The sequence below is a fragment of the Escherichia sp. KTE172 genome, from assembly GCF_000408845.1.
GTDB lineage: Bacteria > Pseudomonadota > Gammaproteobacteria > Enterobacterales > Enterobacteriaceae > Escherichia > Escherichia coli.
Genome location: NZ_KE137316.1, coordinates 2546495 through 2661837, shown reverse-complemented (window position 1 = coordinate 2661837; position 115343 = coordinate 2546495). Strand labels below are relative to the sequence as shown.

General features: G+C 51.6%; 104 protein-coding genes and 2 pseudogenes (2 of these 106 running past the window's edge). 70 read left to right on the top strand and 36 right to left on the bottom strand.

Annotation, left to right across the window (positions count from 1 at the left end; translation table 11 throughout):
* Positions 1-547 carry the 5' portion of a 7-cyano-7-deazaguanine/7-aminomethyl-7-deazaguanine transporter gene (locus tag G434_RS11120; protein ID WP_001100467.1) on the bottom strand. It extends 119 nt beyond the left edge of the window, so the window shows 547 of its 666 coding nt (coding positions 1-547); it begins with the start codon at positions 545-547; the stop codon falls past the left edge of the window.
* A 220-nt stretch (positions 548-767) separates the two neighbouring features.
* On the opposite strand from G434_RS11120, the gene tusA reads away from it, so the two are divergent.
* Together tusA and G434_RS11130 are read left to right on the top strand one after the other, a co-directional pair.
* Complete coding sequence (tusA, locus tag G434_RS11125; protein ID WP_000130620.1) at positions 768-1013, top strand: sulfurtransferase TusA; 246 nt, start codon at positions 768-770, stop codon at positions 1011-1013.
* Positions 1014-1227: 214 nt separating this feature from the next.
* Positions 1228-1536: a hypothetical protein gene (locus G434_RS11130; RefSeq protein WP_000385056.1), complete on the top strand. Its 309-nt coding sequence runs from the start codon at positions 1228-1230 to the stop codon at positions 1534-1536.
* A gap of 32 nt (positions 1537-1568) precedes the next feature.
* Here the strand turns inward: G434_RS11130 and zntA are convergent, their stop codons facing one another.
* Both zntA and G434_RS11140 read right to left on the bottom strand, forming a co-directional pair.
* Positions 1569-3767, bottom strand: a complete 2199-nt coding sequence (gene zntA, locus G434_RS11135) for a Zn(II)/Cd(II)/Pb(II) translocating P-type ATPase ZntA (RefSeq protein WP_000106497.1) — start codon at positions 3765-3767, stop codon at positions 1569-1571.
* Positions 3768-3840: 73 nt separating this feature from the next.
* Entirely contained in the window at positions 3841-4467 is a 627-nt protein-coding gene (locus G434_RS11140; RefSeq protein WP_000964718.1) for a lysoplasmalogenase, read from the bottom strand.
* A gap of 140 nt (positions 4468-4607) precedes the next feature.
* Here G434_RS11140 and G434_RS11145 point away from each other — a divergent pair, with 140 nt between their 5' ends.
* Positions 4608-4967 (top strand): DUF2500 domain-containing protein, encoded by a 360-nt coding sequence (locus G434_RS11145; RefSeq protein ID WP_000042883.1) that lies wholly within the window; start codon positions 4608-4610, stop codon positions 4965-4967.
* A gap of 2 nt (positions 4968-4969) precedes the next feature.
* Here the strand turns inward: G434_RS11145 and G434_RS11150 are convergent, their stop codons facing one another.
* Both G434_RS11150 and rsmD read right to left on the bottom strand, forming a co-directional pair.
* The gene (locus G434_RS11150; protein ID WP_001295207.1) at positions 4970-5239 is read right to left on the bottom strand and encodes a DUF1145 family protein; all 270 of its coding nucleotides are present in this window, start codon (positions 5237-5239) and stop codon (positions 4970-4972) included.
* Entirely contained in the window at positions 5229-5825 is a 597-nt protein-coding gene (rsmD, locus tag G434_RS11155; RefSeq protein ID WP_000743195.1) for a 16S rRNA (guanine(966)-N(2))-methyltransferase, read from the bottom strand. Before rsmD ends, G434_RS11150 begins: the two co-directional genes overlap by 11 nt.
* 149 nt (positions 5826-5974) lie before the next feature.
* Here rsmD and ftsY point away from each other — a divergent pair, with 149 nt between their 5' ends.
* The 5 genes from ftsY to livJ all read left to right on the top strand — a co-directional run bounded on the left by ftsY (position 5975) and on the right by livJ (position 11667).
* Complete coding sequence (gene ftsY, locus G434_RS11160) at positions 5975-7471, top strand: signal recognition particle-docking protein FtsY (RefSeq protein ID WP_001040619.1); 1497 nt, start codon at positions 5975-5977, stop codon at positions 7469-7471.
* 2 nt (positions 7472-7473) lie between these two features.
* Entirely contained in the window at positions 7474-8142 is a 669-nt protein-coding gene (gene ftsE / locus G434_RS11165; RefSeq protein ID WP_000617723.1) for a cell division ATP-binding protein FtsE, read from the top strand.
* Entirely contained in the window at positions 8135-9193 is a 1059-nt protein-coding gene (ftsX, locus tag G434_RS11170; protein ID WP_001042003.1) for a permease-like cell division protein FtsX, read from the top strand. The genes ftsE and ftsX overlap by 8 nt, the downstream gene beginning before the upstream one ends.
* Positions 9194-9437: 244 nt before the next feature.
* A complete protein-coding gene (gene rpoH / locus G434_RS11175; RefSeq protein ID WP_000130217.1) occupies positions 9438-10292 on the top strand; it encodes an RNA polymerase sigma factor RpoH in 855 nt (284 codons plus the stop codon).
* Positions 10293-10563: 271 nt separating this feature from the next.
* Positions 10564-11667, top strand: a complete 1104-nt coding sequence (livJ, locus tag G434_RS11180; RefSeq protein WP_001021986.1) for a branched chain amino acid ABC transporter substrate-binding protein LivJ — start codon at positions 10564-10566, stop codon at positions 11665-11667.
* A gap of 199 nt (positions 11668-11866) precedes the next feature.
* On the opposite strand, the gene panM is transcribed toward livJ, so the two are convergent.
* A complete protein-coding gene (gene panM / locus G434_RS11185; protein WP_000778800.1) occupies positions 11867-12250 on the bottom strand; it encodes an aspartate 1-decarboxylase autocleavage activator PanM in 384 nt (127 codons plus the stop codon).
* Between the two features lie 423 nt (positions 12251-12673).
* On the opposite strand from panM, the gene livK reads away from it, so the two are divergent.
* The 10 genes from livK to ugpQ all read left to right on the top strand — a co-directional run bounded on the left by livK (position 12674) and on the right by ugpQ (position 22863).
* The gene (gene livK, locus G434_RS11190) at positions 12674-13783 is read left to right on the top strand and encodes a high-affinity branched-chain amino acid ABC transporter substrate-binding protein LivK (protein ID WP_001301528.1); all 1110 of its coding nucleotides are present in this window, start codon (positions 12674-12676) and stop codon (positions 13781-13783) included.
* Between the two features lie 47 nt (positions 13784-13830).
* Positions 13831-14757, top strand: coding sequence for a high-affinity branched-chain amino acid ABC transporter permease LivH (gene livH, locus G434_RS11195; RefSeq protein WP_001295097.1), 927 nt, complete (start codon positions 13831-13833; stop codon positions 14755-14757).
* A complete protein-coding gene (livM, locus tag G434_RS11200) occupies positions 14754-16031 on the top strand; it encodes a branched chain amino acid ABC transporter permease LivM (RefSeq protein ID WP_000803797.1) in 1278 nt (425 codons plus the stop codon). The genes livH and livM overlap by 4 nt, the downstream gene beginning before the upstream one ends.
* Positions 16028-16795: a high-affinity branched-chain amino acid ABC transporter ATP-binding protein LivG gene (livG, locus tag G434_RS11205; protein ID WP_016238967.1), complete on the top strand. Its 768-nt coding sequence runs from the start codon at positions 16028-16030 to the stop codon at positions 16793-16795. Before livM ends, livG begins: the two co-directional genes overlap by 4 nt.
* 1 nt (position 16796) lies before the next feature.
* The gene (gene livF / locus G434_RS11210; protein ID WP_000416895.1) at positions 16797-17510 is read left to right on the top strand and encodes a high-affinity branched-chain amino acid ABC transporter ATP-binding protein LivF; all 714 of its coding nucleotides are present in this window, start codon (positions 16797-16799) and stop codon (positions 17508-17510) included.
* Between the two features lie 397 nt (positions 17511-17907).
* Positions 17908-19224 carry a sn-glycerol-3-phosphate ABC transporter substrate-binding protein UgpB gene (gene ugpB, locus G434_RS11215; RefSeq protein WP_000803197.1) on the top strand — a complete coding sequence of 439 codons (1317 nt, stop codon included), beginning with the start codon at positions 17908-17910 and terminating at the stop codon, positions 19222-19224.
* Positions 19225-19321: 97 nt separating this feature from the next.
* Positions 19322-20209, top strand: a complete 888-nt coding sequence (gene ugpA, locus G434_RS11220; RefSeq protein ID WP_000099292.1) for a sn-glycerol-3-phosphate ABC transporter permease UgpA — start codon at positions 19322-19324, stop codon at positions 20207-20209.
* Entirely contained in the window at positions 20206-21051 is an 846-nt protein-coding gene (gene ugpE, locus G434_RS11225) for a sn-glycerol-3-phosphate ABC transporter permease UgpE (protein ID WP_000572164.1), read from the top strand. The genes ugpA and ugpE overlap by 4 nt, the downstream gene beginning before the upstream one ends.
* Position 21052: 1 nt before the next feature.
* A complete protein-coding gene (gene ugpC, locus G434_RS11230; RefSeq protein WP_000907805.1) occupies positions 21053-22123 on the top strand; it encodes a sn-glycerol 3-phosphate ABC transporter ATP binding protein UgpC in 1071 nt (356 codons plus the stop codon).
* Positions 22120-22863, top strand: a complete 744-nt coding sequence (gene ugpQ, locus G434_RS11235) for a glycerophosphodiester phosphodiesterase (RefSeq protein WP_000073586.1) — start codon at positions 22120-22122, stop codon at positions 22861-22863. The genes ugpC and ugpQ overlap by 4 nt, the downstream gene beginning before the upstream one ends.
* Here ugpQ and G434_RS11240 read toward each other — a convergent pair.
* On the bottom strand, positions 22850-23290 hold the full coding sequence (locus G434_RS11240; RefSeq protein WP_000825994.1) for a DUF2756 family protein: 441 nt from the start codon (positions 23288-23290) through the stop codon (positions 22850-22852). The genes ugpQ and G434_RS11240 overlap by 14 nt on opposite strands.
* A 119-nt stretch (positions 23291-23409) precedes the next feature.
* On the opposite strand from G434_RS11240, the gene ggt reads away from it, so the two are divergent.
* Complete coding sequence (gene ggt, locus G434_RS11245; RefSeq protein ID WP_000595115.1) at positions 23410-25152, top strand: gamma-glutamyltransferase; 1743 nt, start codon at positions 23410-23412, stop codon at positions 25150-25152.
* A gap of 37 nt (positions 25153-25189) precedes the next feature.
* Here the strand turns inward: ggt and G434_RS11250 are convergent, their stop codons facing one another.
* The 5 genes and pseudogenes from G434_RS11250 to yhhY all read right to left on the bottom strand — a co-directional run bounded on the left by G434_RS11250 (position 25190) and on the right by yhhY (position 28317).
* Positions 25190-25474, bottom strand: a complete 285-nt coding sequence (locus tag G434_RS11250) for a YrhB family protein (protein WP_000634154.1) — start codon at positions 25472-25474, stop codon at positions 25190-25192.
* Positions 25475-25715: 241 nt separating this feature from the next.
* A pseudogene (locus G434_RS29870) lies at positions 25716-25829 on the bottom strand (hypothetical protein); the annotation flags it as partial.
* 94 nt (positions 25830-25923) lie between these two features.
* Complete coding sequence (gene yrhA, locus G434_RS11255; protein WP_000988504.1) at positions 25924-26418, bottom strand: protein YrhA; 495 nt, start codon at positions 26416-26418, stop codon at positions 25924-25926.
* Positions 26415-27593, bottom strand: a complete 1179-nt coding sequence (tssD, locus tag G434_RS11260) for a type VI secretion system tube protein TssD (RefSeq protein WP_000065916.1) — start codon at positions 27591-27593, stop codon at positions 26415-26417. The genes yrhA and tssD overlap by 4 nt, the downstream gene beginning before the upstream one ends.
* A gap of 235 nt (positions 27594-27828) precedes the next feature.
* Complete coding sequence (gene yhhY, locus G434_RS11265; RefSeq protein ID WP_001306331.1) at positions 27829-28317, bottom strand: N-acetyltransferase; 489 nt, start codon at positions 28315-28317, stop codon at positions 27829-27831.
* A 334-nt stretch (positions 28318-28651) separates the two neighbouring features.
* On the opposite strand from yhhY, the gene G434_RS11270 reads away from it, so the two are divergent.
* The 5 genes from G434_RS11270 (at position 28652) to gntU (ending at position 33736) form a co-directional block, all read left to right on the top strand.
* Positions 28652-29689, top strand: a complete 1038-nt coding sequence (locus G434_RS11270; protein WP_000236295.1) for an oxidoreductase — start codon at positions 28652-28654, stop codon at positions 29687-29689.
* A 122-nt stretch (positions 29690-29811) separates the two neighbouring features.
* Positions 29812-30507: a quercetin 2,3-dioxygenase gene (gene yhhW / locus G434_RS11275; RefSeq protein ID WP_000639821.1), complete on the top strand. Its 696-nt coding sequence runs from the start codon at positions 29812-29814 to the stop codon at positions 30505-30507.
* Positions 30508-30730: 223 nt separating this feature from the next.
* A complete protein-coding gene (gene gntR / locus G434_RS11280) occupies positions 30731-31726 on the top strand; it encodes a gluconate operon transcriptional repressor GntR (RefSeq protein ID WP_000730252.1) in 996 nt (331 codons plus the stop codon).
* Positions 31727-31864: 138 nt separating this feature from the next.
* Positions 31865-32392, top strand: a complete 528-nt coding sequence (gene gntK / locus G434_RS11285) for a gluconokinase (RefSeq protein WP_000108330.1) — start codon at positions 31865-31867, stop codon at positions 32390-32392.
* A 3-nt stretch (positions 32393-32395) separates the two neighbouring features.
* Complete coding sequence (gntU, locus tag G434_RS11290) at positions 32396-33736, top strand: gluconate transporter (protein ID WP_000210111.1); 1341 nt, start codon at positions 32396-32398, stop codon at positions 33734-33736.
* 56 nt (positions 33737-33792) lie between these two features.
* Here gntU and yhgN read toward each other — a convergent pair whose 3' ends face one another.
* Entirely contained in the window at positions 33793-34386 is a 594-nt protein-coding gene (gene yhgN / locus G434_RS11295) for an NAAT family transporter YhgN (RefSeq protein ID WP_001002544.1), read from the bottom strand.
* 191 nt (positions 34387-34577) lie between these two features.
* On the opposite strand from yhgN, the gene asd reads away from it, so the two are divergent.
* The 14 genes and pseudogenes from asd to G434_RS30760 all read left to right on the top strand — a co-directional run.
* Positions 34578-35681, top strand: a complete 1104-nt coding sequence (asd, locus tag G434_RS11300) for an aspartate-semialdehyde dehydrogenase (RefSeq protein WP_000799946.1) — start codon at positions 34578-34580, stop codon at positions 35679-35681.
* A 272-nt stretch (positions 35682-35953) separates the two neighbouring features.
* Complete coding sequence (glgB, locus tag G434_RS11305) at positions 35954-38140, top strand: 1,4-alpha-glucan branching enzyme (RefSeq protein ID WP_001283730.1); 2187 nt, start codon at positions 35954-35956, stop codon at positions 38138-38140.
* Positions 38137-40110 carry a glycogen debranching protein GlgX gene (gene glgX, locus G434_RS11310; protein WP_000192508.1) on the top strand — a complete coding sequence of 658 codons (1974 nt, stop codon included), beginning with the start codon at positions 38137-38139 and terminating at the stop codon, positions 40108-40110. Before glgB ends, glgX begins: the two co-directional genes overlap by 4 nt.
* A gap of 17 nt (positions 40111-40127) precedes the next feature.
* Positions 40128-41423: a glucose-1-phosphate adenylyltransferase gene (glgC, locus tag G434_RS11315; RefSeq protein ID WP_000253975.1), complete on the top strand. Its 1296-nt coding sequence runs from the start codon at positions 40128-40130 to the stop codon at positions 41421-41423.
* Positions 41423-42856 carry a glycogen synthase GlgA gene (gene glgA / locus G434_RS11320; RefSeq protein ID WP_001197646.1) on the top strand — a complete coding sequence of 478 codons (1434 nt, stop codon included), beginning with the start codon at positions 41423-41425 and terminating at the stop codon, positions 42854-42856. The genes glgC and glgA overlap by 1 nt, the downstream gene beginning before the upstream one ends.
* Positions 42857-42874: 18 nt before the next feature.
* Positions 42875-45322, top strand: a complete 2448-nt coding sequence (gene glgP / locus G434_RS11325; protein ID WP_000993442.1) for a glycogen phosphorylase — start codon at positions 42875-42877, stop codon at positions 45320-45322.
* A gap of 483 nt (positions 45323-45805) precedes the next feature.
* Entirely contained in the window at positions 45806-46510 is a 705-nt protein-coding gene (locus G434_RS11330) for a fimbrial protein (protein WP_000671312.1), read from the top strand.
* Between the two features lie 120 nt (positions 46511-46630).
* Positions 46631-47383, top strand: a complete 753-nt coding sequence (locus G434_RS11335) for a fimbria/pilus periplasmic chaperone (protein ID WP_001267299.1) — start codon at positions 46631-46633, stop codon at positions 47381-47383.
* A gap of 41 nt (positions 47384-47424) precedes the next feature.
* Complete coding sequence (locus tag G434_RS11340; protein ID WP_001049816.1) at positions 47425-50016, top strand: fimbrial biogenesis usher protein; 2592 nt, start codon at positions 47425-47427, stop codon at positions 50014-50016.
* Positions 50016-50579: a fimbrial protein gene (locus G434_RS11345; protein WP_001023962.1), complete on the top strand. Its 564-nt coding sequence runs from the start codon at positions 50016-50018 to the stop codon at positions 50577-50579. The genes G434_RS11340 and G434_RS11345 overlap by 1 nt, the downstream gene beginning before the upstream one ends.
* Before the next feature lie 7 nt (positions 50580-50586).
* A complete protein-coding gene (locus tag G434_RS11350) occupies positions 50587-51111 on the top strand; it encodes a fimbrial protein (protein ID WP_000199430.1) in 525 nt (174 codons plus the stop codon).
* Positions 51077-51856, top strand: coding sequence for a fimbrial biogenesis chaperone (locus G434_RS11355; RefSeq protein WP_001309806.1), 780 nt, complete (start codon positions 51077-51079; stop codon positions 51854-51856). The genes G434_RS11350 and G434_RS11355 overlap by 35 nt, the downstream gene beginning before the upstream one ends.
* Positions 51857-51869: 13 nt before the next feature.
* The gene (locus G434_RS11360; RefSeq protein WP_000959044.1) at positions 51870-53000 is read left to right on the top strand and encodes a fimbrial protein; all 1131 of its coding nucleotides are present in this window, start codon (positions 51870-51872) and stop codon (positions 52998-53000) included.
* A 138-nt stretch (positions 53001-53138) separates the two neighbouring features.
* Positions 53139-53353 (top strand): annotated as a pseudogene (locus G434_RS30760) (hypothetical protein); the annotation flags it as partial.
* Positions 53354-53506: 153 nt separating this feature from the next.
* Here the strand turns inward: G434_RS30760 and glpD are convergent.
* Positions 53507-55012 carry a glycerol-3-phosphate dehydrogenase gene (gene glpD, locus G434_RS11365; protein ID WP_000448129.1) on the bottom strand — a complete coding sequence of 502 codons (1506 nt, stop codon included), beginning with the start codon at positions 55010-55012 and terminating at the stop codon, positions 53507-53509.
* Positions 55013-55201: 189 nt separating this feature from the next.
* On the opposite strand from glpD, the gene glpE reads away from it, so the two are divergent.
* The 3 genes from glpE to G434_RS11380 are packed head-to-tail and all read left to right on the top strand — an operon-like array spanning position 55202 to position 57178.
* Complete coding sequence (gene glpE / locus G434_RS11370) at positions 55202-55528, top strand: thiosulfate sulfurtransferase GlpE (protein WP_000371928.1); 327 nt, start codon at positions 55202-55204, stop codon at positions 55526-55528.
* A 44-nt stretch (positions 55529-55572) separates the two neighbouring features.
* A complete protein-coding gene (gene glpG, locus G434_RS11375; protein ID WP_000928723.1) occupies positions 55573-56403 on the top strand; it encodes a rhomboid family intramembrane serine protease GlpG in 831 nt (276 codons plus the stop codon).
* Between the two features lie 16 nt (positions 56404-56419).
* The gene (locus G434_RS11380; RefSeq protein WP_000815099.1) at positions 56420-57178 is read left to right on the top strand and encodes a DeoR/GlpR family transcriptional regulator; all 759 of its coding nucleotides are present in this window, start codon (positions 56420-56422) and stop codon (positions 57176-57178) included.
* On the opposite strand, the gene rtcR is transcribed toward G434_RS11380, so the two are convergent.
* Positions 57160-58758, bottom strand: a complete 1599-nt coding sequence (gene rtcR / locus G434_RS11385; RefSeq protein ID WP_001232919.1) for a DNA-binding transcriptional regulator RtcR — start codon at positions 58756-58758, stop codon at positions 57160-57162. The genes G434_RS11380 and rtcR overlap by 19 nt on opposite strands.
* Before the next feature lie 188 nt (positions 58759-58946).
* Between rtcR and rtcB the strand changes: the two genes are divergently transcribed.
* Positions 58947-60173, top strand: a complete 1227-nt coding sequence (gene rtcB, locus G434_RS11390; RefSeq protein ID WP_001105467.1) for an RNA-splicing ligase RtcB — start codon at positions 58947-58949, stop codon at positions 60171-60173.
* Between the two features lie 3 nt (positions 60174-60176).
* A complete protein-coding gene (gene rtcA / locus G434_RS11395; RefSeq protein ID WP_001306323.1) occupies positions 60177-61193 on the top strand; it encodes an RNA 3'-terminal phosphate cyclase in 1017 nt (338 codons plus the stop codon).
* A gap of 42 nt (positions 61194-61235) precedes the next feature.
* Here the strand turns inward: rtcA and malT are convergent, their stop codons facing one another.
* Positions 61236-63941: an HTH-type transcriptional regulator MalT gene (gene malT / locus G434_RS11400; protein WP_000906970.1), complete on the bottom strand. Its 2706-nt coding sequence runs from the start codon at positions 63939-63941 to the stop codon at positions 61236-61238.
* A 622-nt stretch (positions 63942-64563) separates the two neighbouring features.
* On the opposite strand from malT, the gene malP reads away from it, so the two are divergent.
* A complete protein-coding gene (malP, locus tag G434_RS11405; protein ID WP_000081886.1) occupies positions 64564-66957 on the top strand; it encodes a maltodextrin phosphorylase in 2394 nt (797 codons plus the stop codon).
* A 9-nt stretch (positions 66958-66966) separates the two neighbouring features.
* A complete protein-coding gene (malQ, locus tag G434_RS11410; protein ID WP_000444359.1) occupies positions 66967-69048 on the top strand; it encodes a 4-alpha-glucanotransferase in 2082 nt (693 codons plus the stop codon).
* A 47-nt stretch (positions 69049-69095) separates the two neighbouring features.
* Here the strand turns inward: malQ and gntT are convergent, their stop codons facing one another.
* From gntT to gntX, 3 genes are all read right to left on the bottom strand, one after another.
* A complete protein-coding gene (gene gntT / locus G434_RS11415; protein ID WP_001131758.1) occupies positions 69096-70412 on the bottom strand; it encodes a gluconate transporter in 1317 nt (438 codons plus the stop codon).
* A 360-nt stretch (positions 70413-70772) separates the two neighbouring features.
* Positions 70773-71348 carry a Fe-S biogenesis protein NfuA gene (nfuA, locus tag G434_RS11420; protein ID WP_000619389.1) on the bottom strand — a complete coding sequence of 192 codons (576 nt, stop codon included), beginning with the start codon at positions 71346-71348 and terminating at the stop codon, positions 70773-70775.
* A 58-nt stretch (positions 71349-71406) separates the two neighbouring features.
* Positions 71407-72090: a DNA utilization protein GntX gene (gene gntX, locus G434_RS11425; RefSeq protein ID WP_001306320.1), complete on the bottom strand. Its 684-nt coding sequence runs from the start codon at positions 72088-72090 to the stop codon at positions 71407-71409.
* A 37-nt stretch (positions 72091-72127) separates the two neighbouring features.
* Between gntX and bioH the strand changes: the two genes are divergently transcribed.
* On the top strand, positions 72128-72898 hold the full coding sequence (bioH, locus tag G434_RS11430) for a pimeloyl-ACP methyl ester esterase BioH (protein ID WP_001060080.1): 771 nt from the start codon (positions 72128-72130) through the stop codon (positions 72896-72898).
* 219 nt (positions 72899-73117) lie between these two features.
* Here bioH and rpnA read toward each other — a convergent pair whose 3' ends face one another.
* The 6 genes from rpnA to greB form a co-directional block, all read right to left on the bottom strand.
* The gene (gene rpnA, locus G434_RS11435) at positions 73118-74011 is read right to left on the bottom strand and encodes a recombination-promoting nuclease RpnA (protein ID WP_000039101.1); all 894 of its coding nucleotides are present in this window, start codon (positions 74009-74011) and stop codon (positions 73118-73120) included.
* 201 nt (positions 74012-74212) lie between these two features.
* Positions 74213-74449: a [Fe-S]-dependent transcriptional repressor FeoC gene (feoC, locus tag G434_RS11440; protein WP_001306319.1), complete on the bottom strand. Its 237-nt coding sequence runs from the start codon at positions 74447-74449 to the stop codon at positions 74213-74215.
* Positions 74449-76770 carry a Fe(2+) transporter permease subunit FeoB gene (gene feoB, locus G434_RS11445; RefSeq protein WP_000737015.1) on the bottom strand — a complete coding sequence of 774 codons (2322 nt, stop codon included), beginning with the start codon at positions 76768-76770 and terminating at the stop codon, positions 74449-74451. The genes feoC and feoB overlap by 1 nt, the downstream gene beginning before the upstream one ends.
* A gap of 16 nt (positions 76771-76786) precedes the next feature.
* On the bottom strand, positions 76787-77014 hold the full coding sequence (gene feoA, locus G434_RS11450; protein WP_001200455.1) for a ferrous iron transporter A: 228 nt from the start codon (positions 77012-77014) through the stop codon (positions 76787-76789).
* Between the two features lie 456 nt (positions 77015-77470).
* Positions 77471-79792, bottom strand: a complete 2322-nt coding sequence (locus G434_RS11455; protein WP_000980764.1) for a Tex family protein — start codon at positions 79790-79792, stop codon at positions 77471-77473.
* 96 nt (positions 79793-79888) lie between these two features.
* Complete coding sequence (gene greB, locus G434_RS11460) at positions 79889-80365, bottom strand: transcription elongation factor GreB (protein ID WP_000856744.1); 477 nt, start codon at positions 80363-80365, stop codon at positions 79889-79891.
* A gap of 227 nt (positions 80366-80592) precedes the next feature.
* Between greB and ompR the strand changes: the two genes are divergently transcribed.
* On the top strand, positions 80593-81312 hold the full coding sequence (ompR, locus tag G434_RS11465) for an osmolarity response regulator transcription factor OmpR (protein ID WP_001157751.1): 720 nt from the start codon (positions 80593-80595) through the stop codon (positions 81310-81312).
* The gene (gene envZ / locus G434_RS11470; protein ID WP_001253709.1) at positions 81309-82661 is read left to right on the top strand and encodes a two-component system sensor histidine kinase EnvZ; all 1353 of its coding nucleotides are present in this window, start codon (positions 81309-81311) and stop codon (positions 82659-82661) included. The genes ompR and envZ overlap by 4 nt, the downstream gene beginning before the upstream one ends.
* Positions 82662-82736: 75 nt before the next feature.
* Here the strand turns inward: envZ and pckA are convergent, their stop codons facing one another.
* On the bottom strand, positions 82737-84359 hold the full coding sequence (gene pckA, locus G434_RS11475; RefSeq protein ID WP_001309803.1) for a phosphoenolpyruvate carboxykinase (ATP): 1623 nt from the start codon (positions 84357-84359) through the stop codon (positions 82737-82739).
* A 378-nt stretch (positions 84360-84737) separates the two neighbouring features.
* Between pckA and G434_RS11480 the strand changes: the two genes are divergently transcribed.
* Positions 84738-86462 carry a DUF4153 domain-containing protein gene (locus tag G434_RS11480; protein ID WP_000370851.1) on the top strand — a complete coding sequence of 575 codons (1725 nt, stop codon included), beginning with the start codon at positions 84738-84740 and terminating at the stop codon, positions 86460-86462.
* Between the two features lie 62 nt (positions 86463-86524).
* Here G434_RS11480 and hslO read toward each other — a convergent pair whose 3' ends face one another.
* The 4 genes from hslO to igaA all read right to left on the bottom strand — a co-directional run bounded on the left by hslO (position 86525) and on the right by igaA (position 90708).
* Positions 86525-87403 carry an Hsp33 family molecular chaperone HslO gene (gene hslO / locus G434_RS11485; RefSeq protein ID WP_001135575.1) on the bottom strand — a complete coding sequence of 293 codons (879 nt, stop codon included), beginning with the start codon at positions 87401-87403 and terminating at the stop codon, positions 86525-86527.
* Positions 87404-87427: 24 nt separating this feature from the next.
* Positions 87428-87829 carry a ribosome-associated heat shock protein Hsp15 gene (gene hslR / locus G434_RS11490; protein ID WP_000660483.1) on the bottom strand — a complete coding sequence of 134 codons (402 nt, stop codon included), beginning with the start codon at positions 87827-87829 and terminating at the stop codon, positions 87428-87430.
* Positions 87830-87839: 10 nt separating this feature from the next.
* The gene (gene yrfG, locus G434_RS11495; protein ID WP_001309802.1) at positions 87840-88508 is read right to left on the bottom strand and encodes a GMP/IMP nucleotidase; all 669 of its coding nucleotides are present in this window, start codon (positions 88506-88508) and stop codon (positions 87840-87842) included.
* 64 nt (positions 88509-88572) lie between these two features.
* Positions 88573-90708, bottom strand: coding sequence for an intracellular growth attenuator protein IgaA (gene igaA / locus G434_RS11500; RefSeq protein ID WP_000104509.1), 2136 nt, complete (start codon positions 90706-90708; stop codon positions 88573-88575).
* A 319-nt stretch (positions 90709-91027) separates the two neighbouring features.
* Here igaA and nudE point away from each other — a divergent pair, with 319 nt between their 5' ends.
* Positions 91028-91588, top strand: coding sequence for an ADP compounds hydrolase NudE (nudE, locus tag G434_RS11505; protein WP_000045739.1), 561 nt, complete (start codon positions 91028-91030; stop codon positions 91586-91588).
* Between the two features lie 167 nt (positions 91589-91755).
* On the opposite strand, the gene mrcA is transcribed toward nudE, so the two are convergent.
* A complete protein-coding gene (gene mrcA, locus G434_RS11510; RefSeq protein WP_001301905.1) occupies positions 91756-94308 on the bottom strand; it encodes a peptidoglycan glycosyltransferase/peptidoglycan DD-transpeptidase MrcA in 2553 nt (850 codons plus the stop codon).
* A 119-nt stretch (positions 94309-94427) separates the two neighbouring features.
* Here mrcA and hofM point away from each other — a divergent pair, with 119 nt between their 5' ends.
* From hofM to G434_RS11610, 20 genes are all read left to right on the top strand, one after another.
* Positions 94428-95207, top strand: coding sequence for a DNA utilization protein HofM (hofM, locus tag G434_RS11515; RefSeq protein WP_001377090.1), 780 nt, complete (start codon positions 94428-94430; stop codon positions 95205-95207).
* Complete coding sequence (gene hofN, locus G434_RS11520) at positions 95207-95746, top strand: DNA utilization protein HofN (RefSeq protein WP_001069323.1); 540 nt, start codon at positions 95207-95209, stop codon at positions 95744-95746. Before hofM ends, hofN begins: the two co-directional genes overlap by 1 nt.
* Positions 95730-96170, top strand: coding sequence for a DNA utilization protein HofO (gene hofO, locus G434_RS11525; protein ID WP_000367364.1), 441 nt, complete (start codon positions 95730-95732; stop codon positions 96168-96170). Before hofN ends, hofO begins: the two co-directional genes overlap by 17 nt.
* Positions 96160-96564: a DNA utilization protein HofP gene (gene hofP / locus G434_RS11530; RefSeq protein WP_001322941.1), complete on the top strand. Its 405-nt coding sequence runs from the start codon at positions 96160-96162 to the stop codon at positions 96562-96564. Before hofO ends, hofP begins: the two co-directional genes overlap by 11 nt.
* Positions 96476-97714, top strand: coding sequence for a DNA uptake porin HofQ (gene hofQ, locus G434_RS11535; RefSeq protein WP_000815963.1), 1239 nt, complete (start codon positions 96476-96478; stop codon positions 97712-97714). The genes hofP and hofQ overlap by 89 nt, the downstream gene beginning before the upstream one ends.
* 400 nt (positions 97715-98114) lie before the next feature.
* Positions 98115-98636 (top strand): shikimate kinase AroK, encoded by a 522-nt coding sequence (gene aroK, locus G434_RS11540; protein WP_000818618.1) that lies wholly within the window; start codon positions 98115-98117, stop codon positions 98634-98636.
* Positions 98637-98692: 56 nt separating this feature from the next.
* Positions 98693-99781: a 3-dehydroquinate synthase gene (aroB, locus tag G434_RS11545; RefSeq protein WP_000439850.1), complete on the top strand. Its 1089-nt coding sequence runs from the start codon at positions 98693-98695 to the stop codon at positions 99779-99781.
* 91 nt (positions 99782-99872) lie between these two features.
* Positions 99873-101159, top strand: coding sequence for a cell division protein DamX (gene damX, locus G434_RS11550; protein ID WP_000343222.1), 1287 nt, complete (start codon positions 99873-99875; stop codon positions 101157-101159).
* Positions 101160-101265: 106 nt separating this feature from the next.
* The gene (dam, locus tag G434_RS11555; protein ID WP_000742137.1) at positions 101266-102102 is read left to right on the top strand and encodes an adenine-specific DNA-methyltransferase; all 837 of its coding nucleotides are present in this window, start codon (positions 101266-101268) and stop codon (positions 102100-102102) included.
* A gap of 17 nt (positions 102103-102119) precedes the next feature.
* Positions 102120-102797 (top strand): ribulose-phosphate 3-epimerase, encoded by a 678-nt coding sequence (gene rpe / locus G434_RS11560; protein ID WP_000816280.1) that lies wholly within the window; start codon positions 102120-102122, stop codon positions 102795-102797.
* Complete coding sequence (gene gph, locus G434_RS11565; RefSeq protein WP_001031720.1) at positions 102790-103548, top strand: phosphoglycolate phosphatase; 759 nt, start codon at positions 102790-102792, stop codon at positions 103546-103548. The genes rpe and gph overlap by 8 nt, the downstream gene beginning before the upstream one ends.
* The gene (trpS, locus tag G434_RS11570) at positions 103541-104545 is read left to right on the top strand and encodes a tryptophan--tRNA ligase (protein ID WP_000165552.1); all 1005 of its coding nucleotides are present in this window, start codon (positions 103541-103543) and stop codon (positions 104543-104545) included. The genes gph and trpS overlap by 8 nt, the downstream gene beginning before the upstream one ends.
* A 159-nt stretch (positions 104546-104704) precedes the next feature.
* Positions 104705-105610, top strand: coding sequence for a GntR family transcriptional regulator YhfZ (gene yhfZ / locus G434_RS11575; protein ID WP_001254817.1), 906 nt, complete (start codon positions 104705-104707; stop codon positions 105608-105610).
* Positions 105611-105626: 16 nt separating this feature from the next.
* Positions 105627-105989, top strand: coding sequence for a hypothetical protein (locus G434_RS11580; protein ID WP_001309800.1), 363 nt, complete (start codon positions 105627-105629; stop codon positions 105987-105989).
* 83 nt (positions 105990-106072) lie between these two features.
* Positions 106073-107236 carry a YhfX family PLP-dependent enzyme gene (locus G434_RS11585; protein WP_000497319.1) on the top strand — a complete coding sequence of 388 codons (1164 nt, stop codon included), beginning with the start codon at positions 106073-106075 and terminating at the stop codon, positions 107234-107236.
* The gene (locus G434_RS11590) at positions 107236-108462 is read left to right on the top strand and encodes a phosphopentomutase (protein WP_000090575.1); all 1227 of its coding nucleotides are present in this window, start codon (positions 107236-107238) and stop codon (positions 108460-108462) included. Before G434_RS11585 ends, G434_RS11590 begins: the two co-directional genes overlap by 1 nt.
* Entirely contained in the window at positions 108459-109337 is an 879-nt protein-coding gene (locus G434_RS11595) for a phosphotriesterase-related protein (RefSeq protein ID WP_000006980.1), read from the top strand. The genes G434_RS11590 and G434_RS11595 overlap by 4 nt, the downstream gene beginning before the upstream one ends.
* Before the next feature lie 10 nt (positions 109338-109347).
* Entirely contained in the window at positions 109348-109701 is a 354-nt protein-coding gene (locus G434_RS11600; RefSeq protein ID WP_000719728.1) for a DUF2620 domain-containing protein, read from the top strand.
* Between the two features lie 11 nt (positions 109702-109712).
* Entirely contained in the window at positions 109713-111017 is a 1305-nt protein-coding gene (locus G434_RS11605) for a YhfT family protein (protein ID WP_000366858.1), read from the top strand.
* A gap of 11 nt (positions 111018-111028) precedes the next feature.
* Positions 111029-112114 (top strand): aminotransferase class I/II-fold pyridoxal phosphate-dependent enzyme, encoded by a 1086-nt coding sequence (locus G434_RS11610; RefSeq protein WP_000860988.1) that lies wholly within the window; start codon positions 111029-111031, stop codon positions 112112-112114.
* A gap of 106 nt (positions 112115-112220) precedes the next feature.
* On the opposite strand, the gene G434_RS11615 is transcribed toward G434_RS11610, so the two are convergent.
* The 5 genes from G434_RS11615 to nirB form a co-directional block, all read right to left on the bottom strand.
* Positions 112221-112388 carry a YhfL family protein gene (locus G434_RS11615; protein WP_001031834.1) on the bottom strand — a complete coding sequence of 56 codons (168 nt, stop codon included), beginning with the start codon at positions 112386-112388 and terminating at the stop codon, positions 112221-112223.
* Positions 112389-112639: 251 nt separating this feature from the next.
* Complete coding sequence (gene cysG, locus G434_RS11620) at positions 112640-114013, bottom strand: siroheme synthase CysG (protein ID WP_000349845.1); 1374 nt, start codon at positions 114011-114013, stop codon at positions 112640-112642.
* 18 nt (positions 114014-114031) lie between these two features.
* Positions 114032-114838 (bottom strand): nitrite transporter NirC, encoded by an 807-nt coding sequence (gene nirC / locus G434_RS11625; RefSeq protein WP_000493563.1) that lies wholly within the window; start codon positions 114836-114838, stop codon positions 114032-114034.
* Positions 114839-114963: 125 nt separating this feature from the next.
* Entirely contained in the window at positions 114964-115290 is a 327-nt protein-coding gene (nirD, locus tag G434_RS11630) for a nitrite reductase small subunit NirD (RefSeq protein WP_000084762.1), read from the bottom strand.
* Positions 115287-115343, bottom strand: the final stretch of a protein-coding gene (gene nirB / locus G434_RS11635) for an NADPH-nitrite reductase large subunit (RefSeq protein WP_000049197.1). 2487 nt of this gene lie beyond the right edge of the window; only the last 57 of its 2544 coding nucleotides appear in the window; the start codon falls outside the window, past its right edge; its stop codon occupies positions 115287-115289. Before nirB ends, nirD begins: the two co-directional genes overlap by 4 nt.

The window sequence follows — 115343 nt, the reverse complement described above, 5'->3', positions numbered from 1 at the left end:
AATCGACCAGCGCGATTTCCATCCAGTGTTCAGCCATAAAGGCATCCGGGCTACGCCAGAAGGCAATGAAGAAAAAGGCCAGCGTGTCGCTGACGTTACCGAACAGTGTGGAAGCCGTCGGTGCCAGCCACCAGCGGCGACTCTGACGCAGGCGGTTAAAAACGTGCACGTCGAGGATTTGCCCCAGCGCGTAGGCCATGAAACTGGCGGTGGCGATACGGGCGACAAACAGGTTGAAGTGGGCGAGCGCGCCGAATCCCTGCCAGGAACCCATATAGAACAGCGACGAGATGACGTAGGAGATCAGTAACGCCGGGATCATCACCGCAAAGATGATACGACGGGCCAGCGGTGCGCCAAAAATACGCACGGTCAGGTCGGTAGCAAGGAAAATAAACGGAAAGCTAAACGCGCCCCAGGTGGTATGGAAACCAAAAATGGAGACGGGAAGCTGAACCAGATAGTTACTGGAGGTGATCACCAAAAGATGAAATAACGATAACCAGAACAACGCCTTATAGCGTTGAGTTTGCGAGAAAACGTTCATATTGTACCTTTTTGATTAACCATTGGGGTGAGGGAACCCAATACGTACGACACGTCTGTTACCTTAACATAATAACGTGCTGACCCTTTTTTCGAGCCGCCGCATGATACTGCTTTACGTTGACAATGCAATGGTTAATTTTCACGCAATCGTTAACCTGGTTTGCTTACGGACTCACAGGGCGTAAACTAGCGCCGTTTTTTTATGTGATGAGAAGAAAATGACCGATCTCTTTTCCAGCCCTGACCACACACTCGACGCGCTTGGCCTGCGCTGCCCGGAACCAGTAATGATGGTGCGCAAAACTGTGCGCAATATGCAGCCAGGTGAAACGTTGCTGATTATTGCTGACGATCCGGCGACGACCCGCGATATTCCTGGGTTTTGTACCTTTATGGAACATGAGCTGGTTGCTAAAGAGACGGATGAACTGCCTTATCGTTATTTGATTCGCAAATCGGGGTAAGGTGGATCAGGCTAGCGGACCGATCGCGCTCAATTTTGCGGCTTGCAACCGGTTTGTAGGACGGATAAAACGTTCAAGCTGCATCTGGCGATACGGTGCGCAATGCCTGATGCGACGCTGTCGCGTTTTATCATGGCTACGAGTTCGATGCCCTGTGTAGGCTGGATAAGGCGTTTACGCCGCATCCGGCAAGCAAGTGTAATGGAATGCACAAATGGATTATTTAATTCCAGTTTGTCTGGCATTGCTGGGATTACTCGCGATCTTCACCCCCAATTGGCTGATCCCTGTTTTTATCGTCGTGGGGGGATGGCTGGGGGTACTTGCCTGGGGTTGGCTCTGGCTAATGATTTTTTTACCTTTACTTAACGGTGTCGGGCTTGCTTATGCCCTGTGGTTGATGTTCAAAAGGCCATCTATAGCATCCCGCCTGGTTGCTGCATGCTGTGTTGTCTCTGTCATTCTGATGTTAGCGCTTTATTATGCTTTCCTGACTATGCCGCCGTTCCCGCCTCAGCACTAAGCCTGATAGCCAGAGGCTATCAGGCAACACTTTTACTTCCTGCGCAACAGCCTTAACGCATTCGCTGTCACCAGCACCGTCGCACCCGTATCTGCCAGCACCGCCAGCCATAGTCCGGTCATCCCTAACAGCGTGGTGACGAGGAAGATCCCTTTCAGCCCCAGCGCAATGGTGATGTTCTGGCGGATATTGGCGTGAGTGGCGCGTGCCAGTTCAATCATTTGCACCAGGCCGCGCAGGTGGTTATGGGTTAATGCTGCATCGGCGGTTTCCAGCGCCACGTCTGTGCCACTGCCCATTGCAATCCCAATGGTGGCGGCTTTCATCGCTGGCGCGTCGTTAATACCGTCACCGACCATCGCCAGCGGCGCATGTTGATTCAGCTCGGTCACCGCTTTGACTTTATCTTCCGGCAACAGGCCCGCTTTAAACTCCAGCCCCAGTTCCCCGGCAATTGCCGCCGCTGCGCGTGGATTATCGCCGGTGAGGATCACCCCTTTGACGCCCAGCGCGTTCAGTTCACTGATGGCAGTTGCAGCATCGGCGCGCAGGGTATCCTGCAATGCAATTACGCCAAGCACGTCATCGTTACGCACTACCAGCACTACCGTTTGCCCGGCGCTTTCCAGTTCATTAATCAAACCAGCAAATGCAACAGCCGGATGTTTTCCGGCAGCGCATATCAACACGCGCTCACCGTTAACCTGCGCTTCAATGCCAGACCCGACCAGCGCCCGCTGTGATTCGGCGGCGGGAATGGCGAGTTCAGCAACCTGTGCTTCGCGTACGATGGCTTGCGCCAGTGGATGCGTCGCGCCTTGCTCGACCGCCGCTGCCAGTGTCAGCAGTTCAGATTCACTAATACCCGTTGCCGGATGAATCGCGGTAACGCGCGGTTTACCGACGGTCAGCGTACCGGTTTTATCAAACGCCACCTGGGTAACACGACCTAGTTGTTCCAGCGCCGCACCGCCTTTAATCAACGCCCCACGACGCGCTGCTGCTGCCAGCCCGGAGGTTATCGCCGCAGGCGTTGAGATAACTAACGCACACGGGCAACCAATCAGCAGCAGCGTCAGCCCTTTATAAATCCACTCTTGCCAGCTGGCCGCAAACAGCAGCGGCGGCACCAGCGTTACCAGCAGGGCGACGGCCATAATCGCGGGCGTGTAGATACGGCTGAAACGGTCGATAAACCGCTCAATGGGTGCGCGACGCTCTTCGGCTTCTTCGATCAGTTTCAGAATCCGGTCAATGGCGCTGGCACCCGGTTCTGACAGCACTTCCAGCGTTACCAGACGGTCTACGCTGGTGGCTCCTGCAGGAACTTTATCACCCGTCGCGCGCTCCACCGGAATGGATTCGCCGGTCAGGGCGCTTTCATCAAAACTGGCAAACGGTGAGAGCAGTTTACCGTCGGCAGGCAAACGCCCGCCTGCGGCAACTTCAATCACATCGCCAGGGCGCAGGCTGTTAATCGCCACCTCTTCACGCTCACCGTTACGCAGGCGCGTGGCGGTTTCTGGTTTCAGTGCCATTAACGCGCTAACGCCCTGACGCGCGCGGCTGGCGGCCCAGCCTTCCAGTCGTTCACCAATCAAAAACAGCAGCAACACCATCGCAGCTTCAGCCGTTGCGCCAATAAACAGCGCACCAATAGCGGCTACGCTCATTAAGGTTTCAATAGCGAAGTAGCTGCCGGATTTGATCAGCCGTAATGCCTGACGAGCAATCGGGTACAGTCCAACCAGCGTGGTCGCGATAAACGCCAGTTGCCCGAACGGATGATTAAACTGCTCCAGTCCCCAACTTACCGCCATCATCACGATAAGCGTAATCAGCGGCAAATTCTCTTTCAGGCGTGATGCTTGCGGTTCGTCGGCGGCCTGTTCATCGCGCAGGGAATAGCCCGCTTTTTGCACCGCAGATTCAACCTGGGCACGGATGTCATTGTCGGCATCGACCACCAGTTTTTCGGTGGCGAACAACACCTGCACCTGATTCACGCCTGCAAGCTGGCGCACGGCATTTTCTACCTTGCGCGCACAGGCGGCGCAGTCCATGCCGCTGACTTTCCAGCTATAGCGGGTGCCGGAGACGTTTTCAGAGAGCGTTGGCGTGCTGGAACATGCGCCGTCGCAGCAACAGTCGTTGGCGTTCTGTGCCGTGGTTAGCGGTTTGAACGCAGCAAAGTGAGGGGCTTTCTTGCCGTGATTGTCAGGAGTCGACATGGCATCCTCCGGTTAAGTTTTTTCTCATTAACCGAAGGATACACTCTGGAGTCGACTCCAGAGTCAAGTTTTATCAGAGATACAGCGAGCGAACGATGAGGAAATGACCGGCAAAGTAGCAGGCCGCAGCAATAGCGTTGTCCGCACGGAAGCGTCGGCGATAGTGACTACCCAGCCAGACAAAGTTACTGATAAACAGCAACGAAGCGCCGACAAACGCAGAGAGCGCCGGAGCGGTCGGACGGAAGAACCACAGTTCACCTGCCAGCCACACCATCACCAGCGTCATGCCGATAAACGTGCAGATAGGCCAACGATACTCTTCCAGACGCGTCCAGATAATCGCCAGTAACAGCGCGCCCAGAACCAGCAACACCAGTGGCAGAGGCCAGAAGAAAGAGAGCGTCATCTGACTGGCGAAATAGATGGTGTACAGCAGGTGCGAGAGGAAAAACGCGCCGATGGCGTACATCAGACGTTGACGTGGCAACAGGGTTAGCGCATCGCCCAGCAGTGAGGCGCACAGCCCCGCCAGCACCAGATAGCTAATGGCGTCGAACATTGGCGCTTGCCAGGCCAGTAACAGCAGGAGAAGAAGGGTTAACGGTTTAAACACCCAGCGTTGCCAGGTTGGCCCACGATACGATGCATCCACAGATAGCCATGCGGAAAGACAGACAGCGATAAACGACCAAAGCATCTTAGTTCCTTGAATTCGTTATTTTTTCGTAAGCGGAATGCCTACGGTCTTGCTTCCAGTTTAGTGGCGAGGGTGGACGGATGACAACACCATAACTGGCAGGGTATGCTTAATTCCGCATTTTCCGATGAGGGATAAAGATGAGCAAACCACCTCTTTTCTTTATTGTTATCATTGGCTTAATCATCGTCGCCGCATCGTTTCGTTTTATGCAACAACGACGGGAAAAAGCTGATAATGATATGGCACCGCTCCAGCAAAAGCTGGTGGTGGTGAGCAACAAGCGGGAAAAACCGATTAACGATCGCCGTTCGCGCCAGCAGGAAGTGACTCCGGCAGGCACCAGTATGCGCTATGAGGCAAGCTTCAAACCGCAAAGCGGAGGAATGGAGCAGACGTTTCGCCTCGACGCCCAGCAGTACCACGCCCTGACAATGGGCGATAAAGGTACGCTGAGCTATAAAGGAACGCGCTTTGTCAGCTTTGTTGGCGAACAATAAGGTTATTTTTTAACTTTAAATTTCTTCTGCCAGACCAGCAGTTCAAACACGCCGAAAAGGAAAATCCGCACCTTTTCGGCGGTGGTCATCTGCGGGCCATCTTTCGGTAAAGTGGATTTCAATAGCGCCAGTTGCATACCATGCATCAGCACGGTAAAAATCAGCGCCACGTTAACGAAAATATTCAGCGGACGCGGGAAGGGATGCACCAGGTTGAGGATTAAAAATCCCCAAACGCAGAGCATTAACAAACGTCCAATATTAATCAACATCACTTTCTCCTTGTGCTTCGCGTTGATACAGCCGATAAGCCACCTGACCCGCCACTTTTTCCCGATGTAATGACCAGTTTGCCGGAACAGTGGGCAGACCGTTTTCGACTTCGCTTTCGACATAAATCAGGGCTTCGTCAGCCAGCCAGCCGTTATCTTCCAGTAAATTTATCGTCTCTTCTAACAAGCCACGGCGGAACGGTGGATCGACAAACACGATATTATGCGGTGTGCCTTTTTGCGCCAGGAATGACATCGCGTTGCTGTTCACCACGCGTGCATTGCCTGCTTTTAGTGTCGCCAGATTCTTAATTAACTGCTGAGAAACCGCGCGATCCATTTCAATCAATGTGGCCCCCGCAGCGTAGCGCGATAACGCTTCCAGCCCCAGCGCGCCGCTCCCGGCGAAGCAATCCAGACATTGGGCGTCAACAATGACCGGAGCCAGCCAGTTAAACAACGTTTCGCGTACGCGGTCTGTGGTGGGGCGCAGACCTGGGCTATCAGGAACCGGGAGTTTACGGCCTCGCCACTGCCCGCCAATAATGCGGATCTGGCCGCTGCCGGAATGATTCGGTTTTTTCATGATAAATTGCTCAATCCGCCAGATAACACATACTTGCAGGCGGTGATGTGAATTAAGTTAAGTGATAGACTATTTCATCATTTTTTTAGCTGCTATGTACATAGCGTTAACGCTGTGCCATGAAGCAACAGCGAGGAGTGTAGTCGCAAATGGCGAAAGAAAAAAAACGTGGCTTTTTTTCCTGGCTGGGCTTTGGTCAAAAAGAGCAGACCCCGGAAAAAGAGACAGAAGTTCAGAATGAACAACCGGTTGTAGAAGAAATCGTTCCGGCGCAAGAGCCTGCGAAGGCTTCTGAACAAGCCGTTGAAGAGCAGCCGCAGGCGCATACTGAAGCCGAGGCGGAAACTTTTGCTGCCGACGTTGTGGAAGTCACTGAACAGGTTGCTGAAAGTGAAAAAGCGCAGCCTGAAGCGGAAGTCGTTGCACAGCCGGAACCGGTCGTAGAAGAAACGCCGGAGCCAGTGGTTATCGAGCGTGAAGAGCTGCCGTTGCCGGAAGACGTCAACGCCGAAGAGGTTTCGCCAGAAGAGTGGCAGGCCGAAGCGGAAACCGTAGAGATTGTCGAAGCGGCGGAAGAAGAAGCGGCTAAAGAAGAAATCACCGACGAAGAGCTGGAAGCACAGGCGCTGGCTGCCGAAGCGGCAGAAGAGGCGGTGATGGTGGTTCCTCCGGCAGAAGAAGAGCAGCCGGTGGAAGAAATCGCTCAGGAGCAGGAAAAACCGACCAAAGAAGGTTTCTTCGCGCGCCTGAAACGCAGCCTGTTAAAAACCAAAGAAAACCTCGGTTCCGGATTTATCAGCCTGTTCCGCGGTAAAAAAATCGACGATGATCTGTTTGAAGAGCTGGAAGAGCAGCTGTTGATCGCCGATGTGGGCGTGGAAACCACACGTAAAATTATCACCAATCTGACGGAAGGCGCATCCCGCAAGCAGCTTCGTGATGCCGAGGCGCTCTATGGCCTGCTGAAAGAAGAGATGGGCGAGATTCTGGCGAAAGTCGATGAGCCGCTGAATGTTGAAGGTAAAACGCCGTTCGTGATCCTGATGGTAGGCGTCAACGGTGTGGGTAAAACCACGACGATTGGTAAGCTGGCGCGTCAGTTTGAGCAGCAGGGTAAATCGGTGATGCTGGCGGCGGGCGATACTTTCCGTGCGGCAGCGGTTGAACAGCTTCAGGTCTGGGGTCAGCGCAACAATATTCCGGTGATTGCCCAGCATACCGGTGCGGATTCCGCCTCTGTTATCTTCGACGCCATTCAGGCCGCTAAAGCGCGTAATATCGACGTCCTGATTGCCGATACCGCCGGACGCCTGCAGAACAAATCGCACCTGATGGAAGAGTTGAAGAAAATCGTCCGCGTGATGAAGAAACTCGACGTTGAAGCGCCGCATGAGGTTATGCTGACTATTGATGCCAGCACCGGGCAGAACGCGGTAAGCCAGGCCAAACTGTTTCACGAAGCCGTTGGCTTAACCGGCATCACGCTAACGAAACTGGACGGCACGGCGAAAGGCGGGGTAATTTTCTCGGTGGCTGACCAGTTTGGTATCCCTATCCGCTACATTGGTGTCGGCGAACGTATTGAGGATTTGCGTCCGTTTAAGGCGGACGACTTTATAGAGGCACTTTTTGCCCGAGAGGATTAACAATGATTCGCTTTGAACATGTCAGCAAGGCTTATCTCGGTGGGAGACAGGCGCTGCAGGGCGTTACGTTCCATATGCAGCCGGGTGAGATGGCGTTTCTGACCGGTCATTCCGGCGCAGGGAAAAGTACCCTCCTGAAGCTGATCTGTGGGATTGAGCGGCCCAGCGCCGGGAAAATCTGGTTTAGCGGCCATGACATCACGCGTCTGAAAAACCGTGAAGTTCCGTTTCTGCGCCGCCAGATTGGCATGATTTTCCAGGATCACCATCTACTGATGGACCGTACTGTCTACGATAACGTGGCGATCCCGCTGATTATCGCCGGTGCCAGCGGTGACGATATTCGTCGCCGGGTGTCGGCGGCACTGGATAAAGTCGGGCTACTGGACAAAGCGAAGAACTTTCCTATTCAGCTTTCCGGCGGTGAACAACAACGTGTTGGCATTGCCCGCGCGGTGGTGAACAAGCCCGCGGTACTGCTGGCGGACGAACCAACTGGTAACCTGGACGACGCGTTGTCGGAAGGGATTCTACGTCTGTTTGAAGAGTTTAACCGCGTTGGGGTAACCGTATTGATGGCAACGCACGACATCAACCTGATCTCGCGGCGTTCCTATCGCATGCTCACCCTGAGCGATGGTCACTTGCATGGAGGCGTGGGCCATGAATAAGCGCGATGCAATCAATCATATTCGGCAGTTTGGCGGGCGTCTGGATCGCTTCCGTAAATCGGTCGGTGGCTCTGGCGACGGCGGTCGTAACGCGCCGAAACGCGCGAAATCCTCGCCAAAACCGGTAAATCGCAAAACCAACGTTTTCAACGAACAGGTGCGCTATGCCTTCCACGGCGCATTGCAGGATCTGAAAAGCAAACCGTTCGCCACGTTTTTAACGGTGATGGTTATCGCCATCTCCCTGACGCTGCCCAGCGTCTGCTATATGGTTTACAAAAACGTTAACCAGGCGGCGACGCAGTATTATCCGTCACCGCAAATCACCGTTTATCTCCAAAAAACGCTGGACGATGATGCCGCAGCAGGCGTGGTGGCGCAGCTACAGGCCGAGCAGGGCGTGGAGAAAGTGAACTATCTTTCTCGTGAAGACGCGCTGGGCGAGTTCCGTAACTGGTCTGGTTTTGGTGGTGCGCTGGATATGCTGGAAGAAAACCCGCTTCCGGCAGTGGCGGTGGTGATCCCGAAACTCGATTTTCAGGGGACGGAATCACTGAATACGCTGCGTGATCGTATCACCCAGATCAACGGCATTGACGAAGTGCGGATGGATGACAGCTGGTTTGCCCGTCTGGCGGCGTTAACCGGGCTGGTCGGGCGCGTTTCCGCGATGATCGGCGTGTTGATGGTGGCAGCAGTGTTCCTCGTCATCGGCAACAGTGTGCGTCTGAGCATCTTTGCTCGCCGTGACTCCATTAACGTACAAAAACTGATTGGTGCGACGGATGGTTTCATCCTGCGCCCGTTCCTGTACGGAGGCGCATTGCTGGGATTTTCTGGCGCATTGCTGTCATTAATTTTGTCAGAAATTCTGGTACTGCGTTTGTCATCGGCGGTTGCAGAAGTGGCACAGGTTTTCGGAACGAAGTTTGATATCAATGGCTTATCGTTCGATGAATGCCTGCTGTTGCTGCTGGTATGCTCGATGATTGGCTGGGTGGCAGCGTGGCTTGCCACGGTACAACATTTACGCCACTTTACGCCTGAATAATAAAAGCGTGTTATACTCTTTCCCTGCAATGGGTTCCGTAGCAGGGAAAGAGACCCCGTTGTCTCTTCCCGGTATTTCATCTCTATGTCACATTTTGTGCGTAATTTATTCACAAGCTTGCATTGAACTTGTGGATAAAATCACGGTCTGATAAAACAGTGAATGATAACCTCGTTGCTCTTAAGCTCTGGCACAGTTGTTGCTACCACTGAAGCGCCAGAAGATATCGATTGAGAGGATTTGAATGACTGACAAAATGCAAAGTTTAGCTTTAGCCCCAGTTGGCAACCTGGATTCCTACATCCGGGCAGCTAACGCGTGGCCGATGTTGTCGGCTGACGAGGAGCGGGCGCTGGCTGAAAAGCTGCATTACCATGGCGATCTGGAAGCAGCTAAAACGCTGATCCTGTCTCACCTGCGGTTTGTTGTTCATATTGCTCGTAATTATGCGGGCTATGGCCTGCCACAGGCGGATTTGATTCAGGAAGGTAACATCGGCCTGATGAAAGCAGTGCGCCGTTTTAACCCGGAAGTGGGTGTGCGCCTGGTCTCCTTCGCCGTCCACTGGATCAAAGCAGAGATCCACGAATACGTTCTGCGTAACTGGCGTATCGTCAAAGTTGCGACCACCAAAGCGCAGCGCAAACTGTTCTTCAACCTGCGTAAAACCAAGCAGCGTCTGGGCTGGTTTAACCAGGATGAAGTTGAAATGGTGGCCCGTGAACTGGGCGTAACCAGCAAAGACGTACGTGAGATGGAGTCGCGTATGGCGGCACAGGACATGACCTTTGACCTGTCTTCCGACGACGATTCCGACAGCCAGCCGATGGCTCCGGTGCTCTATCTGCAGGATAAATCATCTAACTTTGCTGACGGCATTGAAGATGATAACTGGGAAGAGCAGGCGGCAAACCGTCTGACCGACGCGATGCAAGGTCTGGACGAGCGTAGCCAGGATATCATCCGCGCGCGCTGGCTGGACGAAGACAACAAGTCCACGTTGCAGGAACTGGCTGACCGTTACGGTGTTTCCGCTGAGCGTGTGCGCCAGCTGGAAAAGAACGCGATGAAAAAATTGCGTGCTGCCATTGAAGCGTAATTTCCGCTATTAAGCAGAGAACCCTGGATGAGAATCCGGGGTTTTTGTTTTTTGGGCCTCTGCAATAATCAGTTTCCCCCTCCGGCAAAACGCCAATCCCCACGCAGATTGTTAATAAACTGTCAAAATAGCTATTCCAATATCATAAAAATCGGGTATGTTTTAGCAGAGTATGCTGCTAAAGCACGGGTAGTCATGCATAAAACGAAATAAAGTGCTGAACAACAACATCACAACACACGTAATAACCAGAAGAATGGGGATTCTCAGGATGAATATAAAGGGTAAAGCGTTACTGGCAGGATGTATCGCGCTGGCATTCAGCAATATGGCTCTGGCAGAAGATATTAAAGTCGCGGTCGTGGGCGCAATGTCCGGTCCGGTGGCCCAGTACGGTGACCAGGAGTTTACTGGTGCTGAGCAGGCGGTTGCGGATATCAATGCTAAAGGTGGTATCAAAGGCAACAAACTGCAAATCGTGAAATATGACGATGCCTGTGACCCGAAACAGGCGGTTGCGGTGGCGAACAAAGTCGTTAACGACGGCATTAAATATGTGATTGGTCACCTCTGTTCTTCATCAACGCAGCCAGCGTCAGACATCTATGAAGATGAAGGCATTTTAATGATCACCCCAGCGGCAACCGCGCCAGAGCTGACCGCTCGTGGCTATCAGCTGATCCTGCGCACTACCGGCCTGGACTCCGACCAGGGGCCGACGGCGGCGAAATATATTCTTGATAAAGTGAAACCGCAGCGTATTGCTATCGTCCACGACAAACAGCAATACGGCGAAGGTCTGGCGCGTGCGGTGCAGGACGGCCTGAAGAAAGGCAATGCTAACGTGGTGTTCTTTGATGGCATCACCGCCGGGGAAAAAGATTTCTCTACGCTGGTGGCGCGTCTGAAAAAAGAGAATATCGACTTCGTTTACTACGGCGGTTATCACCCGGAAATGGGGCAAATCCTGCGTCAGGCACGCGCGGCGGGGCTGAAAACTCAGTTTATGGGGCCGGAAGGCGTGGCTAACGTCTCGCTGTCTAACATTGCGGGCGAATCAGCGGAAGGGCTGCTGGTGACCAAGCCGAAGAACTACGATCAGGTTCCGGCGAACAAACCAATTGTTGACGCGATCAAAGCGAAGAAACAGGACCCAAGCGGCGCGTTCGTCTGGACCACCTACGCCGCGCTGCAATCTTTGCAGGCGGGTCTGAATCAGTCTGACGATCCGGCTGAAATCGCCAAATACCTGAAAGCGAACTCCGTGGATACGGTGATGGGGCCGCTGACCTGGGATGAGAAAGGCGATCTGAAAGGCTTTGAGTTCGGCGTATTTGACTGGCACGCCAACGGCACGGCGACCGATGCGAAGTAATCATTAATCGGCAACTTGGAGTTGCCGCCAAATTGCTAATATCGAGTACGTTGCTTCATGCCGGATGCGGCGTATACGCCTTATCCGGCCTACAAGATCCAAAGAAATCAGTAAATTGCAGCACACATTGTAGGCCTGATAAGCGTAGCGCATCAGGCAATTTCTCGTTGGTCGTCACTTTTGAAATCAAACTTGACGATTAACGCTTCTCCCAGCCGCCCTGTTGTGCCGTAAATCCCAGAGCCTGCATAAACGCTGTCATCACACCGCGATCTTCCACGCCAGCATCCGCCATCCACCAGCCTAAAACGCCAGGATTGGTACGCAAAACCTCTTCCAGCAGATATTGCCCCACACCGCGACGGCGGGTGACTTCCCGCACACGTAGAGAATCCAGTGCCCCCTCGGTGCCGCTTAAGGTTACCCGCACGGCCGCTAGGAGGCGCTCGTTAAAACGCGCGGCGTAGATACGGTGGTTATCGTCAACCTGTAAAGAGGAAGGGGAATACTCCGGCCAGATCTTTTGCAGGTCAATCCGGTCCTGGTCGCTAAAGTTTTCTAATCGAATGATGGTCAGCTTCATGGGTAACCCGTGTAAATCACAAAAGAGGAACCAGTGTAGCGAAATAATTTAATCGGAGGCTTTCTCTTTTTTATTTCTTTTGGCAGGTGATTAATTTTTTTTCAGCAATAATTACAAAGTTAAAACATTAGAGAATGAAAAATGTCCAGCATAATCCCCTGAATGGTAGTGAATTATTCTGCCCTTTGTTCCGTTATTTTATGCTGACAACGGTGCTTTTTTCTGTTTATCTATCAATTAATTCAGAATATTATCTGTTCTTAATCGACTGAAAAATAGGGATTTTAATCGCTATTATCACAAAATACTGCGCTAAACCCTTAATCAGACAGGTAAAAACAGCGCAGTATAAAAAAAGAACAGCCTGATTTGTTAACACATAAAAACAAAGCAACACAACATTACGAGTGGGGATTTTTGACTATGAAACGGAATGCGAAAACTATCATCGCAGGGATGATTGCACTGGCAATTTCACACACCGCTTTAGCCGACGATATTAAAGTTGCCGTTGTCGGCGCGATGTCCGGTCCGATTGCTCAGTGGGGCGATATGGAATTTAACGGCGCGCGTCAGGCCATTAAAGACATTAATGCCAAAGGGGGAATTAAGGGCGATAAGCTGGTGGGCGTGGAATATGACGACGCCTGCGATCCGAAACAAGCCGTTGCGGTCGCCAACAAAATCGTTAACGACGGCATTAAATACGTCATCGGCCATCTGTGTTCCTCCTCTACCCAGCCTGCTTCAGATATCTACGAAGACGAAGGTATTCTGATGATCTCGCCGGGAGCGACCAACCCGGAGCTGACCCAACGCGGTTATCAACACATCATGCGCACTGCCGGGCTGGACTCTTCCCAGGGGCCAACGGCGGCAAAATACATTCTTGAGACGGTGAAGCCCCAGCGCATCGCGATCATTCACGACAAACAACAGTATGGTGAAGGGCTGGCGCGTTCGGTGCAGGACGGATTGAAAGCAGCCAATGCCAACGTCGTTTTCTTCGACGGTATTACCGCCGGGGAGAAAGATTTCTCCGCGCTGATCGCCCGCCTGAAAAAAGAAAACATCGACTTCGTTTACTACGGCGGTTACTACCCGGAAATGGGGCAGATGCTGCGCCAGGCCCGTTCCGTTGGCCTGAAAACTCAGTTTATGGGGCCGGAAGGTGTGGGTAATGCGTCGTTGTCGAATATTGCTGGCGATGCTGCCGAAGGCATGTTGGTCACTATGCCAAAACGCTATGACCAGGATCCGGCAAACCAGGGCATTGTTGATGCGTTGAAAGCAGACAAGAAAGATCCGTCCGGGCCTTATGTCTGGATCACTTACGCGGCGGTGCAATCTCTGGCGACTGCCCTTGAGCGTACCGGCAGCGATGAGCCGCTGGCACTGGTGAAAGATTTAAAAGCTAACGGTGCGAACACCGTGATTGGGCCGCTGAACTGGGATGAAAAAGGCGATCTTAAGGGATTTGATTTTGGTGTCTTCCAGTGGCACGCCGACGGTTCATCCACGGCAGCCAAGTGATCATCCCACCGCCCGTGAAAAACGGGCGGGTTTAGAAAGGTTACCTTATGTCTGAGCAGTTTTTGTATTTCTTGCAGCAGATGTTTAACGGCGTCACGCTGGGCAGTACCTACGCGCTGATAGCCATCGGCTACACCATGGTTTACGGCATTATCGGCATGATCAACTTCGCCCACGGCGAGGTTTATATGATTGGTAGCTATGTCTCCTTTATGATCATCGCCGCACTGATGATGCTGGGCATTGATACCGGCTGGCTACTGGTGGCGGCGGGATTCGTCGGCGCAATCGTCATTGCCAGCGCCTACGGCTGGAGTATCGAACGGGTGGCCTATCGCCCGGTGCGTAACTCTAAGCGCCTGATTGCGCTCATTTCCGCAATCGGCATGTCCATCTTCCTGCAAAACTATGTCAGTCTGACCGAAGGTTCGCGCGACGTGGCGCTGCCCAGTCTGTTTAACGGTCAGTGGGTGGTGGGCCATAGCGAAAACTTCTCTGCCTCTATTACCACCATGCAGGCGGTGATATGGATTGTTACTTTCCTCGCCATGCTGGCGCTGACGATTTTCATTCGCTATTCCCGTATGGGGCGCGCCTGCCGTGCCTGCGCGGAAGATCTGAAAATGGCGAGCCTGCTTGGCATCAACACCGATCGGGTGATTGCGCTGACCTTTGTGATTGGCGCGGCGATGGCGGCGGTGGCGGGTGTGCTACTCGGTCAGTTCTACGGCGTCATTAACCCCTACATCGGCTTTATGGCCGGGATGAAAGCCTTTACCGCTGCGGTGCTCGGTGGGATTGGCAGCATTCCGGGAGCGATGATTGGCGGGCTGATCCTGGGGATTGCGGAGGCGCTCTCTTCTGCCTATCTGAGTACGGAATATAAAGATGTGGTCTCATTCGCCCTGCTGATTCTTGTGTTGCTGGTGATGCCGACCGGTATTCTGGGTCGCCCGGAGGTAGAGAAAGTATGAAACCGATGCATATTGCAATGGCGTTGCTCTCTGCCGCGATGTTCTTTGTCCTCGCTGGCGTCTTTATGGGCGTGCAACTGGAGCTGGATGGCACCAAACTGGTGGTCGACACGGCTTCAGACATCCGTTGGCAGTGGGTGTTTATCGGCACGGCGGTGGTCTTTTTCTTCCAGCTTTTGCGACCGGCTTTCCAGAAAGGGCTGAAAAGCGTTTCCGGACCGAAGTTTATTCTGCCCGCGATTGATGGCTCCACGGTGAAACAGAAACTGTTCCTCGTGGCGCTGTTGGTGCTTGCGGTGGCGTGGCCGTTTATGGTTTCACGCGGGACGGTGGATATTGCCACCCTGACCATGATCTACATTATCCTTGGCCTCGGGCTGAACGTGGTGGTAGGTCTTTCTGGTCTGCTGGTGCTGGGGTACGGCGGCTTTTACGCCATCGGCGCTTACACTTTTGCGCTGCTCAATCACTATTACGGTCTGGGCTTCTGGACCTGTCTGCCGATTGCCGGGTTAATGGCGGCGGCGGCGGGCTTCCTGCTCGGCTTTCCGGTGCTGCGTCTGCGCGGTGACTATCTGGCGATCGTTACCCTCGGTTTCGGCGAAATTGTGCGCATATTGCTGCTCAATAACACTGAAATCACTGGTGGCCCGAACGGAATTAGTCAGATCCCGAAACCGACTTTCTTCGGCCTCGAGTTCAGCCGTACCGCCCGCGAAGGCGGCTGGGACACGTTCAGTAATTTCTTTGGCCTGAAATACGATCCCTCCGATCGCGTTATCTTCCTGTACCTGGTGGCGTTGCTGCTGGTGGTATTAAGCCTGTTTGTCATTAACCGCCTGCTGCGGATGCCGCTGGGCCGTGCGTGGGAAGCGTTGCGTGAAGACGAGATCGCCTGCCGTTCGCTGGGCTTAAGCCCGCGTCGTATCAAGCTGACTGCCTTTACCATTAGCGCTGCGTTTGCCGGTTTTGCCGGAACGCTGTTTGCTGCGCGTCAGGGCTTTGTCAGCCCGGAATCCTTCACCTTTGCCGAATCGGCGTTTGTGCTGGCGATAGTGGTGCTTGGCGGTATGGGCTCGCAATTTGCGGTAATTCTGGCGGCAATTTTGCTGGTGGTGTCGCGCGAATTGATGCGTGATTTCAACGAATACAGCATGTTAATGCTCGGTGGTTTGATGGTGCTGATGATGATCTGGCGTCCGCAGGGCTTGCTGCCCATGACGCGCCCGCAACTGAAGCTGAAAAACGGCGCAGCGAAAGGAGAGCAGGCATGAGTCAGCCATTATTATCCGTTAACGGCCTGATGATGCGCTTCGGCGGCCTGCTGGCGGTGAACAACGTCAATCTTGAACTGTACCCGCAGGAGATCGTCTCGTTAATCGGACCTAACGGTGCCGGAAAAACCACGGTCTTCAACTGCCTGACTGGATTCTATAAACCCACCGGCGGCACTATTTTACTGCGCGATCAGCATCTGGAAGGTTTACCGGGGCAGCAAATTGCCCGCATGGGCGTGGTGCGTACCTTCCAGCATGTGCGTCTGTTCCGTGAAATGACGGTAATTGAAAACCTGCTGGTGGCACAGCATCAGCAACTGAAAACCGGGCTGTTCTCCGGCCTTTTGAAAACGCCTTCTTTCCGTCGCGCCCAGAGCGAAGCGCTCGACCGCGCCGCTACCTGGCTTGAGCGCATTGGTTTGCTGGAACATGCCAACCGTCAGGCGAGTAACCTGGCCTATGGTGACCAGCGTCGTCTGGAGATTGCCCGCTGCATGGTGACGCAGCCGGAGATTTTAATGCTCGACGAACCTGCGGCAGGTCTTAACCCGAAAGAGACGAAAGAGCTGGATGAGCTGATTGCCGAACTGCGCAATCATCACAACACCACTATCTTGTTAATTGAACACGATATGAAGCTGGTGATGGGAATTTCGGACCGAATTTACGTGGTCAATCAGGGGACGTCACTGGCAAACGGTACGCCGGAGCAAATCCGTAATAACCCGGACGTGATCCGTGCCTATTTAGGTGAGGCATAAGATGGAAAAAGTCATGTTGTCCTTTGACAAAGTCAGCGCCCACTACGGCAAAATCCAGGCGCTGCATGAGGTGAGCCTGCATATCAATCAGGGCGAGATTGTCACCCTTATTGGCGCGAACGGGGCGGGGAAAACCACCTTGCTCGGCACATTATGCGGCGACCCGCGCGCCACCAGCGGGCGAATTGTGTTTGATGATAAAGACATTACCGACTGGCAGACGGCGAAAATCATGCGCGAAGCGGTGGCGATTGTCCCGGAAGGGCGTCGTGTTTTCTCGCGGATGACGGTGGAAGAGAACCTGGCGATGGGCGGTTTTTTTGCTGAACGTGACCAGTTCCAGGAACGCATAAAGTGGGTGTATGAACTGTTTCCGCGTCTCCATGAACGCCGTGTTCAGCGGGCGGGCACCATGTCCGGCGGTGAGCAGCAGATGCTGGCGATTGGTCGCGCGCTGATGAGCAACCCGCGTTTATTGTTGCTTGATGAGCCATCGCTCGGTCTTGCGCCGATTATCATCCAGCAAATTTTCGACACCATCGAGCAGCTGCGTGAGCAGGGGATGACCATCTTCCTCGTCGAGCAGAACGCCAACCAGGCGCTAAAGCTGGCGGATCGCGGCTACGTGCTGGAAAACGGTCATGTAGTGCTCTCCGATACCGGCGACGCGCTGCTGGCGAATGAAGCGGTGAGAAGTGCGTATTTAGGCGGGTAATAACACGTTGATTGATAAGGAGTCAAAAGACTCCTTTGAGACAGGTTACAAATGTAAAATTGCCTGATGCGCTGCGCTTATCAGGCCTACTGGGTGAGTTGCAATATATTGAATTTGCACGATCTTGTAGGCCGGATAAGGCGTTTACGCCGCATCCGGCATGAAACGATGAGCAATCTGTAGAGTTTGATTCAGACCTTCTATTTTTCCCGCTTATCCGTGCCCCATCTCCCATTTTCCCTCACCCGTACCGTCACCGCCTTGTCATCTTTCTGACACCTTACTATCTTACAAATGTAACAAAAAAGTTATTTTTCTGTAATTCGAGCATGTCATGTTACCCCGCGAGCATAAAACGCGTGAATTCGCGCATTCGGTACAACAAGAGAGATAAACGATGAAACCGTTACATTATACAGCTTCAGCACTGGCGCTCGGACTGGCGTTAATGGGGAATGCACAGGCAGTGACGACCATTCCGTTCTGGCATTCTATGGAAGGGGAACTGGGTAAAGAGGTGGATTCTCTGGCCCAACGTTTTAACGCCGAAAACCCGGATTACAAAATTGTACCGACCTATAAAGGCAACTACGAACAGAATTTAAGCGCGGGGATTGCCGCATTTCGTACCGGCAACGCGCCTGCTATTTTGCAGGTTTATGAAGTTGGCACCGCCACCATGATGGCGTCGAAAGCCATTAAACCAGTATATGACGTGTTTAAAGAGGCGGGGATTCAGTTCGATGAGTCGCAGTTTGTGCCGACGGTTTCAGGTTACTACTCCGACAGCAAAACCGGCCACTTACTCTCCCAGCCGTTCAACAGCTCGACTCCCGTTCTCTATTACAACAAAGACGCCTTCAAGAAAGCCGGTTTAGACCCGGAACAGCCGCCGAAAACCTGGCAGGATCTGGCGGACTATGCCGCGAAACTGAAAGCCTCCGGTATGAAGTGCGGCTACGCCAGCGGCTGGCAGGGCTGGATCCAACTGGAAAACTTTAGCGCCTGGAACGGTCTGCCGTTTGCCAGCAAAAACAACGGCTTTGACGGCACAGACGCGGTGCTGGAGTTCAACAAGCCGGAGCAGGTGAAACACATCACTATGCTCGAAGAGATGAACAAGAAGGGCGATTTCAGCTACGTCGGGCGTAAGGATGAATCCACTGAGAAGTTCTATAACGGTGATTGCGCGATGACCACTGCCTCTTCCGGTTCTCTTGCCAACATTCGCGAGTACGCCAAATTTAACTACGGCGTAGGCATGATGCCTTACGACGCCGATGCGAAAGATGCACCGCAAAATGCCATTATCGGTGGAGCCAGCCTGTGGGTAATGCAGGGTAAAGATAAAGAAACTTATACGGGTGTGGCGAAGTTCCTCGACTTCCTCGCGAAGCCAGAAAACGCTGCCGAGTGGCATCAGAAAACTGGTTATCTGCCAATCACCAAAGCGGCGTATGACCTGACCCGTGAGCAGGGCTTTTATGAGAAAAACCCAGGGGCGGATACCGCGACGCGTCAGATGCTGAACAAGCCGCCGTTGCCGTTCACCAAAGGGTTGCGTCTGGGCAATATGCCGCAGATCCGCGTGATTGTGGATGAAGAGCTGGAGAGCGTGTGGACCGGTAAGAAGACGCCACAGCAGGCGCTGGATACTGCCGTTGAGCGTGGAAATCAGTTGCTGCGCCGTTTTGAGAAATCGACGAAGTCTTAATCAGTGTAATGTCGGATGCGTTTCGCTTATCTGACCTGGCATCGCGTGTAGGCCGGATAAGCGAAGCGCATCCGGCACAGTTCAGGAATTAACCGTAATGTCATCATCCCGTCCGGTGTTCCGCTCGCGCTGGCTGCCTTATTTGCTGGTCGCGCCGCAGCTCATCATCACCGTTATCTTTTTTATCTGGCCTGCGGGCGAAGCGTTGTGGTACTCGCTACAAAGCGTCGATCCGTTTGGTTTCTCCAGCCAGTTTGTCGGCCTGGATAACTTCGTCACGTTGTTTCATGACAGCTACTATCTCGACTCCTTCTGGACGACGATAAAATTCAGCACCTTTGTCACCGTCAGCGGTTTGCTGGTATCGCTGTTCTTCGCAGCGCTGGTGGAGTACATCGTGCGCGGCAGCCGTTTATATCAAACCTTAATGCTGCTGCCGTATGCCGTGGCTCCCGCCGTTGCCGCCGTATTATGGATCTTCCTGTTTAACCCCGGTCGCGGGCTGATCACCCATTTTCTCGCTGAGTTCGGCTACGACTGGAACCACGCGCAAAACAGCGGTCAGGCGATGTTTCTGGTGGTGTTTGCCTCGGTGTGGAAGCAAATTAGCTACAACTTCCTGTTCTTCTATGCCGCGCTGCAATCCATACCCCGTTCGTTGATCGAAGCCGCAGCCATCGACGGTGCAGGCCCGATTCGCCGCTTCTTTAAGATTGCGCTGCCGCTTATCGCTCCGGTGAGTTTCTTCCTGCTGGTGGTGAACCTGGTATACGCCTTCTTCGACACCTTCCCGGTGATCGACGCCGCCACGTCCGGCGGGCCGGTTCAGGCCACCACGACGCTGATTTATAAGATTTACCGCGAAGGCTTTACCGGACTGGATCTGGCTTCGTCTGCCGCGCAGTCGGTGGTGTTGATGTTCCTCGTCATCGTGCTGACGGTGGTGCAGTTCCGCTATGTTGAAAGCAAGGTGCGTTACCAATGATTGAGAACCGTCCGTGGCTGACAATATTCAGCCATACCATGCTGATCCTCGGGATCGCGGTGATCCTCTTCCCGCTGTACGTGGCGTTTGTCGCGGCGACGCTGGATAAACAGGCCGTCTACGCCGCGCCGATGACGCTCATCCCCGGCACGCATCTGCTGGAAAATATCCACAACATCTGGGTAAACGGGGTAGGTACGAATAGCGCGCCGTTCTGGCGGATGTTGCTTAACAGCTTTGTGATGGCGTTTAGCATTACGCTCGGCAAAATTACCGTCTCGATGCTCTCGGCATTTGCCATTGTCTGGTTTCGTTTTCCGCTGCGTAACCTCTTCTTCTGGATGATTTTTATTACTCTGATGTTGCCGGTTGAAGTGCGTATTTTCCCGACGGTGGAAGTCATCGCCAATCTGAAGATGCTCGACAGCTACGCCGGCTTAACGCTGCCGCTGATGGCCTCGGCGACCGCCACCTTCCTGTTCCGCCAGTTCTTTATGACGCTGCCGGATGAGCTGGTGGAAGCCGCGCGGATCGACGGCGCATCACCAATGCGTTTCTTTTGCGACATCGTTTTTCCGCTGTCCAAAACCAATCTGGCGGCGCTGTTTGTGATCACCTTTATCTACGGCTGGAACCAGTATTTGTGGCCGTTGTTGATTATTACCGACGTGGATCTAGGCACCACCGTGGCAGGGATTAAAGGGATGATCGCCACAGGCGAAGGCACCACGGAATGGAACTCGGTGATGGCGGCGATGTTGTTAACCCTGATCCCACCAGTAGTGATTGTTTTAGTGATGCAGCGTGCCTTCGTGCGCGGCCTGGTCGATAGTGAGAAATAAGATGGCAGGACTGAAATTACAGGCAGTAACCAAAAGCTGGGATGGCAAAACCCAGGTGATTAAACCGCTGACCCTTGATGTGGCGGATGGCGAATTTATCGTGATGGTCGGGCCGTCTGGCTGCGGGAAATCGACGCTGCTGCGCATGGTTGCCGGGTTGGAGCGGGTGACGGAAGGCGATATCTGGATCAACGACCAGCGGGTGACCGAAATGGAGCCGAAAGATCGCGGGATTGCGATGGTGTTCCAGAACTACGCGCTTTATCCGCATATGAGCGTCGAAGAAAACATGGCGTGGGGGCTGAAAATTCGCGGCATGGGCAAGCAGCAAATTGCCGAGCGCGTTAAAGAAGCGGCGCGCATTCTGGAGCTGGACGGTCTGCTCAAACGTCGCCCGCGCGAGCTTTCCGGCGGTCAGCGCCAGCGTGTGGCGATGGGCCGCGCGATTGTGCGCGATCCGTCGGTGTTCTTGTTTGATGAGCCGCTCTCTAACCTCGATGCCAAGCTGCGCGTGCAGATGCGTCTTGAACTGCAACAGTTGCACCGTCGCCTGAAAACGACTTCACTCTACGTTACCCACGATCAGGTTGAGGCGATGACGCTCGCCCAGCGAGTAATGGTGATGAACGGCGGCGTTGCCGAACAGATTGGCACGCCAGTTGAAGTGTACGAAAAGCCCGCCAGCCTGTTTGTAGCGAGTTTTATCGGCAGCCCGGCGATGAATCTGCTGGCAGGGCGTGTGAATAACGAAGGCACGCATTTCGAACTGGACGGCGGTATCGCGCTGCCGCTAAACGGTGGCTACCGTCAGTATGCTGGACGTAAAATGACTCTCGGCATTCGCCCGGAACATATTACGCTACGTTCGCAGGCTGAAGGTGGCGTGCCGCTGGTGATGGACACGCTGGAGATCCTCGGCGCAGATAACCTGGCGCACGGACGCTGGGGCGAACAGAAGCTGGTGGTGCGACTGGCGCATCAGGAGCGCCCGACGGCAGGCAGCACGCTGTGGCTGCATCTGCCGGAAAATCAGCTGCATCTTTTTGATGGTGAAACAGGACAACGAGTATGAGTAACTGGCCTTATCCCCGCATCGTCGCCCATCGTGGCGGCGGTAAACTGGCCCCGGAGAACACCCTGGCGGCAATCGACGTGGGGGCAAAATACGGTCATAAGATGATCGAATTTGACGCGAAGTTATCGAAGGATGGCGAGATCTTCTTGCTCCATGACGACAATCTCGAACGCACCAGCAACGGCTGGGGCGTCGCGGGTGAACTGAACTGGCAGGATTTACTGCGCGTGGATGCGGGCAGTTGGTACAGCAAAGCGTTTAAAGGTGAGCCGCTGCCGTTGCTTTCGCAGGTGGCGGAACGCTGTCGTGAACACGGGATGATGGCGAATATCGAAATCAAGCCCACCACTGGCACCGGGCCATTAACGGGCAAAATGGTGGCGCTGGCTGCACGCGAACTGTGGGCTGGTATGACGTCGCCGCTGCTGTCATCGTTTGAGATTGATGCTTTAGAAGCCGCGCAACAAGCAGTACCAGAACTGCCGCGCGGTTTATTGCTTGATGAGTGGCGCGACGACTGGCGAGAACTGACCGCGCGGCTGGGCTGCGTCTCTATTCATCTCAATCATAAGTTGCTCGATAAAGCGCGAGTGATGCAGTTGAAAGACGCCGGATTACGGATTCTGGTTTATACCGTCAATAAACCCCAGCGCGCGGCAGAGTTGCTGCGCTGGGGCGTGGATTGCATCTGTACCGATGCGATTGATGTGATTGGTCCGAACTTTACGGCCCAATAGTTTTCAACGGTATATCAGGCTGCGGCGTGCCGGGCTGATTCAGCATGTCGCCGTTTCTCCTCTCCGGCAACATATGCTGCTGATTCAACGAACTATCCGGATTACGGTTGCTGTTTAACATCCCGCCATTGGTGTTGGGCAGCATTTGCTGCCGGGCGGGATTTCGCTCCCCCGGCTGTGACTGCAACACCCGCTGAGAATTATTGTTTATCTGGTTTTCTAAATGCTGTTGTTGCAGCTGCGTTTGCGTTTTCAGTTGCTGATTCAGCATCCCTTTTTGCTGGATTTGCTGCGTTTGCATTTGGGTTTGCATCCGCTGCTGGCTGGGGATCTGATATCCCGGCTGGTTGGGGTTGTTCAGAGTATTAATGGGCTGTGCAAAGCCGACAAACGGCAGGAGTGCCGTAAGAATCAGAAGTCGTTTCATCGCGTATCCTCCTCTGAAGATATCCTTTAAGTTTACTCGCTTCCCGGCAAAACGATGATTAATTCAGAGTTATATACCAGGCTTAGCTGGGGTTGCCCCTTAATCTCTGGAGAATAACGATGATAAAACCGACGTTTTTACGCCGGGTGGCCATTGCTGCTCTGCTCTCAGGAAGTTGTTTTAGCGCCTCCGCCGCGCCTCCTCCGCCACCTGTTTCTTATGGCGTGGAGGAAGATGTCTTCCATCCGGTACGCGCGAAACAGGGGATGGTGGCGTCTGTAGATGCTACTGCCACTCAGGTGGGGGTGGATATCCTCAAGGAGGGCGGGAATGCCGTTGATGCCGCCGTGGCTGTGGGCTACGCGCTGGCGGTAACGCATCCGCAGGCAGGGAATCTGGGCGGTGGTGGTTTTATGCTGATCCGCTCGAAAAATGGCAATACCACCGCTATCGATTTCCGCGAAATGGCACCCGCCAAAGCGACCCGCGATATGTTCCTCGATGACCAGGGCAACCCGGACAGCAAAAAATCACTCACTTCGCATCTGGCCTCCGGTACGCCAGGTACGGTCGCAGGTTTCTCGCTGGCGCTGGAGAAGTACGGCACCATGCCGTTAAATAAAGTGGTGCAGCCGGCGTTTAAACTGGCACGCGATGGTTTTATCGTTAATGACGCGCTGGCTGACGATCTCAAAACCTACGGTAGCGAAGTGTTGCCGAATCACGAAAACAGCAAGGCTATCTTCTGGAAAGAGGGCGCGCCGCTGAAAAAGGGCGACAAGCTGGTGCAGGCGAACCTGGCAAAGAGCCTGGAGATGATTGCCGAAAACGGCCCGGACGAATTCTACAAAGGCACAATAGCGGAGCAGATCGCTCAGGAGATGCAGAAAAACGGTGGCTTGATCACTAAAGAAGATTTAGCGGCGTATAAAGCGGTCGAACGTACACCGATTAGCGGCGAATATCGCGGGTATCAGGTTTACTCGATGCCACCGCCATCTTCCGGTGGGATTCATATCGTGCAGATCCTCAATATCCTGGAAAACTTCGATATGCAGAAATACGGCTTTGGCAGCGCCGATGCGATGCAAATCATGGCAGAAGCGGAGAAATACGCCTACGCCGACCGCTCGGAATATCTTGGCGATCCGGATTTTGTGAAAGTCCCGTGGCAGGCGCTGACCAATAAAGCCTATGCCAAATCTATTGCCGATCAAATTGATATCAATAAAGCGAAGCCATCCAGCGAAATTCGCCCCGGCAAGCTTGCGCCTTATGAGAGTAATCAAACTACCCATTACTCAGTGGTGGATAAAGACGGCAACGCGGTGGCGGTGACCTATACGCTGAACACCACCTTCGGTACGGGCATTGTCGCGGGCGAGAGCGGTATTCTGCTTAATAACCAGATGGATGATTTCTCCGCCAAACCGGGCGTACCGAACGTTTACGGGCTGGTGGGCGGTGATGCCAACGCGGTCGGGCCGAACAAACGCCCGCTGTCGTCGATGTCACCAACCATTGTGGTGAAAGACGGTAAAACCTGGCTGGTTACCGGTAGCCCTGGCGGGAGTCGGATTATTACCACCGTGCTGCAAATGGTGGTGAATAGCATCGATTATGGCATGAATGTCGCTGAAGCGACCAATGCACCGCGTTTCCACCATCAATGGTTGCCGGACGAGCTGCGTGTCGAAAAAGGGTTTAGCCCGGATACGCTCAAGCTGCTGGAAGCAAAAGGTCAGAAAGTGGCGCTGAAAGAGGCGATGGGCAGTACACAAAGCATTATGGTTGGGCCGGACGGTGAGCTGTACGGTGCATCCGATCCGCGCTCGGTGGATGATTTAACGGCGGGGTATTAAGGTTAGCGGCCCTCTTCGTGGGAAGAGGGCCGTATTGTCAGGGCAAGCCGAAGGTAGCCTTTTTTATTTCATAATCCTGTAGATATTCTTCCAGCGGCTTTGCCGTTCCAAGGGAATGAATTTCACCACTGTCTTTATCAATAATAAAAGGTGCGTTACCGGATAAACGCGCGGCCTCATCACCAGTTTCGAGAAATTCTCGTGCTTCGAAACAGAAATACCAGCCCTGGCTAAAGCGTCCATGTAGAGTAATGACGACGGCGAGATCTGCATCATCAAGGTAATGGTTCGCTTTCGCGAATGCGTCGTGATAAGTAATCATAATTATAATAAATATTATTGTTGATCGTTATATTATTATTCTTGCGTTATACTTTGAGAAAAGACGCGTTCATCTTCGTCAAATATATTATTAAATGCTGGTTTTGAAAAAAGTTCATCGGATAATATACAGTCACGAAATAAGTATCTGCTAATATTTTGTGATTTCTTTTTCAGAACGTCGAACGGGATTTTCTTATTTAAGATATCAGAATCTTATGATTCGGGTGAAGTTCTAACTAAATCAACATGTCACTAAAATCATCATAGCCATTAGCTATTTCGGCTAAAATAGAGATTACATGTCTTCGGTCCATCTCACTTAAGGAGTGTAGTTCCGTTGTAAGTTTTTCCATAGCTTGCATTGCTAAGTTTCGAACAAGGAATTTTCTGCTGGTAATCTCTAAAAAGATGGCATGGTTTACAATGATTTTTGTTACCTTTTGATTATTATGAACAACTGTCCATGATTTCGTTTAAGAATGAAGAGAAATCACTAAACGAACTGAATATATTTTCGGTGCCAATATTATCTCTAATTTCAAAAAAGTTACTTTTAATGTCATAAGTAAATATTGAAATGCTATCATCCCCGATCACTAACCGTTCTTGTAGATCAGGGTTTATGAAATCATCATTATTTCTATAAAATTCATTTACGGTAAAAAGGTTTTTAACTGAAGGTTCTGGAATCGAGAGGCTAAATAATCGTAATCCATTAACTTCGAATCCATCCATTGCTCTTAAAAAATTAAGATAATCAGGTTGATTATTAAAAAGAATACTAACTTCATTACATAATTTCTCCAGGCAATTAGTTGAATTAGAATTAAATTCTATTTGGATTATACTTTCAATAAATGATTCCTTGAGCGGTGCTTCAAATGGATAGTCTAAATCATTCATCATTTTTTTTAATTTATTTATTTGGGTTTTAGTCATCATTTTGTGGGTTCCATAATATTTTTCATGGGAGGATAAATTGAGCCAGATGGAATGGCCCAGGGAGTGATTTTGCTTTCACCTACTAATACTCCCTTAGCTATTCGTGATTGCATGTTAGTAAAAACTTTATGATATGGTTCGTTTTCGATTAATACTAAATTTTCGAAATCATTAGTACCACCATCATCTAGAGATAGTTTATGGTGAACATTATAATTTAGAGGAACATTGCCCTTTCTCATTCTTAAAAGGTCTTCGGCGTTGAATCTTTCAGATGCTTCGGAGGTTTTTGCAAGTTTGATAAGAAAATTTTTTCTTACAGTTTTATTAAACTCCTTTCGTAAGTTAGCTAAGTCTTTTGAAGGTCTCTTAATGTATATTATTTCTATTATGTCTATACCATCAAGAAGTTTTTGTTGACCTCTAAGTTTGCCTAAGTAACTATTTATTTCTGTATATGTATCAACATTAGAACGCTTTGTTAAAAGAATAGATGCTGTTGCTATCGCTATGCCCGCTGTTTTTTCATTTAGTATTTGATCATAGCCTTTTATTGCATCTCCACCCAGTTTTTCCGCAGTATCTCTGAATCCTTCAATGTTCCCATTGTATACGCCACCAGCAGCAAGTAGCCTGCCAATAGCTTTGCTGTTTAACGTTTTGAAACGATTATTTGTTTGGTTTTTTGAATTTGGTAAAAACAAACAGTTATAATTTTCAGGGAGTGCCAAATAGCTGAACTCGGTATTTGCGATAAGATGTTGACAGAGGATAAATTCATAACTAACAGTTAATGTTTCTGTATCCAGTTGATTTTCAATGATCTGATGATGAATAGCCGATAAAAAAGCGCCTCTTAGTTGTATATAATAATACTTTTCCCATCTACCAAATCTATTTATTCGATAGAAGTCAAATTCCATAAATAATTGTTCATTATTGTTAATGGAATTAATAAATAATGGAGTGCTTTTATCAATTAATTTACAAAATGTTATACCATGGAACTGTGAACCAAGCCCCGTATTAGTAATACTATTTAAGAGTGAGAATGTAAATATTTCATCCTCATGCCCGCTCTGCCAGCGATTACCTGTAGACTCAGAAGTCCCACAACCTGCGGAGATGCTTCCTTGTTGTTCTCCCGTTACTGTCAGGTAAACAATATTACTCATCCATGAAAAGTCCTTTTATGGCATGCTATTTTATCAATGGCACTATTATGCTTGTTAATTGTTATTTATTTACTCCAGGAAATTGTAGGCGTATATATTAAAAAATAAAATATTACACTTTAGGACGTAATTATGAGGTAAATCTTATATATTTATTGGGAAAATAAATACCTTAAAGGAAGGTATGCCGATTTTGAATGACACCCTTTTTCCATCTCAGAAAAAGGGCACTATCTTACTTCACCCGCGCCATATAATACGCATCGACATATTCACCATTACGTAATGCGTACTTCTTGCCAGTCCCTTCAATCTCAAATCCAAATTTTTTATAGACCTTAATTGCTGGCGCGTTATCGACGAACACCGTTAGCTCAATACGATCTACCCGCAACCAGTTGTCGCACATTTCAATCATCTCTCGCATCAGGGCGCTGGCGACACCGCGATTCTTCCAACGGGAGTCGACACAGATACCAAAATCGGCAACATGACTGCGGCGTGGGCGTTGTTGCACGTCAATGGTGAGATGGCCTACGACGATTCCATCAATACAGGCGACTAACTGCTTGATGCCGGGGCGATCGGCGAGTCGCTCCTGCCACATATGATCGGAGGGATGAGGCACCTGTAGCGTGTTGCAATACACCTCCGGCTGGGCGTGAATCTGCCTGATGGCCTCGTAGTCCCGCGTTTCAGCATGGCGTATCACTATCTCACTCATTCCTTTGTCCTCTTTGGGGTAAATGTCCCTTTCAACATCATTGACTTTCAAATGCGAGTCAAATGCATTTTTTTTGCAAAAAGTGTTGGACAAGTGCGAATGAGAATGATTATTATTGTCTCGCGATCAGGAAGACCCTCGCGGAGAACCTGAAAGCACGACATTGCTCACATTGCTTCCAGTATTACTTAGCCAGCCGGGTGCTGGCTTTTTTTTTGATCTTTCGTTTTCAATTTATCCACGGGAAGTGCTTGTGTTCGTTATGCGCACTCCAGTAGGAACCACGTCCGCTTTGCGCTAAGGTGTAAATAACCCCCTTAAAAAGGACGAAATCATGGTCATTAACTGCGCCTTTATTGGCTTCGGCAAAAGCACCACCCGTTACCATCTGCCGTATGTACTTAACCGCAAGGATAGCTGGCATGTCGCGCATATTTTTCGCCGCCATGCGAAGCCGGAAGAACAGGCCCCCATTTACTCTCATATCCATTTCACCAGCGATCTCGACGAAGTACTAAACGATCCCGATGTTAAGCTGGTTGTGGTCTGCACCCATGCAGACAGCCACTTCGAGTACGCGAAGCGCGCGCTGGAAGCCGGGAAAAATGTGCTGGTCGAAAAACCGTTCACCCCGACGCTTGCCCAGGCGAAGGAGCTGTTTGCGTTGGCGAAAAGCAAAGGGCTGACCGTCACGCCGTATCAGAATCGTCGCTTTGATTCCTGCTTCCTGACAGCGAAAAAAGCGATTGAAAGCGGCAAGCTTGGAGAGATTGTCGAAGTGGAAAGCCATTTTGACTATTACCGCCCGGTGGCAGAAACCAAACCTGGGCTGCCGCAGGATGGCGCGTTCTATGGTCTTGGTGTGCATACGATGGACCAGATTATTTCTCTGTTCGGTCGCCCGGATCACGTCGCTTATGACATCCGCAGCCTGCGTAATAAAGCCAATCCTGACGACACCTTTGAAGCGCAGCTGTTTTATGGCGACCTGAAAGCCATCGTCAAAACCAGCCATCTGGTGAAAATCGATTATCCGAAATTTATCGTTCACGGTAAGAAAGGTTCGTTTATTAAATACGGTATCGACCAGCAGGAAACCAGCCTCAAGGCCAATATTATGCCGGGCGAACCGGGATTCGCAGCGGATGATTCGGTCGGTGTGCTGGAGTATGTCAATGACGAGGGTGTGACGGTCAGAGAAGAGATGAAGCCGGAGATGGGCGATTACGGGCGCGTTTATGATGCGTTGTATCAAACCATCACCAACGGTGCGCCAAATTACGTCAAGGAATCTGAAGTTCTTACCAATCTGGAAATCCTTGAACGAGGATTTGAGCAAGCCTCTCCCTCCACAGTGACTCTCGCGAAGTAAGTTTGATGGCCCCTCGAATAGTTCAATTTTTTTGAACAGAGGGGTCAATTTTCACCCTCTATCATCCCAGGCGGATCGGGTCCACACTAAGCCCATCGAAATCATTCAGGGGGCGAATAAAAATGATCTACTTACGCAAAGCAAATGAACGTGGTCATGCAAATCATGGCTGGCTGGACTCCTGGCATACTTTCTCTTTTGCCAACTATTACGATCCGAACTTTATGGGCTTCTCCGCGCTGCGCGTGATTAACGACGACGTGATTGAAGCAGGGCAGGGCTTCGGCACTCACCCGCATAAAGATATGGAAATTTTGACCTACGTGCTGGAAGGTACTGTTGAGCATCAGGACAGCATGGGCAATAAAGAGCAGGTTCCGGCGGGTGAGTTCCAGATTATGAGTGCGGGTACGGGTATTCGTCACTCAGAGTACAACCCAAGCAGCACCGAGCGTCTGCATCTGTATCAAATCTGGATCATGCCTGAAGAAAACGGTATTACGCCGCGTTATGAACAGCGTCGCTTCGATGCCGTACAGGGCAAACAGCTGGTGCTCTCGCCGGATGCGCGTGATGGTTCGCTGAAAGTGTATCAGGATATGGAACTGTACCGCTGGGCGCTGGTAAAAGATGAGCAGTCGGTGCATCAGATTGCCGCTGAACGCCGCGTCTGGATTCAGGTGGTGAAAGGCAATGTCACCATTAACGGCGTGAAAGCCTCGACCAGCGATGGTCTGGCAATCTGGGATGAGCAGGCAATCTCCATTCATGCGGATAGCGACAGCGAAGTGTTACTGTTCGATCTGCCGCCGGTTTAAAACTCAACGGCATCTTTGAAGCCTGCCTTTTTGCAGGCTTCCTCACTCGCTCCGGTCGCGTGCTGATGTACGCTTCCGGGGTTTTGCCGCGTCGTTAGCACAATGCGATGCAATTGATTTAGTGTATATCTAATAATTGTAAACAAGCACTGTTTTCCCCGGGAAGGTTCTGATGCGTCCGTGTTAAACTAAGAGAATCTATCTCTTTTGTACCTTCAGGACGATGAAAAAGAAAAGACCCGTACTTCAGGATGTGGCTGACCGTGTAGGCGTGACCAAAATGACGGTCAGCCGTTTTTTACGCAACCCGGAGCAGGTTTCCGTCGCTCTACGCGGCAAGATTGCCGCCGCTCTTGATGAACTGGGTTATATTCCCAATCGCGCGCCCGATATCCTCTCTAATGCCACCAGCCGGGCGATTGGCGTCCTGTTACCTTCTCTCACCAACCAGGTTTTCGCGGAAGTATTACGCGGAATCGAAAGCGTCACCGACGCGCACGGTTATCAAACTATGCTGGCGCACTACGGTTATAAACCGGAAATGGAGCAAGAACGCCTCGAATCAATGCTCTCATGGAATATCGATGGACTGATCCTCACCGAACGTACCCACACGCCACGCACCTTAAAGATGATTGAAGTGGCGGGGATTCCGGTGGTGGAGTTGATGGACAGCAAGTCGCCGTGCCTCGATATTGCCGTCGGTTTTGATAACTTTGAAGCGGCACGCCAGATGACCACCGCCATTATTGCTCGCGGGCATCGCCACATTGCCTATCTCGGCGCACGTCTCGACGAACGTACTATCATCAAACAGAAGGGATACGAACAGGCGATGCTGGATGCAGGCCTGGTGCCGTATAGCGTGATGGTTGAGCAATCTTCTTCTTACTCTTCCGGTATTGAACTGATTCGCCAGGCGAGGCGGGAATATCCGCAGCTGGATGGCGTGTTCTGTACTAATGATGACCTGGCGGTCGGCGCGGCGTTTGAATGCCAGCGTCTGGGGTTGAAAGTTCCTGACGATATGGCGATTGCCGGTTTCCATGGTCATGACATTGGTCAGGTGATGGAACCACGGTTGGCGAGCGTACTGACGCCGCGTGAGCGGATGGGCAGTATTGGCGCTGAACGCCTGCTGGCGCGTATTCGTGGCGAATCTGTGACACCGAAAATGTTAGATTTAGGTTTCACCTTGTCACCGGGCGGATCTATTTAAGCCCACAAATTTGAAGTAGCTCACACTTATACACTTAAGGCACGGATGGATATTGCTTCTGATATTGTCCGGCCGGACAATGTTACCGATAACAGTTACCCGTAACATTTTTATTTCTTGTATTGTGGGGGCACCACTTTGAGCACGACTAACCATGATCACCACATTTACGTCTTGATGGGCGTATCGGGCAGCGGCAAATCTGCGGTCGCCAGTGAAGTGGCGCATCAACTTCATGCCGCGTTTCTTGATGGCGATTTCCTCCATCCAAGGCGCAATATCGAAAAAATGGCGTCTGGTGAACCGCTGAATGACGACGATCGCAAACCGTGGTTGCAGGCGCTGAACGACGCCGCGTTTGCTATGCAGCGCACCAATAAAGTGTCGCTGATCGTCTGTTCTGCACTGAAAAAACACTATCGCGACTTGCTGCGTGAAGGTAATCCGAATCTCTCGTTCATCTACCTGAAAGGCGATTTTGATGTGATTGAAAGCCGCCTGAAAGCGCGCAAAGGCCATTTCTTTAAAACCCAAATGTTGGTGACGCAGTTTGAAACGCTGCAGGAGCCGGGTGCGGACGAAACCGATGTACTGGTGGTGGATATCGATCAACCGCTGGAAGGTGTTGTGGCAAGCACCATTGAGGTTATTAAAAAAGGCAAATAAGTAGTGACTACATTAACGCTTGTTTTAACAGCAGTAGGGTCTGTTTTACTGCTGCTGTTTTTAGTCATGAAGGCGCGTATGCACGCTTTCCTGGCTTTGATGGTGGTGTCCATGGGGGCTGGCCTTTTTTCCGGTATGCCGCTCGATAAAATCGCAGCGACGATGGAAAAAGGGATGGGAGGCACCCTCGGCTTCCTGGCGGTGGTTGTCGCCCTGGGAGCTATGTTTGGCAAGATCTTACATGAAACTGGCGCAGTCGATCAGATTGCCGTCAAAATGCTCAAATCCTTCGGTCACAGCCGAGCACATTATGCCATCGGCCTTGCGGGGCTGGTTTGTGCGCTACCGCTGTTCTTTGAAGTGGCGATTGTTCTGCTGATTAGCGTTGCTTTCTCAATGGCGCGCCACACCGGTACGAACCTGGTGAAACTGGTAATCCCATTATTCGCAGGCGTGGCGGCCGCGGCTGCGTTCCTGGTACCGGGGCCAGCGCCAATGCTGCTGGCATCGCAGATGAACGCCGACTTTGGCTGGATGATCCTGATTGGCCTGTGTGCGGCAATTCCGGGAATGATTATTGCCGGGCCGCTGTGGGGTAATTTCATCAGCCGCTACGTGGAGTTGCATATTCCTGACGACATCAGCGAACCGCATCTCGGCGAAGGCAAAATGCCATCTTTCGGATTCAGCCTGTCGCTGATCCTGTTGCCGCTGGTGCTGGTAGGGCTGAAAACCATTGCCGCGCGTTTTGTGCCAGAAGGCTCTACCGCTTACGAATGGTTCGAGTTTATTGGTCATCCGTTTACCGCGATTCTGGTTGCTTGTCTGGTAGCGATTTATGGCCTGGCAATGCGTCAGGGCATGCCAAAAGACAAAGTGATGGAGATTTGCGGTCACGCGCTGCAACCGGCGGGGATCATTCTGCTGGTGATTGGTGCAGGCGGCGTGTTCAAACAGGTGCTGGTTGACTCTGGCGTAGGTCCGGCACTGGGCGAAGCGTTAACCGGCATGGGCCTGCCGATTGCCATCACCTGCTTTGTGCTGGCTGCGGCGGTGCGTATCATTCAGGGTTCTGCCACCGTTGCCTGTTTAACGGCGGTGGGACTGGTGATGCCGGTTATTGAACAACTGAACTACTCCGGTGCGCAAATGGCGGCGCTGTCGATTTGTATCGCCGGTGGTTCGATTGTTGTCAGCCACGTTAACGACGCCGGTTTCTGGTTGTTCGGTAAATTTACCGGCGCGACCGAAGCCGAAACGCTGAAAACCTGGACCATGATGGAAACCATCCTCGGCACTGTTGGTGCCATCGTTGGGATGATTGCTTTCCAGCTGTTGAGTTAAGTTTGTTCGCCCGGTAGTTGTGACGCTACCGGGCTCTTTTCGAAAAACTCTCCTCGTTACCCCTTCATCCACATTCGAATGCCGTCGAGGAACATCTGGGTTGCCATCATCACCAGAATCAATCCCATCAGGCGTTCAAGTGCATTCACCCCTTTCTCGCCCAGCAGACGTAAAAATAGCGAAGACTGTAGCAGGATGACAAAGGTGCCGCCCCAGGCCAGTAGCAGAGCAATTACCAGATGTCCCATCTGATTCGGGTACTGATGAGACAACAACATCAGCGTGGCGAGAATAGTCGGCCCGGCGACTAACGGAATTGCCAACGGCACGATAAACGGCTCTTCACCTGCCGGAAGCCCGCTGCTATTTCCTGAAGCACTGGGGAAAATCATCTTAATGGCGATCAGAAACAGAATGATGCCGCCAGAAATGGAGACGGTTTCTGCCCGCAGGCTAAGAAATGCCAGAATTTTCTCACCCGCAAACAGGAACACCAGCATCACCAGGAGAGCAATAAGCAACTCTCGCACCATGATTGCCCGCCGTCTTTTCGGTTCAGTATGTTTCAGTACGGACATGAAAATAGGTAGGTTTCCGAGCGGATCCATAATCAGGATCAATAAAACTGCTGCAGAAATGATTTCATTCATAACTCAAATTCCCTGATAATTGCCGCGGACTTTCTGCGTGCTAACAAAGCAGGATAAGTCGCATTACTGATGGCTTCGCTATCATTGATTAATTTCACTTGCGACTTTGGCTGCTTTTTGTATGGTGAAAGATGTGCCAAGAGGAGACCGGCACATTTATACAGCACACATCTTTGCAGGAAAAAACGCTTATGAAAAATGTTGGTTTTATCGGCTGGCGCGGTATGGTCGGCTCCGTTCTCATGCAACGCATGGTTGAAGAGCGCGACTTCGACGCCATTCGCCCTGTCTTCTTTTCTACTTCTCAGCTTGGTCAGGCTGCGCCGTCTTTTGGCGGAACTACTGACACACTTCAGGATGCCTTTGATCTGGAGGCGCTAAAGGCCCTCGATATCATTGTGACCTGTCAGGGCGGCGATTATACCAACGAAATCTATCCGAAGCTTCGTGAAAGCGGATGGCAAGGTTACTGGATTGACGCAGCATCGTCTCTGCGCATGAAAGATGACGCCATCATCATTCTTGACCCCGTCAATCAGGACGTCATTACCGACGGATTAAATAATGGCATCAGGACTTTTGTTGGCGGTAACTGTACCGTAAGCCTGATGTTGATGTCGTTGGGTGGTTTATTCGCCAATGATCTTGTTGATTGGGTGTCCGTTGCAACCTACCAGGCCGCTTCCGGCGGTGGTGCGCGACATATGCGTGAGTTATTGACCCAGATGGGCCATCTGTATGGCCATGTGGCAGATGAACTCGCGACCCCGTCCTCTGCTATTCTCGATATCGAACGCAAAGTCACAACCTTAACCCGTAGCGGTGAGCTGCCGGTGGATAACTTTGGCGTGCCGCTGGCGGGTAGCCTGATTCCGTGGATCGACAAACAGCTCGATAACGGTCAGAGCCGCGAAGAGTGGAAAGGGCAGGCGGAAACCAACAAGATCCTCAACACATCTTCCGTAATTCCGGTAGATGGTTTATGTGTGCGTGTCGGGGCATTGCGCTGCCACAGCCAGGCATTCACTATTAAATTGAAAAAAGATGTGTCTATTCCGACCGTGGAAGAACTGCTGGCTGCACACAATCCGTGGGCGAAAGTCGTTCCGAACGATCGGGAAATCACTATGCGTGAGCTAACCCCAGCTGCCGTTACCGGCACGCTGACCACGCCGGTAGGCCGTCTGCGTAAGCTGAATATGGGACCAGAGTTCCTGTCAGCCTTTACCGTGGGTGACCAGCTGCTGTGGGGGGCCGCGGAGCCGCTGCGTCGGATGCTTCGTCAACTGGCGTAATCTTTATTCATTAAATCTGGGGCGCGATGCCGCCCCTGTTAGTGCGTAATACAGGAGTAAGCGCAGATGTTTCATGATTTACCGGGAGTTAAATAGAGCATTGGCTATTCTTTAAGGGTGGCTGAATACATGAGTATTCACAGCCTTACCTGAAGTGAGGACGACGCAGAGAGGATGCACAGAGTGCTGCGCCGTTCAGGTCAAAAAAATGTCACAACCAGAAGTCAAAAATCCAGTTGGATGGGGTGACACAATAAAACAGGAAGACAAGCATGTCCGATCGTATCGATAGAGACGTGATTAACGCGCTAATTGCAGGCCATTTTGCGGATCCTTTTTCCGTACTGGGGATGCATAAAACCACCGCGGGACTGGAAGTCCGTGCCCTTTTACCCGACGCTACCGATGTGTGGGTGATTGAACCGAAAACCGGGCGCAAACTCGCAAAACTGGAGTGTCTCGACTCCCGTGGATTCTTTAGCGGTGTCATTCCGCGACGTAAGAATTTTTTCCGCTATCAGTTGGCTGTTGTCTGGCATGGTCAGCAAAACCTGATAGATGATCCTTACCGTTTTGGTCCGCTAATCCAGGAAATGGATGCCTGGCTATTATCTGAAGGTACTCACCTGCGCCCGTATGAAACCTTAGGCGCGCATGCAGATACTATGGATGGCGTCACAGGTACGCGTTTTTCTGTCTGGGCTCCAAACGCCCGTCGGGTCTCGGTGGTTGGGCAATTCAACTACTGGGACGGTCGCCGTCATCCGATGCGCCTGCGTAAAGAGAGCGGCATCTGGGAACTGTTTATCCCTGGGGCGCATAACGGTCAGCTCTATAAATATGAGATGATTGATGCCAATGGCAACTTGCGTCTGAAGTCCGACCCTTATGCCTTCGAAGCGCAAATGCGCCCGGAAACCGCGTCTCTTATTTGCGGACTACCGGAAAAGGTTGTGCAGACTGAAGAGCGCAAAAAAGCGAATCAGTTTGATGCGCCAATCTCTATTTATGAAGTTCACCTGGGCTCCTGGCGTCGCCACACCGACAACAATTTCTGGTTGAGCTACCGCGAGCTGGCCGATCAACTGGTGCCTTATGCTAAATGGATGGGCTTTACCCACCTCGAACTGCTGCCCATTAACGAGCATCCGTTCGATGGCAGTTGGGGTTATCAGCCAACCGGCCTGTATGCACCGACCCGCCGTTTTGGTACCCGCGACGACTTCCGTTATTTCATTGATGCCGCACACGCAGCTGGTCTGAACGTGATTCTCGACTGGGTGCCAGGCCACTTCCCGACCGATGACTTTGCGCTTGCCGAATTTGATGGCACGAACTTGTATGAACACAGCGATCCGCGCGAAGGCTATCATCAGGACTGGAATACGCTGATCTACAACTATGGTCGCCGTGAAGTCAGTAACTTCCTTGTCGGTAACGCGCTTTACTGGATCGAACGTTTTGGTATTGATGCGCTGCGCGTCGATGCGGTGGCGTCAATGATTTATCGTGACTACAGCCGTAAAGTGGGGGAGTGGATCCCGAACGAATTTGGCGGGCGCGAGAATCTTGAAGCGATTGAATTCTTGCGTAATACCAACCGTATTCTTGGTGAGCAGGTTTCCGGTGCGGTGACAATGGCGGAGGAGTCTACCGATTTCCCTGGCGTTTCTCGTCCGCAGGACATGGGCGGTCTGGGCTTCTGGTACAAGTGGAACCTCGGCTGGATGCATGACACCCTGGACTACATGAAGCTCGACCCGGTTTATCGTCAGTATCATCACGATAAACTGACCTTCGGGATGCTCTACAACTACACTGAAAACTTCGTCCTGCCGTTGTCGCATGATGAAGTGGTCCACGGTAAAAAATCGATTCTCGACCGGATGCCGGGCGACGCATGGCAGAAATTCGCTAACCTGCGCGCCTACTACGGCTGGATGTGGGCATTCCCGGGCAAGAAACTGCTGTTCATGGGGAACGAATTTGCCCAGGGCCGCGAGTGGAACCATGACACCAGCCTCGACTGGCATCTGTTGGAAGGCGGCGATAACTGGCACCACGGTGTCCAGCGTCTGGTGCGCGATCTGAACCTCACCTACCGCCACCATAAAGCGATGCATGAACTGGATTTTGACCCGTACGGTTTTGAATGGCTGGTGGTGGATGACAAAGAACGCTCGGTGCTGATCTTTGTGCGTCGCGATAAAGAGGGTAACGAAATCATCGTTGCCAGTAACTTTACTCCGGTGCCGCGTCATGATTATCGCTTCGGCATTAACCAGCCGGGCAAATGGCGTGAAATCCTCAATACCGATTCCATGCACTATCACGGCAGTAATGCCGGCAATGGCGGCACGGTACACAGCGATGAGATTGCCAGCCACGGTCGTCAGCATTCACTAAGCCTGACGCTACCACCGCTGGCCACTATCTGGCTGGTTCGGGAGGCAGAATGACACAACTCGCCATTGGCAAACCCGCACCCCTCGGCGCGCATTACGACGGTCAGGGCGTCAACTTCACACTTTTCTCCGCTCATGCCGAGCGGGTAGAACTGTGTATCTTTGACGCCAATGGCCAGGAACATCGCTATGACTTGCCAGGGCACAGTGGCGACATTTGGCACGGTTATCTGCCGGATGCGCGTCCGGGTTTGCGTTATGGTTATCGCGTTCATGGCCCCTGGCAACCCGCCGAGGGGCATCGCTTTAACCCGGCGAAGTTGTTGATTGATCCTTGCGCGCGGCAAATTGACGGGGAATTTAAAGATAACCCGCTGCTGCACGCCGGTCATAATGAACCTGACTATCGCGACAACGCCGCCATTGCGCCGAAATGCGTAGTGGTGGTTGATCACTATGACTGGGAGGATGATGCCCCGCCGCGCACGCCGTGGGGCAGTACCATCATTTATGAAGCCCATGTCAAAGGATTAACGTACCTGCACCCGGAGATCCCGGTCGAGATCCGTGGCACTTATAAAGCCCTGGGGCATCCGGTGATGATCAACTATTTGAAACAGTTGGGCATTACCGCGCTGGAACTGCTGCCGGTGGCGCAGTTTGCCAGCGAACCACGCCTGCAACGTATGGGTCTAAGTAACTACTGGGGTTACAACCCGGTGGCGATGTTTGCACTGCATCCGGCGTATGCCTGCTCCCCAGAAACGGCGCTGGATGAGTTTCGCGATGCAATCAAAGCACTGCATAAAGCGGGTATCGAAGTCATTCTTGATATCGTGCTCAACCATAGTGCGGAACTGGACCTCGACGGTCCGTTATTCTCTCTGCGTGGGATCGACAACCGTAGCTATTATTGGATAAGAGAAGACGGCGATTATCACAACTGGACCGGTTGTGGCAACACGCTCAATTTGAGTCATCCGGCGGTGGTGGATTATGCCAGCGCCTGCCTGCGTTATTGGGTAGAAACCTGCCACGTCGATGGTTTCCGCTTTGATCTGGCGGCAGTCATGGGCCGTACGCCAGAGTTCCGTCAGGATGCGCCGTTGTTTACCGCTATCCAGAACTGCCCGGTGCTCTCGCAGGTGAAGTTAATTGCTGAACCGTGGGATATTGCTCCTGGTGGTTATCAGGTGGGAAATTTCCCGCCGCTGTTTGCCGAGTGGAACGATCATTTCCGCGATGCTGCCCGTCGTTTCTGGCTTCATTATGATTTGCCTCTGGGGGCGTTTGCCGGGCGTTTTGCTGCCTCCAGCGATGTTTTTAAACGTAATGGTCGTCTGCCGAGTGCCGCGATTAATCTCGTCACCGCGCATGACGGTTTTACGCTTCGCGACTGCGTTTGCTTCAACCATAAACATAATGAAGCAAACGGAGAAGAAAATCGCGACGGGACCAACAACAATTACAGTAACAATCATGGTAAAGAAGGGTTAGGCGGTACTCTTGACCTGGTTGAACGGCGTCGCGACAGCATTCACGCCCTGTTAACAACGTTGTTGCTCTCCCAGGGTACGCCGATGTTACTGGCCGGTGACGAACATGGTCACAGCCAGCATGGCAATAACAATGCCTACTGTCAGGATAACCAATTAACCTGGTTGGACTGGTCGCAGGCAAGCAGTGGTTTAACCGCATTTACCGCCGCGTTAATCCATCTGCGCAAGCGCATTCCCGCTTTGGTGGAGAATCGCTGGTGGGAAGAAGGCGACGGCAATGTCCGTTGGCTAAATCGATATGCTCAACCTTTAAGCACGGATGAGTGGCAAAACGGGCCGAAACAGCTGCAAATTCTGCTCTCGGATCGCTTTTTGATCGCAATTAACGCCACGCTTGAGGTAACAGAGATTGTTTTACCTGCTGGGGAGTGGCACGCCATTCCCCCATTCGCTGGAGAGGATAACCCAGTGATTACGGCTGTCTGGCAGGGACCTGCACACGGATTGTGTGTGTTCCAGAGATGATAAAAAAGGAGTTAGTCATGGTTAGTTTAGAGAAGAACGATCACTTAATGTTGGCGCGCCAGCTGCCATTGAAATCTGTTGCCCTGATACTGGCGGGAGGACGTGGTACCCGCCTGAAGGATTTAACCAATAAGCGAGCAAAACCGGCCGTACACTTCGGCGGTAAGTTCCGCATTATCGACTTTGCGCTGTCTAACTGCATCAACTCCGGTATCCGTCGTATGGGCGTGATCACCCAGTACCAGTCCCACACTCTGGTGCAGCACATTCAGCGCGGCTGGTCATTCTTCAATGAAGAAATGAATGAGTTTGTCGATCTGCTGCCAGCACAGCAGAGAATGAAAGGGGAAAACTGGTATCGCGGCACCGCAGATGCAGTTACCCAAAACCTCGACATTATCCGCCGTTATAAAGCGGAATACGTGGTGATCCTGGCGGGCGACCATATCTACAAGCAAGACTACTCGCGTATGCTTATCGACCACGTCGAAAAAGGCGCACGTTGCACCGTTGCTTGTATGCCAGTACCGATTGAAGAAGCCTCCGCATTTGGCGTTATGGCGGTTGATGAGAACGATAAAATTATCGAATTCGTTGAAAAACCTGCTAACCCACCGTCAATGCCGAACGATCCGAGCAAATCTCTGGCGAGTATGGGTATCTACGTCTTTGACGCCGACTATCTGTATGAACTGCTGGAAGAAGACGATCGCGATGAGAACTCCAGCCACGACTTTGGCAAAGATTTGATTCCCAAGATCACCGAAGCCGGTCTGGCCTATGCGCACCCGTTCCCGCTCTCTTGCGTACAATCCGACCCGGATGCCGAGCCGTACTGGCGCGATGTGGGTACGCTGGAAGCTTACTGGAAAGCGAACCTCGATCTGGCCTCTGTGGTGCCGGAACTGGATATGTACGATCGCAATTGGCCAATTCGCACCTACAATGAATCATTACCGCCAGCGAAATTCGTGCAGGATCGCTCCGGTAGCCACGGGATGACCCTTAACTCACTGGTATCCGGCGGTTGTGTGATCTCCGGTTCGGTGGTGGTGCAGTCCGTTCTGTTCTCGCGCGTTCGCGTGAATTCATTCTGCAACATTGATTCCGCCGTATTGTTACCGGAAGTATGGGTAGGTCGCTCGTGCCGTCTGCGCCGCTGCGTCATCGATCGTGCTTGTGTTATTCCGGAAGGCATGGTGATTGGTGAAAACGCAGAGGAAGATGCACGTCGTTTCTATCGTTCAGAAGAAGGCATCGTGCTGGTAACGCGCGAAATGCTACGGAAGTTAGGGCATAAACAGGAGCGATAATGCAGGTTTTACATGTATGTTCAGAGATGTTCCCGCTGCTTAAAACCGGCGGTCTGGCTGATGTTATTGGGGCATTACCCGCAGCACAAATCGCAGACGGCGTTGACGCTCGCGTACTGTTGCCTGCATTTCCCGATATTCGCCGTGGCGTGACCGATGCGCAGGTAGTATCCCGTCGTGATACCTTCGCCGGACATATCACGCTGTTGTTCGGTCATTACAACGGGGTTGGCATTTACCTGATTGACGCGCCGCATCTCTATGATCGTCCGGGAAGCCCGTATCACGATACCAACTTATTTGCCTATACCGACAACGTATTGCGTTTTGCGCTGCTGGGGTGGGTTGGGGCAGAAATGGCCAGCGGGCTTGACCCATTCTGGCGTCCTGATGTGGTGCATGCGCACGACTGGCATGCAGGTCTTGCGCCTGCGTATCTGGCGGCGCGCGGGCGTCCTGCGAAGTCGGTGTTTACTGTGCACAACCTGGCCTATCAAGGCATGTTTTATGCACATCACATGAATGACATCCAATTGCCATGGTCATTCTTTAATATTCATGGGCTGGAATTCAACGGACAAATCTCTTTTCTGAAGGCCGGTCTGTACTATGCCGATCACATTACGGCAGTCAGTCCAACCTACGCTCGCGAGATCACCGAACCGCAGTTTGCCTACGGTATGGAAGGTCTGTTGCAACAGCGTCACCGTGAAGGGCGTCTTTCCGGCGTACTGAACGGCGTGGACGAGAAAATCTGGAGTCCAGAGACGGACTTACTGTTGGCCTCGCGTTACACCCGCGATACGTTGGAAGATAAAGCGGAAAATAAGCGCCAGTTACAAATCGCAATGGGGCTTAAGGTTGACGATAAAGTGCCGCTTTTTGCAGTGGTGAGCCGTCTGACCAGCCAGAAAGGTCTCGACCTGGTGCTGGAAGCCTTACCGGGCCTTCTGGAGCAGGGCGGGCAGCTGGCGCTACTCGGCGCGGGCGATCCGGTGCTGCAGGAAGGTTTCCTTGCGGCGGCAGCGGAATACCCCGGCCAGGTGGGCGTTCAGATTGGCTATCACGAAGCATTTTCGCATCGCATTATGGGCGGCGCGGACGTCATTCTGGTGCCCAGCCGTTTTGAACCGTGCGGCTTAACGCAACTTTATGGATTGAAGTACGGTACGCTGCCGTTAGTGCGGCGCACCGGTGGGCTTGCTGATACGGTTTCTGACTGTTCTCTTGAGAACCTTGCAGATGGCGTCGCCAGTGGGTTTGTCTTTGAAGATAGTAATGCCTGGTCGCTGTTACGGGCTATTCGACGTGCTTTTGTACTGTGGTCCCGTCCTTCACTGTGGCGGTTTGTGCAACGTCAGGCTATGGCAATGGATTTTAGCTGGCAGGTCGCGGCGAAGTCGTACCGTGAGCTTTACTATCGCTTGAAATAGTTTTCAGGAAACGCCTATATGAATGCTCCGTTTACATATTCATCGCCCACGCTTAGCGTAGAAGCTCTTAAGCACTCTATCGCTTACAAGCTGATGTTTACGATTGGAAAGGACCCGGTCGTCGCCAATAAACATGAATGGCTGAACGCAACGTTATTTGCTGTGCGCGATCGTCTCGTGGAGCGCTGGTTACGTTCAAACCGTGCCCAGTTGTCGCAAGAAACTCGTCAGGTTTACTACCTGTCGATGGAGTTTTTGATTGGCCGTACGCTTTCCAACGCCATGTTGTCGCTAGGAATTTACGAAGATGTACAGGGCGCACTGGAAGCGATGGGGTTAAATCTCGAAGAGCTGATTGATGAAGAAAATGACCCGGGCCTCGGTAACGGTGGCCTGGGACGTCTGGCGGCTTGCTTCCTCGATTCTCTGGCGACGTTAGGGTTGCCGGGGCGCGGTTACGGCATCCGCTATGACTACGGTATGTTCAAGCAGAACATCGTTAACGGTAGCCAGAAAGAGTCACCTGACTACTGGCTGGAATACGGTAACCCGTGGGAATTCAAACGCCACAACACGCGCTATAAAGTCCGTTTTGGCGGTCGCATTCAGCAGGAAGGTAAAAAAACGCGCTGGATTGAAACCGAAGAGATTCTGGGAGTGGCTTACGATCAGATTATCCCGGGTTACGACACTGACGCGACCAACACGCTGCGTTTGTGGAGTGCGCAAGCCAGTAGCGAAATTAACCTCGGTAAATTCAACCAGGGTGACTACTTCGCGGCAGTGGAAGATAAAAACCACTCCGAGAACGTATCTCGCGTACTGTATCCGGACGACTCCACCTACTCCGGGCGTGAGCTGCGCCTGCGTCAGGAATATTTCCTGGTTTCCTCGACCATTCAGGACATTTTAAGCCGCCATTATCAGTTGCATAAAACCTACGATAACCTGGCGGATAAAATCGCGATTCATCTCAACGATACCCATCCGGTGTTGTCGATTCCTGAGTTGATGCGCCTGCTGATTGATGAGCACCAATTTAGTTGGGACGACGCGTTTGGGGTCTGTTGCGAGGTTTTCTCTTACACCAACCACACGCTGATGAGCGAGGCGCTGGAAACCTGGCCGGTTGATATGCTGGGTAAAATTCTGCCGCGTCATCTACAGATCATCTTTGAAATTAACGACTATTTCCTGAAAACCTTGCAGGAACAGTATCCGAACGATACCGATCTGCTGGGACGGGCGTCGATCATTGATGAATCCAACGGTCGTCGTGTGCGTATGGCCTGGCTGGCGGTTGTGGTGAGCCACAAAGTTAACGGTGTATCGGAACTGCACTCTAACCTGATGGTGCAATCGTTGTTTGCCGACTTTGCGAAAATCTTCCCGGGTCGTTTCACCAACGTTACCAACGGTGTGACCCCGCGTCGCTGGCTGGCGGTAGCGAACCCATCGCTTTCAGCTGTGCTGGACGAACACCTGGGCCGTAACTGGCGCACCGACCTTAGCCTGCTTAATGAGCTGCAACAACACTGTGATTTCCCAATGGTTAATCACGCGGTGCATCAGGCGAAGCTGGAGAACAAAAAGCGTCTGGCGGAGTATATCGCCCAGCAGCTGAATGTGGTGGTAAATCCGAAAGCGCTGTTCGATGTGCAAATTAAACGTATTCACGAATACAAACGTCAATTGATGAATGTGTTGCATGTGATTACCCGCTATAACCGCATCAAGGCCGACCCGGATGCGAAATGGGTACCGCGCGTGAATATTTTTGGCGGTAAGGCGGCTTCGGCCTATTACATGGCGAAGCACATTATTCATTTGATCAATGACGTAGCGAAAGTGATCAACAACGATCCGCAGATTGGCGACAAGCTGAAAGTCGTGTTCATCCCGAACTACAGCGTTAGCCTGGCGCAGTTGATCATTCCGGCGGCCGATCTGTCTGAACAGATTTCGCTGGCGGGGACGGAAGCTTCCGGCACCAGTAACATGAAGTTTGCGCTTAACGGCGCGCTGACCATCGGTACGCTGGACGGTGCGAATGTCGAGATGCTGGATCATGTCGGTGCTGACAATATCTTTATTTTTGGTAACACAGCGGAAGAAGTGGAAGAACTGCGTCGTCAGGGCTACAAACCGCGTGAATACTACGAGAAAGATGAGGAGCTGCATCAGGTGCTGACGCAAATCGGCAGCGGTGTATTCAGTCCGGAAGATCCGGGTCGCTATCGCGATCTGGTTGATTCGCTGATCAACTTCGGCGATCACTACCAGGTACTGGCGGATTATCGCAGTTATGTCGATTGTCAGGATAAAGTCGACGAACTCTACGAGCGTCAGGAAGAGTGGACCGCAAAAGCGATGCTAAACATTGCCAATATGGGCTACTTCTCTTCTGACCGTACGATCAAAGAGTACGCTGATCATATCTGGCATATCGATCCGGTGAGATTGTAAGTTTGCAAAGTGATAACTGCCGTGTGTTCCCTCAAAGCTATCGTTAAGGGGCACACGGCATTTTTATATCAGATAAACGATATGTCATGACAATTTACAGACAGTATCGATATATAATTCATATTTATTAATTTTTAATAATGATTCTCATCTGAGTATGTATCATACAATAAGCATTATAAATAACTAATAAATTATTTATTATATTTATATATTGCCCCACTCTTCAGTTATCCTGTCTAAAATAAATCTCTTTGTTTTCAAATGACTGTATTTTTATATAAAGTCAATCATTGCGAGCATGGATTCTTTTAGTTATATTACCAAGCAGCTCATATAATATTTTCCAGCCATTCTATCTCTTATTTTTTTCTGTGGTTAACTACACCAGCTTTATTCATTTAAATAATGTGACTTGTTAAAGCTGAATGTAAAAATAATCGCCAATATTGCTTGGATTTTTTAACAAAAGGAAAGGTATAAATGAAATTCAATCTATCTAATTTATCCGCAGTTTTACTCGCATCAGGTATGCTGATGTCAACTGCGGTAACCGCTGCGCCAGGCGATGCATCACAATTTGGTGGTGCGGATACAGACTGGAGCACCGTTGATTATCCAAAACTCACCGATATGGATAGCAACACCGATGCGATGGGCGGAAACATCCGCTTTACTGGTCGTGTGGTTAAAGCGACGTGTAAGGTTGCTACAGAATCGAAACAGATTGAAGTGGTACTGCCAGTCGTACCTTCTAACGCTTTCACGGGCATTGATACCGAAGCAACGGGTGCCAGTAACCAGACTGACTTCAACATTAAACTGACTGATTGTAGCAATACGGACAGTCAAAATATTGAATTTCGTTTTACTGGCGTAGCAGACGGTGCCAACCAGACGCTTGCCAATGAAGTGGAAGGAGCTGCTGATGCTGATGGTACTGGCGAAGCGGGAGCTACGGGTGTAGGGATTCGTATTTATTCTAAAAACACGACAACTGATGGCCTGATTAAGCTGAACACACAAACTCCCCAGGGGAGTAGTTCTTCAGCAGCCTACGTGATTCCTGGCGATGCAGCCACTCATGATTTTACTGCGGCATTTACCGCGGGCTATGCTCAGAACGGTAGTACCGTTGCACCAGGTCTGGTGAAATCAACGGCAAGTTTCGTCGTGCTGTACGAATAATTACAGCAAGATAATTTCAGGTTACAGTTACTTGTAACCTGAAATTAATATTACATGTTTATTTGTAATAAATAGACATGCATCAGTAATTACAATTAATTTCATCTACAAGGATGCAGTATGAGATGGATTTCAAAAAATAAATGTTTTTCGAATAGAAACATTAATTCTTTGCTGAAGACCCAATATATCATAAGGGCCGGTGCTCTATTTTTACTATCCGCCATATCTATCAATGCTATTGCTGCGGGTGGCTTCGGTCTTGGTTCTACGCGTCTGGTTTATCCATCTGACAGTCAGCAAATTACGCTAAGTGTACAGAATGGTGGGGCTAACACCAGCTATTTAATCCAGTCATGGATTGATGACAATCAAAGCAGTAAAAAAAGTCAGGATTTTGTGGTTACGCCTCCTTTATTTATGTTACCAACGCGAAAAGAAGCCTCATTGAGGATAATGTTTATTGGTAAATCACAGTTACCGACTGATCGCGAAACATTATTCTGGATGAATGTGAAAGCGATTCCGCCAACGGATGAGAAGAATACCCAGAAAAACACGTTACAACTGGCGTTACAAAACAGAATTAAATTATTTTACCGTCCGACTAATTTACCCGTTCAAGCTGGTAAAGCACGGGATATGCTGCGATTTAAATACGAAGGTAAACAGCTGAGAGTCATTAACCCTTCTCCCTATTATCTGACGGTGACTGGAATCAGGGTGCAAGGGGCAAAATTACCTAATGCGTTTGTTCCACCGAAAAGTGACGTAACAGTGTCTTCACCAGTGACGTTAGCCGGTGAAATTACTTATCAAACTATCAATGATTACGGTGCCACAACGGCCAGGCAAAAGGGAACGATGCAATAAACCTGGAAGATTAAAACGTTAAAGCAACTCAGGTCAGGGATATGAACCTAAAGCTCAGAAAACTCGAACACAGGATGGCAAGGCAGAAGCAGATGAGGTGGTGTATGCTGCTTCTACTGACACTTTTGCCTGCGTGTTCAGTGGCGGGTATGCGCTTTAACCCTGCATTCCTGTCGGGTGATACAGAAGCTGTTGCTGATTTATCTCGTTTTGAGAAAGGGATGACATATCTACCTGGTAGTTATGAGGTTGAAATATGGGTCAATGATTCGCCTTTGACATCACGTAAGGTTACTTTCAAAGCTGATGAGCAGAATCAGTTGATCCCCTGTTTTTCGCTCGATGAGTTAGTTACTTTAGGAATTAACAAAAGTGCATTGCCGGAACAGGCGCAAGCAGAGGGAAATAATTGTCTCGATTTACGTATATGGTTCGCAGAAGTTCAATACACTCCTGAACTGGATGCGCAACGACTCAAACTGACCTTTCCGCAGGCAATATTAAAGCATGAAGCCCGTGGTTATATTCCACCTGAGGAATGGGATAATGGTATCCCGGCCATTCTTATTAATTATGATTTTTCTGGCAACAGTGATCGTGGAGACTATGCGTCTGATAGTTATTATTTAAATCTCCGTTCAGGTTTAAATTTAGGGGCGTGGCGTTTTCGCGATTATTCTACATGGAGTCGTTCAGGTAATTCACCGGGTAAAATTGCACATGTGAGTAGTACGTTACAACGAGTAATTATTCCTTTTAAAAGTGAATTAACACTAGGTGATACCTGGTCTTCATCGGATGTTTTCGACAGTGTGAGTATTCGTGGTGCTAAACTTGAATCCGATGAAAACATGCTACCCGATAGCCAAAGTGGTTTTGCCCCCACTGTGCGCGGTATTGCTAAAAGCAATGCTCAGGTAACGATCAAACAAAATGGCTATGTTATTTATCAGACATATACTCCACCGGGACCCTTTGAAATCAACGATCTGAACCCTACGTCTTCCGCTGGGGATTTGGAAGTTACGATCAAAGAGTCTGATAATTCCGAAACTATCTATACCATTCCTTACGCCGCTGTTCCCATTCTTCAACGCGAAGGGCATATTAAATATTCGGCAACTGCCGGTAAATATCGTAGCAATAGCTATAATCAAAACAGTCCGAATGTCTTTCAAGGAGATTTGATTTGGGGGTTACCCTGGGATATTACCGCCTACGGAGGGATGCAATACTCAAATAATTATCGGGCAATAGCACTCGGGCTTGGGTTCAACCTTGGTATGTTTGGTGCGACGTCATTTGATTTAACGCAAGCCAATAGCACGCTTGCCGATGGCAGTAAACATCAAGGGCAATCGTACCGTTTCCTATATTCAAAATCGTTAGTGCAGACAGGTACGGCTTTTCAGATTATTGGTTATCGCTATTCGACGGAGGGATTTTATTCGTTGAGTGATACCACATACAAACAAATGTCGGGTACGGTTATCGATCCAGATACCCTTAATGAAAAAGACTATGTTTATAACTGGAATGATTTTTATAATTTACGTTATAACAAAAGAGGAAAGTTTCAGGCAAATATATCGCAACCATTGGGCGAATATGGCTCTATGTATTTGGCGGCAAGTCAACAAACTTACTGGAATACGAATAATAAAGATACCTTGTATCAGGTCGGCTATAATACGAGTGTACATGGGATTTATTTAAATATTGCTTATAATTATAGTAAGTCACCAGGTTCAGATGCGGACAGAATCTTATCCGTAAATGTCTCATTGCCGATCAGCAATTGGTTATCACTAGCTGTCGATGGGCGTACTGCGACAAATTCTATGACAGCAACTTATGGTTATAGTCAGGATAATAGCGGTCATGTAAATCAGTATGCCGGAGTATCTGGATCGCTGATGGAACAACATAATCTCAACTATAATATTCAACAAAATTTTGCCAACCAGAATAATGGCGAAAATGGCTCGGTAGGGATAAATTACCGTGGTACATATGGTTCACTAAATTCTGGATACAGCTACGATAATAATGGTAACCAGCAATTTAACTATGGTTTAAGTGGTGCCCTGGTTATTCACGAAAATGGTCTCACGTTAAGCCAGCCGTTAGGAGAAACAAATATACTGATAAAAGCACCTGGGGCAAACAATGTAAATGTGGAACGCGGAACGGGGGTTAAAACAGACTGGCGTGGCTATGCTGTCGTACCTTATGCCACGGAATATCGGCGTAATAATATCTCTTTAGACCCTATGTCTATGAGTATGCATACAGAATTAGATGCTACTACTATGGAAGTGATACCCAGCAAAGGTGCTTTAGTTCGTGCTGAGTTTAATGCACATGTCGGTATTCGAGGTTTATTTAATGTTCACTATCGTAATAAACCAGTTCCATTTGGTGCGACGGTCAGTGTACCCACTGAGGGGACAACTCAGATTACAGGAATAGTGGGTGACAGTGGACAGGTTTATCTCTCCGGTTTGCCTTTACAAGGCATAATAAATATACAGTGGGGAGAAAGTTCTTATCAGCAATGTCGGGCAAACTATCAATTACCGGAAAGTGAGTTGGATAATGCCATTAGCTATGCAAATCTGGAGTGCCGCTAATGAATATATTACAAAAATTTATTCTATTAATGTTTAGATCATTGTTCATGATGGTGATTTCATATAACGCACTGGCTAACGATACTGTAGTGGTCACATTTACAGGACAATTATTAGCGAAAACGTGTGATATTACAACTGGAAGTAAAGACCAGCCAGTAAACATGGGAACTTATGACGTCAATGATTTTTTGAATGTAGGGGATGTTTCTGGCAGCCATACATTTACGATCAATCTGGAAGGATGTCCTACAACAACCAGTACTGTTTATAGTTCAGGAGTAAGTGCTAATGTGCAGTTTACCGGGGATGCTGATGCTATAAATACCACTTTATTACGCCTTACTTCCAGCGCGGATAGTGCAACTGGAGTGGGCATCGAAATTTTAGACAGTAATGATAAAATTATAGCAATTAATAGTGAATCAGGATTCAAAGAGTTAATTTTAAATAATAATGGCGATGCCAGTTTAACCTTTAAACTCCGCTATAAGTCAACTCAGCAAAACGTACATGCGGGACAGGCGAACGCACTATTGTACTTTGATATAGACTATCAGTGAGGTTAATATGACACGATATTGGAATTTAATTGCCCTATTATTCTCTGTGATATCTATGTCATCCATTGCTGATGATACAACACATACAGGTGTTGTACGTATAGAAGGAATCATAACGGCAAAGACTTGTATTGTTGCCGATGAATCTAAAAATTTCACAGTTAACATGCCTGATGTTCCCAGCTATATGGTGAGAAATTCAGGGAGTGTTACTGAAAAAATTGGTTTCTCTGTAAAGTTAACCCGTTGTGGCAGTGATGTCAGTCATGCCAATGTCACGTTTGATGGAATACCAGTTAGTGAAGACGCAGCCCTATATAAACTGGAAGAGGGCTCAGTCGATGGGTTAGCACTGGCTATTTTTGATAACAACAGACAAAGTATTAGTAATGGTATAAAGAGTACAAGTTATGCCCTTACACCATTGGTAGATAATACATTGCATTTCTTTGCTGCTTATAAAGCTATAAAAAATGATGTACAACCAGGAGATGCGAATGCATCAGTTTCCTTTATCGTCACTTATGATTAACGTGCTGATATGCATTTTAATATGTTGCACAAATGCGCAGGCAGGAGTTGTTGTTGGCGGTACTCGTTTTGTTTACCCAGAAAAGCAGTCATCAATTTCGGTCGAGCTTAAAAATACTGCCAGTAAAGATATGCTGGTTAAAATTTCCGTGACACCTGATGATGGACGTCAGTTAAAAGGGACACTGGAATCCCAGCCTTTACTTCCAGATAAGGCGTTTATTGCCACACCACCATTATTGGTACTTAAACAAGATAAAAATACCAAAATAAGAATCAATCGCGTGGGGGGGCAGTTACCTATAGATCGTGAGAGTTTATTTATACTGAATATTGCAGTGTTACCTGCTCAGGAACAAAACTCACAGCTTAAGAATGAAAATCAACTCCAGGTGGCTGTACGTAATAGGATGAAAATATTTTACCGCCCAGAGACGTTATCAGGTAATCCACTTGACGCTTATCAACAGTTACGCTGGTCGCGAAACAATGAAGCTGTCACCGTTTTTAACCCTACGCCCTGGTATGTGACACTCTATAATTTATCTATTGATGGTAAAAGCATAAATGGTGGCATGGTTGCACCATTTAGTCATCGCCAACAGGATTGGTGTCAGCGGCAAGGATATTGTGAGATTAACTGGCAAACACTAGATCTTTACAATAATGCCTTACCCGTATGGAGCGTAAAATTAAATGTTTTACAAAATAATGCTATTATGGGTGCAGTAGCGATACATGGATAACTGGAGAAGCATGATGCTTACTTATTTTTGGGGAAATATAAAAGCGATTTGTATATTGTTTGTTCTTTTAGTCAGTAGCTGCTATAACATAGTATATGCTGAAGATATGGGACGGGATCGCGCCTTTTGTTATCCTGGTGCACCAGGTAATAATACTACTCCTGCGACATTTTCTTATAATTTTGGTACGGTAATTGTCTCAGATGTTAATAATAATTCGCCTGGGACAGTATTACCCTCGCAGGACTGGAAAATAGGGCATTATAAGGCTTATTGTAATTCTCTGGATGATTATGAGGTTTATTTTTCTGGTGTTTCTGGGATTGATCCGTCAGGAGCGTCTGGTGATCATCAGGGGAGCGATATATTTATTCCTTTGACTCATGAAATATCTGTCTCGACACATGTAAAGCTCTATAATAAAAATGGCACAATGACAGATAAGGCAGTACCTTTTGACAACTATAGCACCAATTATCCAGCAGACAGAAGTAAACCATCAAGTTGGGCCTCAGGAACAGAAGGTTATATAAAAATCAGACTTGATAAAAAAATAATATCCGATATATCAATAAATAACGTATTGCTGGTTTCTTTGTATGTCAGCCAGTTTCCAACAGAGCACGGACCAATTCCAGTATTTAATGCTTATATTGGCAACTTAAATATTGAAGTTCCACAAGGTTGCACAATTAATGAGGGAACTAGTTTTACCGTTAATATGCCGGATGTCTGGGCCAGCGAATTAAGTCGGGCTGGTGCTGGAGTGAAGCCCACGGGCGTTTCTCCAGTGGCAACCACTATTCCGATAAACTGTACGAACAAAGATATTGATGCCGTAATGACGCTGGTTTTTGATGGCAATATTTCATCAACGAGAGATGTTAATGGTCGGCAAAGCATTATTCAGGCGGAGGATAACCCCGACGTTGGCATTATGATTATGGATAGCCAACAGGAATCCGTAGACTTGAACGCTCTTGCTGCGCATGTTGGTGTGCCATTTAAGTTAGTTGAAAACCGGGCTGAGTCAGCTCAGACGGCAGATGTGACTTTTCTGTCTCTCCCTGTAAGTACCACAGGGCGACGCCCTGCTGCGGGTCGTTATAATGCCCTGGCTGTTTTGCGGGTGGAATACCAGTGATGTGTGAGTCAGTGCAGAATCGGATTAGCCCGTTTTTAGCCATCGGTAGGGTAAAGTTTGATGGAAAATATGGGTTATGTGCCGATGTATCCCACAATGAAATAACCCTCGAGGGAAAGGAATTAGCGCGATGAACAAATTCACGGTGTTTTGCTGCTAGGTGTGGTATTTCTCGGCTTTATTATTGTACCGTTCTTGATATGGCCGACGGTGGTTGCGCTGGCTGCTTGTATTATTACGCTGAGTTTTCTGGGGAGATACTGTTCTCTATCCCGCTCATGATCAGGCGTATTTCACTTCTGGAATTACAACTTTGGTTATCGGTTGTATATGCGCTTTGTCCATGCCGGATGCGACGTGAACGTCTTATTGGTCTACAAAATCATGCAAATTCAATATATTGCATAAACCACGTAGGCCTGATAAGCGTAGCGCATCAGGCAGTTTTTTTGTTTATCATCAGTCTCAGGTCAGATTGAAATCTGACCTGGCCACCTTACGTTAATTTACGACGCCAGCGACAACTTCTGCTGCGTATACTCCACCAGCCACTGACTCACACGAGATTGTTGATCCGCATTCAGCCACATGCCTTGTTTTGTGCGACGCCACAGGGCATCGTCGGCGCGGCGGACCCATTCGTGGTCGACCAGATATTTCAGTTCCGCTTCGTAGAACTCATGACCGAAATCTTCCCCGAGGTCGCTTATCGCTCCCGCATTGCCGAGCAGCAGTTCGCTGTTGCTGCCGTAAGTGCGCGCGTAGTGACGTGCCAGCGATTCAGTCAGGAACGGGTAACGGCGGCGCAGGCGAGCGGCGTAATCGTCGCGGTCGCCTTCAATGGCACCTCCCGGCAGCACGCTCTCTTTCGTCCACGCCGGGCCAATACCCTGATAATACGGCGTCAGTTTTTCCAGAGCGTGCTCAGCCAGTTTGCGGTAGGTGGTCAGCTTACCGCCGAATACCGACAGCAGCGGTGCTTTGCCGTTTTCATCATGGATATCAAGAGTGTAATCACGGGTAATAGCCTGCGGCGAGTCGGACTCATCATCACACAGCGGACGCACACCGGAATAGGTCCAGACGATATCGTCACGGCTAAGCTGTTTTTTAAAGTGCACGTTATACACTTTCAGCAGGTAATTGATTTCACTCTCTTCAATCTTCACCGCTTTCGGATCGCCTTTGTATTCCACATCGGTGGTGCCGATGATGGAAAACTCGTCCATCCACGGGATCACGAACACAATACGTTTATCTTCGTTTTGCAGAATGTAGGCTTGCTTCTGGGTATGCACGCGTGGCACCACAATATGGCTGCCTTTGATCAGGCGAATGCCATAAGGCGAAGGCAGATGCATCCCGTCGTCGAAGAACTGCTTTACCCACGGGCCGGTGGCGTTAACCAGGCCGCGCGCTTGCCAGCTATATTTTTTGCCGGTATCGATATCTTCCGCTTCCACAATCCACAGGCCGTTTTCGCGGCGAGCAGAAGTAGCACGAGTACGAGTAAGCACTTCTCCGCCTTTACGCACCACCATCTGGGCGTTGGCGAGTACCAGACGGGCGTCGTCTACCCAACAGTCGGAATATTCGAATCCGCGCTTAATTTCCGGTTTTAACACTGAATTTGCGCCAAAACGCAAACCGGTTGATCCCGGCAGGCTGGTGCGTTTACCCAGATGATCGTACATAAACAGACCAATGCGAATCATCCACGCCGGGCGCAGATGCGGACGATGCGGCAGGCGAAAACGCATCGGGAAGGCGATATGCGGGGCCATTTTCAGCAGCACTTCACGTTCAGCCAGCGCCTCGCTGACCAGGCGGAATTCATAGTGCTCAAGGTAGCGTAGGCCACCGTGAATGAGTTTTGAACTGGCGGAGGAGGTCGCGCAAGCGAGATCCTGCGCCTCCAGCATCAGCACGGATAAACCGCGTCCAGCGGCGTCTGCCGCGATACCAGCACCATTGATGCCGCCACCTATCACAATCAGATCTTTGGTTTCCATGCTGCCCTCATTCACTTTCGTTAAAGCTCATAAATGTTCGTTATCGAACATATTAGCAAAGAATCGCGCTTTAGGTAACATTGAAAAAACATTTTAGAGTGATATGTATAACATTATGGCGTTTATCTGCCGCTTCGACGTAAACTGTGCGGTAAATTTGCCCACTTGTTTGTAAAGAAAGAGAGACGCATGGATCAGTTCGAATGTATTAACGTTGCCGACGCGCACCAGAAGTTGCAGGAAAAAGAGGCGGTGCTGGTCGATATTCGCGATCCACAGAGTTTCGCAATGGGGCATGCGGTGCAGGCTTTCCATTTAACCAACGACACACTGGGCGCGTTTATGCGTGATAACGACTTTGACACACCGGTGATGGTGATGTGTTACCACGGCAATAGCAGCAAAGGTGCGGCGCAGTATCTGCTGCAACAGGGCTACGATGTGGTCTATAGCATTGACGGCGGCTTTGAAGCCTGGCAGCGTCAGTTTCCCGCAGAGGTGGCGTACGGCGCGTAACGCTTTATACTGTCCCCTTTTGTGTGGAATAAGCGACAGCAACGATGTTGATGATTACCTCTTTTGCTAACCCCCGCGTGGCGCAGGCGTTTGTTGATTACATGGCGACGCAGGGTGTTATCCTCACGATTCAACAACATAACCAAAGCGATGTCTGGCTGGCGGATGAGTCCCAGGCCGAGCGCGTGCGGGCGGAGCTGGCGCGTTTTCTCGAAAACCCGGCAGATCCGCGTTATCTGGCGGCCAGCTGGCAGGCGGGCCATACCGGCAGTGGCCTGCATTATCGCCGTTATCCTTTCTTTGCTGCCTTGCGTGAACGCGCAGGCCCGGTAACCTGGGTGATGATGATCGCCTGCGTGGTGGTGTTTATTGCCATGCAAATTCTCGGCGATCAGGAAGTGATGTTATGGCTGGCCTGGCCATTCGATCCGACACTGAAATTTGAGTTCTGGCGTTACTTCACCCACGCGTTAATGCACTTCTCGCTGATGCATATCCTCTTTAACCTGCTCTGGTGGTGGTATCTCGGCGGTGCGGTGGAAAAACGCCTCGGTAGCGGTAAGCTAATTGTCATTACTCTCATTAGCGCCCTGTTAAGCGGCTATGTGCAGCAAAAATTCAGCGGGCCGTGGTTTGGCGGGCTTTCTGGCGTGGTGTATGCGCTGATGGGCTACGTCTGGCTACGTGGCGAACGCGATCCGCAAAGTGGCATTTACCTGCAACGTGGGTTAATTATCTTTGCGCTGATCTGGATTGTCGCCGGATGGTTTGATTTGTTTGGGATGTCGATGGCGAACGGAGCACACATCGCCGGGTTAGCCGTGGGTTTAGCGATGGCTTTTGTTGATTCGCTCAATGCGCGAAAACGAAAATAATTCCAGGGATTTATAAATGAAACAAACACAACGTCACAACGGTATTATCGAACTGGTTAAACAGCAGGGTTATGTCAGTACCGAGGAACTGGTGGAGCACTTCTCCGTCAGCCCGCAGACTATTCGTCGCGACCTCAATGAGCTGGCGGAGCAAAACCTGATCCTGCGCCATCATGGCGGCGCGGCGCTACCTTCCAGTTCGGTTAACACGCCGTGGCACGATCGCAAAGCCACCCAGACCGAAGAAAAAGAGCGTATTGCCCGCAAAGTGGCGGAGCAAATCCCCAACGGCTCGACGCTGTTTATCGATATCGGCACCACCCCGGAAGCGGTGGCGCACGCGCTGCTTAATCACAGCAATTTGCGCATTGTCACCAACAATCTCAACGTCGCTAACACGTTGATGGTAAAAGAAGATTTTCGCATTATTCTCGCCGGTGGCGAATTACGTAGCCGCGATGGTGGGATCATAGGCGAAGCGACGCTCGATTTTATCTCCCAGTTCCGCCTTGATTTCGGCATTCTGGGGATTAGTGGCATCGATAGCGACGGCTCGCTGCTGGAGTTCGATTACCACGAAGTTCGCACCAAACGCGCCATTATTGAGAACTCGCGCCACGTTATGCTGGTTGTCGATCACTCGAAATTTGGCCGTAACGCGATGGTCAATATGGGCAGTATCAGCATGGTAGATGCCGTCTACACCGACGCCCCGCCGCCAGTAAGCGTGATGCAGGTGCTGACGGACCATCATATTCAACTGGAGCTGTGCTGATCCTGCACGGCTTCCCACGTCAGACCAAAACGCGCCAGGTATTTGCGTAGCCGATCCGCGTCATTGACGCTGGCTTTGCCCTGGCGCGAAACGTCAAAAAGCTGGCGTCCGGCAGCAGAAAGTGACTTTGCCTGGCGGCAGATGGCTATTACGTGTTCCAGTTGCAGTCGATCAAAGAGGTCGATGTTTTCTGCCTCAGCGCCCAGCAACGCCGGAAGCGCGGAGGGGCGACTCTCCTGCCAGTTATAGCGCAGACGGTTTATCTCATCTTCTACGGTTTCCAGAGTAATGCGCCCGCTATCGGCAAAGGTTGCCATCCGCGTGACGCTGGCAGAAAGTTCTCGAAAGTTACCGCGCCATGTTGCCTGGGGAGATGTCGCAAAAGCCAGCCAGGCGCGCCGTGCTTCGGTGTTAAAACGCACGCTGTCGCCAGTAAGCGCGGCGTGGCGCTCCACTTCATAATCCAGGTTCGGTTCGATATCTTCCTGGCGCTGGCGCAGCCCCGGCAGGGTGAAGGTCCAGAGATTAATGCGTGCGTACAGGTCTTCGCGAAATTTGCCTTCGGCAACCAGCTGGCGCAAATCGCGCACCGTTCCGGCGATCAGCTGAAAATCACTGCTCACCTGGCGATCGCTGCCAAATGGGTAAAAGGTTTTCTCTTCAATGGCTTTCAGCAACATCGCCTGTTCGTCTGCGCCCAGTTCGCCAATCTCATCAAGAAATAACATCCCGCCGTTGGCGCTGCGTAATAATCCTTCCCGCGACTCCCGCGCCCCGGTAAACGCGCCTTTCACATGACCAAACAGCGTCGACATGGCGGTATCGCCACGCAGGGTGGCGCAGTTCACTTCCACAAACGCGCCGCTAAACTGATGCCGCGCCTGTTTCAATTCAAAGATGCGTCGCGCCAGAAATGACTTACCCGCCCCGGTCGGGCCGTTGAGCAGGATCGGTGCGCGGGATTTAATCGCCACTTTTTCGATCTGCTCAATCATGCGGTTGAAGTGGGGGTTACGCGTGGCAATGCCGGATTTGAGGAAATCGAGGGTTTGCTGGCGTTCCTCGGCAAAGCGGCTGGCGATGGCGTTATAACGGCTTAAATCGAGATCGATAATCGTCACTTCACCTGCGCCGCGCGGTTGTTCTTTTTTGCGCGGTGGTGAAGATTGTATCAACCGGGCGGGTAGATAACGCGCTTCTGCCAGCAGAAACCAGCAAATCTGCGCGACGTGGGTACCGGTGGTGATGTGAATTAAATAGTCTTCTTTTTCTGGCTGGAACGCGTAACCACGGGCGAAATCATGCAGGCAGGCGTAGACCTCTTCGAAATCCCACGGGTTATGCAGTTCTATCTCAACGCCCACCACTTCTGTTTCTGGCGAAACGCTGGCGATATCGCGTTTAAGCGTTTCAAATAGCGAGCGCGAGCGGGCGTCATGCAATAATTCCAGTCGATCGATGACCAACGATTCTTGCTGGCATAAACAAAGCGTCGGACGCCATTTCGACCAGCGCTGACTGCCGCGCCCGGCATAATCCAGCACCGTTCCGACAAAACCAAAAGCCACTGTTTTACGCATCTCTAGATATCCTTATAAAAGACGATATTTCATTATCGGTAAATTGGCTTTGCGGGAAATCTCCGTTTACGGACGTAAAGATTTAATCTATTAAAAACAATAAATTAAAAAATTAAGCTGCTTATTTAATTTTCTGGCACGACGGTTGCAATTATCAGGACAGCAAACAACGAAAAGAGAAAAACAAAATGAATTACGAATTACTGACCACTGAAAATGCCCCGGTAAAAATGTGGACCAAAGGCGTGCCGGTAGAGGCCGATGCGCGTCAGCAACTTATTAATACGGCGAAGATGCCGTTTATTTTCAAACATATTGCGGTAATGCCTGATGTACACCTGGGTAAAGGTTCCACCATTGGTAGCGTGATCCCAACCAAAGGGGCGATTATTCCGGCGGCGGTGGGCGTGGATATCGGTTGTGGAATGAACGCGCTGCGTACCGCGTTAACGGCGGCAGACCTGCCGGAAAACCTGGCGGAGCTGCGTCAGGCAATTGAAACTGCCGTGCCGCACGGGCGTACTACCGGGCGTTGTAAACGTGATAAAGGCGCATGGGAAAACCCGCCTGTTAACGTCGATGCGAAATGGGCTGAGCTTGAAGCCGGTTATCAGTGGTTAACGCAAAAATATCCCCGTTTCCTTAACACTAACAACTATAAACACCTGGGAACGCTGGGAACGGGTAACCACTTTATTGAAATCTGCCTTGATGAGTCGGATCAGGTGTGGATTATGCTGCACTCCGGTTCACGCGGAATCGGTAATGCCATCGGAACTTACTTTATCGATCTGGCGCAAAAAGAGATGCAGGAAACGCTTGAAACATTGCCGTCGCGTGATCTGGCGTACTTTATGGAAGGTACGGAATACTTTGATGATTACCTGAAAGCCGTGGCCTGGGCGCAGCTTTTTGCCAGCCTTAACCGCGATGCGATGATGGAAAACGTGGTAACGGCGTTGCAGAGCATTACGCAGAAAACGGTCAGACAGCCACAAACGCTGGCGATGGAAGAGATCAACTGTCACCACAACTATGTGCAAAAAGAACAGCACTTTGGTGAAGAGATCTACGTGACGCGTAAAGGCGCGGTGTCTGCGCGTGCTGGTCAATATGGAATTATTCCCGGTTCGATGGGGGCGAAGAGCTTTATCGTCCGTGGGCTGGGAAATGAAGAGTCGTTCTGTTCGTGCAGCCACGGTGCCGGGCGGGTTATGAGCCGTACTAAAGCGAAAAAAATGTTCAGCGTGGAAGATCAAATTCGTGCCACCGCGCATGTGGAATGCCGTAAAGATGCCGAAGTGATCGACGAAATCCCGATGGCGTATAAAGATATTGATGCGGTGATGGCGGCACAAAGCGATCTGGTGGAAGTTATCTATACCCTGCGTCAGGTGGTGTGCGTAAAAGGATAAATGATGAAAAGGATGATTGCGCTGGATGGCGCACAGGGCGAAGGCGGCGGGCAGATCCTGCGCTCGGCGCTGAGCCTGTCGATGATAACTGGCCAGCCATTTACCATCACTGACATTCGTGCCGGGCGGGCGAAACCGGGGCTGTTGCGCCAGCATCTGACCGCGGTTAAGGCGGCGACGGAAATTTGCCGAGCAACGGTGGAAGGCGCGGAGCTGAGGGCGCAGCGTCTGATCTTCCGGCCCGGCACCGTGCGCGGCGGCGATTACCGCTTTGCTATCGGAAGCGCCGGAAGCAGCACGCTGGTGCTGCAAACGGTGCTACCCGCGCTGTGGTTTGCTGATGGGCCTTCGCGTGTTGAAGTGAGCGGCGGCACCGATAACCCGTCGGCACCGCCTGCGGATTTTATCCGCCGGGTGCTGGAGCCGCTGCTGGCGAAAATGGGCATTCATCAGCAAACCACATTATTACGCCACGGTTTTTATCCTGCTGGAGGCGGGGTGGTGGCAACGGAAGTCTCGCCCGTGGCATTGTTTAACACCTTGCAACTTGGCGAGCGCGGGAACATTGTGCAGATGCGTGGAGAGGTGCTATTAGCTGGCGTGCCGAGGCATGTTGCTGAGCGTGAAATCGCTACGCTGGCGGGTAGTTTTTCCCTGCATGAGCAGAATATTCATAACCTGCCGCGTGACCAGGGGCCGGGTAATACCGTCTCGCTTGAAGTCGAAAGTGAAAATATCACCGAACGCTTTTTTGTCGTCGGTGAAAAGCGCATCAGTGCCGAAGTGGTCGCGGCACAGTTGGTGAAAGAGGTGAAACGCTACCTGGCAAGCCCGGCGGCGGTGGGGGAATATCTCGCCGACCAGCTGGTACTGCCGATGGCGCTGGCGGGCGCGGGAGAATTTACGGTCGCCCATCCCTCATGCCATCTGCTGACCAATATTGCGGTGGTGGAGCGTTTCTTGCCAGTGCGGTTTAGTCTGGTGGAGGCGGATGGCGTAACGCGGGTGAGCATTGAATGATATAAAGATGTAAGCCGGATCCGACGTATTATCCGGCTAAACTCACACTCCATATCCCATCATCTTCAGCAGTTTTTGCGCGTGCTGCACGGCAGCCTGACGGTGGGCGACGCCGAGTTTTTGGTACAGATTGCGGATATGCGTCTTGATGGTGGTTGCCGCCACTTCCAGTTCGCCTGCAATTTGTTCGTTGCTGTAACCGGAGTAAATCAGCCCCAGGACCTGCCATTCACGTTGGGTCAGCGGGCTGGTGCGGATCAGTTCTGGCACTTCCGGATGATTTAGCAGACGTTCAACGAAATTCTCATCGAAATGGGCGAATTTATGCCGATGATGTTGATTGATTTCTCGCAGAATACGCTGCGCACGATGCTGTTCCAGTTCCGGCAGCGTATTGAGTTGAATCAGCTGGCGCAGTTGTTGCGCCATCGCTTCGCCTTCGATGACAAAATGACTGATAAATCCGGTGCGATTCGCCAGTTTTAATGCGTCCAGCAACACACGCTGGGCGTCACTTTTACGTCCGGCCTGCCAGTACAGTTGATTAAGCAGCAACAGGTTACGGTTGAGATCGCTCATCAACCGCAGACTGCGGGCGTTTTCATTGAGTTCTTCGAGAACAATTTCTGCCGGTTCAAACTCGCCCAGCAAGATTTGTGCACGGGCAATGTTGCGCCATTGACCTTGCAGGAAGTGGTTGTTCGCAAACTCTGGTTTAGCCGTATGACGCAACCAGTTGGCAGCGGCGGCTTTATCGCCGGTCATTTGCCAGTAAATCACCCGGACTTTGTTGGCGTTAGAGATCCAGTCGCTGTGATATTTGCCATTTCCCAGCAGGTTTTCCAGACGGTTCAGCTGGCTACGGGCGTTATCTAAATCACCACGGGCCAGCGAGCATTGAATCAACATTGCCAGGCACTGAAGCTGTTGCTGTGGCTGATAAGACGACAAGACTTCAATCCCGCTACGCGCCGACGCTTCGGCTTCATCCAGCCGCGCCCAGGCCCATAACAGCTGCGCACGAATGCGCACCAGAAACTCATGCATTGGCAGCTGTTCCAGATGCTGCTCGTTGATCAGCTGGAACGCTTTTTCCTGCGTTTCCCACGCGGTTTGCAGGAACCCTTGGGCAAACAGAATTTCACTTTGCTGGATTAAACTCCATAAGGCGTAGTGCCAGACATCGTGCTGGCGCGCCATCTGTTCGGTTTGCTGCATTAACGCCAGTGAGCGGGTCAATTCGCCTTTGCAGTGCAATACTTCACCCAGCACTGAGGTTGCTACAATGCGGCTATAGAACCAGCCCGGAGGCAGTTCTTCCAGTGCCAGTTTTGCCAGCCGTTCCGCTTCATCCGGATTACCATCGTTAATCGCTACCTGGGCGCGCAGAGCGTTAAATTCTGCGTGCATGGTGCCTTCTCTGATGTCCTTGATTTCATGTTCAGCACGGGCTAGCAGGGTGTTAACTTCGCCGTAGCGATGTTGGCTTTGCATCAGCCACGCCTGCAATAACACTAACTGCGGATTTTCCAGCAAACTGTCCCACGGCAGGGCCTTAAGCGACTCTTCCAGCAGCGACAGTTCGCTATGGTTGAACAGACTCCAGGCGTGATTAAGCAGAATATCGCGCAGCATCAGCGCATCGCCTGCCGCCAACGCATGATGAATCGCTTCGCTGGGAAATCCCTGGGCCATCCAGCTTTCTGCGGCGGCACGGTGGATTTCCGGCAGCTCCGCCGCCAGTTCCCACTGGCAGCGCTGGCGCAGGAAGTTACCAAACAGCGGGTGATAGCAGAACCACTCGCCGGTATCATCCATCCGCTGTAAAAACAGCCCCTGACGCTCAATCTCTTCGAGGCGCATTTGCCCGTTTTCTTCGCCGGTCACACGGGTGATGAGTGCATCGTTCATTGAGCGCAAAATGGCGCTTTTCAACAGAAAATGGCGCGTTGCGAGATCGACGTTATCCAAAACCTCATCGACCAGATAATCCGAAAGATGGCTGGCATTGATTCCCGCCAGGCGGCGTGCCGACTTATGGGCTGAGTGGGTATTCTGCCGGGCGGAGAGGGCGATTAGCTGCAGTGCCGTCGCCCAACCGGAAACGTCATCACAAATCCGACTGCTTTCTGCGGCTTCAATCGGCGATGACAGACGGCAATCAAAAAACTGCTTCGCTTCCTGATGGGTAAATGCCAGTTGCTGACTGCCAATTTCCAGCAGTTGATCACGAACACGCAGATTGGCAATGCCCAGTTGCGGAAGGTTGCGTGACAACACCACCAGGGTGAGATTTTCTGGTTGATGGCGAATAAAGAAGCGCATTGACTCGTGGATCACTGGATTAGTGATCAGATGATAGTCATCGATGACCAGATAAAGTGGGCTATGCCATTCCGCCAGCTCAATGAAAAGCTGGGCGAAGAGTGACGTCAGACTGGCATATTGCCGTTTTTGCGCCATCGTCTCACATATCGCACAGTGACCGTTGGTTGCCTGCTGCACGGCGGCAATGAGATAGCTGGCGAAACGCTCTTGCTGGTTATCACCTTCATCCAGCGAGTACCAGCCGATATCGTTTTTGCCTGCCGCCCACTGGGAAATGAGCGTGGTCTTTCCGTAGCCCGCAGGACTTGTGATTAGCGCCAGCCGGAAGTTGTTCGCGCCGGAAAGTTTAGCCAGCAGGCGCTCACGAACCACGGTATGGTCGAGTCGAACCGGACGACTTAATTTTGACGGAATCAGCATAGTTAATCACTTCACTGTGGAAAATGAGGAAATATTATTTTTTTTGCGCTTCGTAATTAATGGTTATAAGGTCGGCCAGAAACCTTTCTAATGCAAGCGATGACGTTTTTTTATGTGTCTGAATTTGCACTCTGTCACAATTCCAAATCTTTATTAATGACTCACCTAAAACGACGCTGATACAGCGTGAATGCTGGGTTGTACGGTATTTCCCTTATGTTCATCAGTTTCATTTAAGCAAGGGTTTTTTCTTTATCCCTGATGAAAGTGCCATCTAAAAAGATGATCTTAATAAATCTATTAAGAATGAGATGGAGCACACTTGATATTTTACTTATGAAACTGTTTCACTCCTTTACTTAATTTATAGAGTTACCTTCCGCTTTTTGAAAATACGCAACGGCCATTTTTTGCACTTAGATACAGATTTTCTGCGCTGTATGGCATTGATTTGCTGCTAATCCTGTGGTTTGCACTAGCTTTAAGTGGTCGAGATCACATTTCCTTGCTCATCCCCGCAACTCCTCCCTGCCTAATCCCCCGCAGGATGAGGAAGGTCAACATCGAGCCTGGCAAACTAGCGATAACGTTGTGTTGAAAATCTAAGAAAAGTGGAACTCCTATGTCACAACCTATTTTTAACGATAAGCAATTTCAGGAAGCGCTTTCACGTCAGTGGCAGCGTTATGGCTTAAATTCTGCGGCTGAAATGACCCCTCGTCAGTGGTGGCTGGCAGTGAGCGAAGCACTGGCCGAAATGCTGCGTGCTCAGCCATTTGCCAAACCGGTGGCGAATCAGCGACATGTTAACTACATCTCAATGGAGTTTTTGATTGGTCGCCTGACGGGCAACAACCTGTTGAATCTCGGCTGGTATCAGGATGTACAGGATTCGTTGAAGGCTTATGACATCAACCTGACTGACTTGCTGGAAGAAGAGATCGACCCGGCGCTGGGTAACGGTGGTCTGGGACGTCTGGCGGCATGCTTCCTCGACTCAATGGCGACCGTCGGGCAGTCAGCTACTGGTTACGGCCTTAATTATCAATATGGCTTGTTCCGCCAGTCATTTGTCGATGGCAAACAGGTTGAAGCGCCGGATGACTGGCATCGTGGTAACTATCCGTGGTTCCGCCACAATGAAGCACTGGATGTGCAGGTTGGAATTGGCGGTAAAGTGACGAAAGACGGACGCTGGGAGCCGGAATTTACCATTACTGGTCAAGCGTGGGATCTCCCCGTTGTCGGCTATCGTAATGGCGTGGCGCAGCCACTGCGTCTGTGGCAGGCGACGCATGCGCATCCGTTTGATCTGACTAAATTTAACGATGGTGATTTCCTGCGTGCCGAACAGCAGGGCATCAACGCGGAAAAACTGACCAAAGTTCTCTATCCAAACGACAACCATACTGCCGGTAAAAAGCTGCGCCTGATGCAGCAATACTTCCAGTGTGCCTGCTCGGTAGCGGATATTTTGCGTCGCCATCATCTGGCGGGGCGTAAACTACACGAGCTGGCGGAGTACGAAGTTATTCAGCTGAACGATACCCACCCAACTATCGCGATTCCAGAACTGCTGCGCGTGCTGATCGATGAGCACCAGATGAGCTGGGATGATGCCTGGGCCATCACCAGTAAAACTTTCGCTTACACCAACCATACCTTGATGCCAGAAGCGCTGGAACGCTGGGATGTGAAACTGGTGAAAGGCTTACTGCCGCGCCACATGCAGATTATTAACGAAATTAATACACGCTTTAAAACGCTGGTGGAAAAAACCTGGCCGGGCGATGAAAAAGTATGGGCCAAACTGGCGGTGGTACACGACAAACAAGTGCATATGGCGAACCTGTGTGTGGTTGGCGGTTTCGCGGTAAACGGTGTTGCGGCCCTGCACTCGGATCTGGTGGTGAAAGATCTGTTCCCGGAATATCACCAGCTATGGCCGAACAAATTCCATAACGTCACCAACGGTATTACCCCACGTCGCTGGATCAAACAGTGCAACCCGGCACTGGCGGCTCTGTTGGATAAATCACTGAAAAAAGAGTGGGCTAACGATCTCGATCAACTGATCAATCTGGAAAAATTCGCTGATGATGCGAAATTCCGTCAGCAATATCGCGAGATCAAGCAGGCGAATAAAGTCCGTCTGGCAGAGTTTGTGAAAGTTCGTACCGGTATTGAGATCAATCCACAGGCGATTTTCGATATTCAGATCAAACGTCTGCATGAGTACAAACGCCAGCACCTGAATCTGCTGCATATTCTGGCGTTGTACAAAGAAATTCGTGAAAACCCGCAGGCTGATCGCGTACCGCGCGTCTTCCTCTTCGGCGCGAAAGCGGCACCGGGCTACTACCTGGCGAAGAATATTATCTTTGCGATCAACAAAGTGGCTGACGTGATCAACAACGATCCGCTGGTTGGCGACAAGTTGAAGGTGGTGTTCCTGCCGGATTATTGCGTTTCGGCGGCGGAAAAACTGATCCCGGCGGCGGATATCTCCGAACAAATTTCGACGGCAGGTAAAGAAGCTTCCGGTACCGGCAATATGAAACTGGCGCTCAATGGTGCGCTTACTGTCGGTACGCTGGATGGTGCGAACGTTGAAATCGCCGAGAAAGTTGGTGAAGAAAATATCTTTATTTTTGGTCATACCGTGGAACAAGTGAAGGCAATTCTGGCCAAAGGCTACGACCCGGTGAAATGGCGGAAGAAAGATAAGGTGCTGGACGCAGTATTGAAAGAGCTGGAAAGCGGCAAATACAGCGACGGCGATAAGCATGCCTTCGACCAGATGCTGCACAGTATCGGCAAACAGGGCGGCGATCCGTATCTGGTGATGGCGGATTTCGCAGCCTATGTAGAGGCACAAAAGCAGGTGGATGTGCTGTACCGCGACCAGGAGGCCTGGACTCGCGCGGCGATCCTCAATACCGCCCGCTGCGGTATGTTTAGCTCGGATCGCTCTATTCGCGATTATCAGGCTCGTATCTGGCAGGCAAAACGCTAAGGAAGCTCGATGGAAAGCAAACGTCTGGATAATGCCGCGCTGGCGGCGGGGATTAGCCCCAATTACATCAATGCCCACGGTAAACCGCAGTCGATTAGCGCCGAAACCAAACGGCGTTTGCTTGACGCGATGCATCAACGTACCGCCACGAAAGTGGCGGTAACGCCAGTCCCGAATGTCATGGTTTATACCAGCGGCAAAAAAATGCCGATGGTGGTGGAGGGCAGCGGCGAATATAGCTGGCTGCTGACCACCGAAGAAGGAACGCAGTACAAAGGCCATGTAACGGGGGGCAAAGCGTTCAATCTACCGACGAAGCTGCCGGAAGGTTATCACACGCTGACACTCACCCAGGACGACCAGCGCGCGCATTGCCGGGTGATTGTCGCCCCGAAACGCTGTTACGAACCGCAGGCGTTGCTGAACAAACAAAAGCTGTGGGGTGCCTGCGTTCAGCTTTATACGCTGCGATCGGAAAAAAACTGGGGTATTGGGGATTTTGGCGATCTCAAAGCGATGCTGGTGGATGTGGTAAAACGTGGCGGGTCGTTCATCGGTCTGAACCCGATTCATGCGCTCTATCCGGCAAATCCGGAAAGTGCCAGCCCGTATAGCCCGTCTTCTCGCCGTTGGCTGAATGTGATTTATATCGACGTTAACGCCGTTGAAGATTTCCATCTTAGCGAAGAGGCTCAGGCCTGGTGGAAGTTGCCGACCACGCAACAGACGCTGCAACAGGCGCGGGATGCCGACTGGGTCGATTACTCCACGGTTACCGCCCTAAAAATGACAGCATTACGAATGGCGTGGAAAGGTTTCGCGCAACGTGATGATGAACAGATGGCCGCGTTTCGCCAGTTTGTTGCAGAGCAAGGCGACAGCCTGTTCTGGCAGGCGGCGTTTGACGCACTACATGCCCAGCAAGTGAAAGAGGACGAAATGCGCTGGGGCTGGCCTGCATGGCCAGAGATGTATCAGAACGTGGATTCACCAGAAGTGCGCCAGTTCTGCGAAGAACATCGCGATGACGTTGATTTTTATCTCTGGTTGCAGTGGCTGGCTTACAGCCAGTTTGCCGCCTGCTGGGAGATAAGCCAGGGCTATGAAATGCCGATTGGCTTGTATCGTGACCTGGCCGTTGGTGTAGCAGAGGGTGGAGCAGAAACCTGGTGCGACCGGGAGTTGTATTGCCTGAAAGCGTCGGTTGGCGCGCCGCCGGATATCCTCGGCCCGTTGGGGCAGAACTGGGGATTGCCGCCAATGGACCCGCATATTATCACCGCGCGTGCCTATGAACCGTTTATCGAGCTGTTGCGTGCCAATATGCAAAACTGCGGCGCATTACGAATTGACCATGTGATGTCGATGCTGCGTTTGTGGTGGATACCGTATGGCGAGACGGCAGATCAGGGGGCATATGTTCACTATCCGGTGGATGATCTGCTCTCGATTCTGGCACTCGAAAGTAAGCGTCATCGCTGTATGGTGATTGGTGAAGATCTCGGTACCGTACCGGTAGAGATTGTCGGTAAGCTGCGCAGCAGCGGTGTGTACTCCTACAAAGTGCTCTATTTCGAAAACGACCACGAGAAGACATTCCGCTCACCGAAAGCGTACCCAGAGCAGTCGATGGCGGTTGCGGCGACACACGACCTGCCTACGCTACGCGGCTACTGGGAGAGCGGGGATCTAACGCTGGGCAAAACGCTGGGGTTGTATCCGGATGAAGTGATACTGCGCGGTCTGTATCAGGATCGCGAACTGGCGAAGCAAGGACTACTGGATGCTCTGCATAAATATGGTTGTCTGCCAAAACGTGCCGGGCATAAGGCATCGTTGATGTCGATGACGCCGACGCTGAATCGTGGCTTACAGCGCTACATCGCCGATAGCAACAGCGCCCTGTTAGGACTACAGCCGGAAGACTGGCTGGATATGGCTGAACCGGTGAATATTCCCGGCACCAGTTACCAGTATAAAAACTGGCGGCGCAAGCTCTCCGCAACGCTTGAGGCGATGTTTGCCGATGATGGCGTGAACAAGTTGCTGAAGGATTTGGACAGACGGCGCAGAGCGGCAGCGAAGAAGTAGTAGGGTGCGGTTGATGCCGGATGCGATGCATCCGGCAGTCAGTGTTATCAAATCACCATATTCAGCAGCAGACAGCCTACTAGACCGCACACCGAGATAATGGTTTCCAGCATCGACCAGGATTTGATGGTCTCGCCGATAGTCAGGTTAAAGTACTCTTTGAACAGCCAGAAGCCCGGATCGTTCACGTGAGAGAAAATCACACTACCGGAACCCACCGCAATAACCATCAGCTCCGGGCTAACACCCGTCGTTGCAATCAGCGGTGCCGCGATACCACCCGCAGTGATTGCCGCAACGGTTGCGGAACCCAGCGCGATACGCAGTACGGCAGCAATCGACCAGGCCATCAGCAGCGGAGAAATGTTGGTTTCGTGCATCATGGAAGCAATGTATTTGTCCACGCCGCTGTCTACCAGCACCTGCTTGAACGCACCGCCACCACCGATAATCAACAGCATCATCGCAATGATTTTGATGGAAGAAACCAGCGTGTCGTTAATCTGATCCATTGAACGACCACGGTTCAGACCAAAGGTGAACATCGCAATCAGTACGGCAATCAGCGTAGCCATTACTGGGTCACCGAGGAACTCCGCTACCGGCAGGAAAGCGTGACCTTTCGGCAGGATCATTTCGGCAATCGCACGCATCGCCATCAGCACTACCGGCACCAGAGAGGTCCAGACGCTGACGCCAAAGCTCGGCATCTCTTCTTCGCTGAAGGTTTTCGCGCTGTACAGACCTTCCGGGATCGGCTTATCGATACCTTTCAGCACGCGAGCGTAAACCGGACCGGCGAGAATCACGGTCGGGATTGCCAGAATAGTACCGTACAGCAGGGTTTTACCCATATCGGCATTGAAAATGGTGGCAATCGCAGTCGGACCCGGATGCGGTGGCAGGAAGCCGTGGGTCACAGACAGTGCAGCCGCCATTGGTACACCAACATACAGCAGTGGAATATTCGCGGAAGCCGCGATGGTAAACACCAGCGGCAGCATCAGCACAAAGCCCACTTCATAGAACAGGGCAAAACCAACGGTAAAACCAGTCAGTACCACCGCCCACTGGATGTGTTTTTTACCAAATTTAGCAATCAGCGTGGTGGCGATACGTTGTGCGCCACCGCAGTCTGCCAGCATTTTGCCCAGCATTGCGCCAAAACCCATGATCAGGGCAAGGCTACCGAGCGTTCCGCCGACACCGGCTTTGATGGAGCCAATAACTTTATCCAGCGGCATTCCTTGCATTAATCCAACAGCAAGCGCCACGAGGACGAGAGCGATGAAGCCGTTCATTTTGAAACGGATCATCAGGAGCAACAACAAGATTACACCGATAGCAACAATGACTAATGGCATGATTTACCTGGCCTTTCATTTGTTATGGGTAACGTCAATTTTCTGACGACAAACTCTAATTATCCCAATCGGGAACAGAGATATTGCGGCACCACGACTGATACCCACTAAAACTAATTATTGTAGTCAGATGTCAGGAGTATGTTTGGTACCCACGTGAATGATACGGGTAACATCCGGCGTTTGAGAATCACCAGAGCGGGGTAAATTTAAATTATGAGAGGTTGGTCATATTATCGCGGGGAAACGAAGGGAGGGATTTGCCAAAGCAATGCTGCGCCAACGTCTGGCTCATGTTCAACGTAGGCCCGAAATGACGCTTTAGCGTCGCATCGGGCAATCTACAAAAGAGGGGATAACTTAGTAGTAGGAGTGCTCGCCGCGCTGGTGTTCGGTGAGATCGCGCACACCTTTCAGCTCCGGGAATTCGTTCAGCAACTGCTTCTCGATCCCTTCTTTCAGCGTCACATCGACCATGGAACAACCGTTACAGCCGCCGCCAAATTGCAGAATAGCGTAACCGTCTTCGGTGATTTCCATCAGCGAAACGCGACCACCGTGACCAGCCAGTTGCGGGTTGATCTGCGACTGCAGCATATACTCAACGCGCTCCATCAGCGGTGCATCGTCTGCGACTTTACGCATTTTGGCGTTAGGCGCTTTCAGTGTTAGCTGAGAACCCAACTGGTCGGTAACAAAATCGATCTCTGCATCTTCCAGGTAAGGAGCGCTTAACTCATCAACATACGCGGTCAGCAGGTCAAATTTCAGGGCAGTGTCGGTGGCTTCTACAGCGTCCGGCGGACAATAAGAAACGCCACATTCAGCGTTAGGCGTGCCAGGGTTAATCACAAATACGCGGATTTGTGTCCCTTCTTCCTGATTTGCCAGCAGTTTGGCAAAGTGCGCTTGTGCAGCATCGGAAATACGGATCATAGTAATGGCCTAATAGTTGACTATTTTAGTTGGTTATAATACGCCCATCATCGAGGCTCTACAAGGTTCGACAAAGGCACCAGACCTGGACAGTCGCCGCACCATTGCGTAAAAGCAACTGCGCAATCTCTGCGACGGTACTTCCGGTGGTGACGACATCATCCACAATCACCATATGGCGACCTTGCACAGGCAATTCAAGGCGAAAGGCATTTTTCAGGTTGCGCTTGCGCAGCCGGGCACTGAGAAAATGCTGGATAGCGGTGGCCCGTGTTCGTGTGACGGCTTCGCTATCCCATTGGCAGTGCAACCAGCGTGATAACGGCTGACACAGCAAATCGCTCTGATTAAATCCCCGACGCCAGTGACGCCGCTGCCATAACGGAACGCTGATGATGCGATCAGGCAGTTGCAAGCCGGTGGTGCGACGGGCGTGTAAGACTTCCAATAGTAACAGACGTGCCAGGGCGCTGGCGATTTCGCTGCGCCGGGAAAACTTAAGCTGGTGGATAAGCGGACTTAATGGCGGCGCATAGTCGGCAACAGTGACCAGTCTTTGCCAGGGCGGCGGTTTTTGCAGGCAGCGACCGCAGGGAAGATGTGAGTGTGTGGCGGGTAATCCACATTGTGGGCATAACGTTTTATCTGTACGGGCGGCGCGTGAACAGACCGAACAAATCCCCCAATGACCTAACGCCAGCGGCATTCGGCATAGCCAGCATAATCCCGGTACTGTTAGCATATGTTCATCCTTGTAAGTCAAAAGAGAACAATAGCGGATGAATAACATCTGGTGGCAGACCAAAGGTCAGGGGAATGTTCATCTTGTGCTGTTGCACGGATGGGGACTGAATGCCGAAGTGTGGCGTTGCATTGACGAGGAACTTAGCTCGCATTTTACGCTGCACCTTGTTGATCTGCCCGGTTTCGGGCGCAGCCGGGGATTTGGTGCGCTGTCGCTTGCTGATATGGCCGAAGCCGTGCTGCGACAGGCACCTGATAAAGCCATTTGGTTAGGCTGGAGTCTGGGTGGGCTGGTGGCAAGCCAGATTGCGTTAACCCATCCCGAGCGTGTTCAGGCACTGGTCACCGTGGCGTCGTCGCCTTGTTTTAGTGCTCGTGACGAGTGGCCGGGGATAAAACCGGACGTGCTGGCGGGATTTCAGCAGCAACTCAGTGATGATTTTCAGCGTACAGTGGAACGGTTCCTTGCGTTACAAACCATGGGTACTGAAACGGCGCGCCAGGATGCGCGGGCGTTGAAGAAAACCGTTCTGGCGTTACCGATGCCGGAGGTTGACGTGCTTAATGGCGGGCTGGAAATCCTGAAAACGGTCGATCTCCGTCAGCCGCTGCAAAACGTGTCCATGCCGTTTTTGCGATTGTATGGCTATCTCGATGGTCTGGTGCCGCGCAAAGTGGTGCCGATGCTGGATAAACTTTGGCCTCACAGCGAATCATACATCTTCGCCAAAGCGGCCCATGCGCCGTTTATTTCGCATCCGGCCGAGTTTTGTCGCATGCTGGTGGCGTTGAAGCAGAGGGTGTAGGTGGCTTTTGAAATGGCGAGACAGAACTTTACTGACTCGCCGCAGCCAACTCTTCTTCTGACACCCCGGTAAAACGCATGATGTCTGCAAGAGGGACTCCGGATTACAGCATTCTTTTGGCGATATCCAGGGCTTCCAGGCGTCGATCCAATAAATAACCAATCAGGTAACTAATAAGATATTCTCTTTCTGCATCTGTCATTAAAACCATCCTTTACGTTATTGATGATTTATTTCAGCAAGGTCTTCAACCGTCAGGCTGGTAAATCGCAGAACGTCCTCAAGAGAGACTCCGGCATCCAGCATGGTTTTGGCAATATTTAGGGCGTTGGTACGTATACCTTTCTGAAACCCTTCCTGCCGCAATCTTTCCGCAATAGTCATTAAACTCTCCTTGTGTTTCGGTGAACGTTCGGTCACACCGTCGATAAAATCGTTAAAACGTACCGCATCGCCAGTTTGCAGTATGTAATTAAACAGCCCTTTGATTTGTCTGTCATTAGCGTATCCACTACTTAATAAGCAGGCCATTTGCTCTACCAGCCCCATCAGGTCGCGTTGACGAATATGTTTTTGAATTAACTCCAGCAGCGCCATACGTCGGTGCTGCATGATTTCATCATCAGGCATGACGGTGACATCAATCAGCGGAAATGCAGAGGCATAAAGCTGCCTTGCCAGGTTGGGATCGGCGAAACAATCAAGCCAACACAGCGAATAGGGATAGGGGCTTTCAATACCGTGGTAAAACAACAACGGCACCACCATCGGCAATGTTTTGTATCCGGCATCCAGGTGATTTTGCATTGCGGCAATGGCGTAGCGCATCATGCGAAATGCGATCAGTTTGTTTGAGGTGCTTTGATGTTCAATCAGACAATAGATGTATCCTGGTCCTTGTTCCGTTTTCACCGACCACAGCACGTCGGAATAGCTTTCACGCAGATCGTCATCAATAAAGCTACTCGACTCCAGCTTGAGGGTTTTCATATCACAGAGCGCGTGAATAGGTGCCGGTAAATGGAACGCAAGAAAATCGCGCGCCGTCTCCGGTTGGCGTAAAAAGAGTTTGAACAGCGCATCGTGTGGGGTGGAACTCTGCTTTTTGCTCATGGCGTTCCTTCACCTGTTGTTTGAATGCCGCGACTCTACGCGCCACTCCACACCTGTGCATTAGCGAGTTTTCATCCCTGCGAGACGCTTTCAGAGGAATTTACGTCGCGTTGCAAGGGTTGCATTTTTATGGAAAGCCGCACGCAAAAAGCCCGGATGCAAACGCATACCGGGCTTTTCAAAACAGGCGATGGAGTAAGGTTAACGCAGCGCCCACCACTCGCGCAGGCAGGCTTTGCCTTCCGGGCAGCTTTTACAACTGCCAGAGAGGCAGCCGTCAGGTTCTTCCTGAATCCGCACGGCTTTGCCCATGCTTTCCAGCTGTTGCAGCATGGCGTTAATCATTGGCTGCGGCGTATTCAATGCCTGGCTTATCTGGGCCGCTTCCATACGGCCCCGTAACGCCAGCAAATCACGTACCTGAATAAGTGAAGCCATTAATGGCAATCACCGGTGGTGCTGGCTGCGCAGCAACTGCTTACCGATTTGCGCGTTGCCAGCAGTTCGATATTCACCCGGCTACGCGCGCGGCGCAGCAGACCGATAACCACGATGTTAAACAGGATAACCGCCAGAATGCACACCAGGCTGTAAGTTGGATGCTGGCTGTAGCTGGCGACTTGATAGAACAATGTTGCCAGCGAGTAAGCGATATTTAGCCCCCACAAGATGGAGAAGCCCATCCAGCCACGGCTTGATTCACGGGCGATAGCACCCATCACCGAGATGCACGGTACGTACAGCAGGACGAAAATCAGGTAGCTGTATGCGGCAGCTGCGCTACCGAATTTCTGATCCATCACACCCATCGCCCCGGTACCCATTTCGCCGTCGCCTTTGCTCGCTTCAATCGGGTTCATCAGTACGCTAAGGCTGAAGGTGTCTTTCAGGCTCTGCCAGGTTTCATCTACCGCGCTGAAAAGCTCTTCACCGAGGTTAAATTCCGCCGGATTGAACTCTTCGTCCTGAATATTTTCTGCGGTGTAGAGGGTGTTGAGCGTACCCACCACCACTTCTTTCGCCATTGCGCCTGTAAACAGACCAACCGTTGCCTGCCAGTTATCTTCATGCACGCCAATCGGCTTGAAGACTGGGGTGATCACCCGGCTGACGGAAGCCAGCGCCGAGTCGTTGATGTTATCGACGATTTTCCCGCTCAGAGAGAAGCTGTTGAAAGCACTCAGGAAAATGCTGACGATGATAATCACTTTACCAGCACGCAGAACGAAGCCTTTCAGACGCTGCCAGGTCTGGATAATCAGGCTTTTAACGTGTGGTACATGGTAGACCGGCAGCTCCATGACAAACGGCGTCGCTTCACCGCGCATGATGGTGTACTTGAGCATCAGGCCAGTCAGCACCGCCATCACAATACCGAGCATATACAGCGAGAAGACCGCCAGCGCACCGTTCTGCCCGAAGAAAGCAGCCGCGAATACTGCGAAGATAGCCAGACGCGCGCCGCAGGACATAAACGGTGCCATCATGATGGTCATCAGACGTTCACGCGGTGCATCAAGCGTACGTGCGCCCATTACCGACGGTACGTTACAACCGAAACCCACGATTAGCGGTACAAAGGATTTCCCCGGCAAGCCCAGCGCCTGCATCAGACGGTCCATCACAAACGCCGCACGCGCCATATAGCCGGAGTCCTCGAGGAAGGAGAGGAACAGGTACATCATGCCGATCTGCGGCACCAGTGGCAGCACGGTGTTAATACCGCCACCCAGGCCCTGGGCGAGGAAGATAGTCAGCCAGTCCGGGAAGTGGAGCGTGTAGCCAATCCACTGAATACCATGCACAAATAGCGCCACGGAGCCGACGTCAAACAGCGGCTGTAACGCCCCGCCGATGTTGATAGCCAGCAGGAACATCAGGTACATCACAAAGAGGAAAATCGGCAGACCGAGGAAACGGTTGAGCACGATTTTATCTACCGCAGTGGTGAAACGGCTGGGTTCTGCCGTCAGGGTGTTGCTTACCACATCACAGATGGCAGCAATGCACTGGTAACGCGCATCGGCAATGTGCAGCGCCGGATCGTCCATCTCATTACGCAGACGGGCGAGGGCGGCATCAAGATGCTGCGACGCTTCACCGGCGTAGGCGCGGCTGTAGATATCGCCTTCCAGCATTTGCAGGCCCAGCCAGCGACGTTGTTTCAGCGGGATGTCGGAAGGCATCACTTTTGCCAGTGAATCTGCTTCGTTGAGCAGCGGCTGTGCGTAATGCACCAGTTCCACATTCTCGTTAGCTTTATAGCGATCAATTGCCAGCTTGAGCGCTTCAATACCGCGACCACGGGTTGAAACCAGCGGGATTACCGGGCAGCCAAGACGCGCCGACAGAGCATCAATTTCAATGCGAATATTTTGCTTCTCGGCAATGTCGAGCATGTTCAGCGCCACGATGCAGGGAATGCCGAGTTCCAGCAGTTGTAGCGTCAGGTACAGGTTACGCTCAAGGTTAGACGCATCCACCACGTTAATCAGCAGGTCGGCGTCGCCACTCAAGATGTAGTGACAGGCGATTTGCTCATCGAGCGAGGTCTGCGATGAGATGGTGGTCAGAGAATAGGTGCCGGGCAGGTCCACCAGCGTGACCTGATGATCGGTGGTGGAGAATTGCCCTTCTTTACGTTCGACGGTAACGCCAGCCCAGTTACCTACACGCTGACGTGCGCCAGTGAGCTGGTTAAATAAGGTTGTCTTGCCAGAATTTGGATTACCAATTAAGCCAATGGTTAATTTTTTCATTGTTGTTATCACCGTATTAACAGGAAACCGCTTCCACTTCTAATAAGGCCAGATCTTTTTTGCGTAATACCAGGCTCACACGACGGGTTTCGATATGAATGGGGTCGCCGAGTGGAGCGACGCGCACCACATTAAAAGAGGAGCCAGGTAACATGCCAAGAGAAAGCAGTTTTTGGCGATATGCCGGGCTGATTTCACGGGAAAAGCCAGTGATTTTCCACGCAGTATCTGGAGTGTATTGCATAGGTGCCTACTTGTTTCTCATTAACTGGATAACTACCTCATGGGGCGTTTGACAGCGACATGAGACCAGATGATTTGCCAACAAAGGAGAGATTAAATAATCAACAACACAATGATAATGAGAATGGTTTCTATCAGCAATACTTAAAATGTGTGCGAATGTTGGTTTGAATAATAATCTGACTCAATGTTGATGTGGCTCAAGGTTATATCGCAGCGAAAATATAATTCGAATAGCGAATTACCAGGACTGGTTAATGTTTAATTAAGGTTTCAGTTGTTAATGAAGTGATAAATATTAACGAAATATATTGTGAGTTTGGCTGTGGAATAAAAAGGCCGGAGATATTCTCCGGCACTTTTATGTCAGGCAAGGCGTTCGTTGCCAGATGCGGCGTGAACGCTTTATCTGCCCTACGATTTCGTGCAAATTTGAACCGTAGGCCAGCCAGGGCGTTTAACGTTTTTTGCCCATTGCCGCCGCCAGCGCATCCATCATCGCGCTGTTACCGGCAGGCTGCGCTTCACGCCCACGCGGTTTGGCTGCCGGGCGGTTGTTTTGCGGGCGTTCATTACCGCCGCCGCGACGGGCGTTGGTTTCGCCAGGCTGCTCGTCCAGACGCATGGTCAGGGCGATACGTTTACGCTGAAGATCCACTTCCAGCACTTTCACCTTCACAATGTCGCCCGCTTTCACCACGGTATGCGGATCTTCCACAAACTTATTCGACAATGAAGAGATGTGAACCAGGCCGTCCTGATGCACGCCGATATCGACAAACGCGCCAAAGTTGGTGACGTTGGTCACCGCGCCTTCGAGGATCATACCCGGTTGCAGGTCGTTCATTGTCTCGACGCCATCAGCAAACTGAGCGGTTTTAAATTCCGGACGCGGATCGCGACCCGGTTTTTCCAGCTCTTTGATGATGTCAGTTACTGTCGGCACACCGAATTTCTCATCAGTAAAGTCAGACGCTTTCAGGTTACGCAGCTCGCTGCTGTTACCCATCAGATCTTTCAGTGCCTGCTGTGTTGCTGCCAGAATGCGTTCCACCACCGGATAGGCTTCCGGGTGAACGGTAGAGGCGTCCAGCGGGTTATCGCCGTGGTTAATACGCAGGAAGCCCGCACACTGCTCGAAGGCTTTCGGCCCCAGACGGCTCACTTTCAGCAGTTGCTGACGGTTCTGGAACTGACCGTTCTCATCGCGCCAGGCCACGATGTTTTGCGCCATCATGCGCGTCAGGCCCGCCACGCGGGTTAACAGCGGAACAGAAGCGGTGTTGAGATCGACGCCAACAGCGTTTACGCAGTCTTCTACTACTGCATCCAGTTTGCGGGCCAGCTGCGTCTGGCTGACGTCATGCTGATACTGACCTACGCCGATAGATTTCGGATCGATTTTCACCAGCTCCGCCAGCGGATCTTGCAAACGACGGGCGATAGATACCGCGCCACGCAGCGAAACGTCGAGATCCGGGAACTCCTGCGCTGCCAGCTCGGAAGCCGAGTAAACCGACGCGCCTGCTTCGCTGACGATCACTTTCTGCGCGGTCACTTTCGGGAACTGCTTCTGCACGTCGAGATAGAAACGCTCAGTTTCGCGGGAAGCTGTACCGTTGCCGATCGCCACCAGTTCAACATTATGCTTTTCACACAGGGCAGCAACGGTCATCGCTGCTTTTGCGGCTTGTCCGGTGTGCGGGTAAATGGTATCGGTCGCCACCAGTTTGCCAGTTGCATCGACCACCGCTACTTTTACCCCGGTACGCAGACCCGGATCGAGGCCCATCGTTGCACGCAGTCCGGCTGGGGCCGCCATCAGCAGATCGTGCAGGTTACGGGCAAAGACGTTGATTGCTTCATCTTCCGCGCGTTCGCGCACGGTGCCCATCAGTTCGGTTTCCAGATGCATCAGCACCTTGATGCGCCACGTCCAGCTCACCACGCCTTTGCGCCAGCTATCCGCCGGGGCATTGTTCAGGCGCAGGCCGAGATGATCCATAATGATTTGCTCGCAATAGCTCTCTTTTGGCGGCTCATCGAACTGCGGATCGGCATTCAGCGAAAGCTGAAGTACGCCTTCGTTACGACCACGGAACATCGCCAGCGCGCGGTGAGAAGGCACCGTTGACAGCGGTTCGTGATGATCGAAATAGTCGCGGAATTTCGCCCCTTCCTCTTCTTTACCACTCACCACCGTAGAAACCAAATGCGCGTTCTTCCACAGATAATCACGCACTTTCGCCAGCAGCGCGGCATCTTCGGCAAACCGTTCCATCAGGATATAGCGCGCGCCGTCCAGCGCGGCTTTGGTATCTGCCACGCCTTTATCGGCATCAACATATTGTGCAGCGGCGACTTCTGGCGTGTGTGATGGAGAGCTCCACAGCAGGTCAGCCAACGGCTCAAGCCCTGCTTCAATGGCGATTTGCCCGCGGGTGCGGCGTTTAGGTTTGTAGGGCAGGTAGAGGTCTTCGAGTTCGGTTTTGCTTAGTGTGGCGTTGATGGCATTCGCCAGCTCGTCAGTGAGTTTGCCTTGCTCGGAAATGGATTTGAGGATCGCCTGACGTCTCTCTTCCAGCTCGCGCAGATAGCTCAGACGCGTTTCCAGATTACGCAGCTGCGTGTCATCCAGACCGCCGGTGATTTCCTTACGATAACGTGCGATAAACGGCACGGTATTCCCTTCGTCAAGCAGGCGAACGGCAGCGTCAACCTGTTCCGGGCGCGCCTGAATTTCACCCGCAATAATGCGGCAGAACGAATCATTCATCATGGTTTGAGTTCATCTTTTCGGATCAAAAATCAGGGGATAGTTATACGGACTGGCTGGCAAAAATGCCAGCCATCGGCAGGAGGTTAAGACTCTTCCTTACGGTTTCACGTACTCGATAGCATTAACATACCAGCTCGCTTCCCCGGCAGGGGTATTCACCACCGCCAAATCGCCCACCTCTTTTTTCAACAATGCGCGAGCCATCGGGGAATCGATAGAGATGTAATCTTTACGACCAAAAATTTCATCGTAGCCGACAATACGGAAACGGTGAGTCACGCCATCGTCGTTTTCAATCTCCACCCACGCACCAAAAAAGACTTTGCCTTCCTGCTGCGGGGAGTAATCGACGATTTTGAGATTTTCCATGCATTTAGTGAGATAGCGCACGCGACGGTCGATTTCACGCAGGCGCTTTTTATTATACTGATAGTCAGCATTTTCGCTGCGGTCGCCCAGACTTGCGGCCCAGGTCACCTTTTTTGTGACCTCCGGGCGTTCTTCACGCCAGAGATAATTAAGCTCTTGTTTGAGTTTTTCATACCCTTCCCGGGTAACCAGGGGCGTTTTCATCTCGTTGATTCCCTTTGTCTGTTTGATAATGCGCACATTGGGTATAACGTGATCATATCAACAGAATCAATAATGTTTCGCCGAATAAATTGTATACTTAAGCTGCTGTTTAATATGCTTTGTAACAATTTAGGCTGAAATTCATACCAGATTTAGCTGGTGACGAACGTGAGCTTTTTTAAGAATACACGCTTACAAATTGTTGCGAACCTTTGGGAGTACAAACAATGCAAGAGAACTACAAGATTCTGGTGGTCGATGACGATATGCGCCTGCGCGCGCTGCTGGAACGTTATCTCACCGAACAAGGCTTCCAGGTTCGAAGCGTCGCTAATGCAGAACAGATGGATCGCCTGCTGACTCGTGAATCTTTCCATCTTATGGTACTGGATTTGATGTTACCTGGTGAAGATGGCTTGTCGATTTGCCGACGTCTTCGTAGCCAGAGCAACCCGATGCCGATCATTATGGTGACGGCGAAAGGGGAAGAAGTGGACCGTATCGTTGGCCTGGAGATTGGCGCTGACGACTACATTCCAAAACCGTTTAACCCGCGTGAATTGCTGGCCCGCATTCGTGCGGTGCTGCGTCGTCAGGCCAACGAACTGCCGGGCGCGCCGTCACAGGAAGAGGCGGTAATTGCTTTCGGTAAGTTCAAACTTAACCTCGGTACGCGTGAAATGTTCCGCGAAGATGAGCCGATGCCGCTCACCAGCGGTGAGTTTGCGGTACTGAAGGCATTGGTCAGCCATCCGCGTGAGCCGCTCTCCCGCGATAAGCTTATGAACCTTGCCCGTGGCCGTGAATACTCCGCAATGGAACGCTCCATCGACGTGCAGATTTCGCGTCTACGCCGCATGGTGGAAGAAGATCCGGCGCATCCGCGTTACATTCAGACCGTCTGGGGTCTGGGCTACGTCTTTGTACCGGACGGTTCTAAAGCATGAGGCGATTGCGCTTCTCGCCACGAAGTTCATTTGCCCGTACGTTATTGCTCATCGTCACCTTGCTGTTCGTCAGCCTGGTGACGACTTATCTGGTGGTGCTGAACTTCGCGATTTTGCCGAGCCTCCAGCAGTTTAATAAAGTCCTCGCGTACGAAGTGCGTATGTTGATGACCGACAAACTGCAACTGGAGGACGGTACGCAGTTGGTTGTGCCTCCCGCTTTCCGTCGGGAGATCTACCGTGAGCTGGGGATCTCTCTCTACTCCAACGAAGCTGCTGAAGAGGCAGGTCTGCGTTGGGCACAACACTATGAATTCTTAAGCCATCAGATGGCGCAGCAACTGGGCGGCCCGACGGAAGTACGCGTTGAGGTCAACAAAAGTTCGCCTGTCGTCTGGCTGAAAACCTGGCTGTCGCCCAATATCTGGGTGCGCGTGCCGCTGACCGAAATTCATCAGGGCGATTTTTCTCCGCTGTTCCGCTATACGTTGGCGATTATGCTATTGGCGATAGGCGGGGCGTGGTTGTTTATTCGTATCCAGAACCGACCGTTGGTCGATCTCGAACACGCAGCCTTGCAGGTTGGTAAAGGAATTATTCCGCCGCCGCTGCGTGAATATGGCGCGTCCGAGGTGCGTTCGGTTACCCGCGCCTTTAACCATATGGCGGCTGGTGTTAAGCAACTGGCGGATGACCGCACGCTGCTGATGGCGGGGGTAAGTCATGATCTGCGCACGCCGCTGACGCGCATTCGCCTGGCAACCGAGATGATGAGCGAGCAGGATGGCTACCTGGCAGAATCGATCAATAAAGATATCGAAGAGTGCAACGCCATCATTGAGCAGTTTATCGACTACCTGCGCACCGGGCAGGAGATGCCGATGGAAATGGCGGATCTCAACGCAGTGCTCGGTGAGGTGATTGCCGCCGAAAGTGGCTATGAGCGGGAAATTGAAACCGCGCTTTACCCCGGCAGCATTGAGGTGAAAATGCACCCGCTGTCGATCAAACGTGCGGTGGCGAATATGGTGGTCAACGCCGCCCGTTACGGCAATGGCTGGATCAAAGTCAGCAGCGGAACGGAGCCGAATCGCGCCTGGTTCCAGGTGGAAGATGACGGTCCGGGAATTGCGCCGGAACAACGTAAGCACCTGTTCCAGCCGTTTGTTCGCGGCGACAGTGCGCGCACCATTAGCGGCACGGGATTAGGGCTGGCGATTGTGCAGCGTATCGTGGATAACCATAACGGGATGCTGGAGCTTGGCACCAGCGAACGGGGCGGGCTTTCCATTCGCGCCTGGCTGCCTGTGCCGGTAACGCGGGCGCAGGGCACGACAAAAGAAGGGTAAATAAACGGGAGGCGAAGGTGCCTCCCGTTTTGCTTTCTATAAGATACTGGATAGATATTCTCCAGCTTCAAATCATTACAGCTTCGGACCAGCCGCTACCAGCGCGGCACCCGCAGGGGTGTCGGTGTATTTATCGAAGTTGTCGATAAACAGTTTCGCCAGGGTTTCAGCTTTTTCCTGCCACTGTTCCGGAGAAGCGTAGGTATTACGCGGATCGAGGATCTTCGTGTCAACACCCGGCAGCTCGGTCGGAATCGCCAGGTTAAACATCGGCAGAGTGAAGGTTTCTGCGTTATCCAGCGAACCGTTGAGGATGGCGTCGATAATGGCGCGGGTATCTTTAATCGAGATACGTTTGCCAGTGCCGTTCCAGCCGGTGTTAACCAGATACGCCTGCGCACCTGCCGCCTGCATACGTTTCACCAGCACTTCTGCGTACTGAGTCGGGTGCAGCGACAGGAATGCCGCGCCGAAGCAAGCGGAGAAGGTGGGCGTCGGTTCGGTGATGCCACGCTCAGTACCGGCCAGTTTGGCGGTGAAGCCAGAGAGGAAGTGATACTGGGTTTGATCGGCAGTCAGACGAGAAACCGGCGGCAGCACACCAAAAGCGTCTGCGGTCAGGAAGATAACTTTAGTTGCGTGGCCCGCTTTGGACACCGGCTTAACGATGTTTTCGATGTGATAGATCGGATAAGAAACGCGAGTGTTCTCGGTTTTTGAACCATCATCAAAGTCGATAGTGCCATCTTCACGCACGGTGACGTTTTCCAGCAGCGCATCACGACGGATAGCGTTGTAGATTTCAGGTTCCGCTTCTTTCGACAGCTTGATAGTTTTTGCGTAGCAGCCGCCTTCGAAGTTAAATACGCCGTCATCGTCCCAGCCGTGCTCGTCATCGCCAATCAGGCGACGTTTCGGGTCGGTGGAAAGGGTGGTTTTACCGGTGCCGGAAAGGCCGAAGAACACCGCAACATCGCCTTTCTCGCCAACGTTGGCGGAGCAGTGCATAGAAGCGATACCTTTCAGCGGTAGCAGGTAGTTCATCATTGAGAACATCCCTTTCTTCATTTCGCCGCCGTACCAGGTGCCGCCAATCAGCTGCATGCGCTCGGTCAGGTTAAACGCCACGAAGTTTTCGGAATTCAGACCCTGTTCTTTCCACTGCGGGTTAGTGCACTTCGCGCCGTTCATAACGATAAAGTCTGGTTTGAAACCTGCCAGCTCTTCATCGCTCGGGCGAATAAACATGTTTTTGACGAAATGCGCCTGCCAGGCCACTTCGGTGATGAAACGGACGGAAAGACGAGTATCCGGGTTCGCACCACAGAAGGCGTCGACAACGAACAGACGTTTGCCGGAAAGCTGTTTGGTCACCAGGCCCTTCAGATGCTGCCAGGTTTCCGGAGAGAGAGGTTTGTTATCGTTCTTACCTTTGCCTTTGTCTGCCCACCAGAAAGTATCGCGAGTGGTATCGTCACGGACGATATACTTATCTTTTGGTGAACGACCGGTGAAGATCCCGGTATCGACGGCAACGGCACCCAGATTAGTTAACACCCCGCGCTCATAACCTGTCAGGCTCGGATCGAGCTCTTCCTGATACAGCAGGTCGTAGCTTGGGTTGTAAACGATATCATGTACGTCACTGATACCATAAGCCTCGAGTTCTTGCGGGGTCAAACCATTGTTAACGCGCATTTCACTGCTCCTTAGCCAATATGTATTGCCTGAATAGTAAAGTCTTTTTGGGGGTGTTAACCGCGACAAGGCTCATAGATTTACGTATCTGGAGAAATTCATATTTGACAAAAAACTCCGTGATTCCTGTCACGAAACGGTTGCTATTATCGCAGAAATAGCATTTTAGGTGTGGAAAATGTTCTCAAAAGGTTAAATCTTGGTTTATGTGGCGGGAATATTGTGAGTGGAATCGCATTCCTGAATGAAATTGATGCAAATTCAATCGGTAAAGTATCGATTCACCACGCTAACTTTTTTTGATTATTTTCTGAAAAAAGCAAAATACTACGGCCCGGATGCGATAATTAACCCACTTTTTGATTCTGGATAACTAACGTGGATAACGTTGAACTTTCACCCGCAACACGCTGGGGGATGATTGCTACCGGATTACTTCAGGGTCTGGTTTGCTACCTACTGATCGCCTGGCTTGCCGGAAAAAATCTCAGTTGGATTGTTTATGGCGTGCCTGCGACCGTCGCATTTTCATCCGTTTTACTCTTCTCCGTGATCTCCTTTAAACAGAAGCGCCTTTGGGGATGGCTGGCGCTGGTGTTTATTGCCACGCTAGGGATGAGCGGTTGGCTAAAGTGGCAAATTGATGGCATGAACCCCTGGAGAGCAGAAAAGGCGCTTTGGGATTTTGGCTGCTATCTGCTGCTGATGGCAATGTTGTTGCTACCGTGGATACAACAAAGCCTTCGCATCCGCAATGACAGTAGCCGCTATGGCTATTTTTACCAGTCAGTATGGCATAACGTACTTATATTACTGGTGATTTTTCTCGCCAATGGCCTGACGTGGCTGGTGCTTTTACTGTGGGGCGAGTTGTTTAAACTTGTTGGCATCACGTTTTTCAAAACGCTCTTTTTTGCAACCGACTGGTTTATTTATCTCACGTTAGGTCTGGTTACCGCGCTGGCGGTGATCCTCGCGCGAACACAGTCACGTTTAATCGACTCTATTCAAAAGTTGTTAACGTTAATCGCCACGGGGTTGCTGCCGTTAGTATCATTGCTAACCCTGATGTTTATCATCACCCTGCCGTTTACGGGCCTGAGCGCGATTTCTCGCCACATCTCCGCCGCCGGGCTGCTGTTGACGCTGGCCTTTTTGCAATTGATCTTAATGGCTATTGTCCGCGATCCGCAAAAATCGTCACTTCCCTGGACGGGGCCGTTGCGTTGCCTGATTAAAACCGCTCTGCTGGTTGCTCCGCTGTATGTGTTCGTCGCCGCCTGGGCGTTATGGCTGCGGGTCGCTCAGTACGGCTGGACTGTCGACCGCTTGCAGGGTGCGCTGGCGGTGCTGGTGTTACTGGTATGGTCGCTGGGGTATTTTGTCAGTATCGTCTGGCGTAAAGGGCAAAACCCCCTTGTTCTTCAGGGCAAAGTGAACCTTGCGGTTTCGTTATTGGTGTTGGTAATACTGGTGCTTCTTAATTCTCCGGTGCTGGACAGTATGCGCATTAGCGTGAACAGTCATATGGCGCGTTATCAGAGCGGCAAAAACACGCCAGACCAGGTAAGTCTCTATATGCTCGAACAGAGCGGTCGCTATGGACGTGCGGCGCTTGAGTCGCTGAAAAGCGATGCCGGGTTTATGAAAGACCCGAAACGCGCGCGGGATCTGTTAATGGCGTTAGATGGAGAGCAACATCTTCAGCAACAGATATCGGAAAAAGTATTAGCCGAAAATGTGTTAATTGCCCCTGGTTCTGGTAAACCGGATGCGACATTCTGGTCGGCCTTAATCCAGGATCGCTATAACGTGATGACCTGTATTGAAAAAGACGCCTGCGTACTGGTCGAGCAAGATCTGAATAGTGATGGCAGGGCAGAGCGGATCCTCTTTGCCTTTGATGATGAAAGATACATTGTCTATGGCTTTGATCCTGACAAGAAAGAATGGCAAGAGCTTACGATGAGTTTACTTCCGCGTGATATAACGAAAGAAAAATTACTCACAGCTGCGAAGGATGGAAAACTGGGAACGAAGCCTAAAGCGTGGCGCGATCTTGTAGTGGATGGTGAAAGGCTGGATGTGAATCTGAATGAGTGACAAAGCGCATCAGGTGTATTAGTCGTAAAATCCGGCAGAGCCCTCTCTGCCGGACATACTCATTAATGAACTTGCGGATCTGCCGGAGACGCGTTGTTGCGGATTTCAGCAATATCCATCGCATTGAACAGATAGTGGTTACCGCAGTAATCGCAATGCATGTCAATTTCGCCATCTTCCGTCAGGATGCTATCGACTTCTTCATCCGGCAGCGTTTTTAGCGCGTCGGCGCAACGTTCACGCGAGCAGGTGCATTTGAACTCCACATCCTGCGGATCGTAAACCGTCACCTCTTCTTCGTGATACAAACGCCACAACACTTCGTTTGCCGGTAAGGTCAACAGTTCTTCGGTTTTGATGGTTTCGGTTAGCGTCGCCAGGTGGTCAAAGTCGTCCTGCTGGGCATTTTGCGCAGGCATTACCTGCAACAACATACCGCCTGCAGCCGGTTTGCCGTCTACGTCGCCGGTGCGAATAAAAAGGCGCGTCGGCAGCTGTTCAGAACGCATAAAGTAATCTTCCAGGCAGGCCGCCAGAGTATCACCTTCCAGACCCACCACGCCCTGATAGCGTTCACCTTCGCTCGGGGTGATGGTGATCACCACGTAACCATTGCCGACCAGCGTTTTCAGGTCGGCATTTTCTGGAATTTCTCCCTGCACGCGCGCTACACCGCGCATCTGCTGGTTGTTGTTACCGTTAATAACCGCCAGATTCATCGGACCGTCGCCTTGCAGCTGTACGGTGATATCACCATCAAACTTCAGCGTAGCGGTTAACAGGCTGGTCGCAACCAGCAGTTCTGCCAGCACGTTTTTAACGGGCTGCGGATAATCGTGATTCTCAAGGATCTGTTGCAGGGTTTCCGAAACGGTTACCAGTTCGCCGCGCACGGCAAAGTTTTCAAACAGATAGCGATGTAATTGGTCATGTTGCGGCATAATCATCTCTCTTGCAGGTGACAGTTATTCACTGTCGCCGTGTTTAAATCGTAACAGGTCGCGGCGCTCTTTTTTGTCCGGGCGTCGGTCCGGGTGCGGCATGGTTAAGGCATTAAGTTTACGTGCCAGCGCCATTTTTTCGCGTTTCTCTACACTTTCCGCAGTCTCTTCATACAGCAAGGCTGCCTCGCTGGCGGGGCGACGCTGTTCAGTAATCGCCTTTACAATCACCGTGCGTTCGTCATTTCCCTGGCGCAGAGTGAGCGTGGCATTCAGCTCGACGATTTTGCTCGGCTTGCTGCGCTGCCCGTTGTAATGCACCTTACCGCCTTCAATCATTTCACGGGCCAGCGCGCGGGTTTTATAAAAACGGGCAGCCCATAGCCATTTATCCAGTCGAACCTCAACAGCAGGTTTTTCTTTCATGGCGTCTCCTTCACATTAGCGAGGGGATCAGGCGGCGGTAGTCATTCAGTGACGGATGGCGTTGATACTGTTTCTCGGCAATCCCGGAGTCAGGATTAGTCACGCCGAGGCAGTAACGAATACCAAATTGCGCGGCAGCATCGAGAATCGCTTCGCTGTCATCAATAAACAGCGTTCTTTCAGCTTTCAGTCCCGTAGCTTCGGCCACCGCATGCCATAACCGCTGATCCTCTTTCGGATAACCAAATGTGTGGGTGGAAAGTAATAAATCAAGGTGTGCGTCCAGACCGGTATGCTCAAGTTTTACCGCCAGGTTGTGCGGATGAGCATTGGTGAGCAAAATTCGCTGCTTACCGCTGGCTTTCAGTGCCTCAAGAAACGGAATGGTATCTTCACGCAGTACGGCGCGCGGTCCCATCTCGGTGGTCATCGCACAGATATCCAGACCCAGTTGCTCACTCCAGTAATCAAGACAGTACCAGTTTAGCGTATGCTGTACGTCGTGATATTGCTGGCGCATATATTCCCTCGCTTCCTGTGGCGTAACCCCGTTTTTCGCGCCCCATGTTTCAGGCACCAGCTTTTGCCAGAAATAGTTATCGAAGGCGAGGTCGAGCAACGTGCCGTCCATATCCAGCAGAACGGTATCTACGTCCTGCCAGGCAATGTTGATATGCATGAGGGAAATCTCCAGAGTGAAGCAATTTGCGCGACAGGGTAGCATAACCTGCCGCGCAAACGTGTTATTCGATAAGGCTTTCTGAAGGGGTGATCAGTTGTGGGTTCAGGCAGCTTTCATAATAGGCCTGAATCTTCATCATGCGAGTACGATGACGCTGGTAACGACGCCAGGCCTGTACGCCATTATAAATGGCGCTACCCAGCATCGTCAGTAGCAGCAGCGTGGTGCTGAGATAGCGCCACAGGCCGGAACGATCCGGGATCGGATGAAGGCCAATATGCTGCGTACCATTGGCGTCAGTGAAGATTTTTGTGACGATACCTTCGGCGTTAAACGGCGTATGCATCAGCATTTGTGCCAGTTTCTGGAAAGCGTTCCACTGTTCTTGCGGCGGATAGTCGTAAAGTGATGCCGAAGGCCAGGGCTGATCAACAAAATCGCTGCCTTCGTCGCTGACAATCAGGAACCCGCCGGGGGCCGGACTGTTTAGTGATTGTGCCGCTCGCGCCGTTTCATGCGTGATAAACGGCGCGGTAGAGGTGGCCACCAGGTTATCCAGCGATTCCGCACTCACCGGGCGTAATAACACATTCACGCCATCGAGTTTCCCGGCGTTGGCGCGTTTTACCAGCGCGTCCCAGTCTTTACTGTTACCGAGATTGACCAGCGCATTTTTCAGTCGCACACAGTCATCTTTGGCAGAACACAGATCCGCTGTCTTCAGTACTATGTCGCCAAAATCATCAAGCAATACCATGCCGGATTTTTGAATTGCTGAACGTAATGAGGCGCTGACGCGAGATTCATCTTCCGGTTTAGGGTGCAGCTGGCGATTAACTGCTTCGGTCAATGCCGTCGCTTTGTTGACCAATTCAGATTCTGGTAATGGCAATGAGCGGGCGTCATTCCAGATGATCTGCGAGCAGTCAAACGGTAAAAAAGGTGAGTTGGTTTTCGCGCTCCAGGTACCGGAAGTGCGAATATTACACATTCCCGTACCGCTAATACGCAATGTATCGCCAACCCGCACGCCAGCGTCAGCCAGTTGTTTCACGCTGGTGGCTTCAATGGTCTGCGCGCCTTTCATCCACGAGAGGGTGAATTTCAGCGGCATATCCAGCGGGATCCAGAATAACAGCATAAACAGCACCAGTAGCGAGCCCGCAGCGATAATCGTACTGCGCAGCCAGTGCTGTAACGGAAAGTTTTTTACTTCATCATGGAGCGAAAGATATCGCCCCTGACGCACTACGTGGCGGTCGAGATAGATATCGATATCGGTTTGTTGACCGAGATCCTGAGCAATGTAGGGCTGCCAGTGTGCGGGGTAGACCAGGTCGATAATACCGAGTGAAATATTGTTGATCTGTTCCTGATCGTTTTCGCCAAACAATCCCCAACGACGGGGTGTACCGCGCAGACAATGAATTTCCCGCAGGGAGGATTTTGCCGGGGGCGCGAATAGCCCCCACAGTCCTGCGCCCAGCAGCAGTAACGCGCCGCCTGCCAGCCACGGAACAAATACATCCGGGGTAATCAGGCAGAAAAAGAACATCAGGAAGGAGGCGACAATCAGCAACGCTTCGCGCAGCCCGCGCGGACGACTTAGCGCATACTCTTCGTGCGTTTCTTTGCGAATATTGAGTAGCTCGATTTGCTCACTCTCTTCCCCGCGAATCGACGCCTGTGTTGACGGAACAGGTTGCAAGGCATAGCCGCGAGTTTCCTGCATGTACTCCTGCAGCGTATGACCGTTGAGTGAAATAACCAGCGGCAGCGAATCGGTATGAATCAGTTCAACGGTATTCTCATCGTTGATGTACTGCTCCCAGAAAGGGGGCAGGTGGACTTCTACCGAATCGAGGTAGTAACGCCATTTATTCGGATCGTCGGTAGAGATGCCGTAACGCGTGATAGCGTGTGTCAGCATCATGACGTTGTTGCTTTCGGCATTCAGCGCCAGAGAGATCGGTGCCGCGCTGGCTCCCGTTGGGCCAGGCACCTGTAATACCTGCGTCAGGCTCTCAAGATAATTTTCAACGGCGCTATGTTCTTCAGGTGTGAGTTTACGCGTTTGCGCATCCGCGAAGGCGTTGGTCCAGGGCAGCTGACGCCGTCTGGATCGCACTTTTATCAGCCATCCCGCAAGTAGTGAGCAGGCCAGCAAAGCAGCTAAAAAAATCACAATGGTGCTCATGCTTTCCCCATCTTACTTAGTCTGTCAGGCGTGGTCAGTCGCACCGGACACAATACATGATTCTGCGGTTGGCTATCGGCAAGCGTGGAGTTTAACTTGAGCATCATTAAGCACATCACAGTAACCGCTGATCATAGCAAACCCTCTGAAGGCGGAATATCAGCAAATTCCTGGAGTTATTTCAACCTATTGACTTTTAATTTGATTTGAGGACGATTATTTATTAAGTTACATAAATGTAAATAACATGCAATTCACATTGCCGAAAGCGTGTCCTATATCGCACAATAACCGCTGATTTCACAGCATAGATCCCACGATGAGCAAATCATTACAAAAACCCACCATTCTGAATGTTGAAACTGTAGCCCGTTCCCGACTGTTTACCGTCGAAAGCGTGGATCTGGAGTTCAGCAATGGCGTGCGGCGTGTTTATGAACGAATGCGTCCAACCAACCGGGAAGCAGTGATGATTGTGCCGATTGTGGACGATCACCTGATCCTGATCCGCGAATACGCAGTGGGAACTGAATCCTACGAATTAGGTTTTTCGAAAGGATTAATTGATCCGGGTGAAAGCGTCTTCGAAGCCGCGAACCGCGAGCTAAAAGAAGAGGTGGGATTTGGTGCGAACGATCTGACTTTTTTGAAGAAGCTCAGTATGGCACCGTCTTACTTTTCCAGCAAAATGAATATCGTGGTAGCGCAAGATCTCTACCCGGAATCGCTGGAAGGCGATGAGCCAGAGCCGCTACCACAGGTGCGCTGGCCGCTGGCGCATATGATGGATTTGCTGGAAGACCCTGACTTCAACGAAGCGCGTAATGTCAGCGCGCTGTTCCTCGTGCGCGAATGGTTGAAGGGGCAGGGGCGAGTGTAAATGCGTGAGGTTTGCCTGATGCACAATGCTTATCAGGCCTGTGCGGCTCCTGCAATATATTGATTTTTCTAGATGTTGCTAGACGGGTAAAGTGTTCACGCCGTATCCGGTATAAACAAAGTGCACTTTGTCAGCAAACTGAAAAAGGCGCTGAAGCGCCTTTTTAATCAGAACAATTCCTGTGCCTCGCCATTATCGATAATGGTCGTTCCCACCTCGTGCACCGCCTGTTGTGTCGGCTGCGTACCTTCGATGAAATACTCTTCGCGGCTGTTGCCACCATTAGCTAACTGCCCGGTGCTGCGATCGATATTCACCGTCACAATACCCGGCGGCGGCGTCAGCGGCTGCTCCGGCACACCTTCAAGAACGGCTTTCATATAAGCGTCCCATGCAGGCTGGGCACTCTTGGCACCGCCTTCGTAACCTGAGATCTGATCTTTAATCGCTCCGGAAGCCGTTGTATGACCGAGATTACGACGGTGATCATCAAAGCCAATCCAGACCGAGGTCACAACGCCCGGACCGTAACCCGAAAACCACGCATCTTTCGAACTGTTAGTGGTACCGGTTTTCCCGCCGATATCGCGACGCTGCAAATCACGACCTGCACGCCAGCCAGTACCCTGCCAGCCTGGCTCACCAAAGATATTGGTGTTCAAAGCACTCTTAATCAGGAATGCCAGCGGAGTGTTGATGACGTGCGGCGCGTACTCCTGTGCGCCAGTCTTCGCCACTAACGCCTGATTTGCCTGCTCCAGCTGCGGCATTGGCACAGAAACATTCTGCTGCTCGCGGGAGATAGCGACATCTTCAACATCGTTATTTTCCAGCACGTTCGATTTCTGCGTATCACCGTAAATCACCGGAATATCGCATTCCGGGCAGGCTACTTTCGGTTTCGCTTCGAAAATCACGCCGCCCTGATCGTTTTCAATTTTGCTGATAAACCACGGGTCCACCAGGAAGCCGCCGTTCGCCATGACCGCGTAGCCGCGCGCCACCTGCATTGGGGTGAAGGACGCTGAACCCAGCGCCAGCGATTCGGTGTGGACAATGTTTTGTGCCGGGAAGCCGAAGCGTTGCAGATATTCTGCAGCGTAGTCGACGCCCATCGCCCGCATTGCGCGTACCATCACCACGTTTTTCGACTGGCCCAGTCCCTGACGTAAGCGAATTGGGCCGGCATACTGCGGTGGTGAGTTCTTCGGCTGCCAGTCAGAACCGGCACCTGCATCCCAGCGGGAAATTGGCACATCGTTCAACATACTTGCCAGCGTCAGACCTTTATCCATCGCCGCGGTGTAGAGGAACGGTTTGATGTTGGAACCTACCTGACGCAGTGCCTGGGTGGCGCGGTTAAACTTGCTCTGATTGAAATCAAAGCCACCGACCAGCGCCATAACGGCACCGTTTTGCGGATTGATCGACACCAATGCCGAGTTCACTTCCGGCACTTGTGCCAGCCACCATGCATCGCCAACCTGACGAACCCAGATTTGCTGACCCGTTTGCAGAACATCGGTCACTTTACGCGGCGTCGGTCCCTGCTGAGTATCCGAACGGTAAGGACGCGCCCAGCGAACGCCTTCCATACTCAATGCGACGGTCGACCCGTCCGCCAGCATCGCCGTCGCTTCCTGAGGATTGGCGCTGGTGACTGCGGCAGGCAGCAGCGGACCATAGGTCGGCAGCGCCTTCAGCGTATCGGTAATTTTGTTGTTGTCCCACGCCGATTCGCCCACTTTCCACAGCACATTTGCCGGGCCGCGATAGCCGTGGCGCATGTCGTAGTCCAGCACGTTATTACGTACTGCCTGCTGTGCGGCCTGCTGTACTTTGCGGGTGATGGTGGTGTAAATGCGATAACCGTCTTCATAGGCACTTTCGCCATAACGGTTATACATCTCCTGGCGCACCATTTCGCTCAGGTACGGCGCAGAGAAAGCAATCTCCGGCGCGTGATAGTTAGCGTTAATCGCCTCAGTGCGTGTCTGATCGAACTGTTGTTGGGTGATATACCCTTCATCCAGCATCCGCGACAGCACGACGTTACGCCGCGCGACGGCACGATCCATTGAGTAGAGCGGGTTGAAGGTGGAAGGCGCTTTCGGCAGCCCGGCTATCACCGCCATTTCGTTCAGCGTCAGTTGGTCGACCGTTTTACCGAAATAGACTTGTGCCGCAGCACCGACACCATAGGCGCGGTAACCGAGGTAAATCTTGTTCAGATAAAGCTCGAGGATCTCGTCTTTCGTCAGCAACTGTTCAATGCGAATCGCGAGGAAGACTTCCTTAATCTTACGCATCAGCGTGCGTTCTGGACTGAGGAAGAAGTTTCTCGCCAGCTGCTGGGTAATGGTACTCGCCCCTTGTGACGCGTGACCGGAGAACAGCGCCACGCTTGCCGCACGGAAGATCCCCACCGGGTCAACGCCGTGATGCTCGTAGAAGCGGCTGTCTTCCGTCGCGATAAAGGCTTTCACCATCTCCGGCGGGATTTGATCCAACGTAACCGGAATACGACGTTTCTCACCGTATTGAGCAATCAGCTCGCCATCGGCGCTGTAAATCTGCATCGGAATTTGCAGGCGAACATCTTTTAATGTCGCCACATCCGGCAGTTGTGGCTCGATGTAGCGGTATAGGCCATAAATCGAGCCTGCTCCCAGCAGAATGCAACAGACTGCAAGGATCAAAAAATACTTTACGAACTTCACTGGAAATTTCCCATTTAGTTTCATTTGGGCAGTTTATAAACAAACGCGCGGTAGTATAAAGGCAAGCCAGACGCATTGATATACCCGTCAGAGTGACGGGTGATAAGGAGATCATCACAATGGCATTTAAGATCTGGCAAATTGGTTTGCATTTACAACAGCAAGAAGCGGTAGCGGTTGCTATCGTGCGGGGCACAAAAGAATGCTTTTTGCAACGCTGGTGGCGGTTGCCGCTGGAGAACGACATAATCAAAGATGGGCGGATTGTCGATGCACAGCGGCTGGCTAAAACGTTGTTACCGTGGAGTCGCGAACTGCCGCAGCGTCATCACATTATGTTGGCATTTCCCGCCAGTCGCACATTACAGCGGTCATTTCCACGCCCGTCGATGTCCCTTGGTGAGCGGGAGCAAACGGCCTGGCTGTCCGGGACGATGGCCCGCGAGCTGGATATGGATCCGGACTCCCTGCGCTTCGATTACAGCGAAGACTCACTCAGTCCCGCCTATAACGTGACTGCCGCGCAAAGCAAAGAGCTGGCAACGCTGCTTACTCTGGCAGAAAGGTTGCGTGTTCATGTTAGCGCGATCACCCCGGATGCCAGTGCATTACAGCGATTCCTGCCTTTTTTACCTTCTCATCAGCAATGTCTGGCCTGGCGTGATAACGAACAGTGGCTGTGGGCGACGCGCTATAGCTGGGGGCGCAAACTGGCGGTGGGGATAACTAGCGCGAAGGAGCTGGCGGCAGCGTTATCCGTTGATCCCGAAAGCGTCGCGATATGTGGCGAAGGCGGATTTGACCCCTGGGAGGCGGTTTCTGTTCGTCAGCCGCCGCTACCGCCGCCAGGTGGAGACTTTGCCATCGCGCTGGGGCTGGCGCTTGGGAAGGTGTACTGATGAACCCGCCAATTAATTTTTTGCCCTGGCGACAGCAACGCCGGACCGCTTTTCTTCGTTTCTGGTTGCTGATGTTCGTTGCGCCTCTGCTGCTGGCTGTCGGGATAACGCTAATACTGCGTCTGACAAGCAACGCCGAAGCACGCGTAGACACCGTTTTGCTTCAGGCGGAACAACAACTCGCCCGCAGCTTACAGATAACGAAACCACGTTTGCTGGAACGCCAGCAGTTACGCGAACAGCGTTTGCAAAGGCAGCTCCAGCGACAATTTACCCGTGACTGGCAATCTGCGCTGGAAGCACTGGCGGCGCTTTTACCCGAACATGCCTGGCTGACAACGATAAGCTGGCAGCAGGGAACGCTGGAGATCAAGGGGCTGACAACAAGCATTACCGCGTTAAACGCGCTGGAAACGTCACTCCGCCAGGATGCATCTTTTCATCTCAATCAGCGGGGGGCCACGCAGCAGGATGCGCAGGGACGCTGGCAATTTGAGTATCAGTTAACAAGGAAGGTTAGCGATGGACATGCTCTTTGACTGGTGGTTCGCCACATCACCCCGCCTCCGCCAGCTTTGCTGGGCATTCTGGTTGCTGATGTTAGTTACGCTCATTTTTCTGTCATCGACACACCAGGAAGAGAGCGACGCATTAATTCGACTACGGGCGAGTCATCACCAGCAGTGGGCCGCACTGTATCGCCTGGTAGACACCACTCCCTTCAGCGAAGAAAAAACGCTGCCCTTTTCGCCACTGGATTTTCAGTTATCCGGCGCGCAACTGGTTTCCTGGCATCCATCCGCGCAGGGAGGTGAGTTGGCGTTGAAAACGCTGTGGGAAGCAGTGCCGTCGGCATTTACACGGCTGGCAGAGCGCAACGTCAGCGTGAGCCGTTTTTCGTTAAGCGTGGAAGGTGATGACCTTTTGTTCACGCTACAACTGGAGACACCGGATGAGGGTTAAACGCTGGTTGTTGGCAGGTATTGCATTGTGCCTTTTAACCGGTATGCGTGACCCTTTTAAACCGCCGGAAGATCTATGCCGGATTAGCGAGCTTAGCCAGTGGCGCTATCAGGGGATAGTAGGGCGAGGCGAGCGCATCATCGGTGTAATAAAAGACGGGCAAAAGAAATGGCGACGGGTGCAGCAAAACGATGTGCTGGAAAACGGCTGGACAATTTTACAGCTGACGCCAGACGCACTAACGCTGGGAACCGGAACAAACTGCGAACCGCCACACTGGTTGTGGCAACGGCAAGGAGATACAAATGAAGCAATGGATAGCCGCACTACTGTTGATGCTGATACCCGGCGTACAGGCGGCAAAGCCGCAAAAAGTGACACTGATGGTGGATGACGTTCCGGTAGCTCAGGTGTTGCAGGCGCTGGCTGAACAGGAGAAGTTGAACCTGGTGGTGTCGCCAGACGTCAGAGGTACGGTGTCGTTACATCTAACAGATGTTCCCTGGAAGCAAGCACTACAAACTGTAGTGAAAAGCGCCGGACTGATAACGCGGCAGGAAGGCAATATTCTCTCGGTGCATTCCGTTGCCTGGCAGAATGACAATATCGCCCGCCAGGAGGCGGAGCAGGCGCGGGCGCAGGCAAATCTGCCGCTGGAAAATCGCAATATTACTCTGCAATACGCCGACGCCGGAGAGCTGGCGAAAGCGGGGGAGAAGCTACTGAGTGCCAAAGGGAGTATGACCGTCGATAAACGCACCAATCGCCTTTTGCTGCGAGATAACAAAGCGGCGTTAAGCGCGCTTGAACAGTGGGTAGCGCAAATGGATCTGCCGGTCGGGCAGGTTGAGCTGTCGGCGCATATTGTCACCATTAATGAAAAAAGTTTGCGTGAGTTAGGCGTGAAATGGACGTTGGCTGATGCGCAACAAGCTGGTGGCGTTGGGCAAGTCACCACGCTTGGCAGCGACCTCTCCGTAGCGACGGCGACAACGCATGTCGGTTTTAACATTGGACGCATCAACGGACGTTTACTGGATCTTGAGCTTTCCGCGCTCGAACAAAAACAGCAGCTGGATATTATCGCCAGTCCGCGTCTGCTGGCCTCACATCTTCAGCCTGCCAGCATTAAACAGGGGAGCGAAATTCCATATCAGGTTTCCAGCGGGGAAAGTGGCGCGACGTCGGTGGAATTTAAAGAGGCCGTCCTGGGGATGGAAGTTACGCCCACGGTGTTACAAAAAGGTCGCATCCGGCTGAAATTACACATCAGCCAGAACGTTCCGGGGCAGGTGCTACAGCAGGCCGATGGCGAAGTGCTGGCGATTGATAAGCAGGAGATCGAAACGCAGGTCGAGGTCAAAAGCGGAGAAACGTTGGCGCTGGGTGGCATTTTTACCCGTAAAAATAAATCGGGTCAGGATAGCGTACCGTTGCTTGGCGACATTCCCTGGTTCGGGCAATTATTTCGTCATGACGGAAAAGAAGATGAACGACGCGAGTTAGTGGTGTTTATCACGCCACGACTGGTTTCCAGTGAGTAAACAGCCGTAAAAGCGGTAATGTTTTTGCGCTGAACGTGTTTCATCTATTTGACGCGCGCAGGTATTTAGCATACAAGGAGTACCGATTTGAGAGTTGGTGCTCTTCGCTGCCTGCGTTCCATGATGATGATTTATCATTCAGGCGGCATTTTGCTGTCTTTTTTACGCTAATCTTACCCGGTGATTTATCGCCAGAGCGGTGGTAGCAAGGCAGCGCGCTTGCAGCGACCAGATATGCAGAGGGATGGGTGATTTATTCAGTTGCCAAACCCGCTGGAGTATTGAGATAATTTTCAGTCTGACTCTCGCAATATCTTATGAGGTTTCAGTTCATGTCCTGCGGCGCTCTCTGAGCGAAGCGGGTTTATCATTAACGAATAGTCTTAGTAGTACCGAAAAAATGGCAGAGAAACGCAATATCTTTCTGGTTGGGCCTATGGGTGCCGGAAAAAGCACTATTGGGCGCCAGTTAGCTCAACAACTCAATATGGAATTCTACGATTCCGATCAAGAGATTGAGAAACGAACCGGAGCTGATGTGGGCTGGGTTTTCGATTTAGAAGGCGAAGAAGGCTTCCGCGATCGCGAAGAAAAGGTCATCAATGAGTTGACCGAGAAACAGGGTATTGTGCTGGCTACTGGCGGCGGCTCTGTGAAATCCCGCGAAACGCGTAACCGTCTTTCCGCACGTGGCGTTGTCGTTTATCTTGAAACGACCATCGAAAAGCAACTTGCACGCACGCAGCGTGATAAAAAACGCCCGTTGCTGCACGTTGAAACACCGCCGCGTGAAGTTCTGGAAGCGTTGGCCAATGAACGCAATCCGCTGTATGAAGAGATTGCCGACGTGACCATTCGTACTGATGATCAAAGCGCTAAAGTGGTCGCAAACCAGATTATTCACATGCTGGAAAGCAACTAATTCTGGCTTTATATACACTCGTCTGCGGGTACAGTAATTAAGGTGGATGTCGCGTTATGGAGAGGATTGTCGTTACTCTCGGGGAACGTAGTTACCCAATTACCATCGCATCTGGTTTGTTTAATGAACCAGCTTCATTCTTACCGCTGAAATCGGGCGAGCAGGTCATGTTGGTCACCAACGAAACCCTGGCTCCTCTGTATCTCGATAAGGTCCGCGGCGTACTTGAACAGGCGGGTGTTAACGTCGATAGCGTTATCCTCCCTGACGGCGAGCAGTATAAAAGCCTGGCTGTACTCGATACCGTCTTTACGGCGTTGTTACAAAAGCCGCATGGTCGCGATACTACGCTGGTGGCGCTTGGCGGCGGCGTAGTGGGCGATCTGACCGGCTTTGCGGCGGCGAGTTATCAGCGCGGTGTACGTTTCATTCAAGTCCCGACGACGTTGCTGTCGCAGGTCGATTCCTCCGTTGGCGGCAAAACTGCGGTCAACCATCCCCTCGGTAAAAACATGATTGGCGCGTTCTACCAGCCTGCTTCAGTGGTGGTGGATCTCGACTGTCTGAAAACGCTTCCCCCGCGTGAGTTAGCGTCGGGGCTGGCAGAAGTCATCAAATACGGCATTATTCTTGACGGTGCGTTTTTCAACTGGCTGGAAGAGAATCTGGATGCGTTGTTGCGTCTGGACGGTCCGGCAATGGCGTACTGTATTCGCCGTTGTTGTGAACTGAAGGCAGAAGTTGTCGCCGCCGACGAGCGCGAAACCGGGTTACGTGCTTTACTGAATCTGGGACATACCTTTGGTCATGCCATTGAAGCTGAAATGGGGTATGGCAATTGGTTACACGGTGAAGCGGTCGCTGCGGGTATGGTGATGGCGGCGCGGACGTCGGAACGTCTCGGGCAGTTTAGTTCTGCCGAAACGCAGCGTATTATAACCCTGCTCACGCGGGCTGGGTTACCGGTCAATGGGCCGCGCGAAATGTCTGCGCAGGCGTATTTACCGCACATGCTGCGTGACAAGAAAGTCCTTGCGGGAGAGATGCGCTTAATTCTTCCGTTGGCAATTGGTAAGAGTGAAGTTCGCAGCGGCGTTTCGCACGAGCTTGTTCTTAACGCCATTGCCGATTGTCAATCAGCGTAACAACAAGAAAGGTCAGGCCGCTTATCAAGCGGTCTATTAGCTTCAGGTTAATTGCAACGTGGTAAGCATTAACCTTTTAGTGGGGTGTTAAATGGATGAATTCAAACCAGAAGACGAGCTGAAACCCGATCCCAGCGATCGTCGTACTGGTCGTTCTCGTCAATCTTCTGAACGTTCTGAGCGTACTGAACGTGGCGAACCGCAGATCAATTTTGATGATATTGAACTTGATGACACTGACGATCGCCGTCCGACTCGTGCGCAAAAAGAGCGCAATGAGGAACCGGAACTCGAAGAAGAAATTGACGAATCCGAAGATGAAACCGTGGATGAAGAGCGCGTAGAGCGTCGTCCGCGTAAGCGCAAAAAAGCAGCCAGTAAACCCGCTTCTCGTCAGTATATGATGATGGGCGTCGGCATTCTGGTTCTCCTGCTGTTGATTATCGGTATCGGTTCTGCGCTAAAAGCCCCCTCGACCTCTTCCAGCGATCAAACTGCGTCTGGCGAGAAGAGTATTGATCTTGCTGGCAATGCGACCGATCAGGCGAATGGCGTGCAGCCAGCGCCGGGAACCACGTCTGCGGAAAATACTCAGCAGGATGTATCTCTGCCGCCGATCTCTTCTACGCCGACTCAAGGGCAAACCCCGGCGGCAACGGATGGTCAACAACGTGTTGAAGTGCAGGGTGACCTGAACAATGCGCTGACCCAGCCACAAAATCAGCAACAGTTGAACAATGTGGCGGTCAATTCCACGTTGCCGACTGAACCCGCGACGGTCGCGCCTGTTCGCAATGGCAATGCATCGCGTGACACGGCGAAAACGCAAACCGCTGAACGTCCGGCCACTACGCGTCCAGCTCGCCAGCAGGCGGTGATTGAACCGAAAAAACCGCAAGCAACCGTAAAAACGGAGCCGAAGCCGGTAGCACAGACGCCGAAGCGTACTGAACCAGCTGCTCCTGTGGCAAGCACGAAGGCACCGGCTGCGACCTCTACGCCAGCACCAAAAGAGACCGCAACTACGGCTCCAGTACAGACGGCATCCCCGGCGCAAACCACGGCAACACCAGCCGCTGGAGGGAAGACCGCAGGTAATGTTGGTTCGTTGAAATCGGCACCGTCCAGCCATTACACTCTGCAGCTGAGCAGTTCCTCTAACTACGACAACCTGAACGGTTGGGCGAAGAAAGAGAATCTGAAAAACTACGTTGTCTATGAAACGACGCGTAATGGTCAGCCGTGGTATGTCCTGGTTTCTGGCGTGTACGCTTCGAAAGAAGAGGCGAAAAAAGCGGTATCTACATTGCCAGCAGATGTTCAGGCCAAAAACCCGTGGGCGAAACCGCTGCGTCAGGTACAGGCCGATCTGAAGTAATCAAGGTTATCTCCCGCAATGGTTTATCGTTGCGGGAGTTGCCTGAAGCGCTGGATGCTGTCGGAGCTTTCTCCACAGCCGGAGAAGGTGTAATTAGTTAGTCAGCATGAAGAAAAATCGCGCTTTTTTGAAGTGGGCAGGGGGCAAGTATCCCCTGCTTGATGATATTAAACGGCATTTGCCCAAGGGCGAATGTCTGGTTGAGCCTTTTGTAGGTGCCGGGTCGGTGTTTCTCAACACCGACTTTTCTCGTTATATCCTTGCCGATATCAATAGCGACCTGATCAGTCTCTATAACATTGTGAAGATGCGTACTGATGAGTACGTACAGGCCGCACGCGAGCTGTTTATTCCCGAAACAAATTGCGCCGAGGTTTACTATCAGTTCCGCGAAGAGTTCAACAAAAGCCAGGATCCGTTCCGTCGGGCGGTACTGTTTTTATATTTGAACCGCTACGGTTACAACGGCCTGTGTCGTTACAATCTGCGCGGTGAGTTTAACGTGCCGTTTGGCCGCTACAAAAAACCCTATTTCCCGGAAGCAGAGTTGTATCACTTCGCTGAAAAAGCGCAGAATGCCTTTTTCTACTGTGAGTCTTACGCCGATAGCATGGCGCGCGCAGATGATGCATCCGTCGTCTATTGCGATCCGCCTTATGCGCCGCTGTCTGCGACCGCCAACTTTACGGCGTATCACACAAACAGTTTTACGCTTGAACAACAAGCGCATCTGGCGGAGATCGCCGAAGGTCTGGTTGATCGCCATATTCCAGTGCTGATCTCCAATCACGATACGATGTTAACGCGTGAGTGGTATCAGCGCGCAAAATTGCATGTCGTCAAAGTTCGACGCAGTATAAGCAGCAACGGCGGCACACGTAAAAAGGTGGACGAACTGCTGGCTTTGTACAAACCAGGAGTCGTTTCACCCGCGAAAAAATAATTCTCAAGGAGAAGCGGATGAAACAGTATTTGATTGCCCCCTCAATTCTGTCGGCTGATTTTGCCCGCCTGGGTGAAGATACCGCAAAAGCCCTGGCAGCTGGCGCTGATGTCGTGCATTTTGACGTCATGGATAACCACTATGTTCCCAATCTGACTATTGGGCCAATGGTGCTGAAATCCTTGCGTAACTACGGCATTACCGCCCCTATCGACGTACACCTGATGGTGAAACCCGTCGATCGCATTGTGCCTGATTTCGCTGCCGCTGGTGCCAGCATCATTACCTTTCATCCAGAAGCCTCCGAGCATGTTGATCGCACGCTGCAACTGATTAAAGAAAATGGCTGTAAAGCGGGTCTGGTATTTAATCCGGCGACACCGCTGAGCTATCTGGATTACGTGATGGATAAGTTGGATGTGATCCTGCTGATGTCCGTCAACCCAGGTTTCGGCGGTCAGTCTTTCATTCCGCAAACACTGGATAAACTGCGCGAAGTACGTCGTCGTATCGACGAGTCTGGCTTTGACATTCGACTGGAAGTTGACGGTGGCGTGAAGGTGAACAACATTGGCGAAATCGCTGCGGCGGGTGCGGATATGTTCGTTGCCGGTTCGGCAATCTTCGACCAGCCAGACTACAAAAAAGTCATTGATGAAATGCGCAGTGAACTGGCAAAGGTAAGTCATGAATAAGTTTGAAGATATTCGCGGCGTCGCTTTTGATCTCGATGGTACGCTGGTGGACAGTGCTCCTGGTCTTGCTGCTGCGGTAGATATGGCGCTGTATGCGCTGGAGTTGCCTGTTGCAGGTGAAGAACGCGTTATTACCTGGATTGGTAACGGCGCAGATGTTCTGATGGAGCGCGCATTGACCTGGGCGCGTCAGGAACGTGCGACTCTGCGTAAAACAATGGGTAAACCGCCCGTTGATGACGACATTCCGGCAGAAGAACAAGTACGTATTCTGCGTAAACTGTTCGATCGCTACTATGGCGAGGTTGCCGAAGAGGGGACGTTTTTGTTCCCGCACGTTGCCGATACGCTGGGCGCATTGCAGGCTAAAGGCCTGCCGTTGGGCCTGGTCACCAACAAACCGACGCCGTTCGTCGCGCCGCTGCTGGAAGCCTTAGATATCGCTAAATACTTCAGCGTGGTGATTGGTGGTGATGATGTGCAAAACAAAAAACCGCATCCGGACCCGCTGTTACTGGTGGCTGAGCGGATGGGAATTGCCCCACAACAGATGCTGTTTGTTGGCGACTCACGCAATGATATTCAGGCAGCAAAAGCGGCAGGTTGCCCATCAGTTGGCTTAACCTACGGATATAACTACGGCGAGGCTATCGATCTCAGCCAGCCTGATGTAATTTATCAGTCTATAAATGACCTTCTGCCCGCATTAGGGCTTCCGCATAGCGAAAATCAGGAATCGAAAAATGACTAAGCCCATCGTTTTTAGTGGCGCACAGCCCTCAGGTGAATTGACCATTGGTAACTACATGGGTGCGCTGCGTCAGTGGGTAAACATGCAGGATGACTACCATTGCATTTACTGTATCGTTGACCAACACGCGATCACCGTGCGCCAGGATGCACAGAAGCTGCGTAAAGCGACGCTGGATACGCTGGCCTTGTATCTGGCTTGTGGTATCGATCCTGAGAAAAGCACCATTTTTGTTCAGTCCCACGTACCAGAACATGCGCAGTTAGGCTGGGCACTGAACTGCTATACCTACTTCGGCGAACTGAGCCGCATGACGCAGTTTAAAGATAAATCTGCGCGTTATGCCGAGAACATCAACGCTGGTCTGTTTGACTATCCGGTGCTGATGGCTGCGGACATCCTGCTGTATCAAACTAATCTGGTACCGGTGGGTGAAGACCAGAAACAGCACCTCGAACTGAGCCGCGATATTGCCCAGCGTTTCAACGCGCTGTATGGCGAGATCTTTAAGGTGCCGGAGCCGTTTATTCCGAAATCTGGCGCGCGCGTAATGTCGCTGCTGGAGCCGACCAAGAAGATGTCCAAGTCTGACGATAATCGCAATAACGTTATCGGCCTGCTGGAAGATCCGAAATCGGTAGTGAAGAAAATCAAACGCGCGGTCACTGACTCCGACGAGCCGCCGGTAGTTCGCTACGATGTGCAGAATAAAGCGGGCGTTTCCAACCTGCTGGATATCCTTTCTGCGGTAACGGGCCAGAGCATCCCGGAACTGGAAAAACAGTTCGAAGGCAAGATGTATGGTCATCTGAAAGGCGAAGTGGCTGATGCCGTTTCCGGTATGCTGACTGAATTGCAGGAACGCTATCACCGTTTCCGCAATGACGAAGCCTTCCTGCAACAGGTGATGAAAGATGGCGCGGAAAAAGCCAGCGCACACGCTTCCCGTACGCTAAAAGCGGTGTACGAAGCGATTGGTTTTGTGGCGAAGCCGTAATTTAACATTAATGCCAAAAACCGGGGAAACCCGGTTTTTTTATCCTCATTTGCAATAATCCGAAAAAATGTGAAGCGTCTCGCCGTTTCCACATCTCGCAGTTGCCACTTATCTTCATTTTTATGAAGATATAAATATTCACTTTATTGAAAATTTACTATGCGTCGAACGTTTATCAAAAAAGAAGGCGTCGTCATCACGACACTGGCCCGTTATTTGTTGGGTGAAAAGTGCGGTAATCGACTGAAAACCATAGATGAACTGGCAACTGAATGCCGTTCATCCGTTGGCCTGACGCAGGCCGCGTTGAAAACGCTGGAATCAAGCGGAGCGATACGGATAGAACGCCGTGGGCGTAATGGCAGTTATCTGGTGGAAATGGATAACAAAGCATTGCTGAGTCATGTGGATATCAACAATGTGGTGTGCGCGATGCCCTTGCCCTATACCCGTTTGTACGAAGGCCTGGCGAGCGGATTGAAAGCTCAGTTTGATGGTATTCCTTTTTACTATGCGCATATGCGCGGCGCGGATATTCGCGTGGAGTGTTTACTTAACGGCGTGTATGACATGGCGGTTGTTTCCCGACTGGCGGCGGAAAGTTATCTCACGCAAAAAGGCTTATGCCTCGCGCTGGAGTTGGGGCCGCACACCTACGTTGGCGAGCACCAGTTGATTTGCCGTAAAGGCGAGTCCGCAAACGTGAAGCGCGTAGGGCTGGATAACCGTTCGGCGGATCAGAAAATCATGACCGATGTCTTTTTTGGCGATAGTGATGTGGAACGTGTCGATCTCTCTTATCACGAGAGTTTACAACGCATTGTTAAAGGCGATGTCGATGCGGTGATCTGGAACGTGGTGGCGGAAAACGAACTGACCATGCTGGGATTAGAGGCGACGCCGCTCACAGACGATCCGCGATTTTTACAGGCCACCGAAGCCGTGGTTTTGACGCGAGTCGATGATTACCCGATGCAACAATTGCTGCGTGCAGTTGTTGATAAACAGGCCCTGCTTGCCCATCAACAACGAGTGGTCAGTGGGGAACAGGAACCCAGTTATTAAACGAAAGGCATCTGAAATGGAAACCAGACTCAACCTGCTTTGCGATGCAGGCGTTATTGATAAGGACATCTGCAAAGGCATGATGCAGGTCGTCAACTTACTGGAAACAGAGTGTCATCTACCGGTGCGCAGCGAGCAAGGAATGATGGCGATGACACATATGGCGAGCGCACTGATGCGCAGTCGTCGTGGTGAAGAAATAGAGCCGCTGGACGCCGAATTGCTGGCAGAACTGGCGCAATCCAGCCACTGGCAAGCCGTTGTGCAATTGCATCAGGTGTTGTTGAAGGAATTTACACTGGAAGTTAATCCGTGTGAAGAAGGCTATTTGCTGGCCAACCTTTATGGATTATGGATGGCTGCTAACGAAGAGGTTTGAAGCTCCCGACAAATCCACGTCGCACAACCTAAATATTCAAAAAAATGAATATTTAATTCAAGGAACAGAAACGAGGCAACAAGATGTTTGTAGAAGCATTGAAACGCCAGAACCCGGCGCTAATTTCCGCCGCACTAAGCTTGTGGCAAAAGGGCAAGATCGCCCCGGACAGCTGGGTGATCGACGTGGATCAGATACTGGAAAACGGTAAGCGGCTGATTGAGACGGCGCGGCTTTACGGCATTGAACTGTATCTGATGACCAAACAATTCGGTCGTAATCCGTGGCTGGCGGAAAAACTGCTGGCATTGGGCTACAGCGGCATTGTGGTGGTGGATTACAAAGAGGCGCGAGTCATGCGCCGCGCCGGTTTGCCGGTGGCGCATCAGGGGCATCTGGTACAAATCCCTTGTCATCAGGTTGCTGACGCCGTTGAACAGGGCACCGACGTTATCACCGTGTTTACTCTCGACAAAGCGTGGGAAGTTTCTGCGGCAGCGGTGAAGGCCGGACGTGTGCAGTCTGTGCTGCTCAAAGTTTATAGCGACGATGATTTTCTTTATCCGGGGCAGGAGAGCGGTTTTGTACAGCATTCGCTGCACGAGGTGGTTGCTGAAATTAAGAAACTGCCGGGGCTGCATTTAGCCGGATTAACCCATTTCCCTTGCCTGCTTTGGGATGAGGCTGCCGGGAAAGCTTTGCCGACACCGAATCTTCACACGCTGGTACAAGCACGGGATCAACTGGCGAAATCTGGTATTGCGATTGAGCAACTGAACGCGCCTTCAGCGACCAGCTGCACTTCGCTGCCATTGCTGGCGGAATACGGTGTGACTCATGCCGAACCCGGTCATGCGCTGACGGGCACTATTCCTGCAAACCAGCAGGGCGATCAGCCTGAACGTATCGCGATGCTCTGGTTAAGTGAAATCTCCCATCATTTCCGTGGCGACAGCTACTGCTACGGCGGCGGTTACTACCGTCGTGGTCATGCGCAACATGCGCTGGTGTTTACGCCAGAAAATCAAAAGATTACTGAAACCAATCTCAAAACTGTGGATGACAGCAGTATCGACTACACCCTGCCGCTGGCAGGCGAGTTTCCGGTAAGCAGTGCAGTAGTGCTCTGTTTTCGCACGCAGATTTTTGTCACCCGTAGCGATGTGGTGTTGCTGTCCGGTATTCACCGTGGCGAACCAGAAATCGTCGGTCGTTATGACAGTCTTGGAAACTCTCTGGGGGCGTAATGGCGCGATTTGTGGTGTTAGTGATTGATAGCTTTGGCGTAGGGGCAATGAAAGATGTCACGTTGGTGCGTCCGCAGGATGCCGGGGCGAATACCTGTGGTCACATCCTGAGCCAGTTGCCGCATTTGCAGCTACCAGCGCTGGAGAAGCTGGGGCTAATCAACGCATTGGGTTATGCGCCTGGCGATATGCAGCCGTCAGACTCCGCAACCTGGGGTGTGGCAGAGCTGCAACATGAAGGTGGCGATACCTTTATGGGGCATCAGGAGATTTTAGGTACGCGCCCGTTACCGCCGCTGCGGATGCCCTTTCGCGATGTGATTGACCGTGTTGAGCAGGCATTAGTTTCCGCAGGCTGGCAGGTGGAGCGCGGTGGCGATGATCTGCAATTTCTGTGGGTCAATCAGGCGGTTGCGATTGGCGATAATCTCGAGGCGGATTTAGGCCAGGTCTATAACATCACCGCCAATCTCTCTGTGATCTCTTTTGACGACGCAATCAAAATTGGTCGTATTGTGCGTGAGCAGGTACAGGTCGGTCGGGTCATTACATTTGGCGGCCTGTTACTCGACAGTCAACGCATTCTCGATGCCGCAGAAAGTAAAGAAGAGCGCTTTATTGGCATCAATGCGCCGCGTTCAGGCGCTTATGACAACGGCTTCCAGGTCGTGCATATGGGCTACGGTGTTGATGAAAAAGTGCAGGTGCCGCAAAAACTGTATGAAGTGGGCGTACCAACCGTGCTGGTGGGGAAAGTGGCAGATATTGCCAGTAATCCTTATGGCGTGAGCTGGCAAAACCTGGTGGATAGCCAGCGGATTATGGATATCACCCTCAACGAATTTAACACCCATCCGACGGCGTTTATTTGTACCAATATCCAGGAAACCGACCTCGCTGGTCATGCAGAAGACGTCGCACGTTATGCGGAACGTTTGCAGGTCGTTGACCGTAACCTTGCCCGGCTTATTGAGGCGATGCAGCCAGATGATTGCCTGGTCGTGATGGCGGATCACGGTAACGATCCGACCATTGGTCACAGCCACCATACCCGCGAAGTGGTGCCAGTGCTGGTTTATCAGCAAGGGATGGTCGCTACGCAGCTTGGTGTGCGCACCACGCTTTCTGATGTGGGGGCTACCGTATGTGAATTTTTCCGTGCGCCACCGCCACAAAATGGTCGCTCTTTTCTTTCCTCCCTCCGGTTTGCAGGAGACACCCTATGAGTTTTGATCCGACGGGCTACACCCTCGCCCATGAGCATCTGCATATTGATCTCTCCGGCTTTAAAAACAACGTGGACTGCCGCCTTGATCAGTATGCGTTCATTTGCCAGGAGATGAACGACCTGATGGCCCGGGGCGTGCGTAATGTGATTGAGATGACCAACCGTTACATGGGGCGCAATGCGCAATTTATGCTCGATGTAATGCACGCGACGGGGATCAACGTGGTGGCCTGCACCGGTTATTACCAGGACGCGTTTTTCCCGGAACATGTGGCGACCCGCAGCGTGCAGGAACTGGCGCAGGAGATGGTCGATGAAATTGAACAGGGTATCGATGGCACGGAGCTGAAAGCCGGGATCATCGCGGAGATCGGCTCCAGCGAAGGGAAGATTACGCCGCTGGAAGAGAAGGTGTTTATTGCCGCCGCGCTGGCACATAACCAGACCGGACGTCCGATCTCCACGCATACCTCTTTTAGCACCATGGGGCTGGAACAACTGGCGCTACTGCAAGCCCACGGAGTTGATCTTTCGCGCGTCACCGTTGGTCACTGCGATCTGAAAGACAACCTCGACAACATTTTGAAGATGATCGATCTCGGCGCGTTTGTGCAGTTCGACACCATCGGCAAGAACAGTTACTACCCGGACGAAAAGCGCATTGCGATGCTCCACGCACTACGTGACCGTGGTTTGCTGAACCGCGTCATGCTGTCGATGGATATTACGCGCCGCTCCCATTTAAAAGCCAACGGTGGTTATGGCTATGACTATTTATTGACCACCTTTATTCCGCAATTGCGCCAGTCAGGATTCAGTCAGGCCGATGTGGATGTGATGTTACGTGAAACTCCCTCTCAATTTTTCCAATAAGGACAGACTCATGAAAAAGATTGGTGTTGCAGGCTTACAGCGTGAGCAGATTAAAAAAACCATTGAAGCGACGGCTCCTGGCTGTTTTGAAGTTTTCATTCACAACGACATGGAAGCGGCAATGAAAGTGAAATCCGGGCAACTGGATTACTACATCGGCGCGTGTAATACCGGTGCGGGCGCGGCATTGTCGATTGCCATCGCGGTGATTGGCTATAACAAAAGTTGCACCATTGCCAAACCAGGCATTAAAGCGAAAGACGAACATATCGCCAAAATGATCGCCGAAGGGAAAGTGGCGTTTGGGCTTTCCGTTGAGCATGTCGAACACGCGATTCCGATGCTGATTAACCATCTGAAATAAAAGGCACGACTATGGATCTGTATATTCAGATTATCGTGGTGGCGTGCCTGACGGGTATGACATCGCTTCTGGCGCATCGCTCGGCGGCCGTTTTTCATGACGGTATCCGCCCGATCCTGCCGCAACTGATTGAAGGCTATATGAACCGTCGCGAGGCGGGGAGTATCGCTTTTGGTCTGAGCATTGGTTTTGTGGCCTCGGTGGGGATCTCGTTTACCCTGAAAACCGGGCTGCTCAACGCATGGTTACTCTTTCTTCCTACCGATATCCTCGGCGTACTGGCGATAAACAGCCTGATGGCGTTTGGTCTTGGCGCTATCTGGGGCGTGTTGATCCTTACTTGCCTGTTGCCGGTAAACCAGCTGCTGACCGCGCTACCGGTGGATGTATTAGGTAGCCTGGGGGAATTAAGCTCACCGGTGGTTTCAGCTTTTGCACTGTTCCCGTTGGTGGCGATTTTCTACCAGTTTGGCTGGAAGCAAAGTCTGATCGCCGCCGTGGTGGTACTGATGACCCGTGTGGTGGTAGTGCGCTATTTCCCGCATCTCAATCCGGAATCCATCGAAATCTTTATTGGCATGGTGATGCTGCTGGGGATCGCGATAACTCACGACCTGCGTCATCGTGATGAAAATGATATTGATGCCAGCGGGCTTTCGGTGTTTGAAGAACGCACGTCGCGGATTATCAAAAACTTACCGTATATCGCTATTGTCGGGGCGCTGATTGCCGCCGTTGCCAGCATGAAGATTTTTGCTGGCAGTGAAGTGTCGATCTTCACACTGGAGAAAGCATATTCCGCAGGCGTAACGCCGGAACAATCACAAACGCTGATTAACCAGGCAGCTCTGGCGGAATTTATGCGCGGGCTGGGTTTTGTACCGTTGATTGCCACCACCGCGTTAGCCACTGGTGTGTATGCAGTTGCGGGCTTTACCTTTGTTTATGCGGTGGGCTATCTCTCGCCGAATCTGATGGTTGCAGCGGTATTAGGCGCAGTGGTTATTTCGGCGGAAGTCCTGCTGCTTCGTTCGATCGGCAAATGGCTGGGGCGCTATCCGTCGGTGCGTAATGCGTCAGATAACATCCGTAACGCCATGAATATGCTGATGGAAGTGGCGTTGCTGGTCGGTTCGATTTTCGCAGCAATTAAAATGGCGGGTTATACCGGATTTTCTATCGCAGTTGCCATTTACTTCCTCAACGAATCCCTGGGCCGTCCGGTACAGAAAATGGCGGCACCGGTCGTGGCAGTAATGATCACCGGTATTCTGCTGAATGTTCTTTACTGGTTTGGCCTGTTCGTTCCGGCTTAAGGAAGGCACCTATGAAGACGTATCCTTTGCAAAGCCTGACGCTTATTGAGGCGCAGCAAAAGCAGTTTGCGCTGGTGGACACGATTTGCCGCCATTTTCCCGGCAGCGAGTTTCTTACCCGCGGGGATTTGGGCTTAACGCCGGGGCTGAATCAACCGCGCATTACCCAGCGAGTGGAACAGGTGCTGGCTGATGCATTTCACGCACAGGCTGCGGCGCTGGTACAGGGCGCGGGTACTGGCGCGATCCGTGCGGCGTTGGCGGCTTTGCTCAAACCGGGGCAGCGTCTTCTGGTGCATGACGCGCCGGTTTACCCGACGACTCAGGTCATTATTGAGCAGATGGGGCTGACGCTTATCACTGCTGATTTCAATGACCTGTTGGCACTGAAGCAGGTTGTCGACGAGCAACAACCAGATGCCGCGCTGGTGCAGCATACGCGCCAGCAGCCGCAGGACGGGTACATTCTGGCAGATGTGCTGGCAACGTTGCGCTCGGCTGGCGTTCCTGCATTAACCGATGACAACTATGCGGTGATGAAGGTAGCGCGAATTGGCTGCGAATGCGGGGCAAATGTCTCGACTTTTTCCTGCTTCAAGCTGTTTGGGCCGGAGGGTGTTGGCGCGGTGGTAGGCGATGCTGATGTTATTAACCGTATTCGCGCCACGCTCTACTCCGGCGGCAGCCAGATTCAGGGCGCTCAGGCGTTGGAAGTCTTGCGTGGGCTGGTGTTTGCGCCAGTGATGCACGCGGTGCAGGCGGGGGTATCTGAACGGTTGCTGGCCTTGCTCAACGGTGGTGCAGTTCCGGAAGTGAAAAGCGCCGTCATTGCCAATGCACAGTCGAAGGTGTTGATTGTCGAGTTTCATCAGCCGATTGCCGCCAGAGTGCTGGAAGAGGCGCAAAAGCGCGGTGCCTTGCCTTACCCGGTTGGTGCAGAGTCGAAATATGAAATTCCACCGCTCTTTTATCGACTTTCCGGAACGTTTCGCCAGGTGAATCCGCAACTCGAACATTATGCGATTCGTATTAACCCAAATCGCAGCGGTGAAGAGACGGTGCTGCGGATTTTGCGTGAGAGTATTGCCAGTATTTAATCTTGTGCATGATGTTTTCGAAAAGAATGCAGAAATAAATACGCCCTCGGGTAACCCCGAGGGCGTCAGGCAATTAAACCGGTGTTAGCCGATTTCTGTCAGAGACTTACTGTGCAGTAGGACCGCAACCGCCAATGATTTTAGAAATAGAAATTGCCGGGTGCAGCAGGTAGTCGTAAGAGCAGTTCTTATCACGGTTTTCAATATGACCAGTACATGCAGTTAACGTAGCCAGTACTGCGCCTACCAGTGCAACTTTAATAAATTTGTTCATTTACATTCCCTATGTATTATATATTAATTAATATTCATTGATTATATGAATATAAGCAGACTGCTCATTAAGAACGATACAGGAATATTCAATTAGCGTCAGTGAGCGATTGATTTAATTTTGTAAGTCGCTGTAACGGTGAATATAACCCATTAGCAGACAATATTTATTAAGGGGGTATCTTTTTATCTGCTGAATATATAAAGAGAGTTGTAAACGAAAAAGGCCAGACTTCTCTGGCCCTGGTTAAATTAATGGTTAGAGAACCAGTTCAATTTATCGCGCAGGCCAACAACCCGACCAATAATAATTAGCGATGGACTGTTCATTTGCTGCGCCAGTTCGCCCAGCTGCGTGAGCGTACCGTCAATCACGCGCTGCGTGACTGCCGTTCCGTTTTCGACAATTGCCACCGGCATTTCGCCAGGCATACCGTGTTCAATCAGCTTTTGCTGAATAGTCGCAGCCTGATTCAGCCCCATATAAAACACCAGCGTCTGTTTTTCTGCCGCCAGGTTTTCCCAGTCCAGTTCGCCACCGGTTTTTAAGTGTCCGGTAATTAAGCGTACGCTCTGGGCATAATCGCGATGCGTGAGCGGAATACCCGAATAGGCAGAGCAACCAGAAGCTGCGGTAATACCCGGAACCACCGAGAACGGAATACCCGCGTTGCACAGTGTTTCCAGCTCTTCGCCACCACGGCCAAAAATAAACGGATCGCCACCTTTCAGCCGCACCACGCGTTTGCCTTTTTGCGCTTCCCGCAGCAGGATCTGGTTTATCTCTTCCTGCGGTACGCAGTGGTATCCCGCGCGTTTGCCGACGAAAACGCGATCCGCATCGCGGCGTACCAGATTCATAATATCGTCAGAAACCAGACGGTCGTAGACCACCACATCTGCCTGCTGAATTTGTTGCAGTCCTTTTAGTGTCAGCAGCCCGGCATCGCCCGGACCTGCGCCAACCAGCACCACTTCACCGCGATGGTCGAGCGGTTCGTTGATTAACTGTTCGGTCGTTTCAGTAATGGCTTTCTGATCGTTGTTTGCCAGCGACTGCGCCAGGCGGTCATTAACGAACAGTTTTTCCCAGAAACGGCGACGCTCACCCATCGTGGCGAACTGTTGTTTCACTCGCCCGCGTAATTGCCCGGCGTATTTCGCCACCTGGCCCAGATGCAACGGCAGCAGTGATTCAAGTTTTTCGCGTAACAGGCGCGCCAGAACCGGAGAGGTGCCGCCAGAGGAGACCGCGACCATTAGCGGTGAGCGGTCAATAATCGACGGCATAATAAAGCTGGCGGCTTTCGGCGCATCGACCACGTTACAGAAGATGCGATGAGCTTCAGCGGCTTCACTGACGCGCTGGTTAAGCGCGTCATCATCCGTCGCAGCAATTGCCAGCCAGCAGGTGTCGAGAAGGCTTTCATCAAATGGCCCTTCGACGAGGGTTAACATGCCTGCATCTGCCCATGCGGTGAACTGTGGAATAAACGCTAATGCATTCACCGTTAAGCGAGCGCCTGCGTCTAACAGCAACCTTGCTTTGCGTTCCGCGACATCACCACCGCCGACAATCAGACAGTCGCGATCGCGTAATTGGCAAAATATAGGCAAATGATCCACGTAAAAACCCCTTAGTAATTAACCGGCAGCTGTTTCAGTTTGATTAAATTTGTCCGCAACCGGACGATTCGCTTTCGGCGTAGCATACCAATAACCCAATCCCATGAATACGGCACCTGATAAAGTATTACCCAGCGTCACCCACAGCAGGTTATGACCAATACCCGCCAGCGTGTAGGCTTCGCTGTGGTTGCCAAACCAGGAGAGGGCGAACAGCGTCATGTTAGCGATGGAGTGCTCGTAGCCGGACGCGATAAATGCCAGCAGACACCACCAGATAGCGATAAATTTCGCCGCCCCTTCAGTGCGCAGCGCCATCCAGATTGCCAGGCAAACCAGCCAGTTACACAATGCACCTTTGAAGAACAGTACCATTGCCGGTGCAGTGGTTTTTGCCAGCGCGACGGAGTGAACGATGCTGGTATCTACCGGCAGCAGGCTACCGCCACCCCAGCTATAGAGCATGGCGACAAAGACGGAACCGACCAGGTTACCCAGCCAGGTTTGCGGCAGGATTGCCCACATTTGCCCGTGGCTGATAGTGCCCGCTTTCACCCCAAAGGTGAGGAACATGGTGTGTCCGGTGAACAGTTCAGAACCAGCAATAATGACCAACGTTAAGGCGATACCAAAGGTCGCGCCCATCACCAGAGGACGTACGGACGGGTCGAGCAAATTACCGAGCGTGAAGATCAGGATGATCCCAAGACCCACATACGCGCCCGCCATGGCGGAGCTGACCCAGAAGCCGAGCGGGTTATTTGCCGACAGGCGTGCAATGCGCGCAGCGTTAGCCGCACACTTATTAATAGTGTCTGTAAACATTTGATTATCCTTTAAAAAATAAAAACAAAAAATAAAACAAAAAGTTTAAAAAATGTCCTGCAATATATCGAAGGTTATTACAGGACCATGCAAAAAGGGGAGGTATTGCGCCTCCCGTTAAAACATTAACCGCGTAGCTGCACCACGCCGTCTTTCACTCGCGCGTCGTAATGCTTGACGGAAAACTGTTCGTCTTCCATGCACAAGCCGTCGCTTAAGCGAAAACGCTGTTTTTTCAGCGGGCTGGCGACCCACAGCTCGCCCTGGTGTTCCGCAATCAGCCCGCGTGACAGCACGCTGGACTCGAAGAACGGGTCGATGTTGCTGATCGCAAACACCTGGTCGCTGTGATACGGGCGGAAAATTGCTACCTGCTCGTCACCTAACAGCGCGCAGACGCCGGTTTCAGGCAGGATGTCATCGATTTTGCAGATGTCTTTCCACTGGCTCATGCGTTGTCCTCCACCAGAGTTACCGGGATACGTTCATACGGCGTTGCCGGACG

What these genes read in the sequence shown, in the direction of transcription:
- yhhY (WP_001306331.1), bottom strand. Translation starts at nt 28,317, where the DNA reads ATGAGTGAGATAGTGATACGCCATGCTGAAACGCGGGACTACGAGGCC.
- ftsY (WP_001040619.1), top strand. Translation starts at nt 5,975, where the DNA reads ATGGCGAAAGAAAAAAAACGTGGCTTTTTTTCCTGGCTGGGCTTTGGT.
- aroK (WP_000818618.1), top strand. Translation starts at nt 98,115, where the DNA reads ATGGCAGAGAAACGCAATATCTTTCTGGTTGGGCCTATGGGTGCCGGA.
- malP (WP_000081886.1), top strand. Translation starts at nt 64,564, where the DNA reads ATGTCACAACCTATTTTTAACGATAAGCAATTTCAGGAAGCGCTTTCA.
- tssD (WP_000065916.1), bottom strand. Translation starts at nt 27,593, where the DNA reads ATGAGTAATATTGTTTACCTGACAGTAACGGGAGAACAACAAGGAAGC.
- ggt (WP_000595115.1), top strand. Translation starts at nt 23,410, where the DNA reads ATGATAAAACCGACGTTTTTACGCCGGGTGGCCATTGCTGCTCTGCTC.
- panM (WP_000778800.1), bottom strand. Translation starts at nt 12,250, where the DNA reads ATGAAGCTGACCATCATTCGATTAGAAAACTTTAGCGACCAGGACCGG.
- nirC (WP_000493563.1), bottom strand. Translation starts at nt 114,838, where the DNA reads ATGTTTACAGACACTATTAATAAGTGTGCGGCTAACGCTGCGCGCATT.
- G434_RS11615 (WP_001031834.1), bottom strand. Translation starts at nt 112,388, where the DNA reads ATGAACAAATTTATTAAAGTTGCACTGGTAGGCGCAGTACTGGCTACG.
- G434_RS11360 (WP_000959044.1), top strand. Translation starts at nt 51,870, where the DNA reads ATGCTTACTTATTTTTGGGGAAATATAAAAGCGATTTGTATATTGTTT.
- gntR (WP_000730252.1), top strand. Translation starts at nt 30,731, where the DNA reads ATGAAAAAGAAAAGACCCGTACTTCAGGATGTGGCTGACCGTGTAGGC.
- ftsE (WP_000617723.1), top strand. Translation starts at nt 7,474, where the DNA reads ATGATTCGCTTTGAACATGTCAGCAAGGCTTATCTCGGTGGGAGACAG.
- G434_RS11585 (WP_000497319.1), top strand. Translation starts at nt 106,073, where the DNA reads ATGTTTGTAGAAGCATTGAAACGCCAGAACCCGGCGCTAATTTCCGCC.
- hofQ (WP_000815963.1), top strand. Translation starts at nt 96,476, where the DNA reads ATGAAGCAATGGATAGCCGCACTACTGTTGATGCTGATACCCGGCGTA.
- damX (WP_000343222.1), top strand. Translation starts at nt 99,873, where the DNA reads ATGGATGAATTCAAACCAGAAGACGAGCTGAAACCCGATCCCAGCGAT.
- livH (WP_001295097.1), top strand. Translation starts at nt 13,831, where the DNA reads ATGTCTGAGCAGTTTTTGTATTTCTTGCAGCAGATGTTTAACGGCGTC.
- yhhW (WP_000639821.1), top strand. Translation starts at nt 29,812, where the DNA reads ATGATCTACTTACGCAAAGCAAATGAACGTGGTCATGCAAATCATGGC.
- ugpB (WP_000803197.1), top strand. Translation starts at nt 17,908, where the DNA reads ATGAAACCGTTACATTATACAGCTTCAGCACTGGCGCTCGGACTGGCG.
- hofO (WP_000367364.1), top strand. Translation starts at nt 95,730, where the DNA reads ATGGACATGCTCTTTGACTGGTGGTTCGCCACATCACCCCGCCTCCGC.
- G434_RS11250 (WP_000634154.1), bottom strand. Translation starts at nt 25,474, where the DNA reads ATGATTACTTATCACGACGCATTCGCGAAAGCGAACCATTACCTTGAT.
- tusA (WP_000130620.1), top strand. Translation starts at nt 768, where the DNA reads ATGACCGATCTCTTTTCCAGCCCTGACCACACACTCGACGCGCTTGGC.
- G434_RS11605 (WP_000366858.1), top strand. Translation starts at nt 109,713, where the DNA reads ATGGATCTGTATATTCAGATTATCGTGGTGGCGTGCCTGACGGGTATG.
- livM (WP_000803797.1), top strand. Translation starts at nt 14,754, where the DNA reads ATGAAACCGATGCATATTGCAATGGCGTTGCTCTCTGCCGCGATGTTC.
- G434_RS11380 (WP_000815099.1), top strand. Translation starts at nt 56,420, where the DNA reads ATGAAACAAACACAACGTCACAACGGTATTATCGAACTGGTTAAACAG.
- G434_RS11355 (WP_001309806.1), top strand. Translation starts at nt 51,077, where the DNA reads ATGCATCAGTTTCCTTTATCGTCACTTATGATTAACGTGCTGATATGC.
- rpoH (WP_000130217.1), top strand. Translation starts at nt 9,438, where the DNA reads ATGACTGACAAAATGCAAAGTTTAGCTTTAGCCCCAGTTGGCAACCTG.
- hofN (WP_001069323.1), top strand. Translation starts at nt 95,207, where the DNA reads ATGAACCCGCCAATTAATTTTTTGCCCTGGCGACAGCAACGCCGGACC.
- feoB (WP_000737015.1), bottom strand. Translation starts at nt 76,770, where the DNA reads ATGAAAAAATTAACCATTGGCTTAATTGGTAATCCAAATTCTGGCAAG.
- greB (WP_000856744.1), bottom strand. Translation starts at nt 80,365, where the DNA reads ATGAAAACGCCCCTGGTTACCCGGGAAGGGTATGAAAAACTCAAACAA.
- gntX (WP_001306320.1), bottom strand. Translation starts at nt 72,090, where the DNA reads ATGCTAACAGTACCGGGATTATGCTGGCTATGCCGAATGCCGCTGGCG.
- ugpA (WP_000099292.1), top strand. Translation starts at nt 19,322, where the DNA reads ATGTCATCATCCCGTCCGGTGTTCCGCTCGCGCTGGCTGCCTTATTTG.
- G434_RS11330 (WP_000671312.1), top strand. Translation starts at nt 45,806, where the DNA reads ATGAAATTCAATCTATCTAATTTATCCGCAGTTTTACTCGCATCAGGT.
- rpnA (WP_000039101.1), bottom strand. Translation starts at nt 74,011, where the DNA reads ATGAGCAAAAAGCAGAGTTCCACCCCACACGATGCGCTGTTCAAACTC.
- glgA (WP_001197646.1), top strand. Translation starts at nt 41,423, where the DNA reads ATGCAGGTTTTACATGTATGTTCAGAGATGTTCCCGCTGCTTAAAACC.
- G434_RS11335 (WP_001267299.1), top strand. Translation starts at nt 46,631, where the DNA reads ATGAGATGGATTTCAAAAAATAAATGTTTTTCGAATAGAAACATTAAT.
- dam (WP_000742137.1), top strand. Translation starts at nt 101,266, where the DNA reads ATGAAGAAAAATCGCGCTTTTTTGAAGTGGGCAGGGGGCAAGTATCCC.
- ugpQ (WP_000073586.1), top strand. Translation starts at nt 22,120, where the DNA reads ATGAGTAACTGGCCTTATCCCCGCATCGTCGCCCATCGTGGCGGCGGT.
- ftsX (WP_001042003.1), top strand. Translation starts at nt 8,135, where the DNA reads ATGAATAAGCGCGATGCAATCAATCATATTCGGCAGTTTGGCGGGCGT.
- hslO (WP_001135575.1), bottom strand. Translation starts at nt 87,403, where the DNA reads ATGCCGCAACATGACCAATTACATCGCTATCTGTTTGAAAACTTTGCC.
- G434_RS11600 (WP_000719728.1), top strand. Translation starts at nt 109,348, where the DNA reads ATGAAAAAGATTGGTGTTGCAGGCTTACAGCGTGAGCAGATTAAAAAA.
- glgC (WP_000253975.1), top strand. Translation starts at nt 40,128, where the DNA reads ATGGTTAGTTTAGAGAAGAACGATCACTTAATGTTGGCGCGCCAGCTG.
- igaA (WP_000104509.1), bottom strand. Translation starts at nt 90,708, where the DNA reads ATGAGCACCATTGTGATTTTTTTAGCTGCTTTGCTGGCCTGCTCACTA.
- malT (WP_000906970.1), bottom strand. Translation starts at nt 63,941, where the DNA reads ATGCTGATTCCGTCAAAATTAAGTCGTCCGGTTCGACTCGACCATACC.
- livF (WP_000416895.1), top strand. Translation starts at nt 16,797, where the DNA reads ATGGAAAAAGTCATGTTGTCCTTTGACAAAGTCAGCGCCCACTACGGC.
- G434_RS11595 (WP_000006980.1), top strand. Translation starts at nt 108,459, where the DNA reads ATGAGTTTTGATCCGACGGGCTACACCCTCGCCCATGAGCATCTGCAT.
- rtcA (WP_001306323.1), top strand. Translation starts at nt 60,177, where the DNA reads ATGAAAAGGATGATTGCGCTGGATGGCGCACAGGGCGAAGGCGGCGGG.
- G434_RS11340 (WP_001049816.1), top strand. Translation starts at nt 47,425, where the DNA reads ATGAACCTAAAGCTCAGAAAACTCGAACACAGGATGGCAAGGCAGAAG.
- livJ (WP_001021986.1), top strand. Translation starts at nt 10,564, where the DNA reads ATGAATATAAAGGGTAAAGCGTTACTGGCAGGATGTATCGCGCTGGCA.
- envZ (WP_001253709.1), top strand. Translation starts at nt 81,309, where the DNA reads ATGAGGCGATTGCGCTTCTCGCCACGAAGTTCATTTGCCCGTACGTTA.
- G434_RS11240 (WP_000825994.1), bottom strand. Translation starts at nt 23,290, where the DNA reads ATGAAACGACTTCTGATTCTTACGGCACTCCTGCCGTTTGTCGGCTTT.
- trpS (WP_000165552.1), top strand. Translation starts at nt 103,541, where the DNA reads ATGACTAAGCCCATCGTTTTTAGTGGCGCACAGCCCTCAGGTGAATTG.
- rtcR (WP_001232919.1), bottom strand. Translation starts at nt 58,758, where the DNA reads ATGCGTAAAACAGTGGCTTTTGGTTTTGTCGGAACGGTGCTGGATTAT.
- hofM (WP_001377090.1), top strand. Translation starts at nt 94,428, where the DNA reads ATGGCATTTAAGATCTGGCAAATTGGTTTGCATTTACAACAGCAAGAA.
- ugpC (WP_000907805.1), top strand. Translation starts at nt 21,053, where the DNA reads ATGGCAGGACTGAAATTACAGGCAGTAACCAAAAGCTGGGATGGCAAA.
- G434_RS11140 (WP_000964718.1), bottom strand. Translation starts at nt 4,467, where the DNA reads ATGCTTTGGTCGTTTATCGCTGTCTGTCTTTCCGCATGGCTATCTGTG.
- G434_RS11145 (WP_000042883.1), top strand. Translation starts at nt 4,608, where the DNA reads ATGAGCAAACCACCTCTTTTCTTTATTGTTATCATTGGCTTAATCATC.
- yrhA (WP_000988504.1), bottom strand. Translation starts at nt 26,418, where the DNA reads ATGATGACTAAAACCCAAATAAATAAATTAAAAAAAATGATGAATGAT.
- nudE (WP_000045739.1), top strand. Translation starts at nt 91,028, where the DNA reads ATGAGCAAATCATTACAAAAACCCACCATTCTGAATGTTGAAACTGTA.
- G434_RS11150 (WP_001295207.1), bottom strand. Translation starts at nt 5,239, where the DNA reads ATGTTGATTAATATTGGACGTTTGTTAATGCTCTGCGTTTGGGGATTT.
- aroB (WP_000439850.1), top strand. Translation starts at nt 98,693, where the DNA reads ATGGAGAGGATTGTCGTTACTCTCGGGGAACGTAGTTACCCAATTACC.
- G434_RS11580 (WP_001309800.1), top strand. Translation starts at nt 105,627, where the DNA reads ATGGAAACCAGACTCAACCTGCTTTGCGATGCAGGCGTTATTGATAAG.
- rpe (WP_000816280.1), top strand. Translation starts at nt 102,120, where the DNA reads ATGAAACAGTATTTGATTGCCCCCTCAATTCTGTCGGCTGATTTTGCC.
- glpE (WP_000371928.1), top strand. Translation starts at nt 55,202, where the DNA reads ATGGATCAGTTCGAATGTATTAACGTTGCCGACGCGCACCAGAAGTTG.
- feoA (WP_001200455.1), bottom strand. Translation starts at nt 77,014, where the DNA reads ATGCAATACACTCCAGATACTGCGTGGAAAATCACTGGCTTTTCCCGT.
- gph (WP_001031720.1), top strand. Translation starts at nt 102,790, where the DNA reads ATGAATAAGTTTGAAGATATTCGCGGCGTCGCTTTTGATCTCGATGGT.
- malQ (WP_000444359.1), top strand. Translation starts at nt 66,967, where the DNA reads ATGGAAAGCAAACGTCTGGATAATGCCGCGCTGGCGGCGGGGATTAGC.
- zntA (WP_000106497.1), bottom strand. Translation starts at nt 3,767, where the DNA reads ATGTCGACTCCTGACAATCACGGCAAGAAAGCCCCTCACTTTGCTGCG.
- gntT (WP_001131758.1), bottom strand. Translation starts at nt 70,412, where the DNA reads ATGCCATTAGTCATTGTTGCTATCGGTGTAATCTTGTTGTTGCTCCTG.
- yhgN (WP_001002544.1), bottom strand. Translation starts at nt 34,386, where the DNA reads ATGAATGAAATCATTTCTGCAGCAGTTTTATTGATCCTGATTATGGAT.
- rsmD (WP_000743195.1), bottom strand. Translation starts at nt 5,825, where the DNA reads ATGAAAAAACCGAATCATTCCGGCAGCGGCCAGATCCGCATTATTGGC.
- yrfG (WP_001309802.1), bottom strand. Translation starts at nt 88,508, where the DNA reads ATGCATATCAACATTGCCTGGCAGGACGTAGATACCGTTCTGCTGGAT.
- G434_RS11345 (WP_001023962.1), top strand. Translation starts at nt 50,016, where the DNA reads ATGAATATATTACAAAAATTTATTCTATTAATGTTTAGATCATTGTTC.
- ompR (WP_001157751.1), top strand. Translation starts at nt 80,593, where the DNA reads ATGCAAGAGAACTACAAGATTCTGGTGGTCGATGACGATATGCGCCTG.
- G434_RS11455 (WP_000980764.1), bottom strand. Translation starts at nt 79,792, where the DNA reads ATGATGAATGATTCGTTCTGCCGCATTATTGCGGGTGAAATTCAGGCG.
- nirD (WP_000084762.1), bottom strand. Translation starts at nt 115,290, where the DNA reads ATGAGCCAGTGGAAAGACATCTGCAAAATCGATGACATCCTGCCTGAA.
- G434_RS11270 (WP_000236295.1), top strand. Translation starts at nt 28,652, where the DNA reads ATGGTCATTAACTGCGCCTTTATTGGCTTCGGCAAAAGCACCACCCGT.
- bioH (WP_001060080.1), top strand. Translation starts at nt 72,128, where the DNA reads ATGAATAACATCTGGTGGCAGACCAAAGGTCAGGGGAATGTTCATCTT.
- asd (WP_000799946.1), top strand. Translation starts at nt 34,578, where the DNA reads ATGAAAAATGTTGGTTTTATCGGCTGGCGCGGTATGGTCGGCTCCGTT.
- glgX (WP_000192508.1), top strand. Translation starts at nt 38,137, where the DNA reads ATGACACAACTCGCCATTGGCAAACCCGCACCCCTCGGCGCGCATTAC.
- G434_RS11590 (WP_000090575.1), top strand. Translation starts at nt 107,236, where the DNA reads ATGGCGCGATTTGTGGTGTTAGTGATTGATAGCTTTGGCGTAGGGGCA.
- hofP (WP_001322941.1), top strand. Translation starts at nt 96,160, where the DNA reads ATGAGGGTTAAACGCTGGTTGTTGGCAGGTATTGCATTGTGCCTTTTA.
- nfuA (WP_000619389.1), bottom strand. Translation starts at nt 71,348, where the DNA reads ATGATCCGTATTTCCGATGCTGCACAAGCGCACTTTGCCAAACTGCTG.
- glpG (WP_000928723.1), top strand. Translation starts at nt 55,573, where the DNA reads ATGTTGATGATTACCTCTTTTGCTAACCCCCGCGTGGCGCAGGCGTTT.
- glgP (WP_000993442.1), top strand. Translation starts at nt 42,875, where the DNA reads ATGAATGCTCCGTTTACATATTCATCGCCCACGCTTAGCGTAGAAGCT.
- pckA (WP_001309803.1), bottom strand. Translation starts at nt 84,359, where the DNA reads ATGCGCGTTAACAATGGTTTGACCCCGCAAGAACTCGAGGCTTATGGT.
- rtcB (WP_001105467.1), top strand. Translation starts at nt 58,947, where the DNA reads ATGAATTACGAATTACTGACCACTGAAAATGCCCCGGTAAAAATGTGG.
- livK (WP_001301528.1), top strand. Translation starts at nt 12,674, where the DNA reads ATGAAACGGAATGCGAAAACTATCATCGCAGGGATGATTGCACTGGCA.
- glpD (WP_000448129.1), bottom strand. Translation starts at nt 55,012, where the DNA reads ATGGAAACCAAAGATCTGATTGTGATAGGTGGCGGCATCAATGGTGCT.
- G434_RS11130 (WP_000385056.1), top strand. Translation starts at nt 1,228, where the DNA reads ATGGATTATTTAATTCCAGTTTGTCTGGCATTGCTGGGATTACTCGCG.
- G434_RS11610 (WP_000860988.1), top strand. Translation starts at nt 111,029, where the DNA reads ATGAAGACGTATCCTTTGCAAAGCCTGACGCTTATTGAGGCGCAGCAA.
- yhfZ (WP_001254817.1), top strand. Translation starts at nt 104,705, where the DNA reads ATGCGTCGAACGTTTATCAAAAAAGAAGGCGTCGTCATCACGACACTG.
- G434_RS11350 (WP_000199430.1), top strand. Translation starts at nt 50,587, where the DNA reads ATGACACGATATTGGAATTTAATTGCCCTATTATTCTCTGTGATATCT.
- livG (WP_016238967.1), top strand. Translation starts at nt 16,028, where the DNA reads ATGAGTCAGCCATTATTATCCGTTAACGGCCTGATGATGCGCTTCGGC.
- feoC (WP_001306319.1), bottom strand. Translation starts at nt 74,449, where the DNA reads ATGGCTTCACTTATTCAGGTACGTGATTTGCTGGCGTTACGGGGCCGT.
- ugpE (WP_000572164.1), top strand. Translation starts at nt 20,206, where the DNA reads ATGATTGAGAACCGTCCGTGGCTGACAATATTCAGCCATACCATGCTG.
- hslR (WP_000660483.1), bottom strand. Translation starts at nt 87,829, where the DNA reads ATGAAAGAAAAACCTGCTGTTGAGGTTCGACTGGATAAATGGCTATGG.
- glgB (WP_001283730.1), top strand. Translation starts at nt 35,954, where the DNA reads ATGTCCGATCGTATCGATAGAGACGTGATTAACGCGCTAATTGCAGGC.